The sequence below is a fragment of the Mesorhizobium sp. M0106 genome (assembly GCF_040322715.1).
Lineage (GTDB): Bacteria > Pseudomonadota > Alphaproteobacteria > Rhizobiales > Rhizobiaceae > Mesorhizobium.
In genome coordinates this window covers 1-114340 of sequence record NZ_JAMYUA010000014.1, presented here as the reverse complement: position 1 = coordinate 114340, position 114340 = coordinate 1, and the positions used below count along the sequence as shown (strand labels likewise).

The following is a 114340-nucleotide window of genomic DNA, read 5'->3' as shown; positions in this document are numbered from 1 at the left end:
CCGGCAGCAGCCTGCCGGATGCGCCGCGCGCCTGCGCGCCCAATCCGCGGAGCGCGGAAACGCCAGTTCGGTCGTCGTGTAGCGTGGAACCGGTCTGCATGTTTTTCATGTCCTTGTACCTGACACGAGATGGCCACAGCGAGCGCCAAGCCGCAGCGGTGTTGCCGGCGTCGCACCGAGCGCGTGCGCTGAGTGCAGCAATGCCGCGCCTCGCCGGCGCCGCTGCCTCGCCACACGGGGCATGCGATGCCAGCTCATGAGAAGCCTATGCGGATTGCCATGGACGGATGTGCGGTCGGGTAATACCGCCGGCCTTTTTCGACGCCGCTCAGCAACCGCGGCCGCACCCCGGCCTGGTGCATGGTCAGCGCCAAGGCGGTGCAGAACTGCACCATTTCCAGCCATACCAGGTGGTAGCCGATGCAGACGTGTGGGCCGGTACCGAACTGCAGCATGTCCACCGGCCGGATCGGCTCCGTGCGTTGCAGCCACCGCGCCAGGCGGAACTGATCAGGCGCCTCGTGCAGCAGCGCCGAGGTCGAGAAATGCAGCAGCGGGATGCACAGATGGGTGCCCGCGGGAATGCGCCGTTGGCCGAGTTGCAATTCCTGCAGGGCGCGACGCGGCAGGAGCGTGGTCGCCGGATGCAGGCGCAGCGTCTCGCGGAACAGCGCCTCGGCGACCGGACACTCCGCCAGATCCGCGTGCCGGGTCGGCACCGCGCCCACGCGTTGCGCCTCCTCGACCAGGGCGTCCCACAGCACAGGCTGCCGCGCCAGCTCGATCACCATCCAGGCCATCGTCGAGGCAGTGGTGTCGTGACCGGCAAGCAGCAGCAAGCGGATATTGGCGACCAGGACGTCATCGGAGAGCCCATCGTCGCTGCGGTCGAAGGCGCTCACCATGTCGTTGATCAACCCGGTGCGCGCGGCGTGCGCCCGCGCGTCGCGGACGAACTGGCGCAACTGCGCGTCGATCCAGTCGCGGGCGGCGCGGCCGCGCCGCAAGGGCAGTCCGGGGAGGTCGACCGGGGGCGCGACGATCAACTGCAGCAGTTGCCGGTACTTGCGATGCCATCCCGGCAGGTCCTGCGCGGGGATTCCCATGAGGCTGAAGATGAGCTTGAGCATCAGGTCACCGGTTTCGCGCAGGATGGTTGCCTCGCCGCGGTCGCGCCACGCCTGCACCCGCGCCCGGATGACGGGCGCGAACAGGTCGCCGATGCCGGCCTGGGTCAGCCCCTTGGGCAGGAACGCCGCCTTGATCGCATCACGCGCCTGCCGGTGCGCGCCGCCGTCCTGGGCAACCAACGTTCCGCCAAGCAATTCGGGCGCGATCTCTTCGATCAGCGCCGAAGACACGTCCTTGTGCCGGAGCAGTGCGAACGCATCCGGATCCACGCAGGTCATCAAGTGTCCAGCAGGGCCGAAATCCAGCCAGAAGTGGCTGCCCAGCGTCCGTTCTGCGCGCTGCAGCAGGCGCGGCAGGTCGCAGACAATGGCGGGAAGATGCCCGACCAGGGGGAAAGCGCCAGGCATGACCGGGATGTCGCATCGCAGCCGGTGCCGACGGTTGAGTGGGTTGAGCAGCATGTCCATCAGCAGCGCGCCGCCGCCGCCGATTCGGTGTCGCCGGCAGGGCGCGCGGCGCAGCTGTTGCCACCGTCGGCGTATGTCGGCACATGCGCCAGCATGCCGCCATCGATGCACACGACCTGGCCTGTGATAAACGCAGCATCGTCGGAGAGCAGGAACGCCACGAGCGCGGCCACGTCCTCGGGGCGGCCGACGCGCTGCAGGAGCTGGTGCCGGCGCAGATGCCGTTGCATGCACTCGTCCAGCTTGGCGAGGAGACGCTCGGTTATGACGAGACCCGGCGCAACGGCGTTGCAGCGGATCTGCGCATGACCGTATTGGGTGGCGAGCGAAGCCGAGAGCATGTTCATCGCCGCCTTCGACGCGGCGTAGGACGTCTGCGCCGTGTCACCGCTGAGCCCCTGGCACGACGACATGTTGACGATCGCGCCACCGCCGCGGGCGATCATCCGTGGGATGGCCTGCCGGCAGCAGAGCAGCGTGCCGCGCAGATTGGTCGCCATGGTCTGGTCCCAGACTGCCAGGTCCAGGTCGAGGATCGCGCGGTCGCGCGGGGTCAGATCCATGGCGCTCGCATTGTTCACCAGCAGGTCGACCCCCCCGAAGTGCCGCTCCGCCGTCTCGAACAGCGCTGCCACCGCCTGCTCATCGGCGATATCCATGGCTATGGGCAGCGCGTGGCCTGCTTCGGCCGCGATCTGCGCGGTGCAGGCGATGGCCGCCGAGCCATCAATGTCGGCCACCACCACTCTGCCGCCCCCGCGCGCGATGGCGAGAGCGCATGCCTTGCCGATGCCGGCGCCGGCGCCGGTCACCACGGCCACCTTGCCTTCAAACCGTCCCATCGTGTCTCCTGAATTGCATTGGTCTTTCGCAGCATGCCGCTCGGCCTCCGCCGGAGAAGGCGCAGGGTCGGCGCTGGCGCGCTCGTCATCGCCCGCGTCGCTTTCGATGACCCGAATGGCGGCGACCGGGCACTGGTTGGCCGCAAGCCGCACGGCGGCGTGCAGCGCCTGCGGGACCGTCGCCACGCACACTTCGGCCACGCCGTCCGGTTCGCGCTGGCGAAAGGTGCCCGGCAGCGTCAGCACGCACTGCCCGGTAGTTCCGCACAGATCCTGATCGACCAGGACGCGCATCTCAGCCCTCCTGCCCATGCAGCCGCACCGGCAGCGCGCGGAACGTCCTAAGGAACGCGGAAGGCTCCCGGGTCGGCTGCTCGGCCAATGCCAGCGTGGGGAAGCGTGCCTGGATCCGCGGCAGGCTTTCGGCCAACTGCACCCGGGCCAGTTGCGCACCAAGGCAGAAGTGGATGCCGTGGCCGAAGGTCAGCATGATCTTCCCGTCGATCGACATGCCAGGACTGGTGCCATAGAACCGCACGGGATCGAAGCGGTCGGGATCGGCGAAGGCGTCCGGGTCGCGATTGCCGGCCGCGATCAGCACGCGCACGTCCGCGTTCTTCGGGATCACCGCGCCGCCCAGTTCGATGTCGCGCTGGGCGATACGCGGAATGGAGCTGAACATGGCGGGCGCGTCGTAGCGCAGGGCTTCTTCGACGAATGCCTTCACCCCCACGGCATCTCCCTTCAGCCAGTGCCGCTGTTCGGGATACGCCAGCACCGCCAGGACCGCATGGCCGATGGCCGCGGCAGTGGTGGCGAAGCCGCCCAGCAGCATGCCCCAGAGCATGCTGATCAATTCCGCATCCGACAGCGTCTCGGCATCGTCGTCGCGTGCGCCGACCAGCATTGACACGATGTCGTGGCGGGAATCCGTGCGCTTGCGCTGTATGAGGTCGCCGAAGTAGGCCTGCACCCTGGCGCTGGCCGCGTCCGCCGCGGCGAGTTGGGGATCGCTGGCGTGCGGGCTCAGGCCTTCCAGAATGGCGCTGATGCCGGTGACGAGCCCGAGAATGTCGTCCGGGGGCATGCCGAACAGTTCGCCGAAAACCAGCATGGGCAAGGCCAGCGCGAATTCCCGATGCAGGTCCACTGCCTCCCCGCGCTCCAGTGCGGGCGCCATGCCGTCCAGGCGCGCTGCGACAATGCGAGCGATGGTCGGCCTCAGGTTGTCGATCTGGCCGATGGTGAAATCGCGCGAGATCAGCCGGCGCAGACGCGTATGCGTCGGAGGTTCCTTCATCGCTAAAGTGGACGCCAGCAAACTTAGCGACAGGCTGGTCGCCGCACGCGGGAAATAGCGCGCCAGTTCGCCTGGCGCCGGCCCCCGAAAAGCATCGCCCGTGGCCTTGAGCGCCCAGTAGATGTCGGCGTGGCGGCTCAACAGAAAGAGGCCCGACGCCGCGCGATGCACCGGATCGTGCTCGCGCAACCACCGCATGAACGGATACGGGTCGTGGATGCACGCTGGCGACGCCAGTTCGGCGAAGGCGTCCCGGCATGCTGCCGTGGTTTCTTGCAAGTCCATATTGGTTACCTGTTGGCTGGCTGATCTGACCGGCGCGCGCCAGGCGCGACGGCAAATTGCGGAGAAGATCGCGATTCCCGGCGGCGTCCGCCCATCACCAGAGCACCGGGAACTCCTCGAACCCGCCAGTGATGATCTCCTTGCGCAACTTCAGTTCTTCGGGCGCCACGGCCAGGCGCAGCGCGGGAAAGCGCTGGAAGATCGAACCGAACACCACCTTGAGTTCCAGCCTGGCCAGCGCCGCGCCGATGCAGTAGTGCGGCCCATGGGAGAACGCCAGGTGCGGGTTTTCGTCGCGTCCGATGTCGAAGTTTTCCGGGTCGTCGAAATGGCGCGCATCGAACGACGTCGCCGGCAGGCCGACAAGCACCTTGCTCTCCGCAGGAATTTCCACGCCCGCGATAGTCACGTCGGTACTCGGATAGCGCATGATGCCGTCCCAGCCCGCGCCCGGCGGGTACATGCGCAGGATTTCCTCCACCGCCTTGTCCACCAGGGATGGATCGCCGACCAGGCGTTCGCGCTGTTGCGGATGGCGGAACATGGCCAGCAGGCCGAATTCGATCTGCGCGACGGTGCTCTCGTGCCCCGCCACCAGCATGCCCGCCGCCAAGCCGATCGCCTCTTCCTCGGTCGCCTTGCCCTGGTCGACCGCCGCGAGCAGGTCCGTCAGCAGGTTGTCGCCAGGATCCTGGCGCTTGTCCCGCATCTTGCCGCGAATGTAGGCGCGCAGTTCTTCCCAGGCCAAGCGCGACGCGCTGCGCGGGCCGCTTTCATGCTGGTGCGTCATCACCTCGTCGGACAGCCCGGCGAAAAAGGCGTGATCCTCGTAGAGCACGCCCATCAGCGCGCTGATGACCATGGCCGGAAGTGGAAAGGAGAGGTGGCGCCGCAGGTCGGCGGGCTGGGGCTGGGCCGCCAGTGTCTCGAACAACTGCGCGGCGATCGCCTCGACCTGCTGCTCGAGCAGCTTCACCCTGCGGTTGCTGAAGGCCGGCGCCACGATCGTGCGTAACCGGGCATGCTCGCCCCCCTCGTGCGAGACCAACCACCCCGGTGATCCGAGAATCACCGAATCCGGGGTGAATGCCGCCGGCGGCATTCCCGAGGGCCGGAACGCCGCGTCGGACAGCACCGCCTTGGCTTCATCGTAGCCTGTCACCCACCAGCCTTCGTGCCCGGACGGGAAGCGCACGCGGTGGATCGGACCGTTGGCGCGTTGCGCCAACATCTCGGGCGAGGGCTCGATGTGATCGACGCGCCACATCGGCAGCGTCGGCAAGGGTTGTTCGGACATGGTGGCACTTGATCTCTAAGCGATGGAAGGGCGGAAGGTGACCGGCAGGCGCTGCGGGCAGCGAATGGCTTAGGAAGGCATGTAGACGACGTCCTCCGCAGCGTAGCCGATTCGATTATCAAGGTCGGCCAACGTGTAACTGCCTAGGCATACCGCGCGGCGAGATGCAGAACGTTATCCTGCGCCTTCGAGTTCAGGATAAGGCGAGTGTGGCGGGCCTTTGAGTCGCAGCCGGCCATCAAGATTTCCTGCGCAAGGGTCGACAAGGGCGGCGAGCCTGTTTGGTAGGGGGCGGTTTCGCCGAGGCCCCCTTCCCATAGAATGCTATCTGATGCGGATTTGACATTTTGCTTTTCTTTCTTCGTTCCATTCGTGTCATCCACGAAATGAAAGTCGGTCGGCGGCTCCCGGCCAGCAACGAAGGTGCTTCAAATCTCGTGCCAATTTGGCCGCAGCAGAAAAAAATTGTGGCAGCTTCTCAGCGGCCTAGCCTGAGGCCAGAGAAGAGCTAGGCGAAATAGGCCGGTGTCGCGGGCCAACAAAGGCGACGGAACAGTGTCGGACAGAACGCCTCGGGCGACCTTTAGGTCGGGCTTGCGACATTCTGGTCCAGTTTCGAACATAAGAGGGCGGCAAACAGACACGATTGGGAATTCGATCCTCACGGCGCCAGGGCGCTTGCCCAAGAGCGCGCGCTCATGTTGCTGCGACAGGCGCGTGTTCGCGATAGCCGGGCCTGCGCACCCATGAACGCTAGCGGCACACGCTACGCAATGACTGGAGTGCCCGCCAGCCTCAGGTAGTGCATCGGCTCCGCTTTCGGTTCTTCTTTGCCCAGCCGGGGCTGAAGCGCCGAATATCCGCACCCTACAGCATCGTTGTTGCCTGTGTGACGAGGCGGTATAGCGCGCGCCCGATCTTCTAAGACACGGCCTCCGAGAAGAAGGGGGCGGTCCAACAGCACCTCTATTTGAAATGGCACGCCGCTTGCTGCTCCTGGTTAGAGCACCATCAAATCACGATGAAAGCGACTTGCACCATGCCCGACGCGCGAAGCTCTAGACAGTGGCCTGAGGAGACGATGCCCGTTCCCGCTGAACATCGGGACACCGTCTCCTCCGGAAGGCCGTTCTCGGTGGCCGCTTTGCGCATGGCTGGTCCGATGCCGGCACGCCAACACGGGCCGCTCGCGCAAATGCCGTTTACCGGTTCTGTTCAGCATGTGAGTGCCCAAGAGCCCCGTCAAAGGGTCACCCAAGCCAAGGCCGGCGGGTCACTGCCACATATCGACAACACGCTGAACCAGTCCAGTGACCCGAGTCTGCGTGAAGTGACATTTCAGGCCCCCACATGCTTGCGATATTGGCTACTTCCGGCCGCTATCCCTTTTCCAAACGCACGATCGCGAGTGACCGATCCCGCTTCCGGCGCCATAGCCGGGGGAACCAAGCGGCTCGACGGTGTCCAGCTCGCTCAGATCGATTGCGTTCGGGTGGCCAAGACCAGCCGCCAAGACCTTCCTATACGTCGGGAGGGAAAAAGGAGGTTGCGAGCCGCGAGGTCCTCATTCCGTGCCGGGCATACGAGCCTTTGCTCGGTATTGCGCCAGCCTCTGCCAGAATTCAGCGCCAGTTTTCTTCTTTAGGAGCAAGTTGATGACAGTTCAAAAGAAAGTTCCCTTCGTCACCTTTCTCACGCGTGTTCACGATAAGTCAGTCCAGGGGACAAATCCATATCGCTGGCAAGAAAAGACATCTGACGACTACTTTGCCGGCAAGCGGGTCATCCTGTTCTCGCTGCCTGGCGCCTTCACGCCGACCTGCTCGACCTACCAATTGCCCCAGTTCGAAGAGCTCTATGATGAGTTTGAGAAGGAGGGAATTGACGCGATTTACTGCCTCTCAGTCAACGACGCCTTTGTCATGAATGCGTGGGGGAAGTCCTTGGGTCTGAAGCAGGTCGAGCTCATCCCCGATGGCTCAGGCGAGTTCACACGCAAAATGGGCATGCTGGTCGCCAAGGACAATCTCGGCTTCGGGATGCGCTCCTGGCGCTACGCCGCCCTGATCAACAATGGCGTGGTGGAGCATTGGTTCGAGGAGGAAGGTTTCTCCGACAACTGCGAGGCCGACCCCTATGGCGTCTCGTCCCCGCAAAACGTTCTCGAAACGCTGAAAGCCGCCGCATGACCTAGAATACGTCTCAGTGGTGCCATTGCCGGCCCCAAGAGGCTCCTCGACAGGATTTTCGCGCTCACCATGCAATCCTCAGCAAGCCTGCTTCAGCGCCAGAAGCAATCCATGGTCGCATCGCCTCAACTCATTGAGTCGATTCGCCTGCTGCAACTGGCGCATACTGAACTGCATCAGTTCGTGGAGCGGGAAATCGAGAAGAACCCGCTTTTGGAATCTGCATCAAGCGATGGCGGGCCTTTTGACGACGTCTCGATTTCGGGAGCGGATCAGCCTGTCGGCCCTGGCGCAAACGCCGTTGAAGGACCGACCGGGGCAGGGTCGGCTGAACGGCTCGGGCAATGGAAATCACTCGGCAACACGACCAACAACCCGCCGGGCAATGGCCCTTCCCTCGACGAGTTTGCCACCCTCGCCGAAACATTGCACGACCATGTCGCTCGTCAGATCGCCCTCACTGCGTTCACACCACAGGAGCGGCTGATCGCTGGCCAGCTTGCCGCCGATCTGGAAGACACTGGCTATCTTCGGGCAAACCTTTTGGAGCTGGCCGAGAGCCTGAATGTCCATGAGGCTGTTGTGGAACGGGTTCTCGGAACCTTGCAGCAATTTGATCCACCGGGAGTTTTTGCGCGAAGTCTCAGAGAATGCCTCGAGATTCAGTTGCGCCAGCGAAATCGGCTCGACCCGGCAATGGCAGCTTTGGTTGCCAATCTTGAAATGCTTGCGCGACGCGATTTTGAGGCACTGAAGCAGCATTGCGGCGTCGATGAAGAAGACCTTCTCGACATGATGCATGAGATTCGGGCGCTCGATCCCAAGCCTGGGAACCGATTCCAATCCGGTGCGTCTGAATCAATCATACCCGACGTCTGGGTCACGCCCTCGCCGCAAGGCGGGTGGCAGATCGAACTTGATCCCGCCACACTGCCAAAGCTGCTGATCAACCAAAGCTACTATGCCGAAGTGTCGCGTCAAACTCCCCAAAATTCGAAAGATAAAGCATTTCTCGACGAATGCTTGCAAAACGCGACCTGGCTGATCCGCAGCCTCGATCAGCGCGCCAAGACCATTGTTAAGGTTGCGGCTGAAATCGTGCGTCAGCAGGATGCCTTTTTGGAACATGGCGTCGCCCACCTGCGGCCTCTCAATCTCAGAACCGTCGCTGACGCGATCGGCGTGCACGAGTCGACGGTAAGCCGGGTGACCTCGAACAAGTACATGCTTACCCCGCGCGGAGTCTTTGAACTGAAGTATTTTTTCACCGTCGCGATCGCGTCCTGCCAAGGCGGCGATGCGCACTCCGCCGAAGCTGTCCGGCATCGGATCAAAGCGATCATTGCCGCAGAATCTCCCGGCGACGTGCTTTCCGATGAGGACATCGCTGTCCGGCTGAAGGAAACCGGCATCGATGTTGCGCGCCGCACCGTCACAAAATATCGCGAAGCAATGAACATCCCCTCCTCCGTGCAACGCCGCCGGGAAATGCGCTTGTGTTTTTAGATTTGGGTCAAGGCAGCCAACATCACGTTGCATTGCATCAAAGTGGAGACTTCGTTCATGACCCAATCCGCAGCAGGCGTCATGGACGCTGTTCTGCACGACCCAGAAAAGCCCGTCCCACCGTCTGGTCCCGCATGGGGTGCGGTCATTGCGCTTTCCTTGGGCACCTTCGGGCTGGTCACGGCAGAGTTTCTGCCTGTCAGCCTGCTCACGCCCCTCGCGCATGATCTCGGTATCAGCGAGGGAGCGGCTGGACAGGCGATGACGGCAACAGCTATCGTCGGGGCGATCTCGGCGCCGACGGTGGCCATCATCACAAAGCGCCTGGACCGCAGGACCGTCATGTGGACCATGACGCTGCTGCTGATCCTGTCGGACGTTCTGGCGGCCGGCGCGTGGTCGCTGGCGGCTCTCCTGACTGCACGCGTCGTGCTCGGCATAGCGCTCGGAGGCTTCTGGTCGATGTCGGCAGCACTGGCGATGCGGCTCGTTCCAAGCCACTTCCTGCCGCGCGCCATGTCGATCATCCTCACCGGCGTTTCCGTAGCTACCGTCTGCGCAGCTCCAATCGGCGCTTATGTCGGCGATATCTGGGGATGGCGAAGCGCCTTCGTGCTCGCCGCAGCCGGCGGCGCCGCTACACTGCTCGTGCAACTCATAACTATTCCGAGACTGCCTCCGATTGGAGTGGCTAGCTTCCGCAGCCTGCTGGATGTGGCCAAGATTCCGATGGTCAAAATTGCGCTTTTGGTCATCCTGCTGGTCGCTTCCGGCCACTTCGCCGGAATCACCTATATCCGCGCCTTCCTCGAGAAGATTCCCGCGCTGGATGTCGAAACGATCTCGCTTGTGTTGCTTGCTTTTGGCATCGGCGGATTCTTCGGCAATTTGGCCGGCGGGCTTCTGGCCGAGTTCAGTCTCAAGGCAGTCGCTGCCCTTGCACCGCTGCTCATAGCGATAGCCGCTGTTTCGCTGCTGACGGCGGGAGCATCGGCCTCGGCCTCGGCGATTGCGGTTGCCGCGTGGGGCTTTGCTTTCGGCGCGGTGCCGGTGGGATTGCAGACGTGGATGGTGCGGCGCGCCGCTCCCGAGCAGGCCGAAAGCGCCGGTGTGCTGATGGTCGTAGCGTTCCAAGTGGCAATCGCAGCCGGCGCGATTTTCGGCGGACTATTGGTGGACAATGCCGGGATTACCAGTGCCATTGCCTACAGTGCTGTTGCCACGTTCCTCGCCGCCCTGACAGTGTTCCTGCTCGGCCCGAAGCGGGAAACCTAGACCGCCTGACAGAAGAGGCCTCAGCAGCGCAGCGGGACGAGAGATGCAATCGCATGCACGGCGCGGCGCGATCCTCCGCATGATTACGCATGGACCAGCGCAAGCGCCTCGCCGGCTTCACCTCCGGGCCATGGCGACCTTCGCCGCCAGACACACGAATCTCGCTGGCACCGGTTCCACTTGGCGACGATGAGCGCTGCCAGCGCGTTGCTGGCGGTCATATCCTTGACGACAAGCCGGCATTCTGGGCGAGCGACAGCTACGCGCCGGCCATGCCCGTCAGAACGCCGGTGACTCGCCACCGGGCGGCTTGGCGACCAGCTTTGGCTCCATCGGCGGAATGAACTCGAGCCGGCGGGCGCCGGGCTGCAGCAACAAAAACGTCGATTTTTCATCGCGTACATACGGCCAGACAAAAAGCCCGGCGTGCTCCCTCCGCCATATCAATCGATTTTATCCGAGGTGTCACATCCGGGTAATCTAGCGGCTTCTAATGAAACCGGCTAAGGGGAGCGCGGATTTGGGGGAACTTTTCGTGAATAGCCAAAAAGATGCAGAGCGTATCCTTGCCGAAATGTCGATCGCACAGGCGATTTACGATGCCATTTGCGAGATGAACGGATCTTCGTACAGGCAAGACAAAGCACCTTTGCGGTGGGACACTTCGTCAGGCCAACCGTTGAGCCTAATGAGTATTGACGGCTTTTTCGAATTGCGGGAACTCGCTAGGCGCATAGCGTCGAAGATCGACACGCCTGCGCTCATCAGTCTCCAAAGACACACCTCGCAGTCATCAAAAAAGATTGACTTCCACTAGGTAGAAACTGCGCTCGCGCTGCGACGTGCCTCTGGTCTGAGCGCCGACAAAACCCGGCGATCGGGAACCGCCCGCCGCACCTTTCGGCACGGCGGGTGATCAGTCGTTCACCAGGCACGGGGGTGTGGGCGGGGTGGTGTGCCCGGTGCACGTGATCGTAGAACCTATGCTCATAGGCGGCTGCGTCTACCAACCGGCAGTTGGAATGTTTCGACAGCTTGCCTGGCACGACCGCGGCTCGATCAAAAACCATCAACGATCGGAGTAGCGTTCCTAGTTCATCGCCACGCAAAAACCCGCCGCAACTTGGATGCGGCGGGCTGGTCGATATCACGAACTCATTTCGTCTTTGGCAGCGCGCTGGATACAGAACGAATTACAAAAGGGCCGCGAAGCTCCTGCGGGCGGCTGCTCAGCGATTTTGCAACCAACCGAAGACTATTTTGGAGCTCACTCGAGTGCTGCTTCACTGTACCGTGTGCCACCGACGCTCCTTTAAAACTCTCAGCCATGATTGATTCCTCCGCGATTCCGATTAATGAATCCTTCCGGTCCTACGAACAAGCGATTTGTTGGGCTCGGGGGGGAAAAGTGATGATTGTATCCGGCGCGGAAGTCCGCGACTCCACCGACTGGCCAGAATTGGTCTTCGGGTTGGTGGGGCCTATTGGGGTCGACATGAACATCGTCACGCGCAAACTTGAAGAAGCGTTGGTTTCGGTAGGATATCGTCCGCAGGTCATAAGACTGACTGGTCTCATGAAGGATATAGCTGTGGACGGGGGTGAAGTCGCCGACGGCGGCGATCCAGTGAGCCACTATCAATCACGAATCCAATACGCAAATGCGGTGCGTTTAAAATGCGCCAACGATGCTGCTTTGGCCGCTCTTGCCATAAATGACATCCGACGGTTGCGTTCTGTCCACTGGGGACCCGATCACCCTTCTGCTCAACCTCAGCGACTACCTGTCGAAAAGAGCGCTTACATCCTGCGACAGTTGAAAAGAGCCGAGGAGATATTGCTGCTCCGGAAGGTTTACGGACGCAAGTTCATTCAGATTTCGGTGCACCTCAGTGAGAAGGAAAGGCGCAAGAATCTGGAGCGGACCATCGCGCTAAGCAATCCTAATCTGAGCCCAAGCAGTTGTGCTGAAGCGGCCGAAACTCTCGTTGAGACAGATATGTACGAGCGTTCCGACGTGCATGGGCAACGGATTGAAGAGGTGTTCCATATGGGAGATACTTTTATTCATGGGCGAAACGAAGAGAGTATCTCTCGAACCATCGACCGTTTTGTTCAGGCTTTTTTTGGAAAAAACTCGATCAGCCCAAACAAAGATGAGTATGGGGCATACATGGCTGCCTCCGCATCTCTTCGTTCGCTGGACCTTGCACGCCAGGTCGGGGCGGCAGTGTTTTCTTCCAAAGGGGAAATTATTGCGTTGGGCTGCAACGAGGTGCCGAAATTTGGTGGCGGCACCTATTGGACCGAAGACGATGATCCCCATAGGGACTATGATGATGGGGTCGACGTAAATCGAACCGAAAAGAACCGAATTATTTTCAACTTCCTTCGAACTTTGGAGGAGGCATCCGTTTTGAAGGATGGCGCAACAGCCGAAGCGCTTTATGCCGACTCGGCCGTCCGGAAGCGAATTAAGGCAGCCTCGATTTCCGATATCACGGAATTCGGGAGAATGACCCATGCCGAGATGACGGCACTCTGCGATGCGGCGCGCTTGGGTCGGCCAACAGGCGGCGCGACCATCTTTGTCACAACCTTTCCATGCCACAACTGCGCGAAGCACATAATTGCATCAGGTTTAAAGCGGGTTGTGTTCATCGAACCGTACCCAAAAAGTAAGGCCCTGGAGTTTCACGAGGACTCTGCTGTCCTTGATGAAAAGAATGAACGACGCGTTTTATTTGAGCATTTCGTGGGTATTTCGCCCCGCAGGTATCGAGACATATTTGAAAAAGGTTCGAGACGCTCTGCTGATGGGAAAGTTGCTGAATGGTACAAAGGAGAGCCTATGCCTTTGCTCGAAGATAAAGGCCCGTCGTACATTTACGATGAAGAGTCCGCTATATACTCCTCCCTAATAGCAGTGGCTGAGGAGCTAGGTATAGTGGTCAAATCAGAGCAGTCCGAGTCGGATGAAATCGACAAGACGACAGCAGACACAGAAAATATTGCGGCCCAGTGACCCAGCTGCCGATTCACTCCTCCGCCGCCGGTCTGAACTTCCGCACGATGAATTCGAACAGGATGTCCGAGATCCACATTGCCGACACCCCGATCAGGAACGCCGCGGCGAGCGTTGTTGTGTCGTCGTCGGTCGCCGGAATCGGCAACCCTGTGGCGCGGAAGTAATTCACTACCGGCAGCGTCAGATAGGGCAGCCGCCAGGGCGCCGCAGATCGGCGACCCCACCATGCGCGTATCTTGTAGCGGTGGCGCGACAGAGCGCGCAGGACGCCCCCAGCGAGGCCGGCAGCAACGACCGGGCCTCGGAACTCGGCAAAGGTCTCCGGCGGCACATCTTCAAATTCGTATCGTTTGCCGCTGGCGACGAACCACACCGAAAGGATTGTGCGATCCAGATCGTATTCCGTTTTGCGTATCGAGGTGGATGGCATGACGGCGGGATGCGCAAGGTCCAGGAGGTCCCAGGGACTACGAGGTCTATGGCTTCATGACCACCAAGCCGAACGCCCTTGTCACGCACCTGCCCGCGCAACCGTGAAGGCCACTGGACTCTCCGGAGCAAAGAACGCATTGTTCCCGAGGGGAGCGGGGACTTGGACAAATCTCGGTATGACAATCGGTCTGGCCAGTGGCGGAAGCGCCCTGGCGTAAGGCGGTATCGTGCCCGACCGCTCTCGGGCGTGCCGATGCGGCTGGTGTATGTTACCATCGCGGCAGTGGCCGCATTGGCGACACAGTACTTCCTGCAGCACACCGATCGTTTCCAAAAAGCCGTGTCGAAATGGATCGGCCCGGCTCCCGCTCCAATAGCGGGGATTGCTTCCGCTGCTCGACCGAAAAGATACCATCGGCATTACCGATGCTATGGTCGAACCAGCGCTCGGCCGACGTTATCGGCGGCGGTACGATCGAAATTCACGGCCAGCGTATCCGTTTCAGTGGAATCGACGCCCCGGAGGCCGCGCAACGGTGCGATGACGCCAAGGGCTTCCGCTACCAGTGCGGTGCGAAGTCCGCCGGCGCCCTTGACGCCTTCCTGGCAGCCCTCGAGGCCGCTCCGGTGCACTTTCGTCGCTTGGGACCGCTACGGCCGCTTTGTTGCCGACTGCTCGCGGGCCGACGGCAGAAGCGTTGCCTCGTGGCTGGTGGAGAACGGCCAGGCTCTTGATTGGCCTAGCTACAGCCAGGGCGCATATGCACCGCAGCAGGCGAGAGCGGAGGCGGCGAAAATCGGTCTTTGGGCTGGCGATTTCGAGGCGCCGTGGGTTTGGCGGGTAGAGCACGCAGAAAAGGCGCAGCCGGCGATCAGCCAGCCGCTCGGCATCGTCGGCGGCCGGCAAGTGGCGCAAAGCTACTCATGCCAGCCGCGGCGAACTTGCTCGAAAATCAGCCCGTGCGACGAGGCGCAATGGTATCTCGGCAATTGCCCGTGGGGCGGCAAGCTGGACCGCGATGGCGACGGAAGGGCGTGCGAGACGCTCTGTTAGGAACGACAATGGGCCGCGGCCCTCGGGGGGACGTATTAATGGACGAGAAATTCTACAATCGCGTTGGCGGCGACCGTATCTCGTCGCGTCAGGTCGACGAACTCATAGGGCTCGCCCGTGGCCTGGCCGCAGATGGAACCATCAACAAGGCCGAGGTCGAGTTCCTTCAAAAATGGTTGGCGGCGAATGTGGAGATCAGTAATCAACCAATCATCCGAACCTTGTACCGGCGCATCAATGATATCCTTCAAGACGGCGTGCTCGATTCCGATGAACACGCGCAACTTGTGGATACGCTAAACAGCTTCTCGAATCGTAATTTCGAACGCGGAGAAGTGCTAAAGCCGACGTCGCTGCCACTCTGCGATCCGGCCCCGACTTTGACTTTCGTCGGCCGGTTGTACTGCTTCACAGGCACATTCAATTTTGGCCAGCGGAAGCATTGCGAACAGGCCATCGCAGATCGCGGAGCCTTCGCGGGAGGTCTGAGCCAGAAAACAGAAGTTTTGGTTATAGGCGCCTATGCCACCGAATCGTGGAAGCATTCTTCATTTGGGGATAAAATCGTCAAGGCTACCGGCTGGCGCGACCAAGGATTGCCAATCTCGATCGTCGCCGAAAGTCACTGGGCCAGCTTTCTCTGAGGTGTCCTTTGCCAAACGATCGGGCCAAGTTTTCAGTGCGGCGCACCGCCCGCCAGCAGATATCGGTAGCCGTTCGTCGTCATCCACCGGGCGCGGGCGAGATGCGTCTCCCAAGCCCTGAATGCCCGCTCCGGTTCCTTCTCAGGATCGATATGCAGGACGATCCTGGCGACCTCTCGCCAGTCCGCCTCCTCGGCCGCGGCGTCGAGCAGGCGAATGTAGGTAAGCAGACGCTCTTCGTCGTATCCGGTCAGAACCGAAGAAGTGGGAGCCTCATCGGACGTCAGAGTCGAGCAGACATTTGCGCATCGACGCTTTTCTAACCCAGTTGATGCCAGCTGCAAAAAGCGACTCGCCGTTTAAGGTTACGGAACTTTAACGAAAGGAGAGCATTGACTAGAGGCCACTACCTATCATATTGATAGGCGCATGGCCGAGATTATACCGCTGACGCTTACGGTGCCGCTTGCGTTGAAGATGATTCGGCAGCTGGCGGCTGACACGAACAATATTGTGATCGTTGCACACGCCCGCAAGCGCGGACGACAGCGGAGCATTTCTCGGAGGCAGGTCGAACTCTGCGTGCAGCGGGGTACGATCTGCGAAGGTCCAGTGATGAATGCGAAGGGGCATTGGCAAGTCAATATGTACCGGCACGCTGCAGGAGAAGAAATGGAATGCGTCGTGGCAATTGATTGGGGAAAATCTCTGATCGTGATCACGGTGTTTTAGGAACGGGTGAAGAGATGGCTTACCACTATACCGAAAGCGGTCTCGACAATGTTTGGCTCGAGAACGGATACACAAGGCACGATACGGCTTACGGAGTCGGTGTTTCGATTCAAGATACCGAAGGCCTCCACAGGGCGATCGGTCAATGGGTCATATCGCTCCCCAAGCCTCTAAATGGCGCAGAGCTTCGTTTCCTGCGCCTAGAAATGGATACTACGCAAAAGAACCTCGCCGGGATCCTAGGGGCCGACGAGCAAGCTGTGCGGCGGTGGGAAAAGGCCCGGACGAAGCCGATGAATGGCTCCGCCGACTTGCTCCTGCGCGCCCTCTATTCCGAGTATACTAACAAGAGCAGCCGCATTCGTCGCATGATTGATCGGCTTGCAGAACTCGACCAGATCGAAGCACCGACAGGGCGCTTTTGTGAAACCGACCACGGATGGCAGCCGCAAGGCTGTGCCGCAGCGTAGTCTTTGCCCCGGCCTCTGCGCCGGGGTTTTTCTTATCGCGGAGAATTCGATGCCGAGGCCAGTTTTGCCGTTAGTCAGCACAATGCTTCTTCCGGCGGAGATTCCAGATGCCGGCGCCGCCCTAAAAAAGTTGGAGGAAAGGAGATGGCGAGAAGCCAATCCCGCAGTCTTCATGCACAAGCGAATTGCGGACATGATCGAGCAATTTGAGAAGAATTTGGGACTGGAAAGCGAACTCGGGTTGACCGTTGTTGGTGGCCAAGATAGCCCAATTCATCTCCGGTCATTTGCGTGCTCGCCGCCGGACATTTTAGAGTTCCATGGCGTCAACGAACGCGGTCAGTCTGTTACGCTCATCCAACACCATACGCAAACCAGCCTGCTTCTCACCGAATTGCCGAAGATCAAAGCTAAGGCATTTCGCATTGGCTTCGTGCCGGCAGGAGACGGTGGTGCCTAAAGCGCGTATTCGCCCGACGCGTTACTAGACTAGTCTCTCATGTTCCCTGTCAAGGTTGAAGGCAAGAAGGCTCGCCTGCTTGGCAGGTTTGCGAAGCAGTCGGACCGGCTGAAGCTGCACAGGGCTGGGGGTGGAGCTCAGAGACGACGGTTGATCAGACTCTCATCCGCGGGTTGGGTACCGGCCTTCCGTATCTTCGTCTCGGGGCTGTCCTCGGTCTAGAGGGCGGGCGTCGGGCGCATCGGCTTGGCCACATAACTAGCGACGGGAGTTCCCCACCGTGGCCCCACCCCCAACACTGTTCAGCGGGTTGGGTCGAGACCGGCTATGACGGCGCGACCTCCCGGCCGATGCCCCACAAGAAGGCGGCCATCTCGCGTGCGATCGCAGCCACGACCACCGGCGGCTTCTTGCCGGCGGCGCTGAGGCGACGATAGCGGGCGCAGAGCCGGAGCTGCCCCTTCCAGGCAATATCGCGGACGGCCTTGGGCAGCCCCTCGAGCCGCACCCTCAGGGTCTCACTGACCCTGGCAGGATAGCGGTAAGTCCATGCCGCTTCGACCAGGGCGCGGCGGGCGCGTCGATTGCCGGCGAGCGTAAGGCTCGACCGGCGAACCGTGTCACCGGTCGAGCGCTCCCCCGGGGCAAGGCCGAGAAAGGCCATCAGCTGCGGCGGCGTATCGAAGCGACGCACATCCCCAATCTCGGCCGCAAATATCACTGCGACCAGGAACGAGGCGCCGCGCATGGCCTGATAGGCCTCAACGACTCGCGCCATGGACCAAGTTGGCACGACGGCGCGCAACTGCTCATCCAGGCGGTGTAGTCGCTGAGCCTCCGACAGAACTTCGAGCATAGATCGGCTCGGCCCATCCGTAGCTCACTTTGAGGCTCTCTTTTTGCGGCAACGAGAAAGACGCTCGCAAGCAGGTCAAATCGCTTGCGCCTGCCGTAAGAGCTCCACCGGCGGCGCGCCATGACGACGGCCCGCCGAAGCGAGCACCGCGCATCGGGCAGCAGGCACAGCGTTCAATCCCCGAAGGCGTCAGTCGACATTCGACAAGAGACATATGGCGCGGCGCGAGCGCTGGGGCTTACGACTGACGGAAGCGGCTCTCAATCCGAGGCGATGCCGTTCTTTATCCGTGTGAGGTGGCTTTCGCCTTCCTCCGGGCCGAAGCAGCTTTCGAAATCATTGCATTCCCGGCAACTGGGCGCGCTGCACAGCGAAAAACCTTCGGCCTCGCAGAGCTTGCGGTAAAAGTATCTCTTCCATTTCATGTTTTGGGTGTTGCCGGCCGCCAGCGTCGGAAAATGCGAGGCGAGCAGGCAGCCGAGGTCGCTTCGATTAAAAAGGCCAAGGTCCTGCCAGAGATGGTCATTGCGCATGGCACGCCGGGCGATGATCTTGGCGAAGCGGGCGCTCGCCGGGTCTCCCGGCCGGGCATGCGCCAGCAGCAGTCCGCGCAGAAGTTCTTCCTCCAGGTCCGGCTCGGGCTCGCTCACCTCTTCCAAGGCAAACGCGGTGATAGGAATAGCAGGGAAACAGCGGGCCAGGACATCGCGCAGCTCGGCGCGCGAAAGGCCGGTTGCCTGCGTCGCCGTCGCCTCGCCGGCCTCGATCTCCTCGAGCGCACGTGAAAGCACACAGGCAAGCACATGCTGGTCGAACCTCCTCTCCAGCTCGATCTGCGGCCATCGGCCGGTGCTGAGCCGGGCATAGTGTTGGGCAAATATGGTGCCGTTCTCCTGGTTTGTCCTATCAAGTCATGCAGCGACCCGGCCGGCCGCAACATGGGTCGGGCAGTTCTTCGGGTAGAGGCAGTCGCGGATCGTCTCGCGGTCGAGTAGTGCGGTAATTTTCGTCTGGTCCATCGGCTCTGTCGCAAATTCTGTGATTGGAAGAGGTGTTTCGCGAATCCCCGCCCTGCCGTTTGCGCCTCATGGGGAACACCTCGGCGCCGGAAATGCCCCCGCGGAGTTGGACGTGGACCATGCGGGACAGAGGTCGCGTGCTGTCCTTTCCAGTGCGGCCACATGGTCGACCCCATTCAAGCCCGCCAGACCCACGGTTGAATGACGTCTGATTCAAAGCGTCAGGGGGTGAGTTCCAGCGCACGTTCAGGACAGCATCGCGCGCCTCGCGATGCCGGCAGCTCCTCCCCTTCCGCAACTTCAATGTCACCAGGCAGGATATAACCCTCGTCATCAAGCTTGAAGATGTCCGGCGCTTGCGCCGCGCATCGCGCGTGACCCTGGCATTTGGCATTTTGGACGATGATGCGCATGGCGGTGCCTCCATTGTCTGTGCCCCGGCTCGGGGCGGGCCTATGACCAGTCCAGGATCAAATTTTCGATCCCGAACACATGGCCGCCAGAGGTTATGGGTGCCGTACCCTGCTTGATCCTGAAAGCCGGGATGCGCGCCAGCCACTCCTCCAGGCCAATGACAATCTCCCGCCGGGCAAGGTGTGAGCCAAGGCAACGGTGGGGACCATAGCCAAAGGCGGCGTGGCGGTTGTCCTCCCGCTCCAAATCGATCGTGTTGGGGCATTCGAATTCCGCCGGGTCACGATTGGCAATCATCGTGGCGCAGGAAACATAGTCCCCCTTCCGGATCGGCGCGCCTTCGAAGTCGATATCTTTCGTAGCCACGCGGATCAACTGAATGGGCGGATAGGCCCGCAGCAATTCTTCGGTTGCGAGCGGGATGCGGTCCGGTTCGCTCCGCAGCAATTGCTGATCTTTGAGGTTGCGCGCGAGGTACGCCAAGTCAAAGCCTATAGCTGCTGCGACCGTGTCGAGCCCAGCGACGAAGACAAGCACGCCGATGCCGCGGACTTGGGTGTCCGTCAGCCGGCGGCCCTCGACCTGTGCCTGCACGATAAAGGTCATGAAATCGTCAACCGCCTCCTGGCGGCGCATGGCTGCAAGTTCGTCGATGAATGCCACGATCGTCCGGGCAGCCACAGGTCGTTCCTTATCGTCGCCGTGGAGCAGATCTTTCCCCCAGCCGACGAATGTATCGAGTCGGTCATCGGGCAACCCCAGAAAGCGAAGAAAGGTGCTCACCGCGAAAGGAAAGGCAAAATCCTTCATCACGTCGCAGCTTGTGCCCGACGCGGCGATCCTTTCGATCAGCTCGACCGCCCGTTCGCGGACAGCCGGTTCCAAAGCCAACACCCGCTTTGGCGAAAGCAGCGGATTGAGCAGTGAGCGAAAGACGCCATGGGCCGGTGGATCGAGCTCAAGCGGGATCGTCGGCCAGTTTTCACCCAGTATGGAGGAGAAGATGCTGCGATGGCTGGAAAAAGTCTCTGCGTCCTGCAGCACCTTCCGCTGGTCCGCGGCACGGGTGATGACCCAGGTACCCCGGCCATCTTGCGTGTTGTAGCGGGAGTAAAAGATCGGAGGCCCGTCATGTACGCAAGCGACAGCTGCGTGTGGATCCCCGTTGGGTGTTGGTGGCATCCCTGGCGATGTAAACAGGCTGAAGTCCCTCACCATTTCGGGCGGGACATGATCTGGAACGGGCTTGGTCGCCATTTTGCTTTCTCTACATTGACGTTCATGGCTCGATTGAGATTGCACCTCTGTTCATAAAGTCGATTTGCAGCATGGGTACGTCTCGGGTCGGGCGCCTTCTAGATTCTGTCGCCCGATACAGCCCACCTGCACCAGCGCGGATGAGATCGGTTGCGAAGTCAATCAGAAGGGCATCTCCGCTGCGCAGCGGTCATGAAGCAAAGCCGCCGCTTGTTCCCGTCAGGGTCGAGAGGCTGGTCAATCACCGCTGAGCTCCGTGACGCACTGCTGATGCCCTGCTGATCAAATAGTCGAAGCAAGTCGCGTGCCGGATAGGCGTACCCATGGCGCTGCAGCAAGCGATGCCAGCCTGCACTGGGCCCGTCGCCGCTAAGTTGATGATCACCTGTCCATCATTCTTAGGACAACGTCCGACAACCGACATCCACGGTCGGTTTTGTCGAGTCCGCGACATAGGGCAGTTCGGCCTGGCGGCTGCTGCACAGCCTTCCGGTCGACGAGCGAGGAGATCGCTCGCAGGGCCCGGATTGAGCAACGACGCGATCCACCGAAAGGATCGGATGTGGTCCGACAAGACCCGCGGCGCTTGCCCGCGATGATCGAAATTATCAACAAGGTCGAGCCGCGCTTCGGTTCGGCGCTGATGGCGTATGCGTTGTATCACTCGCAGCCGCTGCAAGGATTTCCGGTCAGACGAGCGATGCACTCGTGCGCAGCGATCCGGCCGGCGACGAGCCTGACTGTATCGATGCGGTCCAATTCCGGCGTGCACACCTGACCGTCCGTATGCGCTACGACGGCAAGCTCTATCGCACATGGACCTATATTTCCTCGCGAGCCGCTGTCGGAACGTGGTGCCGAGTCCTATGGCGGCCGGTTCATTCCGAGGGCCTGTCGGCTCTACACATCCCTGTCGGTCGGACCGGGAACGCGTGGCAGACTCTCGGCCAGAAACCGCCAGTCGCTGCGCTCGCGTTCGCCTTCCTTGCGCGCGCCGAAGAACTGGATGATCATCTTGCCGTCGGCGCCATAGGCTTCAACGGACGTGACGTGACCGTCCCTCGTCGGCTTGCGCACGGCCCAGACCTCGCGGATGTGATGAGTCCTAAGATGGAGATGGAAGTTCTCGTCGAGCACATTGATCCGCGGCCCGATCTGCTTGACCGACTTGATCGGGCCGGAATGGATCTGGATGCAACCACGATTGCCGACAAAGCACATGATCGGCATCTCGTCTTCGGCCGCCTGTTGGAACAGGGCGCCAACGGCGTCATTGTCGAGCAGCCAGGCGTAATCCTCGTCGGCCATACGTATCGCCTGGCAGCGGCTGAGCTTCAGTGTCTTCAACATATGGTAGAACTGATGCACGTCGCTCAGCCGGCTCCAGTGCTCGCGTAGGTCGTCGACCGTGGCGGCTTGGTCTTGACTCACTGCGTTATCGCGCGCCCCGCTCGCCTCGACCGATATGATCGGCTCCTGGTCGGAGGATACGAGCTCTGCCGCCAGATTCTGATAGGCGTGCAGGTTCGAGGCGGGCCTGAGATGTATTTTGTGCATCGCCTCGCCGGTGGCATCAAAGAATTGCAGGCTGCGGCGGATCTCGGCTTCCTCGCGCTTCTCGACGGCGAAGCCATACGCCCACGCTTTCGGGAAGATGCGCAGGTCGATCTCGTCGCCGAGCACCATGGCATGCGGGTTGCCGGTGACCACTTTGTCGTAAACGCCGATCTTTTGGTGCACGGCACTTTGGTTGCGGGTGACCGCCATCACCTCGCCGACCGCTTCGAGGCCGGTCAGCAGATCATCGACGCGCGGCTCGATGCGCACCGCGCCGTGACCACAATGCGCCGCGACCAATTCGGCTTCCGAAATGCCCAATCGAGCGGCGAGATCATGCTCCCGGATTTTCGGATTGTCTTCGCACGCCCGCCGGATTTCGTCCGGCGACGGTTTCTCGCGCTGGTCCATGTCTTACCCCTGCTTCCACCTACGTGTGAGGATCAGCTGCCCTGCCGGTGAATCTTCAGCCGATCGGGCGCGCCGTAATGCTCGACCCTGATCTGCTGCTGGCCCGTGAACAAAGTGTCGCTGGACAGCGTGCGCACGTCGTCGCACCCGCGCGAAAACCGGGGGTGCTATCGGAGCGGCGAGACCCGAGTGACACGAGCAGGCACATGCCGATGGAATCACATCGAGCCGGTCGGTGGCCACCGGGCGGTGGTGAGCGATTGTGGGTGTTGTCGCAATCGGCCAATCGGTCATTCGGATGCCACGGGCGGCGCTGCTTCGCCAAACAAAGCGTGTCTGACCCAGTCCTGACATGTTGCTCCCTTGCTTCGCCCCATCGATCGCGAGGGCACCCACGACACGATTGTGGATCGGCAGTCTCTTGCCGCCTCGCCAAGTGGAGCTTCAAAAACCGTGCCAATTGACCGAAGCAAGCTCAGAAGAAGTCTTCTGTAATGGTCATTGGTTTAATGTGAGTTCAGCCAACAACTCAGGCCCAACATCCCGCGTGGCGGACCCGACAAACCCGACAGTACGTGTCGGTTGGCCGACACCTTCGCAGCAATGGACTCACAAGAACCACCGCAGTGTCAGAGATGCCGCGCTGTGTTGAAACATTTTTTCGCTTTGGCACGGTGCATGCAACGTGATGCGCAAGCAGGTCCCGGACTGAGGAGAATGGAGCCATGATTACGCTCACCGACAACGCTGTTGCCGCCATCAAGACTGCTCTTTCCCGCGCCAGCGAGCCGGCGGAAGGCTTTCGCATCATGGTCCAGGCCGGCGGCTGCGCCGGCTTCAAATACTTAATGGGCCTGGAGAGCGTGTCGCGCGAGGGCGACGCGATCACCGAGACAGATGGGATTAAGCTGTTCGTGGACGCGGGCTCCCAACCGCATGTCGCCGGCATGACCGTCGACTTCCTCACCGGGCTGGAATCTTCCGGCTTTGTCTTCGATAACCCCAACGCGCGCGAGAAGTGCGGCTGCGGCAAGTCCTTCAGTTGATCGCCCGAAGCGCCTGTGCGGGTCCATGAAGCGATTGCCGTTGACGGACTCATTTGCGGCAGAGGAGGCTTATATGGCCGGCACAACAGATGTCCCTGTCCTCAAGAACAAGGCAAGGTCGAAGCCGATCTTGGGACCGGCAATCGCTTCAGGTAGGATGCAAAGAACGTCGCCTCCCGAAACAGTTCGGTTCCTGGTGGCACCCAAGCTGCTGGCGACCAAATCGCGCCGCTGCGCCAAATTCGGCTTATCGATAACGTTGTCGCGTTCGGGCGTCCTTACCTGCGGGCTGACGGCGGCGACTGCGGACTTGTCCGTGTCGACGCCGATCCGGTCTAAGTCAAACTCTCGGGCGTCTGCGCCGGCTGCCAGTTCGGGCCCATCATCATCAACGGCATGCGCCAGAGGCTCAATGAGGCGGTCGCACGCTCGCGTCATTCCGGTCAACTGAGGATCGCACATGAAACCTGTCTACCTCGACAACAACGCAACCACACGGGCCGATCCTGAGGTCGTGCAAGCGATGTTGCCGTTCTTTAGGGATCAATTCGGCAACCCTTCGTCGGCGCACGCTCTTGGCGCCTCAGTCAGTGCGGCGGTGAGAAAGGCGCGGAGGCAGTTGCAAGCTCTGATCGGCGCGGAGTTCGACGATGAGATCACCTTCACCTCGGGTGGGACAGAAAGCGACAATGCAGCGCTTCTTTCGGCGCTCGAGGCGACGCCCAACCGAACCGAGATCGTGACGTCCGCGGTCGAGCATCCCGCCGTGCTGACGCTCTGCGCGCATCTTGAGAAGACCCGCCGCGTCAAGGTGCACAGGATCCCGGTGGATTGCCGTGGCCGGCTCGACCTCGACGCCTATATGGCCGCCCTCACCCCACAGGTGGCAATCGTCTCGATAATGTGGGCGAACAATGAGACTGGTGTGATCTTCCCCGTGGCCAGGCTTGCCGAGTTGGCCAAGGAAGTGGGCGCCCTTTTCCATACCGATGCTGTGCAGGCGGTCGGCAAGCTTCCGATGGACCTGAAGTCGACCGCAATCGACATGCTGTCGCTCTCCGGCCACAAGCTGCATGGGCCGAAAGGGATCGGCGCGCTTTTCGTAAAACGTGGCGTCAATTTCCACTCGCTGATCAAGGGGGGCCACCAAGAACAAAACCGGCGTGCTGGCACCGAGAATACGCCCGGCATAGTCGGGCTCGGCATGGCGGCCGAACTCGCCTTGAAATTCATGGACGACGAGACCACACGGGTAAAGTCGCTCCGCGACCGTTTAGAGGACGGGATTCTCCAGCGCATCCCAAGCACCTGTGTCACTGGTGATCCCCTGGAACGGTTGCCCAACACCGCAAACATCTCCTTCGAACATGTCGAAAGTGATGGAATTCCACTTCTCCTCAGCCGCGTGGGCATCGCGTGTTCCTCCGGCTCCGCCTGCACCTCCGGCTCGCTGGAACCGAGCCATGTCCTGAGCGCGATGAAAACGCCACACGCGGCAGTCCGCTTCTCCTTGGCGCGGGACAACGGCGAAGCGGACGTCGACCGGGTGCTCGAGGTCATGCCGGCAATCGTGGAGAAGCTGCGTGGCTTTCCCAGTTCTGGGCCGGGTAAGCGAAGCTCCGAAGACGTTCAATCCGGTCTATGCCTGAGCGGCAGCAGAACAGGCTACCGTTCATGACCCGTCATGTCTTTCTCAACGATACGACCTTGCGCGATGGCGAGCAGGCGCCCGGCGTCGCCTTTACCACGACGGAAAAGCTGGAGATCGCCGAGTCTCTTGCGGCGGCCGGCGTCACAGAGATCGAGATCGGCACGCCGGTCATGGGCGCCGACGAGATCGAAACAATTCGCGCCGTGGTCGCGCGGCGTCTCCCGGTTCGGCTCATGGCCTGGTGCCGGATGACGTCGCTGGATCTCGATGCAGCGATCGAGAGCGGCGTCCACGCCGTCAATCTATCGCTGCCTGCGTCGGACATCCAACTTGCCGCCAAGCTCGGCCTCGATAAGGCGGGAGCGCTCCAGGTCATCGATCATATGGTCAGGCGCGCCGCCGCCGCCGGCTTCTTCGTCGCGGTGGGCTGCGAGGATGCCTCGCGGGCCAATCGGGATCATCTCGCCCGCGTCATCGAGACGGCTGCACGCGCCGGCGCAAGCCGCGTCAGGCTAGCCGACACAGTCGGCGTTCTCGACCCGTTTTCGACCTTCGAACTTGTCGCCCAGCTCGTTGCGCAGTCTCCAATTGACCTTGAATTTCATGCGCACAACGATCTCGGACTTGCTGCCGCCAACACGCTGGCCGCGATCCGCGCAGGCGCGCGCCATGCCTCCGTCACCGTCCTGGGGCTCGGCGAGCGTGCGGGCAATGCCGCGCTGGAAGAGGTGGCCGCCGCGATGGCGGTCCTCGACGGCGCGGATACCGGCATCGAGCTGACCGCATTGCCCGACCTCGCCGCCCAGGTGGCTTGGGCCGCCCGCCGGCAGACCGCGGCCATTAAACCGGTCGTCGGCGCCGATGTTTTCACCCACGAATCCGGCATTCACGTGGCAGGGCTGCTGAAGGACTCGCGTACTTATCAGGGGCTCGATCCGGCTCTCGTGGGCCGCTGCCGGCGTATCGTCATCGGCAAGCATTCCGGCGCCACTGCGATTGCCCATGTGCTGAGAGAAAGCGGCCGCGATCTCGACCCGGATTTGGCAGCCGCGATGGTGGCCCGCGTCCGGCGCGAGGCGGCCGAGACCAAATCGACCGTCACTGCAACTCAACTGGTCGAGCTCTACGATGGAATGTGCAGCGAGGCATCCCTCGCGGAGCTGTGCGGGTCCAGGTCAGCCCTGCGCGAGCGCACCGACACCACAGTTTTCCGACCAGGGAGAATGCAATGAATTGTTCCGCTGACAGACGCCCCATCGATATCACCGACATCCTCGCACGACTGAAGCGCCTGTCGGCTGCGGAGGAGTTCTTCGCAGTCCTTGGCGTCTCCTATGACCCGAAGGTGCTGAATGTCTCGCGGCTCCATATCATGAAGCGCGTGGGCCAATACCTTGCCGAAGAAGATTTCTCCGGTCTGCCCGACCAGGTGATTGCCGCGCGGGTGCGCGCGACGCTCGAACGCGCTTACGAGGATTTCGCGATTTCCTCGCCGCTCATGCATCGGGTCTTCAAGGTGCTCAAAGACCACGATCCGAACAAACCTGCCACGCCGGGCCGCACCTTTGTCCCGTTCGACTCCGTACTGAAGCGGTTCGGACAGGAATGACAGCGACACGAGTTGCGACGCGACAATGTCGAGAGGCCGACAAATCCGGTCATCACCACGGCGCCCTCAGAAGCAACCAACGAAGTTCTAGGAATAGGGGGCAGCGCAAAACAGTTGGCACGAATGATGCACACCAAGGAGATAACCGCCAAGCCCGCATCCGGACAGGAGCCTAGAGAAACCGCCAATGCACATCGTAATCTGTATCAAGCAGGTGCCGGACTCGGCACAGATACGGGTCCATCCGGTGACGAACACGATCATGCGCCAGGGTGTTCCGACCATCATCAACCCTTACGACCTGTTCGCCCTCGAAGAGGCCCTCAGACTGCGCGACGCCTATGGTGGCGAAGTTACCGTACTCACTATGGGTCCGCCCATGGCAGAGGACGCGTTGCGCAAGGCGCTCGGATACGGCGCCGACCGAGCGGTGCTCTTGACCGACCGCTATTTTGCCGGCTCCGACACGCTGGCGACCTCGTTCGCCCTTTCCCAGGCAATCGCGAAGGTTGGCGAGACGTTCGGCACGCCAGACCTCGTCTTCACCGGCAAGCAGACGATCGATGGCGACACCGCCCAAGTCGGGCCCGGCATCGCCAAGCGCCTCGAACTCCTGCAGCTTACCTATGTCGCGAAGATCGCCTCCATTGATATTGCTGCGCGCGAGATCAAGGTCGAGCGCCGCTCCGAAGGCGGCACACAGATGCTGAAGAGCAGTCTCCCTTGCCTGATCACCATGCTGGAAGGCACAAACGAGATCCGCCGGGGCTCGATCCAGGACGCCCTGTGCGCCGCGCGCAGCCAGGTCTTGAAATGGAGTGCGGCCGATGCCGGCATTGAGGATCTCACCAAATGCGGCCTGCGCGGTTCACCGACGGTCGTCAAGCGCGTTTTCGCGCCTCCTGCGCGGGCCGAAAAGGCGGCAAAAATCGACACCGCCGAGATGGCCTTGCGCGATGTCGCTGACGAACTCATCACGGCAATCTTCACCCGCCAGCCGGCATTGGAACATGAGCTCGCCTTCAACGGCGGCGCGTGAGAGGGCAAGGAGCAGACGATGTCGACCGCGAACCGAGAAACCCCTCGCCCTGCCGCCGGCCGTGCCGGCATAAAGAAGGAGCTGCCCGCGCATTTCAAGGACTACCGGCACGTTTGGGTTTTCATCGAGCTCGAACGCGGCCAGGTCCATCCCGTATCATTCGAACTGCTCGGCGAAGGCCGCAAGTTAGCAGACAAGCTTCAGGTCCAGCTTGCAGGCGTCGTGCTTGGACCGCCGGGAGAGGCCATCGGGAACGCCGTTGCCGAAGCGTTCGCTTATGGCGCCGACCTTGTCTACATCGTCGAGGCGCCGCTGCTCGCCGACTATCGGAACGAGCCATTCACCAAGGCGATGACGGATCTGGTCGATACCCACAAACCCGAGATCCTTCTTCTCGGTGCCACCACACTCGGCAGGGATCTTGCCGGCTCCGTGGCGACGACCTTGCAGACAGGGCTCACGGCCGACTGCACCGAACTTGATGTGGATACCGACGGTTCGCTCGCCGCCACCCGTCCGACTTTCGGCGGTTCCTTGCTGTGCACGATCTATACGCTCAATTTCCGCCCCCAGATGGCGACAGTGCGACCGAGGGTCATGCCCATGCCACCGCGGGCGGATAAACCGGTCGGGCGTGTCATCCGGCACAAGCTCTCGGTAGCCGAGGACGAGATCGTTACCAAAGTCCTGGGCTTCCTGCCGGATAGTCAGTCGGCAAAGGCAAATCTTGCCTATGCCGACGTCGTGGTTGCGGGAGGCCTCGGTCTAGGCGCGGCGGAGAACCTGCAGCTTGTGAAGAATCTCGCGCGGGCAATTGGTGCCGAGCATGGCTGTTCGCGCCCGTTGGTCCAGAAGAGCTGGATGCCGGCTGATCGGCAGATCGGCCAAACTGGCAAGACCATCCGGCCGAAGCTTTACATAGCGGCTGGGATTTCCGGCGCCATCCAGCACCGGGTTGGCGTCGAGGGGGCGGATCTCATCGTGGCCATCAACACCGACCCGAACGCGCCGATTTTCGATTTCGCTCACCTCGGGATCGTCACCGACGCGATCCGCTTCCTGCCCGCACTGACGGAAGCCTTCACCCGGCGGCTGTCGCCCCACAGTCGCGATAAGCTTGCGAGCTAAGGGATGGATATGATTGAGGAACAATTCGACGCCATTGTTATTGGGGCCGGCATGTCCGGAAACGCAGCTGCTTACACCATGGCCAGCCACGGCCTGAAGGTGCTGCAGTTGGAGCGGGGTGAATATCCGGGGTCCAAGAATGTCCAGGGTGCCATCATGTACGCGAACATGCTGGAGAAGATCATCCCGGATTTCCGGGACGATGCGCCTCTTGAGCGGCATTTGGTTGAACAGCGGCTTTGGGTGATGGACGACACGTCCCACACCGGGATTCACTATCGGTCGGACGACTTCAATGAGGCGAAGCCCAACCGCTACACGATCATCCGTGCCCAGTTCGATAAATGGTTTTCGCGTAAGGTGCGCGAGGCCGGCGCGACGGTTCTGTGCGAGACGACCGTGACGGAACTCATCCGTGACGCCAAGGACAGGGTGATCGGCGTCCGCACAGACCGGGCCGGCGGAGCCATCTACGCGGACGTGGTCGTCCTCGCAGAAGGTGTCTGCGGACTGCTTGGCACGCGGGCCGGCCTGCGCGAGATGCCGAAGCCGCAAACCGTGGCGCTCGCCGTCAAGGAAATGCATTTCCTGCCCGAAGAGGTCATTGAGCAGCGGTTCGGCCTCAAAGGCGATGAAGGCTGCGTGATCGAGGCGGTGGGCACGACCTCCCGCAGCATGGCCGGGCTCGGCTTCCTCTACACCAACAAGGAGTCGATCTCACTGGGCATTGGCTGCCTCGTCTCCGATTTCGCCGCGATGGTCGAGAGCCCTTACGTCCTCCTCGACGCCTTAAAAACCCATCCTTCGATCCGGCCGCTGATTGCCGGCTCGGAAGTGAAAGAATATTCCGCGCATCTCATTCCCGAAGGCGGCTACAAGGCTATTCCGCAGCTCTTTGGCGACGGTTGGGTCGTGGTCGGCGATGCCGCGCAACTGAACAACGCCATTCACCGCGAGGGTTCGAACCTCGCCATGACCTCCGGCCGCATCGCGGCTGAGGCAATCATCGAGGTCAAGAGCCGCAACGGTCCTATGACCAAACGGAATCTCGCCCTTTACAAAGCCATGCTGGACAAGTCCTTCGTGGTCAAGGACCTAAGGAAATACAAAGACATGCCGGCCTTGCTCCACACCAATTCCTGCAATTACTTCACGACCTATCCGCGGTTGATGTCGCAAGCCGCGCAGAACTTCATGCGTGTCGACGGCACGCCGAAGATCGAGAAGGAAAAGGCGACCACGGCGGCCTTCATCAAGGCGCGCTCGCGCTGGGGGCTGGTCAGCGACGCGGTCCGCCTTGCATTGGCGTGGCGCTGAGGGGAGACGAAATGACGATCGCAGTGACGAAGTCACGTGTCGAGGACAAGCTTTACCAGAACCGCTACTTGGTGGATTCCGGCCGTCCGCATATCAAAGTGCGACCGCACGAGAGGCCAAGCGCGAACTTGCTCGCGCTGACCCACGTCTGCCCGGCGAAATGTTATGAGTTGAACGACAAAGGTCAAGTGGAGATCACTGCCGACGGCTGCATGGAGTGCGGCACCTGCCGGATTTTGTGCGAGACCAGTGGCGAGATCGAGTGGAACTATCCACGCGGCGGCTTCGGAGTCCTCTTCAAATTCGGATGAGGACGCACGCACCGTATCAAGAGGGTCAATCTTGGTACACCTGAGGTCGCGACCAACGCCAAGTCTATCTTTGCTTGAATTGCCGCGCCACGAAGAGAAGCTCGTGAATACTGTGCTTTCACAATTCAGACTCAGACACAAAAGGAGGAGCACTCTGGACGACAACCGCTGAGGTGTTTCCATGGCTCACGTACCGCAAGATCGGGTCGACGAGGTAGCACCTCGGGATACCCGCCCTGAACCGCCCATCAAAAGCATGCCCCAAGCAGATATCGCGCTCAGGGGACTCTACGAGATATCGAAGGTGCTGACCGCCCCCAGCGAGCTGGAGATTACGCTCGCCAATGTCGTGAACATCCTGCCTTCGTTTCTGCAGATGCGTCACGGAGCAATCGTCGTCCTGGACGCTGAAGGAGAGCCGGAGATTGCCGCAACTGCCGGCAATACCCACGCACCTCAATCAGGCACTCGCCGCGTCATACCACAGGCCATAACAGATCAAATCGTCGCTACGGGGACGCCGCTCTTCATACCGGACGTCCGCAAGTCCCAACTATTTCAGGCTGACCTTCAAACATCTTCGAGCAGCGGCACCATCCCAATTGCCTTTATCGGTATCCCGCTAAAGGCTGATCATAAAATCCTTGGGACATTGTCGATCGACCGCGCCGGAGACGGCGCCACCGACTTTCGCGACGACGAGGACACATACTTCCTGACGATGGTCGCCAACCTTGTCGGCCGGACGATCCGTCTCCATCGCATCCTGAGTACAGATCGTCAGCGGTCTGTCCATGAGCAATGGAGACCGGAGAAATCGCCCAACGAGGGGAGGACCTACGACCCTGCCCGGCATGCGGATGTCAAAATCGACGGGATCATCGGGGAAAGCCCCGCACTCAAGCAGGTGCTCGAAACCGTCTCGGTCGTAGCAGGGACCAATTCCACCGTGCTACTGCGGGGTGAAAGCGGCACCGGCAAGGAATTCTTTGCGCAAGCCATCCATAAGCTCTCACGTCGGAGGAAGAAGTCTTTCGTCAAATTGAACTGCGCCGCACTGTCTGAAAGCGTTCTGGAGTCAGAACTGTTTGGGCATGAAAAGGGCGCTTTCACGGGTGCTATCTCCCAGCGCGCCGGTCGTTTTGAATTGGCAAATGAGGGAACGCTGCTACTTGATGAAATCGGCGAGATTTCGCCGGCCTTTCAAGCCAAACTGTTGCGTGTCTTGCAGGAAGGCGAGTTGGAGCGAGTCGGCGGCACCAAAACGCTACAGGTCGACGTGCGCCTCATATGCGCCACCAACAAGGACCTCGAGACGGCCGTCATAAAAGGGGAGTTCCGGGCCGACCTTTATTACCGCATCAATGTGGTGCCAATTATCCTGCCTCCGCTCAGAGAGCGACCCGGCGATATTCCACGCCTTGCGAACGCCTTCCTCAACCGATTCAACAAGGAGAACGATCGCGCACTCGCCTTCGCGCCGTCGGCGCTTGACCTGATCTCGCAATGCTACTTCCCTGGTAACGTCCGCGAGCTGGAGAACTGCGTCCAAAGGACGGCCACACTTGCGCGTTCAAGGACGATCACGCCATCCGATTTCGCCTGTAAGAAGAGCCAGTGCCTTTCCTGGCTCCTCTGGAAGCGAGCCGACCGCTCGAATGGCGGCAATACCATCGACGATCTCGCACGGGTCAACGCAGTGCCGGTCGGATTGCGGCTGCCGGCCAGTCGCATCGGTGCCTCCGCAGGCAACGTATCTCCCCTTGCGGCCGGCGATCCAAACGATCCCGCTTGTCCCCCGCGTCTGACGGAACGCGACCGGCTGATCGACGCGATGGACAAGGCCGGTTGGGTTCAGGCCAGGGCGGCTCGTATCCTCGGCCTCACGCCGCGGCAAATCGGCTACGCGCTGCGCCGATATGGCATCGAGGTGAAGAAATTCTAGACGTCGTGATGACGTCAAACGTAAGTCCGGAGTAGTCTCCCTCAGACCCTTCGCGCCCAAGGCTGGTAGCCTTCGCGACTCGATTTGCTTGTCCACTGTCGGAAGCCCGACAAAGATGTGTCGGAGCAATCCGATGGAATCCGACACGAAAGCCAATTCGTGAACCAAAACCGCTCTTTGAGCTGGCATAGCTCTTGCGGTTTGAACTGCGACATTCACCCAGCAACGGAGCCGTTCGATGTCCGCACCGGCAATTTCGCTTGAGAGCCTCAGCACGACATTCGGTGACCAGTTGCTTGCCACCGTGAAAGCCGGTGGCTGCGCGTCTTCGTCCTGCGGCTCGTCGATAAAGCCGGACGACACGGATCCGGCTATCTGGGAGAAGATCAAGGATCACCCCTGCTTTTCAGAAGAGGCGCATCACTATTTCGCGCGCATGCACGTCGCGGTCGCGCCCGGCTGCAATATCCAGTGCAACTACTGCAATCGCAAATATGACTGCGCCAACGAAAGCCGGCCTGGGGTGGTCTCCGAAAAGCTGACACCCGACCAGGCGCTACGCAAGGTGGTCGCGGTCGCCAACGAGGTGCCGCAACTCTCCGTGCTCGGCATCGCCGGACCGGGCGATGCCTGTTACGACTGGAAGAAGACGAAGGCAACGTTCGAACGAGTTGCCAGGGAAATCCCAGACATCAAGTTTTGCATCTCCACGAATGGGCTCGCGCTGCCGGACCATGTCGATGAGCTTGCCGACATGAATGTCGATCACGTGACGATCACCATCAACATGGTCGACCCTGAGGTCGGTGCAAAGATCTATCCTTGGATCTTTTACGACCATCGCCGCTACGTCGGCATCGAAGCCGCCCGGATCCTGCACGAGCGGCAGATGTTGGGTCTGGAGATGCTGACCGCGCGCGGCATCCTCACCAAAATCAATTCAGTGATGATCCCCGGCGTGAACGATGAGCATCTGATCAAGGTGAATAGATGGGTCAAGGAGCGAGGCGCGTTCCTGCACAACCTCATGCCGCTGATTTCGGACCCGGCGCACGGCACGCACTACGGACTGAGCGGGCAACGCGGCCCAAACGCAATGGAGCTGAAGGCTCTTCAGGATCGTGTCGAAGGCGGCGCCCAGTTGATGCGCCACTGCCGGCAGTGCCGGGCAGATGCCGTCGGCCTGCTCGGAGAGGATCGTGGCCAGGAATTCACAGTCGACCGGATTCCCGGCGAGGTCACCTACGATGCCAGCAATCACAAGGCCTATCGGGAGCTGGTCGCGGAGGAGCGCCGTGATCACGTGGCGGCTAGGAGAGAAGCGATCGGATTGGTCAAGGCAGCGAGCCCCGGCAAGTCCCTTCTCTTCGCGGTGGCGACCAAGGGCGGCGGCCGCGTCAATGAACATTTCGGCCATGCGAAGGAATTCCAGGTTTATCAAGTCTCGCCGAGAGGGATCAGTTTTGTCGGGCATCGGAAGGTGGAGCAGTATTGCCTCGGCGGCTGGGGCGGAGAAGCCGCCCTCGATGGCGTCATCGCAGCGCTTGAAGGCATAGATATCGTGCTGTGCGCCAAGATCGGAAACTGCCCGCAGGATCAGCTCGCCGACGCTGGAATCCAAGCCACCGACGCATATGCCCACGACTATATCGAGACCGCAATCAGCGCGATTTACGCGGCCGCGTCTGGGACCCCCGCACTCGCGGCGACGGCCTGAGCGCGTCTCATCCATTCGGACCAGGAGTTAAAATGGCTTTCAAGATCATCGCATCCCAATGCACCCAATGCGGCGCCTGCGAATTCGAGTGTCCCTCCGGCGCGATCAAGTTCAAAGGCGAGAGCTATGTGATCGAGCCGCAAAAGTGCACCGAATGCGAGGGGGTCTTCGATGCGCAGCAATGTGCCTCGGTATGCCCGGTGCCGAAGACCTGCGTTCCTGCGTGACGGACATTGGGCCGCCGACATGGTCGGGGATGCCTTCGCAGGACGCCTGGAACGCCTTTGTTCACACTGCAGCCTCAAGGGAAATCAGGGAACGGACATGTCGCTCGGACGCGAAGAGGAGGTCGAAATCCGCAGGCCTCCACGATTCATGCCGGGAGAGCGGGTACGTGCCACTCGCCACATAAAGAATGACGGCACCTATCCTGGCAGGGAGATCGGCGAAAATCTCGTGCGGAAGGGCGACGAGGGATATGTGCGCGACATTGGCACCTTTCTCCAGCAGTTCTTCATCTATGCGGTCGAATGGATCGACCGTGGCACAGTCGTCGGCATGCGAGCGCGTGAACTGATGAGCCTCGACAAAGCCGAGGTGCCCTGCAGTGCTGATAGCAATACCAATGAAGGGACGGCCAGATGAAAGTCATGATCCGCAGGACCGATGCTGGCTTGTCGGCGTATGTCCCGAAGAAGGACCTCGAAGAGCCGATCATCAAGCTCGAGAAGGAAGAGTTGTGGGGCGGAACTGTGACGCTCAGGAACGGGTGGCGGCTCCTCCTACCCGATCTCCCACGGGATACGCGTCTGCCGATCACCGTCGAGGCAAGGAAGGTTTCCGAAGAAGACTGATGCTCCCCCTTGATAAGGTGCGTCGCGAGGAAACGAGCATGAACACGATCCTGACATCGGGCCACCTCGTCATCGTGCGGGACAGTTTTGCCGAAAAGCTGCTTGACCTGGCGAAGAAAGCGCTCGCCGCCGATGAGGTGATCCCCTATCTCGGTCCGGGTCTTCTTGAATTCAACTGTGCGGAACCGCCTGTGCCGCATAGGCCGGAGGTCGTTGCCGCGGCACTCAATGCGCGGGCGCCAGCCCCTTCCAGGATCCGCACCAATATGTGGTCGGTTGCGCAGTTCATCGAACAGCGCCGGCATCGCCGGACGCTGCAAGCTTGGATGAGCGACATATTCGCAGCGCCGGTGGCGCCGACCCTCCTCCACGCCTGGCTCGCAAGGCTGCCGCTCTCCCTCATCATCGACAGCTGGTACGACGGCGCGATGCGCACGGCTCTCGTAGAGACTGGCCGAACGGACGTCGTCGAGATCCAGGGCGTAACGCGGGCGAACGAAATCCGGGACATTTGGACGAAAACCTACGATTTGTCCGGGAGGGAACTCGACCCCCGATCGGGGGCGAAGACGGTTCTCTATACACCTCACGGGAGTATTAGGCCGGCGCAAAACTTTCTCGTCGCAGATTCCGATTATGTCGAAGTCCTGACCGAAATCGATATCCAGACACCGATCCCAGACGTGGTGAAGGAACGGCGCATCACCCGTGGATTTTTCTTCGTTGGCTGCCGCTTCAACGATCAGATGCTGCGCACCTACGCCAGGCAGATCATGAAGCGCTCCCGAGGTCCACATTGCGCGGTAATGGACGCGGAAACGCTGACCAGAAACGAAGCGCGTTTCCTTGCGGCAAGCGGAATCACGGTGATCGACATGCCAGTAAGTGAAGCCGCGGCTCGGCTTATAGGAACGCGCCCTGCTGCAGGTGGTGGACAGGATTAACAATGGCGGGCCCCTTTGATGATTGGTCCTTCGGCTTGCCTCGAGGGCGCAAAATGCAGTCGGGAATACACCCGTGAGCAGTGATGCTATCGGCAGCGCAACGAACGCTCTGAATTCGTTGACCCATGTGGAAGCGGCGCGCTGGGGCCGGGATTTGAGTACGCTGTTGCGCATCACGCGTATGAATTTGCGGCACCCCTGGCAGGTCGCCTTCGCTATGGGCTCGACGGTCCTGGCGGCAATCCTCCAGTTGCTCATTCCCCAGCTTCTCGGCCGGGCCGTCGACCTGACCCAGACAGCCATCGGGGGCGGTGGCGCGGGGACTGCGGCAGGACAAGCGCTCTGGACCCCTGCTCTCCTGCTGCTCGCCGTCAGCGCGCTACGCGGCCTTTTCACGATGGCGCAGAACTATTTTGCCGAAGCCGTCGGGCATCATGTCGCGTACGAACTGCGGCTCGCCTACTACGACAAGATCCAGCGTCTCAGCTTTTCCTTTCACGACCGGGTCCATTCAGGCGATCTGATCACCATCGGAATGCTCGATCTCCAAGGCGTGCGGATGTATTTTTCCACCGCGCTCGTTCGCGTGGTCCTGCTCACCATGCTGATCGGGATCGGCGCCTACATGATGATCTCGACCGATCCCATGCTCGGCCTGGTCGCGCTGAGCTTCGTGCCTTTTGTCGCCTGGCGCTCATCGGCCACACAGCTTAGGCTGCGCGCCACCTGGCTCGACCTGCATGAGCGGCTTTCGGTACTAAGCCGCGTGATGGAGGAAAATCTCGCAGGCATCCGCGTGGTCCGCGCTTTTGCGGCTCAAGCCTATGAGATGCTGAAGTTCGACGGCGCTTCCAAGAACGCGCTCGACCTCGCCCACGACCGAGTTGACATCTACGTGCCCAGCACGTCGGCGATGACCTTGTCCTTCTTTTTCGCAATGGGATTGGTGCTCTGGATCGGTGGCAGCAAGCTCGTCGCTGGCGAGATCAGCGTCGGAACGGTGGCGACCTTCCTGACCTTCATGACAATCCTGCAAATGCCAGTCCGCCAGATCGGCCTCATGGTCAATGCCTTTGCCCGCGCTTCTAGCTGCGGTTCGCGGCTTTTCGGTCTCCTCGACCAGGAGATCACAATCAGGGATGCTCTCGAGGCCAGACCGCTCGAGATAAGCGACGGCACTCTGCGCTTCCACAATGTCTCGTTTGCTTACCCCAGCGCCGAAACCCGCGCCATTCTGAAGAACCTCAGCTTTGAGGCCCGTAGAGGCGAGACGATCGCGATCGTCGGTCCGCCGGGTTCGGGCAAATCGACGATGGCTCATCTGGTCCCCCGCTTTTACGACGTGACCGGTGGCGCCATCACGCTGGACGGCCAGGACATACGCAATGTCACCCTCGCGACGCTTCGCAAGGCGGTCGCCGTCGTACAGCAGGATGCATTCCTATTCACCACCACGATCGAGAACAACATCGCTTATGGCGATCCCTGGGCGAAGAGACAGCGAATAGAACGCGCTGGCGAATTCGCCCAGCTCCACAACTACATCCTCGGGCTCCCAGCAGGCTACGAGACGGTCGTGGGCGAACGCGGCGTCTCTCTCTCTGGCGGCCAGCGCCAGCGTCTCACGATTGCTCGCACCATGATGCTGCGCCCCTCCGTCGTCGTTTTCGACGACTCAACGGCCGCGATCGATGCCGGCACCGAGCAGCGCATCCGCGCGGCGATGCGGCGCTTCGCCAAGGATCGGGTGACGATCATCATCGCGCACCGGCTGAGTGCGCTTATGCATGCCGATCAGATCCTTTTTGTCGATAACGGCGAAATCGTAGAACGCGGCACGCATCAAGAGCTTTTGGAGAAGCGGGGACGCTACAGGGCCCTTTACGATCTCCAGACGCGCCCGGGTGATGACATTATGACCCAGTATGGGGGCGCCCGCTGATGGCGCAGGGCCGCGCCGGCGAACTCGAAGCCGAACGTGACGACGGCAGACGCCCTCCGCGCGCGGTTGTCGGCTCGCACCGCATCGAGGAGGAGATGTTCGGCCGGGCTTTCGACAAGAGCATCCTCCGGCGCATCTGGGCCTTCGTCCGTCCCTATCGGGCCAGGGTAGTCATCACGATTGCAGCAATGCTGATCTTCACCGGGACGCAGCTTCTCATCCCGTTGATCATCCGCTACGCGCTCGACCAGGGCATGAACCCGGCAAGGAGCGATCGCTCAGCCCAGCTTGCGGCCGTCGGCGCGTTCGTTTTGGCGATTTTGGTCAATTTCGCTGCCGGCTACATGCAGGAAACCGTGGTTGGGAAAGTGGCCGAAACTGTCCTGTTCGACATCCGCCGCGCCATGTTTGGCCATCTGCAGAAGGTTTCGCTCTCCTTCATGGACAAGACCGAGGTCGGACGCCTCATGTCGCGCCTGCAAGGCGACGTCAACTCCATACAGGAATTCCTCGAAACCTCGGTATATTCCGTAGGCGATGTTGCGCTTCTCTTCGGCATCGTTTTCGTAATGCTGTGGCTCGACTTCCGCCTCGGCCTCTTGACGCTCTCGGTTCTGCCGGTCCTGGTGATCGTCCGCATTGTCTGGCTGCCGCGTGCCCGCGACGCCTTCATGGCCGCACACGAGACTAATTCCGTCGTCAACGGCGCGCTGGCCGAAGCCATTCACGGCGTGCGCACCGTCCAGTCAATGGACCGCCAGCAGGTGAATTTCATCCTTTTTGACGACAAGGCCCATGCCAACCTCAGGACCCACCTGATCGCTGCCAAATATGCACTGGTCATGGTGCCTATCGTCGATGGCCTCACCGGCCTCGCCATGGCCGCCGTTATTGTGGTCGGCGGCTCGATGGTCATGAATGGCCGCATAGATGTGGGCGTATTGGTTGCCTACCTGTTTTACATCCAGCGCTTCTTTGACCCGATCCGCTCACTCACCCTGCAATATTCGGTCATGCAGCGCGCCATGGCCTCAGGCAAGCGCCTGACCGATGTGCTCGACGTCAAGATCGATGTTCAGGACAAACCCAATGCCGAGGTGCTTTCGCCCGAAATGGACGGCTCGGTCGAGTTCAGGGACGTCACCTTCGGCTACAATCCGAACCGTTCGGTGCTGAAAAATGTCTCCTTCCGGGTCAATCCCGGCGAGACGGTCGCACTGGTCGGGCCGAGCGGTTCTGGCAAATCGAGCGCGATGGCCCTGGTCCACCGCTTCTATGATGTTCAGCAGGGCCAAGTGCTGGTCGGCGGACATGATGTGCGCGATCTCACCCAGGAATCGCTCGGCCGCCAGGTCGCCATGGTGCTGCAGGAGCCGTTCCTGTTCACCGGGACGGTCTTCGAGAACATTCGATACCACAAGACGGAAGCCACGCGCGACAAGGTGATCGAGGCCGCCAAGGCGGTCGGCGCCCACGACTTCATAATGAGCCTCGCCGACGGGTATGAGACCCAACTTGGCGAACGCGGCGACAACTTATCTCTCGGCCAGCGCCAGCTTATCAGTTTCGCCCGCGCCCTCGTCGCCGACGCCAAGATCCTCGTGCTCGACGAAGCTACCGCCAACATCGACAGCTACACGGAAATGCAGATTCAGAAGGCTCTGATAAAGCTGCTTGAAGGGCGCACTGGCCTCGTCATCGCCCACCGTCTTGCCACGATCCGGGGTGCCGACCGCATCATCGTGCTTCAGAATGGCCAAGTTATTGCGACTGGCAACCACGATCAGCTAATAGCCACAGGGGGCCTCTATTCCAAACTCTACAATCTCAACTACGCCTCCTTCGACGACATTCCCGAATACGATACGACCGTACAAGCAGGCTCCCAGACCTGACGTCTTGCCGGCCTTGTGGTACTGGCATTGACTCGGGCGTGCCGGACACTCAGGCCGCCGCAGACGAGGAAGCAGGCAGCATTCATGAAAAGCACTCGCGCGGATCGTGAAGACCGGCTGCGAACGATTTCCTCCAGCATCGTTATCCGACCGCGGTGCACCCCGCGACATCGGGCGAACTCGCTCCAGGTGGTGTCGCTCGGCGTAGCAAAGCCGCTCGCGAGCGCGCCCTCAACAGCGCCGTAGCGAGTGACGGCTTTGCTACCGCCGAGCCGCTGATGAAGCTGGATCTGGGCGCCGCACCGGCGCCGCCCCGGGCGAGAAGAACCTCTGCGGCGGGCTATGTGCCAACGACTAGCGCGAGCGCGACGAGCAGACGCGTGCCGGCATCGTGACGCGCTCGGCCATCATCTCCTTAGGATCGTGCAGGTTCACACGATGGCCCAGACGCCAGCCAACGCACAAACCCCTGGTAATCTGTGCCGCCGGCTCGTCGTCAGTTTGGCCTCCCTCCCGATTGCCCGCCCCCACCACGTGCACGCTCGAGCACGTGGATTTGAGGGAGCGCTTACTACGATTTAACCTTCAGATCAGACCGCGAATTTCATGGTCAGCCAAGTCGAGCCATGATTTCGGATTGAATGGTCGTCGCGGTGTATAGGGAAGCATCTAGCGGCAGATTCCCAAATGCCAGTTGACAAAGAAGGTAGTTAGCACCTGCCTCTTCCAACTGACTGAGCAGAGCTTCTCGCACAGACGCTGCTGATCCTACCACGCACAATTCACTCTCGACTGCCGCATCGAAGGTCAGCGGCAGGTTGGGTGGAGTGGGGATAGCGTTAAGCTCGTAAAGGAATTGGAAGCTCTTGAGCCATCGTTCGTAAGCAGGTGCCGCGAGCGAATAGGCATGTGTGTCACAACGCCCAACCACGACCATGCGGAGCAATCCAATAAATGGCGCTCGATCGCCCGCGCCAGCGTTGTCCTCTTGATAGGCGCGGAACGCATCAGTAGTTTTGCGAACAGAAGAGGAAGGTCCTACACACGCGATATTTGCTCCATTCGCAGCGGCCCAGGCTGCGGACTCGGGTCGATTGGCGGCGACCCATGTCGGCGGATGTGGACGCTGATGAGGTCTTAGCGTCAAAGGAACGTCATTGAGCTCAAAATGGCGGCCTTGATAGCACAGCGTGCCAACCTTCATGGCATTAACAAGTATTTCAACAAGAATTTCGCTGGCTTCCGCATAGCGGCCCGGCACCGCGTCCGCACCAATCCCGAAGTAACCCAATTCGATCGGGAGAGCACCGCGCCCTATGCCCAGTTCGAGCCTGCCACCGCTCAACTGGTCCAGCATACAGATCTCTTCGAACGCACGCAGCGGATGATAAAGCGCAAGCAGCATCACCAAGGGTCCGAGACGCAGGCGCCGGGTGCGCTGGGCGACGCTCGATAAGAACAGATTCGGCGATGGACCTCTCCCATGGGGGGTACAGTGGTGCTCTGCGAGATGATAGGCATAGAACCCTAGCTGATCGCACGCCTCTGCTAATATCAGGCGATCTTCGTACTGCCGGGCGATATCGAGGCCGTCCTCGTCCAGATGATCGAAGATGCCGAAGGCTAGGTTTGAAGGAAAGACGTTTGTCACTCGATATTGTCCCCGATTTTAAAGAAAAATGTTGTCGTGCTTGGGTGACCAAGCAAGCCTAAAGATAGCAATGTGTGATATCGGATTAGCGTCAGCGTACCGAACGAGCAGAGCCTGACGCTCCCCTGCCCGTGGTGCTTGGTATGTTTAAGCTTCCAACTATATCGCGAGCGGCAGCAAGAAATGCATCCAATTGCTCTTTTGTGCCGATGCTGACGCGGATGCAATGTTCCAAACCATTGTCCGGAAAGTAGGCAACGAGTATCTTTTGCCTTTCCAAGGCTGCTTGCCACCATGAGCCGTCCTGTCCCGCTGGCACACGGGCTAGCAAGAAATTTGCGTGGGAGGGCGTTACGGAAAATCCAAGTTGCGACAGTGCGGCTGTCACTCGCTGTCGTTCATGTCTGATGTGCTTGTGGTTCTCTGCGTAGGCGCCGCGATGCGCAAGCACGCTGATACCAACCGCATGCCCGATCACGTTCATGTTGAAGACGTTCTGGATGTTGCGCAGCCTGCCAATAATCTCAGGGTGACCGAAACCGAAACCGACGCGAATGCCGGCGGCGGCATAGCTCTTCGAAAATGTTCTCAAGATCAGAAGGTTCGAATAACGGTTGATGAGGCGCAGCCCGTGATCGGGTGCAAAGTCGACATAGGCCTCATCAAGGACGACCAGGCGATCCGATTGTGCCACGAGGCGTTCGATATTGCTTATCGAGAGGAATGTTCCGGTCGGATTGTTTGGATTGGCCACCAGAATGAACTTGGCGTCTTTTGCCGGACCGGAAAGCAATTGCTCCATTGGCAGCGAATGAGTTTGACATCCGATCTCGAGAAACTCAGCACCATGCAACATGGCAAGTTTGCGGTTGAACGAAAACCCTGGCGATATCATCGCCACCTTGTCGCCAGGGGCGAGGAAAGCTCTGTAGATGAGTCCGAGCAGTTCAGACGACCCGTTGCCTGCGATGACCTGATCCGTGGATACCCCATAGGTATTGGACGCTGCTTCCCTCAAGCTGATGTTATCGTCGTCCGGATACAGATACTGGCGATTGAGGGCCGCCACTGCACTTTGCATTATGATTGGCGGCAACGGAAACGGGTTCTCATTCGTATTCAGCTTGACAAAACTTTTGTCCGGCGCTGGTCCGTTGGACGGCAGAGCATCTAACTGTCGCGTCCCTTGCGGAAGAGACGAAAGCACAGCTTGCAGTTTTGCATCGGACATATTTTATCTCCGTTTCAGTCGCACAGGGGCATCCGTATGAGCTCGCAACGAGAGCAACATGGCGGACGGATTGACGATGGCAGCGTCGCCTTTCACAAGATGGTCGCAACGCCGGCTGCCACGGGAATTCGGCCAGGCTGTCCTCGGTCGGATCGACTTGACGCGGACGCGGATCTGCATCCCTGCGCAGGCCAAGCCGCTAAGCGGTCTCAGCTAATCCGCCTGAGTCAAGCTTTCACAGACGCTTGACCTCGATGCCGTATTTCCTCAGCACGTAGCCAATCTGGCGCGGGGTCAGTCCAAGCAGGCGCGCCGCCTTTGCCTGCACCCAGCCACATCTTTCCATGGCAGCAATGACGCGCTCGGCGTCGGTGGTCCTCGCGCCCAATGAGTGGGTTGCTCCGGCAGGCGGGACTGTGGTGGCGGCCGAACGAGCGGCCGCATCCGGCGGCGTGGCCGGATTCACTGCCTCTGGGAGGATTGGCGCTGGTTGCAGCGCGGCCTTGCCCGATCTGCTCTTCCGCAGCGCCTCGGCAAAGCATTGGTCGTGGGAGCACGCAAAGTCGTTTCTCCCGATTGATCGTCCCTCCGCCAGGATCGCTGTCCGGTGCACGCAATTTTCAAGCTCGCGAATGTTGCCGGGAAATTCACATTTCATCAGTACTTCAATCGCACGCGCATCGAAGGTCAGCGTACGGCCGTTCTCATCGTTGAAATTCTTGAGAAACTCAGCTGCGAGGAGCGGAATATCGCTGCGCCTTTGGCGTAACGCCGGCACCAGCAAGGGAACCACGTTGATGCGATAATATAGGTCGGCGCGGAACTCATTCCTTGCAACCGCCTCTTCAAGGTTCCTGTTCGTGGCGGCAATCACGCGAACGTCGACCTTGATGGTCTGGTTGCTGCCGACGCGCTCAAACTCCTGCTCCTGCAGCACGCGCAGTAGCTTTGCCTGGAAGGAGGCCGAGATCTCGCCGATCTCATCCAGAAACAACGTCCCCTTGTCGGCGAGCTCAAAGCGACCCTTGCGGGAATTGAACGCGCTTGTGAAGGCACCCTTCTCATGACCGAACAATTCGGATTCCAGGACTGTCTCTGGCAGCGCTGCACAATTGAGTTTGATGAAGGGCCGCTTGGCGCGCGGCGACAACTCGTGAATTGCCTTGGCGACCAGCTCCTTCCCGGTACCGGATTCGCCTCGCAACAGAACCGTGGTCTTTGCCTTAGCTACAACTGCGATCTTCTCGAGCAGCGCGCTTAGCGCCGGACTGTCGCCAATCATTCCCTTGACGTGAACCTTCTTGCGCTGCGGTGCAGGGTGCTTGACATCAGAGAATTGCGTTTGCAGCCCATCTTCCACCTCCGTCGGTCGTTCGCGGTCGCCCGCGGAGAAGCGGTGCAACTTGACTGTCTGTCCCACCATGTTGGCTATCATGGTGAGCAGCCGGACATCATAATCGAGCCGATACGTTGACCTGCTGTCCAAGGCGCGGTCGATAGTCAGCGTGCCTACGGCGTTCCCATCAACACGAATGGGAACGCCGATGAAGGACACGGTGTCGGAGGCTCCAAGCACCTCTATGTCAGCGGCAGTGAAGGCCGAATGCACCGCTATGTTCTCGGCGACGAGCGGCGTGTCCGTCGTCACAATCAGATCGATTGCCTTGCGCGGCAGGCGCATCCGGGAGCGCTCATCGCTGTTCTCGTCGCAGCCGGTGACTACGGTGATGTCCAGTACGCCCTCAGCGTCGAAGAGAGCGATGATGCCGTGCCGCATCTGCACAAACGAGGGCAGGAGATCGACGACCTTGGCCAACGTGACTTCGAGCCGGGCGGGGTCGGTGAGTACTTTCGATATTTCGAAGATGCCGGTAAGCGCGTGCTCGTGCGATGGCACAAAAGGGACCGCGGTGTTCATCTCGGACTTTGGGTAAGCCCTTTTCGCATCCGGAAGCGAAATGTGGCACTCGCTGGCATTTTGTTCTGATTTGGGAATGTTGTGGTGCATATGATCCTCGATCTCGCGCCATGAAATGCATGCCGGCGGCATGTGCGCCCGCGACGTCGCGGGCAAGCGCGAAAATGCTCTGACGTGAACTCGTGCCACCGCCGTGTGGTCGAGTGCAAAGCGGGTCGACCCCTGACGCATCGCTTGGCTCTCCCTCCACGAAGCTTGGCCACGTTCTCGGCTTGCACGGGGGCAACCACACGTTGATTTTCAAAAGACTGGAGTGAGGCCGGATAGTCAATCGAGCTTTCTTTCATTCGTGAAAGGAAACCTCGCGGCCTATGATAGACTTCATCAGTTCTAATTTTTGTCGGCGATGTTGAACGACAGAAATACGGCGCCGGCGATGCGGTGCCCGAGCGGCTGACCGCGCCGAGTATAAATTGCCGGGCCGTGGCATTCACCAGCGCCTGCGAACCAGGGGCGGGAGCGATAATCACTGCCGACGACACTGGTCGGTCGCGGCAACCGCCATTTCCTCGATATTGATGACGCAGATAAGGCGGCGGCGTCGCGTGTGAAGGCGCGAAGCTGGCGGTCGAGCGCGCCTTTCTCGGCGGTGCTCGGAACTTCTGAACCGCATCGTCGCGGTCAGCACCAGCGGCGTCAATCCCTACGTCTCGACGTCGCTTTCAAGCTGTCGCTGCAGCGGCAGCGCGGCAAAGAACGCGGCAATTCTCCGCTCTGGTGCCAGCGATGCGGCCCTTCCCAAAGTCGGCAAACCGAGGAGCCCACGACGATGTGCAGCAAAAACCGCAAGCCAGAGAGATCGACCGGCAATCTGCCGGAGAACATCAAGCGCGTGCTGGACGGGGGCCTTGTCATTCCCGTCTTGTGCCACCGCATTCATCCCATCATTGGCGAGCCCAACGTCAGTTGAGGTCATGCGGATCCATTTGGCATGGGTATTGCGGCGGCGTTGGTGCAGCGTTCGACCGGAGCGCCGCGATAGGGAGAAGCCCGGGAGAAGTCACGCCACCTCGATCCGGTCAGGGAGAGAGAAACAGTGTCAGCTGCACAAGTCCGCGGCGCGAGTCCCGCGCCCCGCAAACCCTTCTATGCCAAGCTTTACGCGCAGGTGCTTGCCGCCATCGCCCTCGGCGTCGCAATTGGCTATTTCTATCCGGGGGCCGGCGAGAGCCTGAAGCCGCTGGGTGATGCCTTCATCAAGCTGGTCAAGATGATCATCGCGCCTGTCATCTTCCTGACAATTGCGACCGGCATTGCCGGCATGAACGATCTTCACAAGGTCGGCCGGGTCGCCGGCAAGGCAATGGTCTATTTCCTCACCTTCTCGACGCTCGCGCTGATCGTCGGCCTGATCGTCGCCAATGTCGTCCAGCCTGGCGCCGGCCTCAACATCGATCCGGCCTCGCTCGATGTCCAGGCCGTGAATACCTATGCCGCAAAGGCCCACGAGCAGTCGGTCACCGGCTTCCTGATGAACATCATCCCGCCAACGATAGTCGGCGCCTTCGCGGAAGGCGACATCCTGCAGGTGCTGTTCTTCTCGGTTCTGTTCGGCATGGCGCTCGCGATGGCCGGAGAGACGGGCAAGCCTGTCGTTTCCTTCCTTCAGGCGCTCATCGCGCCTGTCTTCAAGCTCGTCGGCATTCTGATGAAAGCCGCGCCGATCGGCGCTTTCGGCGCAATGGCCTTCACCATCGGCAGATATGGCATCGGTTCGGTCGTCAACCTCGCGATGCTGGTCGCGACGTTCTATTTCACCGCCTTCCTCTTCGTGTTCGGGGTTCTCGGCGCGGTCTGCCGCTACAACGGCTTTTCGATCTGTTCTCTCATTCGCTACATCAAGGAAGAGCTGCTGCTTGTCCTCGCAACGTCCTCCTCGGAGGCCGCGCTCCCCTCGCTCATGCAGAAGATGGAGAAGGCGGGCGCCAGGCGTTCGGTTGTGGGTCTCGTCATCCCGGCCGGATATTCGTTCAATCTGGACGGCACGAATATCTACATGACCCTGGCGGCCCTCTTCATCGCGCAGGCGACGAACACGGATCTGTCAATCGGCGATCAGGTGCTGCTGCTGCTCGTTGCGATGCTTTCCTCCAAGGGCGCTGCAGGTGTAACAGGTGCGGGCTTCATCACCCTGGCTGCTACGCTCGCCGTAGTTCCGAGTGTTCCCGTTGCTGGGATGGCACTGATACTCGGCATCGACCGCTTCATGTCCGAATGCCGGGCGCTGACGAATTGCGTCGGCAACGCAGTGGCATCCCTCGTCGTTGCCCGTTGGGAAGGAGAATTGGACCGAGCGCAGATGAAAGCCGCCTTCTGCGGTCATCAGCTTGCCGAGGCATCAAACCGGCTATCCTCCGCCGAGTAAGGGCGACGCACCGCGACCGGTTTCGCCAAGCTGGTCACATGACCTGAACGATCGACTCGCAGGCTCTAAACGGCGCCTCACGGACCATGTATCAGAAGCGCTAAATGTGTGAGTGCAAATCGTCGCCGCCCTAAGCGAATGAACCTTCCGTTATACCCGGCCGGTCTACGTCTGGAGTAGTCCAATACGCTGTCGATCATTCAGTATGCGGGCGTCTTCACTTTGCCCACCCGAAACCATTGTCGAATCGCGCTAGGTGACAGAGAGCCAGCCTGCGTCAAAAACCAATCAGAATAGGACCCATGACCAAGCGCCCCACAATTGCCGATCTCGCCCGCGAAGCCCGAGTCAGCGTAGCAACGGTCGATCGGGTTCTGAACGCCCGCCATCCGGTGCGCGAGGAGACCGCGCGGCGGGTCCACGACGCCGCCCACGCGATCGGCTATCATGCTGCCGGGCTCATCAAGCAGCGCTTGCGGCGAGACCTACCGTGCTACCGTCTGGGCTTCATCTTGAGAAAACCGGCCCAGCATTTTTACCAAGACTTTGCGCGCGAGGTCGAAGCGTCGGTCAATTTGGCCCAGTCCTTCCACGGCATTCCGCTCATCCAATTCGCCCCGTCACATATGCCGAGCGACCTAATCGCACCGCTCAAGGATTTGGGCGCACGCTGCCATGCGATCGCGATGGTGGCACCGGACCACCCAAAAATTACAGCAGCGGTTGAGGACCTCAAGGCCAAAGGCATTCCGGTTTTCTCGCTGCTTTCCGACTTCGCCGCCGGCGTGCGACAGGGCTATATCGGCCTCAACAACCGCAAGGTGGGGCGCACGGCCGCTTGGATGGTGTCCAAGGTCGCAAAACGGCCCGGCAAGGTGGCGGTGTTTGTCGGTAGCCATCGTTTCCAGGGGCACGAGCTCCGTGACGTCGGCTTTCGCTCCTATTGCCGTGAGAACGCGCCGACGTTCGAGGTGCTCGATCCGCTTGTGAACCTGGAGAAACGGCAGGTCACCTACGAGGCAACGCTTGATCTCATGCAGCGGGAACCCGAGCTCGTCGGCTTCTATGTCGCCGGGGGCGGCATGGAGGGCGCCATCTCCGCGGTCCGGGAAGAGGGTAAAAGTCGCGATCTCGTCGCGATCGTGAATGAAATCACGCCGGAATCTCGGGCGGCACTCGCTGATAACATCATCACGATGGCGGTCGCCACGCCAATGCGCCGGCTTTCCCAGGAGCTGATAACGCTGATGACGCGGGCTATCGAGACCGGCACTGCTGAAACACCAGGACAGACATTTCTGCCGTTCGACATTCATCTGCCGGAAAATATATGAAACTGATGGCTTCTATCGTAAGCGGGGAAGTTTCCTTTCATAAATGAGAGAAAGTTGATTGATGATCCCATCCACGCGGGGTAGCCGCACCCCACAGGCCTCAGCCGCGGCCCAGGATGAAGCGCCAATTGGTGAACGGATCGGCCACGCGTTCAGGCGGAAGCGCGAGGTAAATTGCCTACATCCGCAGCGTCAATCGCGACCGGCTTCATTGCCAACATCTCGACGTTGTCGGTGCAGGGCGGTGTCGTCAAGGATGCCTCACGCCAGTAGCCGAGCGAGGCCGGCACAGTCCATTGCGATTGACCTCGTCGACCGGCATCTCCTCGCCTGGCCGCGCGTGAAAAGCCGCGGCAAGGCCGGCAAAGTTGGCATTTGAGTGGGGCTAGACATCTTCTGGGACTTCGCACGCGAAATCGGAGGCGGCAGTCAACTCAGCACCAACCCGGGCATGTGTTCTGCTCGTTCCTGGCCCTCGTACTCAGCAAGGAACTGCGCCGCTCTGCCGAGCCAAAGGCCTGACGCCCGAATGGCAACCGCTCCTACGCGATCGCGACCGCCTCCAGGAAGCCCGAGACGCTCAATAGCTTTCAAGCAAAGGCGCCAGGCGAGATGCCTCCTGCAACATCATTTCCCGCATCCACAGGCTTGCCGGATCAGTATTGTGAAGCGCGGGCCATTGGACGGCCTCCGTGAATGCGGGATGAGGAAGTGGCGGCGGAAGTCCGACAATCCGCAGGGGTGTTGTTGTTGCGAAATGCTGCGCCAGCCGTAAGGGCATGGTCCCGATGCGGTTGGTGCCTGATAGGACGGGCGCGATCAGGCTAAAGCCCTGTACGACGACCTCGATGCGTCTCTCGAAACCGTGCTCGAGCAAATACCACTCCTCCATGGTGGGCTGCCGGGTGTGCCTGAATTTGAGCACGACATGCCCCATCGACAAGTATCGCTCGAATGTAAGTGGCTCTGACAGCTGCTTGTTCGTGCCGCAGCCTACGCATACGAGCATATCTTCGAACAGGGCTGCGCGAGGATGTTTCGACATGAACACTTCCGGCATAATCAGAAAATCAACGTCGCCGCGCCGGAGAAGCTCCTCGGGGTCGTCGCAAATAGGCAGACATTCGAAGCGGACGGCGGGAGCTTCCCGCGCAGTACGCTCTACGATCCTCTTAAAAAGCACGAGCGTGAGGTAATCGGAAAGCATGATTCGGAAGAGACGATCCGATTGGGCTGGGTTAAAGGCGTCGGAGGAAATAATCGATAGCTGGATGTGCAGCAATGCGTCCCGGACTGCTGGGGCAAGCCCCTCCGCGCGCGGTGTCAAAATGAGCTCGCGGCCGTTCATCGTAAATAGCTCATTGCTGAAGTAGGCGCGTAACCGAGCGACGGCGGCGCTCATGGCCGGCTGGCTCAGGTTAATACTGTTGGCCGCGGCAGTGACTTTACGCTCCCTGATCAGAGCGTCCAGCACGACGAGGAGATTCAGATCCAGCCCCTTAAACCGCATATCCTGATCTATCCAGCGTGTGGATGGGCATCATCTAAACAATCAATTTTACGAATTTACGAACCATGCATTAGAGGAACGTAAATGACCGACGTCAAGCTCAAATCGACGGCGCCGCGACGGGCGGGAACATCGAGAGAGCTCATTGGCGAGCCCCACCGGCTGGCTCACCTTCGCTAACGACAACGGTTGAGTGCAGCCAACAACGCCGCCGCTTTGGCCGGGTAATGCGGCCCGCAAGAAACTATTTTGAAGAGAGGTCCTGAATGCGCCCTCAGGTGCAGTGGAAATTGTGCTGGGAAAACGAGTTGCAGCTCTCGGACCACGTCGAGCTCGCCCAGTTCTTTCGTAATACCTACGGGCCGACTGGGGCGTCCAACGCAGAACCGTTCGAAGGTAGTCGAAGCTGGGCCGGAGCCAGGCCTGAACTCCGCGCAATCGCCTATGATTCGAACGGTGTAGCGGCTCACATGGGCATACTGCGCCGTTTCATCAAGGTTGACGCGGTCGATCTGTTGGTGGCTGAGCTGGGCCTGTACGGGGTACGTCCGGATCTTGAGGGTCTCGGAATCGCCCATTCAATCCATGTCGTGCTTCCAATACTGCAGGAGCTTGGCGTTCCATTCGCTTTCGGAACCGTCCGGGACGCGCTGCGGAATCATGTTGAGAGGTTCGGGCGGCGATACAGCCCTTTGGCCGTCTTGTCGGGAATTCGCGTGCGCTCCACCCGACCAGAGGCGCGCCTCGACCTGCCGCCCACACGCATTGATGACGCACTCACCATTGTTCTGCCAGTTGGACGGCCGATCAGCGAATGGCCCACGGGCACGATGATCGATCGGAACGGACCAGAGCTATGAGCCGTCCCGATTGCTTGTACGAAGTGCGCCGTGAGTGCTCTGACGGCACCGGCCGTCGCAGCGTTTATCTGACGTTTGACGACGGTCCCAATCCACTTTTCACACCGGAGATTCTGGATGTGTTGGCAGAGCAGCGGGTGCCGGCGACTTTCTTCGTCATCGGCGCCTACGCCTTAGAGCACCCGGATCTAATCCAACGAATGTTTGCAGAAGGGCACGAGCTAGGCAACCACACGATGACTCATCCGGATCTGTACAAATGCGGCTTCGGCGAAGTGCAACGTGAGATCTTTGAAGGGAACGGCGCCATCATGAGGGCGTGCCCTCAGGCCTCGGTGCGCTATATTCGCGCGCCCTACGGGGCCTGGAGCGAAGAAGTCTTCACAGCGTCACAGATCGCCGGGCTGACGGCCCTCCATTGGTCCGTCGACCCTCGAGATTGGTCTCGCCCTGGGGCCGACGCGATTATCGATACCGTGCTCGCCTCTGTCCGGCCGGGCGCAATCGTACTCTTGCACGACGGATGCCCTCCCGGCGAGTTGAGCCAGGGCGCTCACGCCGGTCTGCGCGACCAGACGGTCACGGCGCTGTCCCGGCTGATTCCAGCACTTCATGAGCGCGGATTTGTAATCCGCTCACTTCCTCAACATCACTGAACAAACGAGATCCCATGACTCTTCTTGGTACAACCAGCACTGTGGCCATTTCGCTTTATGCACTGCTCTCGACTGCTTATAAGAGCATGCAGGGGATTTATGCTCTGCCGACAAACGACTCATCGGCGTTGGAGGATCTCGTCGGCTCCGATCAACTGCCCAGCGTGGATGTCATCGTCCCCTGCTTCAACGAGGATCCGCGCACGCTTTCAGAGTGCCTGGCGTCCATTGCAGACCAAGAATACGCCGGAAGACTTCGGGTCTATGTGGTTGATGACGGTTCTGGAAATCGCGAAGCCGTAGGAACTGTCCACGAAACCTACGCGCGCGACCCTAGGTTCGACATCATTTTGCTTCCTGAGAATGTTGGAAAGCGCAAGGCGCAGATCGCCGCGATACGCCGCTCATCCGGGGATTTGGTGCTTAACGTTGATTCAGACACGATACTCGCGCCCGACGTCATCACCAAGCTTGTACCGAAGATGCGAGATCCAGCGGTCGGCGCAGTCATGGGTCAGTTGATTGCCAGTAACCGGAGCGAGAGCTGGCTGACAAGGCTGATAGACATGGAGTACTGGCTGGCTTGCAACGAGGAGCGCGCGGCACAGGCTCGCTTCGGTGCCGTTATGTGCTGTTGCGGCCCATGTGCCATGTACCGCCGGTCTGCGCTCCTTTTGTTACTGGACCAGTACGAGTCGCAATTTTTTCGGGGCAAGCCAAGCGACTTCGGGGAGGATCGCCATCTCACTATCCTCATGCTGAAAGCAGGCTTTCGAACCGAGTACGTTCCGGGCGCCATCGCGGCCACAGTCGTTCCGAACAGACTCGGACCGTATTTGCGCCAACAACTCCGTTGGGCACGAAGCACATTCCGGGACACGCTGCTTGGGCTGCGCTTGCTGCCCGGCCTCAATAGCTATCTGACGTTGGACGTGGTCGGACAGAATCTCGGGCCGCTACTCCTCGCCCTATCGGTACTAACGGGCCTCGCACATTTCGCACTGACAGGCACTGTGCCTTGGTGGACAGGACTGATGATTGTGTCCATGACCATGGTCCGATGCAGCGTGGTAGCATTTCGTGCTCGACAGTTTCGATTTCTGGGCTTTTCCCTGCACACGTTCATCAACATCTTTCTCTTACTTCCCTTGAAGGCCTACGCGCTGTGTACATTGAGCAATAGCGATTGGCTGTCGCGAAGCTCTGCTGTCGCTACATCGAACACTGGGGGAAAACAGGCCCCCACCCAAACTCCGATCACTGGATCAAGCAGGGCAGAATTCTCACCGCATGCGGCTCCGCTTCGCAGGCTCAATCTTGCGCGGATTCTTCGGGATTAGCGCTGTCGAGCAACATCCGCGGCGACGAGTGATCGCTAATTACCTAGGTGGACGAGAGGTGGACGAGTTTGACCCAGAACATGAATCATCAGTTGCTCGATCGGGAATTGGCCGCAGACGATCCGTGGCGCCTCGACGGCAATCCGTTCGAGCGGGAGCGCCACACGCAAATGCTCCAGCTGGCGCTTGCCCAAGGCTCCATTACAAATGCCCTCGAAGTCGGGTGCGCTGCCGGCGCATTCACGGAAAAACTAGCTCCCTACTGCCAAGGGCTCACCGTCATCGATGTCGTGGCGCAAGCGATTGCTCGAGCACGTCAACGGATAAAGGAGCCGTCGCGCATCAACTGGATAGTCTCCGATGTTCAACAGTTTTCGACCGACGAGTTGTTTGACCTGATCGTTGTGGCGGAGGTCCTATACTACCTCGAAGACATAGCCGAGATGCGCGCGGCCGTCAAAAACCTGGTGCGGGTGCTTGCGCCAGGCGGGCATCTGATCTTCGGATCGGCAAGGGATGCTAATTGCCGTCGCTGGGGTCACGCCGCTGGTGCTGAGCCGGTCATCGCCATGCTGAACGAAACGTTGATCGAGGTAGAGCGTCTTGAGTGTCGGGGCGAGTCGGTCAACGAAGACTGCTTGCTCGTCCGTTTCCGGAACCCGCTTTCCGCTTCCTGATCAATCGAATCTATCGCCGTTAACGTGGAGACACTATGCGCATCTGTGGTACCAAGCTGACCCATGATGGGGCGATCGCCCTTGTCGAGGATGGACGGCTCGTCTTCTGCGTTGAGCAGGAAAAGCGGCACAACAATCCGCGTTATCAAACCATCGATAATCTCGACGCAATTGTCGCCGCTTTGGCGGAACAGGGGCTAAATCCTTGTGATGTCGATCAGTTCGTTATCGACGGCTGGGATGGCGAAGACGAGTCACAGTTTCAGGTCCGGCAGGCAACCAAGCAACCGCCAGTCTTGGCGTCCCTCTCGGTAAAATGAACCCATGTCCATGGTAGCGATCGATCTTACTGACGTAAGCAAAACTTATGACAAGCTCGTTGTCGACAGACTGTCGTTCCGCGTTGCGGCGGGGGAATGCTTCGGGCTCTTGGGACCGAACGGTGCGGGCAAAAGCACGATTGCGCGTATGGTCCTCGGCATGACATCGCCTGATGCGGGGAAGATTACTGTGCTCGGCGCTCCAGTGCCGGCGCGCGCGCGTTTGGCACGTATGCGCATCGGCGTGGTCCCGCAGTTCGACAATCTTGATACCGCGTTCACTGTACGCGAGAACCTGTTGGTGTTCGGGCGCTACTTCCGGATGAGCAGACGCCAGATCGAAGCGGTCATACCATCGCTGCTTGAGTTCGCCCGCCTCGAGAACAAAGCGGATGCGCGCGTCGCCGAACTGTCCGGCGGCATGAAGCGGCGCCTGACGCTCGCGCGTGCGCTGGTCAATGACCCGCACTTGCTGGTGATGGACGAGCCGACCACCGGCCTCGATCCGCAGGCCCGCCACCTGATCTGGGAACGGCTGCGATCGCTGCTGGCGCGGGGCAAGACTATTCTTTTGACTACCCATTTCATGGAAGAGGCCGAGCGGCTGTGCGATCGGCTGTGCGTTATGGAGGAGGGGCGCAAGATCGCCGAAGGCCGCCCGTCCGCACTCATTGACGAGCAGATCGGCTGTGACGTGGTCGAGGTCTACGGCGGCAATCCGCATGAACTGGGTGCGCTGATCCGGCCGTACGCACAGCGCATCGAGGTGAGCGGTGAGACGCTTTTTTGCTATGCACCCGATCCGGAGCAGGTGCTGGTGCAGCTACGCGGGCGCGCGGGTCTGCGCCTTCTGCAGCGTCCCCCCAATCTCGAGGATGTGTTCTTGCGGCTAACCGGGCGCGAGATGGAGGACTGAACAATGGGCGAACGTTATGCGGCGGCCATGCCCGCCAATGCGTGGAATTGGGTCGCGGTTTGGCGCCGCAACTATCTTGGATGGAAGAAAATCGGGCTTGCATCGGTTCTCGGCAACCTCGCCGATCCGATGATCTATCTGTTCGGTCTCGGCTTTGGCATCGGAACAATGATAGGTCCTGTTGAGGGCACTTCGTACATTGCGTTTCTCGCGGCTGGCATGGTTGCCACAAGCGCGATGGCATCGGCGACTGCTGAAACGGTTTACGGGAGTTTCGGCCGCATGGACAACCAGCGCACCTGGGAAGGAATGCTATGCACTCAGCTGACGCTCGGCGATATCTTACTCGGCGAATTGGCGTGGGCAGCCACCAAGGCCCTGATGGCGGGCACAGCAATCACTATTGTTGCCACCACGCTCGGCTACACATCGTGGCCATCCATCCTCTGCTTGCTGCCAGTCATCGCTCTCAGTGGCCTCGCCTTCGCGAGTCTAGCGATGGTCGTCACGGCGCTTGCGCCCAGTTATGAATATTTCATATTTTATAATACGCTTGTTATAACACCCATGCTGTTCCTTTGCGGCGCGATGTTTCCGGTCAACCAATTGCCCGGCGCTTTTCAGGACGTCGCCTCCTTGTTGCCGCTCGCACATGCAATTGACCTCATTCGTCCGGCGATGCTTGGCCGTCCGGCCGGCAGCATGGGCCTGCATATCGGCGCGCTTTGCATATACACGGTTTTGCCGTTCTTCCTATCGGTTGCTCTATTTCGTCGTCGGCTGATGCGTTGACGCTACTCACCATTCGTAAAATTGTTTCTTTGGGCGATACCCATCCACGCGTCGGATAGGTCAATACATGCGTTTTAAGGGACTCGATCTAAATCTCCTCGTTGTGCTGGACGCTTTGATCAGGGAGCGTAAAGTCACCGCCGCGGCCCGCAGTATTAACCTGAGTCAGCCGGCCATGAGCGCCGCCGTCGGTCGGTTACGCGCCTATTTCAGCGATGAGCTATTTACGATGAACGGCCGCGAACTCATTTTGACACCGCGCGCGGAGGGGCTCGCCACAGCAGTCCGGGAGGCATTGCTGCACATCCAGCTGTCGATTATTTCCTGGGACGCCTTTAACCCGGCCCGATCGGATCGTCGCTTCCGCATCATCCTTTCCGATTACCTCACGCTCGTATTTTTTAAGAAGATCGTAAAGCGTGCTGCGCGGGAAGCTCCCGCCGTCCGCTTCGAATGTCTGCTTATTTCCGACGACCCCGAGGAGCTTCTCCGGCGCGGCGACGTTGATTTTCTGATTATGCCGGAAGTGTTCATGTCGAAACATCCTCGCGCAGCCCTGTTCGAAGATATGCTCGTATGCGTAGGCTGCGGCACGAACAAGCAGCTGTCAGAGCCACTTACATTCGACCGATACTTGTCGATGGGGCAGGTTGTGCTTAAATTCGGGGACACCCGGCAGCCCTCCATCGAGGAATGGTATTTGCTCGAGAACGGTTTCGAGAGACGTATCGAGGTCGTCGTACAGGGCTTTAGCATGATCCCGCCCCTTCTATCAGGCACCAACCGCATTGGGACAATGCCCTTACGGCTGGCGCAGCATTTCGCAAAATTAACACCCCTGCGGATTGTCGAACTTCCGCCGCCACTTCCTGCCGCATTCACGGAGGCCGTCCAATGGCCTGCGCTTCACAATAATGATCCGGCAAGCCTATGGATGCGGGAAATGATGTTGCAGGAGGCATCTCGTATGATTACCCCGCCTAAGAGCACCGGACGTCTCAGTTGTCGGCCGACGACCCCTCCGTTATGAGAGGAGGCATGGATGGCGATTGGGATTGGGCGATTCCTGCATTGTCGAGAACGATGCAGGGAGAGCAGATCCTTCAGCCTGAAGAGGTGGCAGCGATGCTGCCGCTGCATGAGCTTGGCTGGGGAACCGACGGGCGAATGAATTCGGGTGCGCTCGCAACACGGTGCCTCGGTATCTAAGCGAGGGCGGGACTGTTCCGTTTCGCAAGCCTGTGCGGCCGACCGCGTTTGACGGACTGGACGATTGGCTGCGGGAGCGCTTCTTCCCCCATGGCTCGGGCTGGATGACGATCTCGACCCGCTCCAGATGCGCCGGGAACGCCTTGTGCGGTCGCGCAGCACGTCGCGGCTCGCCTGTCGGTCTTGCGGCCTCGAGCTCGGACTCAATCGCGCCGAGCCCGGTCTGGATTTCGTCGAAGGCGAAGGCCTGCTGGTCACGTTCGAGCTTCTCGGAGCTGCGACCGAAGCGGCGCGCTCCAGCTGCTTGACGATCCCATGAAGGTCGGCGATCCGCTCCTGGGCAGGCTCGTTGAGTGTCGCCATCCGGACGATCTCGGCCTTGAGTGTTTCGCTCCGGAGTTGTTGCAGTTCGGCCTTCTCCGCCGCCATGGCGACGAACATCGCCTTGAGCGTATCGATTTCGTGGGGACGGGCCGAAGCGCTTCTCGTCATGACGCCGACAGAAGCTTATTGTGCACGGCCTGAAGCCCGCCTTTTGCGCCTGAGTCACTTCGCCACCGCCTTCCGGCCGGACGCCGTCGCCGTTCGGCTCGAACGCGTGTCCAGTCCATGCCTTCGACGAGCGCCATCAGTTTCGGCGCGGCAAGCCGATCACGCCGTTCTCCGCCAGCGGAACTTGTCCTCGTCCAGCGCTCACGGTGCGGGTATGCCGGCGTCGAGCAAACAGAGAGAAGTTTGGGGCCCAACCAGGACGGCCCCGTTACGAAGTTCGTCCTGGTCCCGGTTTGAGTGTCGAATCTTCATCGATTGCTTGGGCGACCAGCGTCCCCGCCGCCAGCGAGCCCGCAACTGCTCAGCAGAAGGGCGAAGTGAACGTGAATGCATCCATTTCGTAAATGTGTGTCTATCCAAGCAATCGATTTCTCTAATTATCCGATGAGCAATATGAACGCGTCAGGCAGGGTGCATCATTAGGAGTATTTTCGATGGCAAAGATTATCGAGGGTGGCCCGGGTGCCGAAACACTCATCGGCACCGAGCTTGACGATTGGATGGAGGGTTTCCAGGGCGGTGACTGGATTGACGGTCGTGGCGGCAACGACGAGATCTCGGGTGGCCCGGACAGTGACCGACTCATCGGCGGCAAGGGTAACGACCGCATCTTCGGCGGAGATGGCTGGGACGATCTCTCCGGCGACAACGGCCGCTTCAACCCGCGCGTCTCCGGTGAGGACAATGACAGGCTCAGCGGCGGTCCCGGCCAGGATGTCCTCTACGTGGGTGACGGCCAGGACACGTTGACCGGGGGCACCGACAGTGACACGTTCGTGTTCCAGTTCCACAATCCGGTGCCTGGGGTTGTCGGGTCGAAGTCGGACATTACCACTATCACCGATTTCAACCCGGCGGAGGACAAGTTCGCCTTCGATGCGGTGGGCCTCTACAATGACGGTTTTGGCGCGAACTTCGTCAACAACGCCAGCATACAGTCCGGCTACCCGGTGAGCAGCTTCTACAGTGGTGCGGCCTCGGGTGCGAACGGCGAACACGTCGTGGTAATCACTGGCGAATCTTTCAACTCTGCTTCTGAGGCCGCGAGTGCGATCTCCGGCGAGCACGCCGGCGACATCATTGTCTACCAAAGCAGCTACACCGACAGAGTCGCAACTCTGGCCTATGTCACCGCCGACAACAGCGCGCATGAATTCGTCCACCTGGGCGGTGTGGTCACCGTGGCCGACCTAGGCCTGACCGCGTCGGACTTCACCTTCGTTTGATCCAGAAAACCCATACGGAACAGCGCCCCGCCCCCCGGGGGCGGGCGCTTTCCGTTTCCGCTACTTGCGATGGGCCGGGGCGCCCGGGAGCAGTCGCAGCGTGTACAGCTTGACGAAGCCCTGCACGTCGCGCTGGTCGTACACCGAAATCTCCCTGAAGGCGTGGAGGCGGAAGCCTGTTCGGGCCCTTGCGGCCGGCCACGATGACGTTGCCCTTCCAAACCTTCAGCCGGACGGTGTTGTTGTTGACCCGCTCCATTAGATGCCAAACCAAACATATTCGGCGGGAGCACTGATCCTGAATCAGCGAGCGGATGCAGTCGGTCGCCGCTCGGGGAGCAATATGGGGAGCTGGGTCGCCAGATCCTCACGGAGACCTACGTGAGTAACCATTCCTTGAAGGATTCAGCTTTGAGACCTTTCCCTCTGACTTCCGCTATTTGGGGAATTCTGTTGATCAGCGGCGTGGTCAACGTGCTTGCGCTGATCTCGCCGCTGTTCATGCTTCAGGTCTACGACCGCGTTCTGGCAAGTGGCAGCGTATCGACGCTAGTGGGGCTCGTCGTGCTTGCTGCAGGGCTTTATGCGTTCCAATGCCTGCTCGATGTTTTGCGCGCCCGCGTGCTGCTGCGGATTGGCGAGCGTTTCGATGAACAGTTTTCCGGACGCGTTCACGATGCGATCGTTCGCCTTCCGCTTTTAACGCGCATGCCGGGCGACGGCTTGCAGCCGCTACGCGATCTCGACAATGTTCGCGGATTCTTAGGTGGAAACGGCCCGACAGCGTTCTTCGATCTGCCATGGATGCTGCTTTATCTTGGCATTTGCTTCCTCTTTCATTTCTGGATCGGCATGACGGCACTTATCGGGGCGATCGGTCTCACATCTCTGACACTCCTTACCAACACTCTCTCGCAAGGGCCGATACGCGATACCATTGACCACAACATGGTACGCAATGGTCTACTGGAAGCAGCGCGCCGCAATGCCGAGGTCGTGCAAGCTCTCGGTCTCGCAAAGCGGATCGCTGCCCGATGGCACAAGGCCAATGCCAAGTATCTGGCCGCCAACCGGAAAGTCGGGGACGTGGCAGGTGGGCTGGGTGGCATTTCAAAGTCGCTGCGCGTGCTGCTGCAATCGGCCATTCTTGCCGTCGGCGCGTACCTTGTCATCAGGCAGGAGACTACGGCCGGGGTCATGATTGCCAGTTCGATCACGATGGGGCGTGCGCTGGCTCCGGTCGATCTGGCCATTTCAAGCTGGAAACCCTTCCTCATGGCGCGCCAGGGTTGGGCGCGGCTGGAGGACCTCTTGGGAAAGGTTCCTGAAACCGCTCCTGTTATGCCAATGCCTGCACCTGAACGCGAACTCCGCCTCGAAGGCGTGACAATCGTTCCGCCCGGCGAAAGGAAGCCGACCGTGACCGGCCTTGCGTTTGCCGTTCAGGCGGGAAGCGCACTCGGGATCATCGGTGCATCGGGTTCGGGCAAGTCGACACTCTCGCGCGCCATCGTCGGCGCATGGGCGCCGGTCGCCGGAAAGGTTCGCATCGACAGCGCAAGCCTCGATCAATGGGACCGGGAAGCGCTAGGCCGTCATATCGGCTATTTGCCGCAAGGTGTTGAACTATTCGACGGCACCATTGCCGAAAACATCGCTCGTTTTGAAGATAATCCTGACCCTGAGGCTATTGTCACCGCGGCGAAAGCAGCGGGCACGCACGAACTGATCCTCCGATTTGAGCACGGCTACGAAACTCCGATTGGTGAGGCCGGATCGGCACTTTCCGCCGGGCAGCGCCAGCGTATCGGTCTTGCCCGTGCTCTTTATCGAGACCCTTTCCTTGTTGTGCTGGATGAACCCAATGCCAATCTCGATGCGGAAGGCGAGGCTGCGGTTGTCAAGGCGATCGCCTCCGTGCGCGAGCGCAAGGGCATTGCGGTTGTCGTTGCCCATCGGCCGAGCGCCATCCGCGCCGTGGATTTGGTGTTGGTGATGGAAGGTGGACGGCAGCGAGCATTCGGTGCGCGTGATGAGGCGCTTTCCAAAGTCCTTAAGGGGGCAGCGATGGCATCAGGCGCTGGGGTCAAGGCCATCGAGTCTACACAGGATAACGAGCGCGCTGACATGGAGGATCCCGGTGTCCGGCATTCATCAGAACAATGACGTTTCCAGGTCCATTCGCCGGCACCTGGTGGCGGGCCTGCTGGCGAGCGTGATCTTTGTGGGAGGAGCCGGAGCCTGGGCGGCCTTCACGAATCTCTCCGGCGCGGTTGTCGCGTCCGGACACTTTGTCGTCGATTCCTATGTGAAGAAGGTGCAGCACCCGACCGGCGGGGTGGTGGGAGAAATCCTGGTGAGCGAAGGTGATAAAGTAAAAGCCGGCGACATCCTCATGCGGCTCGACGCCACCCAGACGCGCGCCACTCTCGCTGTAGTCACCAAGCGGCTCGATGAGCTGGCCGCCAACCTGGCACGACTCGAAGCTGAGCGTGACGATCTGGCGGAGATCGCCTTCCCGGACTGGCTGCTCGCCCGCAGAGATGTTCCGGACGTAGCTTCGGCAGTACATGGCGAGACGCGGCTGTTCGAATTCCGCAGACAATCCCGCGACGGAAGGCAGGCGCAGCTAGCGGAACGCATCACTCAATATGAGCACGAGATCGAGGGGCTCAAGGCGCAGGCAATCGCTTCTGAGAAAAGCACCGAGATCCTCCAAAAGGAAATTGCTGCCCTGAGTGGGCTGCGCGACCAAGGCATTGTCTCGGACCAACGCTTGAACAGTCTGAAGACGCAGGTTGCCACTTTCGGCGGCGAACGCGGTGAGAAGATTGCACATCAGGCACAGACGGCAGCCCGCATAGCCGAAACGCGCCTGCAGATCCTGCAGATCGATCCGGATTTCAAGACGGAAGTCGGCCAGGAGCTCAGAGAGGTTCAGGCGCAGGTTGGGGAGTATGTTGAGCGCAAGGTGGCGGCTGAACAGGAACTGCGACGGATCGATATTGTCGCGCCGCAGTCAGGCGCCATTCAACAACTCGCAGTTCATACGGTCGGAGGAGTGATCACGCCCGCCGATCCGATTATGCTAATCGTGCCGGAAGGCGACGATCTTGCGCTTGAAGCACGAATCACCCCGAAGGACATCGACCAAATCCAGCTTGGTCACAAGGCCGTGCTGCGGATGTCAGCCTTCAATCTGAGGACCACGCCGGTATTGAACGGATATGTCAGCCGGATCGCAGCCGATCTGGCGACGGACGAAAAAAACGGCGTTTCGTATTACCTGGTGCGTCTGTCGGTTCCGCATGCGGAACTGACGAAGCTCAAGGACCTGACGCTCGTGCCCGGCATGCCGGCCGAAGCGATGATCCAGACGGGCGAGCGTACGGCGCTTTCTTATTTTGTGAAGCCGCTGTCGGACCAAATCAGTCGCGCATTCCATGAGGAATGAAAGTAACCACAGAAACATTTTGTTGGTATTCTTGTTGGTTGTTACGCATGCATGAGAGTCATAACCGTCTGAAAACACAGCCATACTTTCCTCAGTTGGATTCCGCCTCTGACTCAGATTCGTGGTTCCACGGTCATTTTGCCCTTCCAAGTCGCCGACCATTCAGTTCTTGGCCTCGAGCGCATTAAGATACCCATCATCGTACACAAAGGCTGGAAAAGAGTCCGGTGTCTTGAGCGATCCTGAGGTCTGGAGACCTAGGGTGAGCCTGCAAGCACAGGGCTAGGACATGATTGAGCGTCTGCAATATTCGGACGGGTACATAGGAAGACAGGCAGGCGTCAAAAACGCGCTTTCAACGCGCTAAACCGATGCTACGCACCCCGAGCGTCTTGCCGCCCTCGCTCCCGCCGGTAGGAATCAATCGCGAGCAGGCTGCGACGTTCATCGGCGTAAGCTCAACGACCTTTGATGAAATGGTCCAGGACGGCCGGATGCCCCAGCCACGAATGCCGAGCAAGGGGCGCATTGTTTGGGACGTCGAGGAACTTGTATTGGCCTTTCGAAAGCTCCCTCACCGCCAAATCGGAGGAGCACCAAAGCTTGACGAAGATTCGCCGCCACTAGACAATCCTTGGGATCGAAAACCACGAACATGACGGATGAGCCCGTGAAAATCGATCTTAAGGGCGTAGTGAAGGACACTGATCGCCACGGCAATGATCGGTACTATTTTCGCGCACCGGGTCGGAAGAAGGTCCGGCTCCGTGAACCGACCGGCAGCGACGAGTTCCTCGAGGAACTGCGGTGCGCGCGCGCCGAGGTCACTTATGTTCGGCCCGGCACTCTTCCCGAGATTTGCCGGCGCCTCCCCAAGCCTTCCGAGCCAGCGAAGAAAGGCACGTTGCTGTGGCTTTGCCAGGAGTATTACCGTCGGGGCGGCACGGAAATCACCCAAGACACTATGGCGCGCCGACGAGCAATTCTGGAGCGCGTATGCGAATTACCTCATCCCCTCGAAGGTGACCCGGATCCTCAGTATCCCACCAAGGGATCTCTGCCATTCGCCGGTATGAAACGGTCTCATGTTAAGGAGATCAGGGACACCAGGCTCGACGCCCTTGGCGCGGCAAACAATATCGTAAAAGCCATCAGCGCGATGTTTGAGTGGGCAAAGGACACAGAGATTCCGGGCGTCGACTCCAATCCCGCCCGCGGCATCAGACGGCTAAAGAGCGGCGACGGCTGGCACGCATGGGACGTGTCGGAGATCGTTCAATATGAGAAGCGGCATCCGCTGGGTACCGCAGCCAGACGTGCGCTCTCGATCTTCATGTTTACTGGCCTGCGGTTGTCCGACGTCGCGATCTTCGGTCGACAGCACATCACGCTCGTCTACAACGAGGAGACCGAGCAGTGGGAGAAGTGGATCAGAATTAAGCCTGGGAAGACCAGTCGTAACAAGGATGCGGTGTTGGTGGAGCTCCCGCTTCTGCCCGAACTAGAGGCGGAACTTGAGCACACGCCCTCCGACCAGATGACCTTCCTGGTCAATGAGTATGGTCGCCCGTTCTCGGAGAACGGTCTGGGCAACAAGATGCGCCAGTGGTGTGATCAAGCTGAGCTGCCGCACTGCAGTGCTCATGGAATTCGCAAGGCCGGCGCGACGATCGCCGCTGAGAACGGCGCGACGCACGAGCAGCTGAAGGCGATATATGGGTGGACTACGTACCAGCAGCCCGACCACTACATCAAGAAAGCGCGTCGCCGGAAGGTAGCGAGAGCGGCGAAATACCTGCTGGTTATCGATCGAAAAGAGAACAAAATTGTCCCACTTTCTGAGGGGGTTGAAAGAGGTGGGACAAAAATGGCCAAAAAATCCAATTAAATCAACGGCCACAAAAGCCAATGGTGGGCCCGGAGGGACTCGAACCCCCAACCAAGCGGTTATGAGCCGCCGGCTCTAACCATTGAGCTACAGGCCCCACGGCGCTGGATTAGTGATTTTCCCTGAACCGCACAAGGCTTTCCGAGGGCTTTCCGAGCAGGCGTTCCAAGGGGGCTGGCAGAGATCGCCCAAATCAGCCCATATTGATAACCTATTGCACGTCGCCCATTGGACGCCGGCCAACACTCGGCTGTCTTGGGATCCCAGATCGAGGAGATTTCATGACCAGACGTATTTTGCCCCTGGCGATTGCCGCCGCAATCGCATTTCCGGCGATCGCGGCCGCCGCCGATTCGCCACCGCCGCCGCGTATCGTTGTCACCGGTGAAGGCGAGGCGGCGATAGCACCCGATCTGGCTCTGCTGACGCTCAGCGTCATGCGCGAAGCCAAGACGGCACGTGCAGCGCTCGATGCCAATAACGACGCCATGGCCGCAGTGATCGCTGCCATGAAATCGTCCGGCATCAAGGAGCGCGACCTGCAGACCGCGGGCATCCAGATCAATCCGCGCTATAACTACGCCAACAAGCCCGACGGCAGCCAGGAGGCCGAGCTTGTCGCCTACCAGGTGACCAACACGCTTTCGGTGCGCATCCGCGACATCGACAAGACCGGCGACATTCTCGATAAGGCGGTGTCGCTCGGCGTCAACCAGGGCGGCGGCATCTCCTTCTCCAACGACGATCCGGCGGCAGCCGTCACCGAGGCGCGCAAGAAGGCCGTCGCCAATGCCATGGCCAAGGCCAAGACGCTGGCCGAAGCGGCCGGCGTCGGCATCGGCCGGGTCTTGGAAATCACCGACCAGAATTTCGCACCACCGCCGCTGCCGATCAACGCCAAGGCATTCGATGCCGCCGGTGCGTCGGTCCCGGTGCAAGCCGGCGAAAATTCCTATACCGCACAGGTGACGGTGACTTTCGAATTGAAATGATCATCGCTTGCAGCATGAAAAACCCAGGAGGATCGATCCTCCGGGGTTTTTTGAGCCGCGCTTTCCGTCCTGGCGGAAAGGGCTCCGCTACTCTACCGGCTGCAAGTCAGCCGGCCGCAGGCCCGAAGACCTTAGCGATAGATGATCGGACAGCCGCGCTCGTTGGCGAATACGATCACGACGCGGTCGCCATACTGGCGGCCGGCGACCTTGACCGTGCGGCGGTTGATGTCGATGATGCGGGCGCGGTGCAGGCCCATGCGTTCGGCCTTGTCGATGGCACGCTCCGGCGAACAGGACCGGCGCCAGCCGCCATGACGACGGTGTTCGCGATAGTAACCATCATCTTCGTCGCCGGTATAGACGCCGACGCGCGGATCTTGGTTGTTGCCGAAGCCGAGATAGATGCTGTCAGCATGAGCGGGGATGGCAGCAAGCGTGCCAAGGCCGACAAGAGCCGAAAGAGCCGCCGTCTTGATGGTGTTGAACATTGTCTTCTCTCCTTGTTGAGGGTTTCCACACGTTTTCGTCGAACCGATGGGAGGAGAATGCACCTGTCTGTCTGAATTTTTTGCGAACCGGCCGTTCATCTCCAGTTCATAAGGCAGAACCGGAATAGTCTCTCGCTTCTGGAACCGGTGTTATGGACGGCGGTGCTGCATAGGGTGGGCATGGTGGATGGACAACGTCCGTTTTGCCGTCGTTCCGGATTCTCGATTTCGCGGTAAAATCCTAAGGCTCGTCCGCGAGCATATGGTCGAAATAGTCGTCCGGCTCGGCAAGGTCGGTCTCGCTGGCGCTGACCCGGCCGCGCATCGAGATGCCGGCCTCGTGCACGGTCTCGTCGCTTCCAGACACCAGCCTGTGCCACCAATAGAGGTCGCGGCCCTCGGCGACCAGCCGGTAAGCGCAGGTCTTGGGCAGCCAGCTGATGGTGCGCACATTCTGCGGCGTCAGCCCGACGCAATCCGGAACACGCGCCAGCCGGTTGGCATAGTCGGAGCAGCGGCAGCTTCCAGCGTCGAACAGCCGGCAGCCGACGCTGGTCCAGTAGATCTCGCCGGTGTCCTCGTCTTCGAGTTTGGACAGGCAGCATTTGCCGCAGCCGTCGCAGAGTGATTCCCACTCGGCCGGGGTCATCGCCTCGAGCGTCTTGGTCTTCCAGAACGGCTTTTCCATCGTCGGCATGTGGCCCTCGGACGCTTCAAGGTCAAGCACGGCAACCGTGCACCCTCGTCCGAACGATACGCCGGGACCATACGCCGGAACATACGCCAGGACCATACGAATGACATGAAGTCGCCTTCAAAACGCCGGTCAATCGCCCTGTGCCACAGCTAGAACCTACAAACAGGAACCAAACATGGTTGCTGAAAGTTTGGGCAGGGATGGGACGCCACAAGGAGTGTTTATGATGAAACGCCAACCACGGATTCTGGCAGGCACGGCGCTTGGCCTGTTGATGGCGTCCGCGCCGCTAGGCGCGTTCCCGCTGCAAGGCAATGCCGCATTCAGCCCCGTGCAACGCACCGCAGCGCCGTTCATCCCAGTGCAATCGAGTTGCGCCGAGGGCGAGTCGGCGGAGGCCTGCGCGCAAAGCCAGCAGGCAGAGCAGCCCAGAAAGAAGAAGCGCGACCAGCAGCAGCAAACGGAATCCGCTCCGGCCGAGCAGGCGGCTCCAGCCGAGTCCGAGCAACCCCGCAAGAAGCGGCGCAATCAGCAGCAGCAAACAGAATCCGCTCCGGCCGAGCAGATCGCTCCAGCCGAGTCCGAGCAACCCCGCAAGAAGCGGCGCAATCAGCAGCAGCAAACAGAATCTGCTCCGGCCGAGCAGATCGCTCCGGCCGAGACCGAGCAACCCCGCAAGAAGCGGCGCAATCGGCAGCAGATCGAAGCGGCCCCATCGGAACAACCGGCCGAGCAGGCAGCGCCGGCAAACGACAACCAGCCCAACATCAATCCGCGCAAGAAGAAGCAAAAACAGAACCAGCAGATCGAGGCTGCCCCGGCAGAACAGGCTCCGACTGTCGAGCCCGGACAAAAGCCGGGCAAGCGCAAGAAGCCTGCTGAATTGACCGGACCCGCCACGGAGCCGGAAGGCCAGCCGGCGCCGACCAATAAGGAAGCGACCCCACAGGCCCAACCGGCTCCGACCGAGCAGCAGGCCGCTCCCGTCCAGGGCGAACAGCCCCAGGACAAGATCAAGAAACGTGGCAAGAGGCCTGTCGGCGAACAGCCGGTGACAGGAGAGCAACAGCCCTCGACCGGCGAACAGCCTTCGACTGGCCAGGCCGCGCCTGTCCAGGGTGAAAATCCGGTCCAGGGTGAAGCCCAGGCCAATCCGAACGAGGCACCTGTTCTGGACAGCCAGAAGGATGTCTTGCGCAAGCGCAAGGGTGGCAAGGAGCGCGGCCAAAATGCCGGTAAGCAGCAGGGCAACCAGCCCGCCCAGCAGGGCGAGAACCAGGTGGAAGCCCCGAAGCCGGCTCCGGTCGAGGAGGGACCGCCACCTACCGACGACAAGGCGGCCCAGCAGGCGATCAAGCCTGAAAAGATCGTTCCGGTGACGGAGGAAAAGGGCAAGCGTGTCGAGCGTGCGCCGGACATCGAGGATGTTCGCCGCCGTCCGCGCCCCCAGGGCACCAACGTCGTCAGGGAATTCGGCGACCGCGTCATCCTACAGTTCAACAACCAGACGTTCGTCGAAAGCAGCGATGCCCCGCGCATGCATCGTGGCGCCAGGAATGTCTATTATGAGGACCTGTCGGGCGATCGCACCCGGGAAATCGTCGAGCGCGACAATGGTGTCCGGATCGTCACCATCCGCAACCGCTACGGCGACGTCATCCAGCGCTCACGCATCGCGCCCGACGGCCGTGAATATGTGCTGAGCTATGTCGACGAGCGGAACTATGATGATGATGCAGACTGGCGCGACCCGGGCGACGACCTGCCGCCGATGCGCCTTACCATCCCGCAAGAGGAATACATTCTGGATTCCGAAGAGGTCGAGGATCCGGACGACTACTACACCTTCCTCGAACGGCCGCCGGTCGAGAGGGTCCAGCGCCTCTATTCGATCGACGAGGTCAAGCGCTCGGCCCGCGTGCGCGACATCGCCCGCCGCATCGACCTCGACACGCTCAACTTCGAATTCGGTTCGGCCTCGATTTCCGACACCGAGGTCCAGAAGCTGGAGGGTGTTGCCAGCGCCATGGACAAGCTGCTGAAGAAAAACCCGGCCGAGAGCTTCCTGATCGAGGGCCATACCGACGCTGTCGGCACACCGGAAGCGAACCTTGCTCTGTCCGACCGCCGCGCCGAGGCGGTCGCCGAAGCCTTGACCAACGCCTTTGGCATCCCGCCGGAGAACCTGACGACGCAGGGCTATGGCGAGGAGTATCTCAAGGTCAACACGTCGGGACCCAACCGCGAGAACCGCCGCGTCGCCATCCGCCGGATTACCCCCCTGGTAGCGCCGGTGGCCAGCGCCCAATAAACCGCAATGTGAACCGCGCGATTTGATCAACAATTGAATCGCGCGGTCATCAATCTTGAAACGCGCGGTTACCCATCCCAGATTCTGGAAAGGGCGTTCCCTGCCCTGTCCCGACTCCAGCGGGACACACGAGCCCCGCCGGTTCCCCTCCCCGGCGGGGTTTCGTTTTTTTGAAACCTTGCAAACCGCCGCAGCCTGCCCGAAATACGGCGCTCCGACAACGGAGCCCGAATCGCCGCATGAAGCGCCTCGAACTCGCCATCGAATCGATCATTCTCGCCTCGCGCTGGCTGCTGGTCGCCTTCTATCTCGGACTGGGTGCGGCACTTGCCATCTATGCCGTGTCCTTCGGCAACAAGCTGTTCGAGTTCGTCTCCGTCGCCTTCACGCTCGATGACACCGACACCATCCTGAAAATACTCGGCCTCATCGATGCCGCGCTGGTCGCCTCACTGGTGGTGATGGTGATCATCTCGGGTTACGAAAACTTCGTCAGCCGCTTCGATGAAAATGATGGCAAGGTGCATTGGCTGGGCACGATCGATGTCGGCTCGCTGAAGGTCAAGGTCGCCTCGACAATCGTAGCGATCTCCTCGATCCACCTCTTGCAGGTGTTCCTGAACTCGGTCTCCTACACGACTGACCAGCTGATGTGGCTGACCATTATTCATCTGGCCTTCGTTCTGTCGGCACTGATGCTTGCCTATATCGACCGGCTGATGGGTCTTGGCAAAGCCAAGAAAGCCGAAGACTGAGCACGCGTCTGTGCCGGTCTTTTGAGAGATACTTCTGTAGCGAGATACTTTCCGTCAGTAGATACCTTTGATTTTGGTATCCGACCGGCCGAACACCTCGTCCGGCACAAAAAAGTCGCCGGCGAGCGGGCCTGTCGCACCCGGCGCATAGGCCGAGAAATCGCTGACGCCCTCAGCGCGCAGCACTTCTTCGTCAATGTAGAAATTGCCGGTCGCCTCACGCGACGGCCTGACCAGGATGGCGTATGCCGCATCGGCCATGATGTCGGGCGAACGGCTCATCGCCGCCACCGTCGCCCCGCCCAGGAGGTTACGCACCGCCGCCGTGTCGATGGTCGAGATCGGCCATAGCGAATTGACCGCAATGCCGTCCCTGGCGAACTCGGCGCTCATGCCCAGCGTGCACATCGACATGCCGAACTTTGCCATCGTGTAGGCGACATGGTTCTTGAACCACTTGGCCTTCATGTCGAGCGGCGGCGCCAGATTCAAGATGTGAGGATTTTCCGCCAACCTCAAGTGCGGAATGCACATTTTGGAGACGAGAAAAGTGCCGCGCGTGTTGATCTGGTGCATCAGATCGTAGCGCTTCATATCAGTCTCCAGCGTGCCGGTGAGTTGGATGGCACTGGCGTTGTTGACGCAGATATCGATGCCGCCGAACCTCTCCACGGTCTTGGCGACCGCTTCGGCGACCTGTTCTTCATCCCGAATGTCGCACAGCACCGGCAGCGCCTTGCCGCCGGCCTGCTCGATCTCGTGCGCCGCTGTGTAGATCGTCCCGGGCAGCTTCGGATGCGGCTCGGCGGTCTTGGCCGCGATCGTCACATTGGCGCCATCGCGCGCGGCGCGCAGCGCAATCGCCAGCCCGATGCCGCGCGACCCGCCGGAGATGAAAAGCGTCTTTCCCTTGAGCGACATCCTTGCGCCTTCCTTCAACATGAAAGACACGATCCTTGCGCGGCTGAGAACCGCCGCGCAAGGCCCAACACACCGGATGCGGGTTACGCTGCGTCGGCCTTGAGACGAGCTAGACCAGCACCAGGCCCTGCCGCATGGCGATGGCAATCGCATCGGTGCGGTTGGCGGCACCGAGCTTCGTCAGGATCGCTGCGACATGGAACTTCGCCGTATGCACGGAGATGTTCAGCCGCCGCGCGATGACCTTGTTGGGGGCGCCCTCGGCCAGCAGCGCCAGCACCTCGCTTTCCCGCGGCGAAAGCGTCGGCCGGACGATATGCTCGTCAGTCGGTTCCTCTTCGAACCGGTCGCTGTCATGGAAGGTCAAATCGTGATGCCGATCGGATAGAGCATGGCTGTCGCGCGAAATCCGGTAGCCCGCAGCCGCGAGCCGCGCGGCGGCGGCGATCAGCAACTCGTCCGCTTGCACGGGCAGCACGGCAAACACTGTATCGGCCGGCCGTTCGCGGGCCGCTCGCGACGATAGCAGCACGCGAGGCATAGCCGCGTCGACGAGCCCGCCTTGTAGCCCATGATCATCGACGATGGCGACATCCGCCGCCTCACGCCCGTCGACTTCGCCGGCCAGAACCGGCCGCAGATCATCGGTCGCGGCGAGAACGGCGGACAGACTTCGCGCGCGCTCGACGTCACCGAGCGCGATCAGCACCGTCAGCCGTCTGCCAGCGACCTCGCCGCTTACCATCTATCCCTCAGCTCAGTGGCTTTTCACCGATGGTCAGGGAAACCTCACGGTTCTCGCCGCCGCGCACCACGCCGAGTGTGACCAAGGCACCGGCGCTGTCCGGCCCGAGCTTGCGGATCAGCTCGCGCGGGCCATGCACCGTCTCCGCGTTCCACGACACGATGATGTCGCCGAGACTGAGACCGGCTGATTTCGCCGGCCCGTTATCGTCGAGGCTCATCACCATGGCGCCCTGTGTATCACCATTGCGGACCGGATGCAGGCCGGCGCCAAGATAGCCGCGCGCCACATGGCCCTTCTCGCGCAGCGTCGTGACTGCCCGCTCGATCGTTTCGTAAGGCATGACCAGCGCCCGCCGGCGTGGCCCGAACAGCAGCATGCCGATCAGTCCACCCTTGGCGTCGAGCACAGGGCCACCCTCGAAACGGCCGCCGGCATTGACGGCAAGGTTGATGCGCCGGTCGATCGTGCCGCCGCGCATTGAACGCCAGGCCGGGCCGACCTCGCCGACCGTGCCGAAGGTAGCGAGCGAGGTGCCGTCGCTATTGCCCGCCACGACCGCCAGATTGCCCGGCCGCACCGCATCCGCCTTTACCAGTGACGGGGCGCCCGGCGCGCCGGCCGGTTTCAAAACGGCCGTGCCGGTGGACGGGTCGCGGCCGACCAGTTCCGCCTTGACGGCTTCGCCCGAAGAAAACGTCAGCTCGATCTCCTCGCCGGCCTCGACCGCCTCCTCGGCAGTGACGAAATAGCCGTCCCGCCAGTGGAAAGCAGTTGACGTCCGGTGGTGCGTCGCGAAGCTGGCCGTCGCTGGTGCCGCGGCTGCCGCGATGTCGGCAATGGCGTCGGAAAACGTGCTCAGATTGAAATCGCTCATGATTTATCTCCTGGGTTCTTCGTGACCCAGATATCGCCCGGCAGGACGTTGGCGGATACTCGCCTGACGGCTAGTTTGGGCATGTGACTGGCCATCTGGTCAGGTCGCGGCCGGTCCGGCCGCTCCGCACATATAGGCATTGTTCATCTTGTTCCAAACGGAGCCCTCGGATGGCCCTGCCCGCCCAGCAATTGCAATATGACGATGCCCTTCTCGATGCCTATTCGGCGACGGTCGCCGATGCCGTCGACCGCATCGGGCCCGCCGTCTGCCGCATCGAGCGCATCGGTGGCCCGGGCGGCCATGGCTCCGGCTTCGTCATCGCGCAGGACGGGCTGGTCGTCACCAACTTCCACGTCGTCGGCGATGCGCGCAGCGTGCGCGTGTCAATGCCGGACGGCGCCTCCAGGGAAGGCCGCGTGCTCGGCCGCGATCCCGACACCGACATTGCGCTGGTGCGCGCCGACGGCAACTTTGCCGATGTTGCGCCGCTTGGCGATTCCAAGCGTTTGAGGCGCGGCCAGATTGCAATTGCCATCGGCAATCCGCTCGGCTTCGAATGGACCGTCACCACTGGCGTCGTCTCGGCACTCGGCCGCTCGATGCGCGCCTCCACCGGCCGGCTGATCGACGACGTCATCCAGACCGACGCCGCGCTCAACCCCGGCAATTCCGGCGGCCCGCTGGTGTCCTCGGCCGGCGAGGTGATCGGCGTTAACACCGCGATGATCCACGGTGCGCAAGGCATCGCCTTCGCGGTTGCCTCCAACACCGCCAATTTCGTCATCTCGGAAATCATCCGCTTCGGCCGTGTGCGCCGTGCCTTCATCGGCGTTTCCGCCGACACCACCAACCTGCCGCGCCGCGCAGCTCTTTTGTCGCAAGTATCGAGCAGCACGGCGGTGCGCCTGCGCACCGTCGAAAAGAACAGCCCGGCGGCCAAAGCCGGCCTCAGGGAAGGCGACATTATTGCCGCCATCGACGGCCGCCCGGTCACCGGCGTCGACGATCTGGTGCGCATGCTCGACGCCGAGCGAATCGGCCGCGAGACACTGTGCACGGTGGTGCGCCGCTCCGGCATTACTCAGGTCACCGTGATGCCGTTGGCGCGGGCGAGTTAGCGCGCCGCAGCACCCTGCGCATATTGCGCCATAAATTCTGGGCTCGGCGGGATCGGCCTGATCACGTCGATCAGCACGCCGTTGGGATCCCTGGTGATGAAATGGCGCTGGCCGAAGGGTTCGTCGCGTAGCGTTCGCAGGATCGGCAGGCCAACGGCGGTGATCCGCTCATAGATGACATCCGGATCCCTGACCTCGAAATTGATCAGCAGGCCAGATGTGCGGCCCCGCCCTTCCTCCGGGATCGTCTCATGATCGCCCTGGACGATGCCGAGGTTGACGCGACGGTCTTCGGCCGAGCGCAGATGCACGTACCAGTCGGCCTCAAACAGCGGCTTGAAGCCGAAATGCGCAACATAAAAGGCTGCCGTGCCGGCAACGTCGCTCGTCATCAGCACCGGATAATAGCTCGTCGTCCTCATCTTTCCTTCTCCCGGCAAATAACATACAGTCTGCAGGTAAATGGAATTAACATACAGGCTGCATGTATGCAACAAGGATCCGCTCGTCGCTCCAACCGTGATCGCACCGCCGCGACACGCGCCGAGCTCATCGCCGCGGCTCGCAAACTGTTCACCGAAAAGTCCTATGCCGAGACCGGCACACCCGAGATCGCCGCCGCTGCCGGCGTCACGCGCGGCGCGCTCTATCATCACTTTGCCGACAAGCAGGCGTTGTTTGCCGCTGTGGTCGAACAGGAGGCGCAAGCCGTCTCGGAAGAGATCGAACGCGCGTCGCCGCCTTCGCTATTTGCCCGCGATGCGCTGATTGCCGGCTCGGATGCCTATCTGGCTGCCATGCGTGCGCCCGGCCGTACGCGGCTCTTGCTGCTTGACGGCCCGGCCGTGCTCGGCCGCGCCGCCATGGATGCGATCGACAATCGCCATGGCAACCGTTCGCTGCGCGAAGGCCTTGTTACCGCGATGCGCTCGCACTCCATGACGAGACTGCCTGTGGAAGCACTGACCGCGGTGCTCGCAGCCGCCTTCGACCGCGCAGCGCTCGCCATCGAAACTGGAGCATCGATCGAGGACTATCGCGCCGTTCTCATGGCGCTGATCGACGGCCTGTCTCCGGCTCCTCCTCAGGTATCTCACCCGGTTCGAACTCGTTGAAACAGCCTAGCTGGCGCTTGAACTGGTCGATCAGCCAGGCGGCCGCCGGTTTCGGGCTGCGATCGGCGCGGTGCATGGCATAGAGCGGCGAGCGGACTTCGCTGTAAGGCTCGAGATCGAGTTCGACGAGCCGGCCGGTCGCCAGATCATCGGCAATCAGCCATCGCGGCAGCCCGCCCCAGCCCAGCCCCTCGCGCATCAGCACGTGCTTGGTGCGCACATCCGTCAGCCGCCAGGTGCGGTAGGCGAAGACGCCATAGTCACGCCCGCGCGTACGCTCGGACTGGTCCGAGACGACCAGTTGGATGTGTTCGCGGACATCCTCTAGCGCCACTGGTCTAGGCAGCAGCGCCAGGGGGTGATCAGGCGCTGCGGCTGGCACCAGGGAGAAGAAGCCGATGCGAAGCAGATTCACGTCCGTCTCACCCAGAAGCCCCCCGATGCCGAGATCGGCCTGTCCGCCGACAACATGATCGAGGATAAGGCCAAGCGAGCCGATATGCAGACGCAGCGTCACGGCCGGGAACTGCGCCTCGAATGCCTTTAGCACCCGAACCAGCACCGGCGACGGTAGCGTCACGTCGACCGACAGCGTAACTTCCGCCTCCAATCCCTGCCGGTATCCGTCGACACGCGAGCGGATGCGTTGCAGCACGCCGACCATGCGCCGCGCATCTTCCAGCGTCGCCTTGCCGACATCGGTCAGTTGCGGTTCACGCGTGCCCTCGCGCTCGAACAGCTTCAGCCCGAGCTGCGCTTCGAGGTTGGCGATGGCGTAGCTGATCACCGATTGCGCGCGATTCAATTTGCGCCCGGCGGCCGAGAAGCTGCCGGTCTCGGCCACCGCAACCAGGATCTGCAGTTGGTCAAGCGTCGGGTTCGGTTGCATCGTTCAATCCACATTTTAGATGGATAATATACAAAATATACCAGTTTTTCAAATGGGTCTGCGCACACATATCTGCCGGGAGATTTTGATCCAACCCTGGAGACCCCATTATGTCCATCCTTCTTGTCACATCGAGCCCGCGCGGCGCTGCCTCACACTCGACCCGTATTGCTACTGAATTCGCCGAAAAGCTTGTTGCCGCCGATCCGTCGAACACGCTTGTCGTGCGCGACCTCGTCGCCAATCCGTTGCCGCACATCGATGCCGATTATGCGACCGGCATCTACACGCCGGCCGAAGCGCGCACCTCACGCCAGGCTGAAGTCGTTGGCGTTTCCGATGTCGTTCTGGATGAACTGTTCGCGGCCGATACGGTGATTCTCGCCACCGGCTTCATCAACTTCAACATCTCCTCGACGCTGAAGTCCTGGGTCGATCACATTGCCCGTTCCGGCAAGAGCTTTGCCTATGGCGAGAACGGCCCCAAGGGCCTCGTCACCGGCAAGAAGGTCTATATCGTGCTGGCTTCGGGCGGCATCTATTCCGAAGGTGCGGCCGTGCAGTTCGATCACGCCATTCCCTACCTGCGCAGCGTGCTTGGCTTCCTCGGCATGACCGATGTCGAGGTCATCCGCATCGAAGGAGTCGGCATGGGCGCCGATGCGGTGGCAGCAGCGCTGGCCAAGGCCTCGACCAAGGTCGACGCCATTGTGGCCGCGACCGGTAATGCCGAGCGCGTCGCCACCGCGGCGTAAAGCGTCAGGATCGTCTGAATTGTACAAGGGCAGGCGCCCGGCGCCTGCCCTTGTTGTCGTTGGCACAACCTATTGTGGTGGGCCACACAACCGCCATTGGTTATTCCGCTTGTCTGCGCTATCGGTCGCGGATGTTCCTTTCCGTTGCCACAACGCACCGTCCGGCCACCGATCTCGGCTTCTTGCTGCACAAGCATCCGGATCGCCTGCACGAGACCGACCTGTCTTTCGGCAAGGCGTGGCTGTTCTATCCCGAGGCAACCGAAGACCGTTGCGAGGCTGCACTCCTGCTCGATGTCGATCCTGTGGGACTGGTGCGGGGCAAGGGCCAGGCAGAAGGCCTGCTTGACCAATATGTGAACGACCGGCCTTACGCAGCATCATCCTTCCTGTCGGTGGCGCTGAATAAAATGCTGCGGACGGCGATGACCGGTATATCGAAGGAGCGCCAGGAACTGGCCGACAGCGAACTGCCGCTGGAAGCCGTGGTTACGCCACTGCCAATGCGCGGCGGTGAGGTTCTGGTTCGAAGTTTGTTCGAACCCTTGGGCTGGACAGTCGATCTGACGCCAATCGAAGGAATCGGGGGTGTTGCAGGCGAGCCCCGATACGGCCATCTGAAGCTGACCGGCACGGGCCGGCTCAGCGCCTTGTTGAACTACCTCTACGTGCTGATCCCGGTGATGGACGATGCCAAGCATTATTGGGTCGGCGAAGCAGAGATCGACAAGCTGCTGTCCAAAGGCGAAGGCTGGCTGGAAAATCATCCGGCCAAAGACCTGATCGTGCGCCGCTATCTGGGCAATCGCAGGGCCTTGACCCGCATCGCCCTGGAGCGGCTGGCTCCCGAGACGTCTGGCGAGGCACGACCTGCCGAGTTGCGCGCCACGCCCGAGGAAGCGCTTGAGACGCCTATCCGGCTCAACGATCTGCGCATGGACGCAGTTGTCCACGCCATTCGGGCGACGGGAGGAACCACGGTTGCGGATCTGGGATGCGGTGAAGGTAAGCTGCTCGACAGGCTGGTGCGCGAGCGATGGATCCACAAGCTGTTCGGTCTGGATCCGGCGGCGCGCGAACTGGAATGGGCCGCAAAGCGTCTCAAGCTGAACGAATTAGGCGGGCCGCCCGAGGCCCGGGTCACGCTGCTGCATGGATCGCTGACCTACCGGGACAGCCGTTGGGCCGCAGCCGACGTCGCCGTTCTGGTCGAGGTCATCGAGCATCTCGACGAGGACAGGCTGCCCCTGGTCGAACGCATCGTTTTCGGTGAGACGGCGCCCAAATCCGTCATCGTGACCACTCCGAATGCGGACTACAACGCTCTGTTTCCAAGACTGGTCCCTGGCGCATTTCGCCATCCCGATCACCGTTTCGAATGGAGCCGGGCTCAGTTCCAAGCCTGGGCGGCCAAAATCACCGAGATCTATGGCTATGCAGCCACCTTCAGCGGTATCGGAGCCGAGGACCCGACCCTCGGCGCCCCCACACAGATGGCGGTGTTCACCCGATGAGAGAACCCGATAAGACCAACCTCACCATTCCTGACTTCGCCCTCGTCGTGCTGATCGGCTCGACCGGATCGGGCAAGTCGACTTTCGCCGCCAAGCATTTCCTGACGACCGAGATTATCTCCTCGGACCAGTGCCGGGCGCTGATCTCCGACGACGAAACCGACCAGGACGTCTCTGCGGATGCCTTCGACCTGGTTCGCGAAATAGCCGGCAAGCGGCTCAAACACCGCAGGCTGGCCGTCATCGACGCCACCAATGTGCGAGCCGCCGACCGCAAGGCCTGGATTGAGCTGGCGCGCAAGTGGCACGCTTTGCCGGTCGCCGTGGTCCTCGATCCAGGCGTCGAGGTGTGCGTCGCACGCAATGCGGTGCGAGCCGACCGGCCGTTCGGCGCCGGGGTCGCCCAGCGCATGACAACCGAGATCCGCAAGGGTCTTGGCGGCCTCCAACGCGAGGGCTTCCGCCAAGTCTGGAAGCTTACCAGCGAGGCCAGCATCGACGCGGCCGAGGTGTCGCGACAGCCGCTGTGGACCGATAAGCGCGACGACCATGGCCCGTTCGATATCATTGGCGACATCCACGGCTGTTCGGATGAGCTTCATATCCTGCTCGCTCGATTGGGCTACAGCATCGTCTGGTCTGAGCATCAGGGCGACCGAACGGTCACCGTGGTTCCACCAGAGGGCCGCAAGATCGTCTTTGTCGGCGACCTCGTCGATCGCGGCCCCAACTCGCCCAACGTACTCCGCATTGCCATGAGCATGGTCGCGGCTGGAACGGCTTACTGTGTCCAGGGCAACCATGAACGCAAACTCAGCCGCTGGCTAGAAGGCCGCAAGGTCACGGTCGCTCACGGCCTCCAGCAGACTGTCGATCAGCTAAATGCACAGGACCGAGGCCTGCGCGAGGCGCTGCCGGCCTTTCTCGACGGCCTGCGCAGCCATGTCTGGCTCGATGGCGGAGGCCTCGCCGTCGCCCATGCCGGCCTCAAGGAAGAGATGATCGGACGCGGTTCCGGCGCTGTGCGCGAGTTCGCTCTGTACGGCGAGACCACAGGCGAGACCGACGAGTTCGGGCTGCCCGTCCGTGCCGACTGGGCTGCGGCCTATCGTGGCAAGACGGCCATTATCTATGGACATACGCCCACGCTATCGGCCGAATGGGTCAACAACACCCTGTGCATCGACACCGGATGCGTATTTGGCGGCAAGCTGACGGCCTTGCGCTGGCCGGAACGCGAACTGGTCGAGGTGTCGGCAATCGAGACCTGGTCGGAGCCGATACGTCCGCTGGGCGGGTCCGGTCCCGGTAAATCGGCACAGGCCGACGCCGACGGCGTGCTCGATTATCAGGATGTCTCCGGTCGCCGTTGGATCGAGACCGGACTGAGGGGCCGGATTGTCGTGGCCGAGGAGAACGCGTCGGCAGCACTGGAGGTGATGAGCCGCTTCGCGCTCTCGCCGCAATGGCTGATCTATCTGCCGCCGACCATGTCGCCGTCCGAGACCAGCAGCCAGGACGGCTGGCTGGAACGTCCGGAGGATGCCTTCGCTTACTTCCGCGAGCGCGGCGTTGCGCAGATCGTGTGCGAGGAGAAGCACATGGGTTCGCGGGCAGTGATCGCGCTCTGCCGGAACGCGCAGGCGGCACGCAGCCGCTTCGGGGTCCCTGGCGACGAAACCGGCGCAATCTGGACCCGCACCGGACGCTCCTTTTTCAATGACACTGCCATGACGGAGGACCTGCTCGCCCGTCTTCGCACCGAGGTCGACGCGGCGGATCTGTGGAAGGAATTGAACAGCGACTGGCTGCTGCTGGACGCCGAGATAATGCCTTGGTCGGCCAAGGCCGGCAGTCTGATCGAAAGCCAGTATGCGCCTGTGGCCACATCCTCTGCCGCCGGTCTCAAGGCCAGCAGCGAGGCGCTGGCCCGTGCGATGGCGCGCGGCGTCGATGCAGCCGGCCTGAACGCACGCCTTGAAGACCGGGCCGTCCGCGCAGCCAAATACGCCACCGCCTGGGCACCCTACGTATGGCCAGTTTCGGGCGTCGAGGACCTTAAGGCCGCGCCTTTCCACCTGCTGGCCAGCGAGGGACGTGTTTGGTTTGACCAGGACCATGTCTGGCACATGTCGCTCGCGGACCGTCTGGCTGCCCGTGGCGGCGTGGTCACGCCGACTCGATGGCGTATGGTTGATCTGGCCGACGGCAGCGCGTGTGCCGAGGCCGTCGCCTGGTGGGAAGCGCTGACTGGCTCAGGCGGCGAAGGCATGGTGGTCAAACCATGCGACTTCGTCAGCCGTGGCAAGAAGGGGCTCATCCAGCCGGCGCTGAAGGTCCGCGGCCCGGAATATTTGCGCATCATCTATGGTCCCGAATATGACGCGCCCGACAATCTCGTCCGCCTCCGAGAACGCGGCCTGGCCGGCAAGCGCAGCCTGGCGCTCAGAGAGTTCGCGCTTGGCCACGAAGCGCTAACGCGATTTGTCGCCAAGCAGCCGCTACGCCGGGTTCACGAGTGTGTCTTCGCCGTGCTGGCGTTGGAAAGCGAGCCAATCGACCCAAGGCTGTAGTAGCCGATCTATCCGAAGATCTTCTCGCCTTGCTCGTCGACCAGCTGGATGCCCTTTTTGATCGAGATGTCGACAGCGTCATCAAGCCCGGCAAAGCGGTCGGCGCGGATGAATTTGTGCTCCTTCATCACGCCGTCGATCTCCTTCGAAACCACGCCGCAGGTCTGGTACTGGCCCTCCGCCTTGTAGGGCGTGGCGCTGATCAAAAATCCCTTGTGCTCGATCTGCTTTGCCGGCGCCGCTGTCTTTGGCTCGGCGGCTTCGTTGCCTCCGCCGAAAAGACGCTTCAGAAAAGACATGGGGTATCCTCCAACGGCAATCATCCTGCACCACATAGCGCGGTGCAGGATGATTTTCAGTACCGGTCCTTGGCCGAGCGGGCAAGGGCCGCAGCTGGCTTGGCACTCAGAGGTCAGTCGCGCGACAACGCTTCCAACGCCTCTGCGGCAGCTTCCAATATGCTGATTGCCTCGGCCTGCTTTGCTTCAGGCGCATCGACGATTTCGCCGAGCGCGGCGCGCAGCCGGTGGCGCACGGCGCGAAACTCGTCGCGCTTTTCCGAGCGGCCGCGGCCGCGCCGGCCACCGTCGCCGTCATCGTTCCAGCCGAACCAGTCGCGCGCCTTCGCCATCTTGCGGCCGAAGCGCTCGAGATGTTCGAGCACGTGGTCGATCATCTCGCGATTTTCGTTGAGGTGCGCCTGCCCAGTCTCGGTGATTGAAAACACCTTCTTGTTGCCTTCCGCCGTAGAAACGGCGTAGCCGGCCTCTTCCAGGAAGGTCAGCGTCGGGTAGACCACGCCGGGGCTCGGGCTGTAGAAGCCGCTGGTGCGCTCCTCCAGCGCCTTGATGATGTCATAGCCGTGCCGCGGCGCCTCGGCCAGCAGCGACAGCGTGATCAGCTTGAGATCGCCGTCGGCCAGCATGCGCCCGGCGCGGAACATGTCGCCCGGCCCGCCGCGTCCGCCGCCTCTCATGCCATGCCCGAACGGACCAAAGCCGCCGCGCCCACCGAACTTGCCGGCCATATGCATGAAAACGCGCTCGGCGTGTTCGCCAAAACGATGATGCCCGAAATGATTGTCTTTGTGCATTGTCTGCTCCTTGAGTTATGTCTTACGATATATCTCAACTAAGTGCCCGCCACGGTCGAGTCAAGATATATCTTACTTACGATGTATCTGAAAATGGCACCAGCAGGATTGATTTCGCCAGCGAGGGCAGCTAGAGGGTGCATGAGGGCCGAAGGCCGCTCCGTAAGCGTCTGTGAAGCAACGCATCCACCCCGGTCGTTCCGGGCAGTTACGTCGACAATACCGGCGAATGGATGCAAGGCGACGAACCGGATGCTTCAGGGAAATCCAAATGACCATGAACCCCCCCCGCAGCAAGCTGCCTGCGCGCTATGCCGCCGTGCTCGGCCCGCTGGTGCTGTCGTTGCTGATGACGTTCATCGTGTCGTTCATCTCGACACTGAAAAGCCTTGGCTTCCAGCCCGACATGCTGGCCACTTGGCTGACGGCTTGGGGCCTGTCCTGGCTGGTGGCCTTTCCGACGCTGCTGCTGGTGCTGCCGGCGGTGCGCCGTATCGTTGGCTGGCTTTGCGAGCCCGTGGCTCGATAGCAGGGCACGCGAAAGGCCTGGAAACAATCTCCGGACCTTTCGGTGCGGAGCGAATAATACCCGTTACCAGCGGCCTTTGCGCCGGTTCCAGGCATAGAGCAGATCGGCAAAGCGATCATAGCCATAGCGCGTCAACGGCAGTGCGCCGGGATTGCCGAACAGCGTTGCGAGCCAGCCTTCGCCGGGCGTCGTCCGCCATACAGCAATGGCAACATCGGCGCCGGCCAGCAATTTGCCGTCGGCGTCGATCGCATGCAGCCGGCGCCGGATGTCCTCCAGCCCGATGCCGTATCCGGCCAGCGCCGCCGGTTCGGCATTGATGTCGCGAAATTCGATCCGCCCGGCCTTGACCGCCTCGATCAGCCGCCGCTTCTGCCGGCTGATACCGGCATCACAGACCGGACAGCGCGTATTATACCAGACGGTCAGCAGAGGCTTGCTCATCTTTCGAAACGGCACCAGAGGACACGCACGGATTATCCGAGAAATGCCGTTGCGCCGCAACGTGACACGATACCGGCGGAATGGCCGGTTTCGCTGATCCAGGTCGCCCAAAGGGTACGCAGCGGTTTTACGATAACGACATGCATAAAAAGAAGAGCTTAAGCGCGTCGCAAAGGCCGTTCAGCGCGACGCGCTTCAGGCGCCGCGGCTCAGCCGAGCGAGGTGATGATCTCGCGATAGGCATCCTCCGGGAAAGCCTTGAGCGTCCGAGTCCTGACGTTGCCAGCCGTCGCCAGCATTAACGAGAAACGAGCCAGGACGGCATCGTCGGGCGCTTCGAGCACGGCCACCATGTCGCAATCCCCCATGGTGAGATAAAATGCCTTGAAGGACCCGCCCATGTCTCCCAGCAGCTTCTTGGCGGCATCGAGCCGCTTCGGCGATTCGCGCACGTTTTTGGCGCCTTGCTCCGTCCAGTTGATCAGCACGATGTAAGTTGTCATGCCACACCTCCCTCCGGTGCCACGGAGCACGGCGTCCAACTGCCGGGGCGGGCATCCGGGTTTGTCGCCCAGAGAATGCGTCCGTCGCGGAATTATCCTCTCGTAGGGCACGACACGCAAGAGCGGCGCGTTCAATCGTGATCGCCTGTGCCCAAACGGAAAAGGGCGCCACCGGCGCCCTTGAAACTGCTTATCCGTCACCCGGCCTCAGCTGTCGAGGAAGCTTCTGAGCTTGCGCGACCGGCTCGGGTGCTTGAGCTTGCGCAGCGCCTTGGCTTCGATCTGGCGGATGCGCTCGCGGGTGACCGAGAACTGCTGGCCGACCTCTTCAAGCGTGTGGTCGGTGTTCATGCCGATGCCGAAGCGCATTCTGAGCACGCGCTCTTCGCGCGGCGTCAGCGAGGCCAATACGCGCGTCGTCGTCTCGCGCAAATTGGCCTGGATCGCCGCGTCGATCGGCAGGATCGCCATCTTGTCCTCGATGAAGTCGCCAAGATGCGAATCCTCCTCGTCGCCGACCGGCGTTTCGAGCGAGATCGGCTCCTTGGCGATCTTCAGCACCTTGCGCACTTTTTCCAGCGGCATGGCGAGCTTTTCCGCCAGTTCTTCCGGCGTCGGCTCACGGCCGATCTCATGCAGCATCTGGCGCGAGGTGCGCACGATCTTGTTGATCGTTTCGATCATGTGCACCGGAATGCGGATGGTGCGCGCCTGGTCGGCGATCGAACGGGTGATCGCCTGCCGGATCCACCATGTCGCGTAGGTCGAGAACTTGTAGCCGCGGCGGTATTCGAATTTGTCGACCGCCTTCATCAGGCCGATATTGCCTTCCTGGATCAGGTCGAGGAACTGCAGGCCGCGATTGGTGTATTTCTTGGCGATGGAGATGACGAGGCGCAGATTGGCCTCGACCATTTCCTTCTTGGCGATCGCGGCTTCGCGCTCGCCCTTCTGCACCTGGTTGACGATCTTGCGGAATTCCTGGATCGAAATCGCCGTCTCGGTGGCGAGGTTCTGGATCTCGGCGCGCAGGTCGCGGATGGCGTCCTTCTCGTTCTTGGTGAATTCCTTCCAGCCGCGCGAAGTCAAATTGCCGATCGAGCGCGTCCAGTTCGGATCGAGCTCCGAGCCCTGATATTCCTTGAGGAATTCCTCGCGGCGCACGCCATAGCTTTCGGCCAGCCTGAGCAGCTTGCCTTCGTTCTGCACCAGGCGCTTGTTGATGTCGTAGAGCTGCTCGACCAGCGCCTCGATGCGCGCCGTGTTCAAGGACAGCGACTTCACCGCCTTGATCAGCTGGTCCTTCAATTCCTTCAGCCGGCGGTCCTGGCTGGGCGACAGCGTGCCCGCGGCAGCCAGCCGGTTCTCGACCTGCTGGTCCTGCAGCTTGCGCAGTTTCTTGTAGGTGTCGGCAATGACGTCGAGCGTCTCCATCACCTGCGGGCGCAGTTCCGCTTCCATGGCCGCCAGCGACAGGCTCGCCTCGTCATCGTCTTCCTCGTCGTCGTCCACCAGGCCACGGGTGTCGCCGCCGACATTGGTGATGTCGTCCTCGTCCTCGCGCGAACGGCGCGACTTTTCCTCGGTCTTGGCTTCCTCGATACGCTCGACAACCGGCGCCTGCTTGGCCTCCGGCCCGGCATAGGTCGCCTCGAGGTCGATGATCTCGCGCAGCAGGATCTTCGATTCGTTGAGCTCGTCACGCCAGATGATGATGGCCTGGAAAGTCAGCGGGCTTTCGCAAAGGCCCGCGATCATCGTCTCGCGGCCGGCCTCGATGCGCTTGGCGATCGCGATTTCGCCCTCGCGCGACAGAAGCTCGACTGAGCCCATCTCGCGCAGATACATGCGGACCGGATCGTCGGTTCGGTCGGTCGGCTCTTTCTTGGTCGTGGTGGCGGCGACGGCAGTGCCGGTCTGCTCGGCCAGCTCGTTGGCGTCTTCCTCGGCGTCAGCGGCGGTATCGGCGGCTTCGGGCTCCTCGCCCTGCTCGTCGTCCTCGACCACGTTGATGCCCATGTCGGAAAGCATGGCCATCGTGTCCTCGATCTGCTCGGAGGTCACTTCCTCCGAGGGCAGCACCGAATTCAGCTCGTCCATGGTGACATAACCGCGCTTCTTGGCGGCCTTGATCATCTTCTTGACAGCATCGTCGGAAAGGTCGAGCAGAGGGCCATCGGTCGCGGCCTCGCGTTCGGTCTCGACTTCTTCCTTTTCTTTTGTCGCCATAGTCTTTATTTTCTCCAAGCGGCTGAGTATCAAAGCCGCGTAAGCTGCCGGTCCGGTCAAATTGGATGCGCTCCTTCCAGAACGCGCTTTACCGGGCCAGTAACTGCATCTCTCGTTAAGTCCAGATTAACCCTGATATCTGTGGCAAGCTGACTGCCTGTCCAGTGATCAGTACCTTACATCGCTGCATTCCCGTCGATGCCGGGGCGGGTTAACGTTTCGAATCGACCTGATTCCGCCATTCTGCCGGAAGGTCAAGCGCCTCTCGCATGATTCGCATGAAAAAAGCGAATCAATTACCCGACTTAGAGCACCGCACGCTTGATTCAACGCGCAAGCACGTCCTTACATTTCAGTCTTCTGGAGGCTTCGATCTAAACGCGCCCAGCTCTGCCCGACGATACGCCAAACCCTTCGATCAGCGCTTCCGTTGCCTGCACATCGCGAAATTGCGCCTGGATTTCGACCAGGTGCCGGTAATTTTCGTCCGTGGGATCGCTGGCGAGCGCTGCTTCCGCCTGCTTCAGCTCCTTATGTAAGGTGCGCGCGCTGCGCTGCAAGTGGAGAGCTTGGCTGAACGCATCGCGAGCATCGTCGAGTGCTGCCGTTTCCAGCGCCGGCCATTGCCGCGCACGTTTGATCAGCGCCACCGCGCGCTGCCAGATCTCACCGCAGCCGGCCCGCTCGATCGTCGCGATTACAGCCTCGCGGTTGTTGGCCATATCGTGCGCCATGGCGTCGAGGATGGCCGCATGCAGCCGCTTCAGATCGGAATTGGCGAGATCGAGGAACTCGACATGGGCGAAATTCTCGTCGATCAGCACGGGATGGTTGACGAGGGCCGCAATGATCGTCGCCTCGCGCACCGACATGCCCTCGCCGCCGCGTTTGACCAGCGCCGAGCGGCCGAGGCTTTCGGTGATCGCGGTGCGCCCACCGGCATTGCCGCCACGTGCAAACTGTCCGCCGGGTGCTGAGACCCTGCCCGGGAAGCGCTCACCTGGCCGTCCGTCCTGACGTCCCTGGCGTCCGCGCTGGGCACCGAAGAAGCTCTGCACGCGCTCGCGCATTTCCTGTTGGTAGTGATAGCGAAGGCTCTCGTCGCGGATGCGGCTGGTCAGTTCGCGTAGCGTCTTTTCGAGCTCCGCCCGCCGTTCCGGCGTGTCGAAGATGCCGCCGGCGGTCTCGCGCATCCACAAGAGGTCGGCCAGCGGCCGTGCCTCGGAAAGCACGGCGCGGAACGCATCCGGCCCGTCACCCTTGACCAGATCGTCGGGATCCTTGCCCTCCGGCAGCAGGGCGAAGCGCACGGAGCGGCCTGCCTGGACCGCCGGCAGCGCCATGTCGGCGGCGCGCCACGCTGCCTTCAACCCGGCCTGGTCGCCGTCGAAGCACAGCACCGGCTCGCCAGCCATGCGCCATAGAAGTTCGAGCTGGTTTTCAGTCAACGCGGTGCCGAGCGGCGCCACCACGTTTTCGAAGCCGGCCTGCGCCAGCGCGATCACATCCATGTAGCCTTCGACGGCAATGACGGTGCCGGCCTTGGCCAGCGTCCCCTTTCCCAGTGCTTGCCGCGCACGGGCGAAATTGTAGAGCACGTTGCCCTTGTGGAAGAGCTCCGTATCGGGCGAGTTCATATATTTGGCCAGCGCATCCGGCGCCAGTGCCCGCCCTCCGAAGGCGATGATCTTGCCCCTGGAATCCGGGATCGGGAACATGACGCGGTCGCGGAACCAATCGTAGGAAACCGGGACGTCGTCGCCATGGCGCACCAGCCCGCACGCCTCGATGTCGGCCTTGGGGACACCCCTGGCGGCAAGATGCTCCTTCAGCGCATTGCGGCTGTCGGGGGCATAGCCGAGGCGGAAAGACTGCTGCGTCGCCGGTGTCAGCCCTCGGTCGCGCAGATAGGCGCGGGCCTTTGCCCCTTCCGGTCCCTGCAGCCGTTCCTGGAAGAACGCCGTCGCCATCTCCATGACGTCAGTCAGGCTGGCGCGTTCCTTTTCGCGCCGCTCCTCCTGGGCATCGCGAACCGGCATCGGCACGCCGGCCATGTCGGCGATCTTCTCGACCGCTTCAGGAAAGCTCATCCCGTCAAGTTCGGTCAGGAACTTGAAATGGTCGCCCGAAACCGAGCAGCCGAAGCAATGGTAGCGGCCCTTCTTGTCCTCGCAGTGGAAGGACGGGCTCTTCTCGCCATGGAAGGGACAGCACGCCCAATAGTCGCCGCGCGGCGCGTTAGTCTTCTTCCTGTCCCACGCGACGCGCTGGCCGATCACCGAAGAAATCGGCACGCGGTCGCGGATCTCGTCGAGGAAAGCAGGCGGAAAGCGCATGGGGGACAGCTCGTTTAGCCTCCATATAATCACACGGTCGAAGCCCGACGACTCCTAATGGCGATCATACCCGGTTTTCACAGGCCAAAAAGAGAAGGCGGCCCGCGGGCCGCCTTCTCGATCTAAACCGACGCAGCGCGGTCAGCCGTTCCGGGCTCACTGCGCGGCGATGGCGCCGAAGATCAGGCCGGAGAGAACGCTGACCAGCAGATAGTCGTTGCCGACCCGGATCCATTCCTGCCCGGGACCCGGACGGCGCAGGCCATAGTGGCGATAGTCGCGGATCGGCTGGTGACGCTTCCAGCTGGAATATCTCTGGCCGTTGCGCCAATGGCTGCGCTTCACGACGATCTTTTTCTTCACTACGACGCGCTTGTTCACGTCGACATGCCTGCCGGGCCTTTGCCAGTCGACCTGGCTGTAGTTCGACTGCGACGCGTTTGGTGTGTTCAGAGGTGCAGTCTGGCCCTGCCAGGTGGTTGCAGCCAGCATCGAGAAGGCAATGGCGGAAAGAACGATACGTTTCATGGCGGGTACTCCTTGGTTGTCGATGCCTACGGAATAGAGCCGGGAGGATGAACCGAAACTGAACACCGAGATTACGTTTTCGTAATGATTTCCTACGTTTAGAACGACTAATTCAGCGTTACCTTTAAAGCGGGCGTCCGGGAATGGACGCATGACCCGCCGCAACTCCGCAGTCTATGCAACCATTTTGTCAGCCATCCATTTCCGACACGCTCCGTCGCGTGCCAACAGGCGTCGGAACCGGGCAAAATTTATTATTCGGCTAAAATAAATCGGAGTAATATCAACGTCTGCAATGTCCACGATTCGCGCCCACTTTTGCACCCTTGACGTCACGGCGCCCGCGTCGCTGGCATCTGTTGGGTTGCGGGGTCGGGCATGAGTGGCTCTGTCGTTTTGCTGCACCTTGCCGGTGCGGTCGCATTGATGCTGTTTGCCACCCGTTTGGTGAAGACCGGCGTCGAGCGCGCCTATGGCGATGTGCTGCGCCACAAACTGCGCGCCACAATGCGCAATCCGTTCATGGCGGTTCTGGCCGGCTGCGGCCTGGCTGTCGCGCTGCAAAGCTCGACCGCCGTCACCTTGCTGGTCGGCTCATTCGCCGGCTCCGGTATTGTCAGCGGCATGTCGGGCCAGCTTGCGGTGCGCGGCGCCGAGATCGGCTCGGCACTGGTGGTCAAGCTGCTCACCTTCGATCTGTCGCTGCTGGTGCCGATCTGCTTGGTCGCCGGCACCGTCATGTTCATGGCCACCGAGCGGCGCGACTGGCGCCAGTTCGGCCGCATCCTGGTCGGCATCGGCCTGCTGCTTCTGTCGCTGGAGATGATCGGCCAGGCGTCGGAGCCACTGCGCCAGAGCACGCTGATGCCGCTCATCGTCGATTACTTCTCCGGCGATCCGGTCACCGCCTATCTTCTGGCGGCGTTGGTCACCTGGCTGTTCCATTCCTCGATCGCCGCGGTGCTGCTGATGGTGACGCTGGCCGGCCGCGGCTTCATCCCGCCCGAACTCGGCATCGTGCTGGTGCTCGGTGTCAATCTCGGCTCTTCGATCATCGCGCCGCTTCTAACCCGCAACGCAGAGCCCGGCGTTCGTATCGTGCCGATCGGCAATCTCCTGATGCGCGGCATGGGTTCGCTGATCATGCTGATCCTGTTCCTGACGTTCAAACCGCCGGTCGCCTTCTTGGGCAGCACGGTGCCCGAGCAGATCGTCAATGCCCACATTGTCTTCAACATCCTGATCCTGATCGCCGGCCTACCGCTGGCGAGCCTGGTCTATCGCGCCTCGGAAAGGATCGTGGCGTTGGGCACCAAGCCCCAGGCCGCCAACGCGCTCGACGTCGTCGAGCTTTCGGCGCTCAACGAAAGTGCGCTTGATGTGCCGAGCCAGGCAATGGCCAACGCCACCCGCGAGGTGGTGCGGGTCTGCGAAACGGTCGAGATCATGCTGAAACGGATCATCGAGCTCTATGAGAGCGCCGATGACGACAAGATCGGCGCGCTGGCCGCACTCGACGACCGTGTCGACAGGAAGCACGCTGCGATCAAGCTCTATCTGGCCAGGGTCACCAAGAACCCGTTGAGCGAGGACGAGGCGCTGCGTTGCCAGGAGCTGATCGGCGCCTGCGTCAAGCTGGAGCAGGTCGGCGACATCATCGTGCGCAATATGCTGGTCCACGTGAAGAAGAAATTCGAGCGTGGGCTGGAGTTCACGCCGGAAGGCTGGCGCGAGCTTTGCGCCTTCCATGCCTTGGTGCTTGCCAATGCCAGGCTTGCCTTCAACGTGCTGGTGTCCCGCGATCCGGAGACCGCTCGCCAGTTGGTGCTGGAAAAGGACCGGCTGCGCGACCGCGAGAAGGAAACCAGCCAGAGCCATTTCGTGCGGCTGCGCGACGGCACCCCCAAGAGCGTCGAGACCAGTTCGATCCATCTCGACACCATTCGCGACCTCAAGCAGATCAACTCGCTGCTCGCCTCGATGGCCTATCCCGTACTTGAAGAGCGCGGCCTGCTCACCGGTTCGCGGCTGAAGGCCGGATAGATTGCAACCACAGGCCGGGTAGCTTCAGAACATCGCCTAGAAAATTGCTGTTGGCCAATGCGCAAAAAATTATCTTTGCGCCACCTCCTGTCTGTCGGCTAAAGATCGCCGCATCTACCGGAAGGAAAGTCGATGGACACCCATTCCCGCAGCTTCGCCAAAGCGCTTTCCTGGCGCGTCACCGGCACCATCGACACGATGATCATTTCGCTCGTCGTGACCGGAAGCATCAAGCTCGCCGCGGCCATCGGCCTGACCGAGGTCGTCACCAAGTCGCTGCTCTACTATCTTCACGAGCGAGCGTGGCTGAAAATTCCTTATGGAAGGAAGGCAGCCGCCTAGCTCTTGCCTCCGCGGCGGGCGCCTGACCGGCGATCAAGAAAAGCTAAAGCGGCGTCGACAATTTCTGGATTGCCCACTGCCCTCATCCGTGGTTTGAGGCGACCTTATCCGAGGATCGCCTTTCCGCCATGCTCCCCCTCATTGCCCTGTTCATTGCCGCCTTTGCCTTCGGCACCACCGAATTCGTCATCGCCGGCGTGCTGCCGCAGGTGGCGGAGGGCCTTGGCGTCGCGATCCCGACCGCCGGCTATCTCGTTTCCGGCTATGCCGGCGGCATTGCAGTCGGCGGCCCGCTGCTGGCGCTCGCCACCAAAAGGTTCTCCCGCAAGGCCCTGCTGCTTGGACTGACTGCAGCCTTCACCATCGGCCAGGCCGCCTGCGCGCTGGCGCCCGACTTCGCTTCGATGCTGCTGTTGCGGATAGCGGTGGCCGTGGCGCATGGCGCCTATTTCGGCGTTGCCATGGTGGTGGCCGTCGGCCTCGTGCGCGAAGACCAGCGCGGCATGGCGGTGGCGCTGATCCTGTCCGGCCTCACCGTATCGAACGTAATCGGCGTTCCGGCCGGCACGGCAATCGGCAACATCTGGGGATGGCGTGCGACATTCTGGGTGATGTGCGCGCTCGGTGTGGTGGCCTTCACGGCAATCGGCGCCCTGCTGCCGCGCAAGACGGGATCGTCGAGCCCGTCGGCGAGCCTTGGAAGCGAGGTCCGCGTGCTCGCACGCCAGCAGGTCTGGACCTCGCTCATTATTATGCTGATGCTGATGATCGGCCAGTTCGGCCTGTTCACCTACATCACGCCGACGCTGCTTGAGGTCACAGGCCTCGACGAGAAATGGATACCTTGGGTGCTCCTGCTCAATGGGGTCGGCGCAACGATCGGCGTCTTCGTCGGCGGGCGGCTCGCCGACTGGAAGCTGATGCCGTCGCTCATCGCCATGCTTTTCCTGCAGGCGGCAATGCTCGCCTTGATCTACGCTGTCAGCCCTTACCCGCTGCCGATGGTGATAGCGATCTTCGTCTGGGGCGGCCTCAACTTTGCCATCGGCACGCCGATCCAGACCCGCATCCTGACCTGGACCGCGGACGCCTCCAACCTTGCCTCGTCGCTCATCCCGTCGGGCTTCAATGTCGGCATCGCGCTCGCCGCATCGCTCGGCGCGGCGATGCTCAATGCCGGCTATGGCTATCGCAGCCTGCCGGTGGTTGGCGCGATCGCCATGCTGGTCGCGGTCGCGGTTGCGCTTGCCTCGCATGTCTGGGAATGGCGAAGCCGGGCTGCGCCGCCGCTGCCGGCTGCCGCCGAATAGGGCTACAGATCGATCCGGTAGCGCAGGCTTTCCGCGCCGCCATAGGCGGCGTCCTCGAAGAAACGCCCGACGAGCCGGCCGCCATTGGCCAGAACGACCATCTGCGAGGGCACATTGTGAGGCTTGCAGGTGATTTCGACGAAGGGCAGGCCAACCGCCCTCGCCTCCACCAGCATCAGCCGCAGCGCCTCGGTCGCATAGCCGCGTCCCCGTTTCCACGGCACCACCGCATAGCCGATGTGGCCGAGCACATGCGACGGCAGCGCCGCGGTGCCGTGCTGCCAGCGCAGGCCGATTGAGCCTGCGACTTCCCCGTCCCAGATCCAGCGCCGGAATCCGGGCAGCCGCGGCACCGTCGAACCGTCGGGCAATGTGATCGGCGGTCCCTTGCCATCGGAATCGTCGAGATCACCAAGGAAAGTCGCTGGATCCTTTTCGATAGCCGCAAGCTGCTCGCGCGTCGCGTCGAGCAGCCGCACATTGTCCGGCGACCAGCCGCGCTCGAGGGCCGCCTTGTAGGACGGCAGGTGTTCAAGCGCCGGTTTGACGAGTTCGATCACGGGCGCGAGCTTTTGGCTGCCGGATTGCGGGCGCGACGGCAAGGGCCTTCGGCAGCTTACTGAAGCAGGCTCTTGACGATGCCGCTCGCCTTGGAAAAATCCATCTGACCGGCGTATTTCTCCTTGAGCGCCGCCATCACCTTGCCCATATCCTTGACGCCGCTAGCGCCGGTCTCGGCGATGGCGGAACGGACGGCGCTTTCCGTCTCGGCCTGACCCAGTTGCGTCGGCAGGAAGTCGCGGATGATGGCCATCTCGTCGCGCTCCTGCGCTGCAAGCTCCGGCCGCTTGCCGTCATCGAACGCCTTGGCCGATTCTTCGCGCTGCTTCACCATCTTGGCCAGGATCTGCAGGATTTCGTCGTCGCTGGCCGGCTCCTTGCCGGCGCCGCGATTGGCGATGTCGCGATCATGAATGGCCGCCTGGATCAGCCGCAATGTCGGCAGCCGGCGCTTGTCCTGCGCCTTCATCGCACTCTTCAGGGATTCGGCGATTTTGCCTCGCATAGTGCTTTCTCCTTCGAATGCCGCGGACAATAGTCGTGCCGATAGCTCAAGGCAAACTCGATAGCGTCCGGCAAACCGCTGATATTATTCGACGAAATAAATCTAGGCTCGCACGGCGCGGCATCATTGACCGCCTTGGCGCCTTCCCCTATGTACTGGGCCTTGCATGAATTGAATTCTAGTGCACGTCGCCCAAAAATGCGTAGCGGTTTTGGGCAACGACAGGCACAAGTGAAAACTTAGCGCGCCGAGGCTGTGAGATCGCCGCTTCGCGCCTTTTGCTGCGCCGACTGAGGGCGCAACCTTTAGGAGTGCCGCCATGGCAACGATGACAGCCGCGTCGACCCCCCCTTGGGCCAGCGAGAGGCCGACAGCCCTGCTGGTGCTGGCCGACGGCACTGTCATAGAGGGCCGCGGTCTGGGCGCCACCGGCTCCGCCGTCGCCGAGGTCTGCTTCAACACCGCGCTGACCGGCTACCAGGAGATACTCACCGACCCATCCTATGCCGGCCAGATCGTCACTTTCACCTTTCCGCATATCGGCAATATCGGCACCAATGACGAAGACATCGAGGACCTCAACCCGCTGGCCCGCGCCGGCGCCGTCGGCGCCGTGTTCAAGGCCGATGTCACCAACCCGTCGAATTACCGCGCCGGAACCGGTCTCGACCAGTGGCTGAAGAAGCGCGGCATCGTCGCACTTTCAGGCATCGACACGCGGGCACTGACCGCGCTGATCCGCGAAAAGGGCATGCCCAATGCCGTCATCGCGCACGCGCCCGACGGTATCTTCGACGTCGATGACCTCAAGCGCCGCGCCGCCGCATGGTCAGGGCTTATCGGGCTTGATCTCGCCAAGGAGGTGACCTCCGGCCAGTCCTCGGTCTGGCGCGAGACGCCCTGGGTCTGGAACGAGGGCTTTGGCGAACAGGCTGATCCGTCGATGCACGTCGTTGCCGTCGACTACGGCGTCAAGCGCAACATATTGCGCCTGCTGGCCGGCCTCGGCGCCAAGGTCACTGTGGTGCCGGCAAAAACCGGCGCCGAGGAGATCCTGGCGATGCGGCCCGACGGCATTTTTCTATCCAACGGCCCTGGCGATCCGGAAGCCACCGGCGACTACGCCGTTCCGGTCATCCAGGATCTGTTGAAGACCGAAATCCCGCTTTTCGGCATCTGCCTCGGCCACCAGATGCTGGCGCTGGCGCTGGGCGGCAAGACCGCAAAAATGCATCAGGGCCACCACGGCGCCAATCATCCCGTCAAGGACCACACCACCGGCAAGGTCGAGATCGTCTCGATGAACCATGGCTTTGCCGTCGACGCCGACTCATTGCCGAGCGGCGTCGAGGAAACGCATGTCTCGCTGTTCGACGGTTCGAATTGCGGCCTTGCGCTCACCGGCAGGCCGGTCTTCTCGGTCCAGCATCATCCCGAAGCCTCGCCCGGCCCGCAGGATTCGCACTATCTGTTTCGCCGCTTCGTCAATCTCATCCGCGAAAAGCGCGGCGAGCCGGCACTGGCCGAGCGTGTTTAGCGCATTGCGTAAAAACGGATTTGATTGACGGCGCCGGCCGGGCTCCCGGCGCCGATCAAGCCCCGTCCGTCACCGCTTCCTGCGCGTGCATGCGTTTGACTTCCTTCGGCGTCGGCTTGGCCACCCTGGTGACGAACACGACGAGCGCCAGCGTGAGGAAAATCGCGCCGAGCAGATACGGTGCACCGCCGAAAACCACGGGCGCGGTCGGGCCCGTGAACCAGGAAAAGATCGCCGTATAAAGCAGCGGTGTGATGATCGAGGTGATCGAGAAGATCGAGGTCATCGCGCCCTGGAGTTCACCCTGGGCGGAAGGTGGCATCTTGGCGGCCGCCAGGCTTCTGAGCGGCGGGTCGGCCAACGCCTCGAGACATCCAACGACGATCACTGCATAGATCATCCAGCCTTGTGACGCGAAGGCGTAGCCGAAGGCGCTGAGTGCGGTAAATGCCAGACCGATTACCGCCGTCTTCCACTCGCCAAGCTTAGGGATCACGCGCGGCAGGACTGTCGCCATGACGATCGCCCCGCACAGGCCGAAAGCGCCGAGCGAGAAGCCGATCTGTTGTTCGCTCCAGCCATAGCGATAACTGGAGACGAACGACCAGACCGCAGGATACATCATGTGCCCCAGCGTCATCAGAAAGAAGACAAGTCCGATCCAGCCGATACCTTCGTAGTTGCGCATCTGGACGAGCGTGCCGACCGGGTTCGCGCGTTTCCACTCGAAGCGGCGACGGTGCTTGTTATCAAGTGTTTCCGGCAACAGAAACAGCGCGATCAGAAAGTTTGCGAAAGCAAGCCCGGCAGCGAAATAGAACGGCACACGCGGCCCGAACGTGCCGAGCAACCCGCCCAGAACCGGCCCTATGACGAAGCCGACGCCGAAAGCAATGCCGAGCAGCCCGAAATTCTTCGCACGATTTTCGTCGGTCGAGATATCGGCAATGAACGCCGATGTCGTGGAATAACTGGCGCCGGAAATGCCGGCCAGCACGCGGCCGATGAACAGCATCGGATAGGACCAGGCGATAGCGCAGATCAGATTGTCGATAGCGAACGTCAGCACCGAGGCGAGCAGAATTGGCCGCCGCCCGAACCGGTCGCTCAACCCGCCCATCACTGGTGCGAAAACGAACTGCATCGCCGCATAGACGAAGAACAGCCAGCCGCCCTCGATAGCCGCCTCGCTGATGCCGACGCCGGTCAATTCCCTGAGATAGGCCGGCAGCACCGGCATAATGATGCCGAAGCCGATGATGTCGAGCAGCAGGGTGGTGAAAACAAGCGCAAGGCCCCGCCTGGCGGTTTTGGGGTCTATCATGATGGTATCTCCTCGGGCCGCCCGAGCGAACGGGAACACACCTTATAGGCGAGCACATCGCTGGGAACAATGAGGGAACGGCCCGAGTGCTTTCATCCTGACATCCCCTGACTGCGATCCAGTCTCTCGGATTACGAGAAAACCGTCGGCTCAGATCGGGTTGTTGAACGTGTCGCAGTCCGAAAGCTTGCCGTTCTGGAAGCCGCGCGCCAGCCAGGTCTGCCGCTGCTGCGACGTGCCGTGGTTGAAGCTTTCCGGCACGACGTAGCCCTGCATCTTCTTCTGCAGCGTGTCGTCGCCGATCTGCTTGGCGGCGTTCAGTGCCTCCGCCATGTCGCCCTGTTCCAAGATGCCCTTCTGGCCGGTGAAATGTGCCCAAATGCCGGCAAAGCAGTCGGCCTGCAGCTCGACCTGCACCGACATGTGGTTGGCGTCCGCTTCGCCCATGCTCTGCCGCATCTGGTTGAATTTGGGCAGGATGCCGACCAGGTTCTGCACGTGATGGCCGACCTCATGCGCGATCACATAGGCCTGTGCGAAATCGCCCGAGGCACCGAACTGCTGATCGAGCTGCTGGAAGAAGGTGGTGTCGAGATAGACCTTGCGATCGTTGGGACAGTAGAATGGTCCGGCCGCTGACGAGGCAGAACCGCAGGCGGAGCGAATCTGGCCGCTGAACAGGACCAGTTTTGGATCTTGATAGGTCAGGCCCTCGGACTGGAAAATACCAGTCCAGGTATCCTCGGTCTCGGCCAGCACGGTCGACACGAACTGCTTCATCTCGTCGGATGCCGGCGCACCGGTGCCGCCGCCTTGCTCGCCGCTATTGTCGGTGATCTGGCCGCCGCCGGGCTGCAAGCCGCTGTTATCGAGGATCTGACTCGGGTCGAAGCCGAAATACCACCCTGCCAGGAAAATCAACCCTACGATGATAATGCCCGACATGCCGCCGCCGCCGGCGCGACCGCCGATCGGGATGCGAAACTGCCCCGGCCCGCCGCCAAGCCCGCCGCTCTGGCCGCGCTCGTCCTCGACATTGTCACTCTGACGACGGCCCTTCCAGAGCATGGCAACCCCGTGATGCAATTTTCCGGCCGATCGGGCCGTGTCCCGGTTCGATCGGACACGACAACAATTATCTCAACGGTTACGCCAAGTCACAGTATTTTTCGTGCGAAGAAGCAATGCTTGCTGACGCTTGCCTGCTCTGGCCGAGACATCGCAAGGTCTGTGCCGTTCACCCTGCTCGTGGGAAGCGAGTCGCGCGAAGAGATACGCTGGCCGTGCTTTTCAGCGGGCGGCGATTATTGCCTTGCGAAAGGCTTCGAGCGTCTCGGCGCTGACATGATGCTCGATGCCCTCGGCGTCGATGCGCGCCGTCTCGGCGCTGACCCCGAGCGAGCGCAGGAAGGCCTCGACCGTCTGGTGGCGAATGCGGCTCTCTTCCGCAACCTTGCGGCCGGCATCGGTCAGGAACACGCCGCGATAAGGCTTCCGGGAGACCAGCCCGTCGGCGCACAGCCGCGTCAGCATTTTCGCCACCGTCGGCTGAGCGACGCCGAGCCGTGCCGCGATATCGACCTGGCGCGCCTCGTTGCCATCCTCGATCAGGTCGGCGATGAGCTCGACATAATCCTCGACCAGCGCGCTGCGGCGCGCTTCACGCGTCTGCCTGAAGCCTTCCGAGTGGATTTCTGCGTCAGGCAGCGGCTTTTCGCGAGGAACCGGTCTTTTCTTCAGCGCCAATACGCGCTCCTCCCGGCAGTTTGAATCGACATTGCGTGTCATAACACGGAACCCTATTGGTTCTGGCCGTTTATTTCCATTCGGTGGCCGGCGCAACCGGCGTTCACTGCCGTTCCGGCCGCATGGCCAAGCGGCCACAAGAAAAAGCTCAGACAATGAAATATAGCATATTGCATAATGTTCAGCCGTGGCATAGATAAGGAGACAACATCGATCGTTCCAGTGGAAAGCCATTCATGTCGGAAGCCGAAGCCACCTCAGCCCCCCGGTCCATGTGGCGATTTGCCCGCCCGGAGGACGACGAGCAGCCCAGCCTTCGCGAAGTCAACGCAACGATCGCGGTGCCGCACTCGGGGATCTGGCTTCGCCGGCTGTTCGCCTTCATGGGGCCGGGCTACATGGTTTCGGTCGGCTATATGGATCCGGGCAATTGGGCGACCGACCTCGCCGGCGGGGCCCAATTCGGCTACACGCTGCTTTTCATCATCATGTTGTCGAACCTGATGGCGATCCTGCTGCAGGCACTCGCCGCCCGGCTCGGCATCGCCACCGGCCGCGACCTTGCGCAGGCGTGCCGCGCCTATTATCCGCGACCGGTCAATTTCATGCTTTGGGTCGCTTGCGAATTGGCCATCATCGCCTGCGACCTGGCCGAGGTCATTGGCACGGCGATCGCCTTGCAACTGCTGTTCGGGATTCCGCTGATCGGCGGCGCCATTATCACCGCGCTCGATGCCTTCCTGCTGCTGCTGCTGATGAACAAGGGCTTCCGTTTCCTCGAGGCCTTCATCATAGCGCTTTTGATTATCATCTTCGGCTGCTTCGCCATTCAGATCTTTGCCGCCGCCCCGCCGGTCGGCTCCATCCTGCACGCGATGTTCGTGCCGTCGTCCGAGATCGTCACCAATCCGGCCATGCTCTACATCGCCATCGGCATCATCGGCGCCACGGTGATGCCGCACAATCTCTATCTGCATTCCTCGATCGTGCAGACCCGCGCCTATGAGCGCACCGATCGCGGTAAGCGCGATGCCATCAAATGGGCGACGACCGACTCGACCATCGCGCTGATACTGGCGTTGTTCGTCAATGCTTCCATCCTGATCGTGTCGGCGGTGGCGTTCCACGGCACCGGTCATCATGACGTCGCCGAGATCGGCCAGGCCTTCGAGCTTCTGTCGCCGCTGCTTGGCCTCGGCATCGCTTCCATCCTGTTTGCCGTAGCGCTGCTCGCCTCCGGCCTGAACTCGACGGTGACGGCGACGCTCGCCGGCCAGATCGTGATGGAAGGGTTCTTGCGGCTGCGCATCCCGCAATGGGCGCGCCGCCTGCTGACGCGCGGCATCGCCATCATCCCGGTGGTGGTGGTCACCGCGCTCTATGGCGAGAAGGGAACCGGCCAGTTGCTGGTCTTCAGCCAGGTAATCCTGTCGATGCAGCTCCCCTTCGCTGTCGTACCGCTGGTGCAGTTCGTCTCGGACAAGCGCAAGATGGGCAATTTCGCCATTTCCCGCGCTGTTGCCGTGCTGGCCTGGGTGGTCGCCGGGCTCATCCTGGTGCTCAACTTCAAGCTGCTCTACGATACGGTCGTCGGTCTGGGCTGAGCGTTTCTCTTCTCCAAGCCGACGCAACAAGGTCGGCAGTCATCCGCCCTTCCAACCCTGGAAATTTGCCGGCCGCTGTCGGATAAATGTCCGTTCGCCCGTCCTTGGCTCGAACTCCGGCCATGACGGCACGGATCAGGGAAAGGGAGCTCCAATGAGGAAGATCATCGCCGCAACATTCGTCAGCCTCGACGGCGTCATGCAAGCGCCCGGCGGCCCGCAAGAGGACCCTGTCGGCGGCTTCAAATTCGGCGGCTGGACGTTTCACTACTGGGACGATGTGATGGGCGCCGAGATGGGCGAGACGTTTTCAAAACCGTTCGCGCTGCTTCTCGGCCGCAGGACTTACGACATCTTCGCCGCCCACTGGCCTTATCAGAAGAATGATCCGATCGCCGACAGCTTCAACGCCGTCACCAAATATGTGGCGACGCACAGGCCGGATTCGCTGTCCTGGCAAAACAGCCAGCCGCTCGGCAGCGATGTCGTGGCGACGTTGCGCCGGATGAAGCAGGAGGACGGCCCGGACCTGCTCATTCAGGGATCGAGCGAGCTGATCCAGACCTTGCTCGCCAATGACCTGATCGACGAGATCAGCCTGCTGATCTTCCCGCTGGTGCTGGGCAAGGGCAAAAAACTGTTCGGCAGCGGCACGATACCTGCCGCCTTCAAGCTGACCCGTTCGCAGGCATCGACCACCGGCGTCCTCATGGCGAGCTATGAACGCTCCGGCGAGATCAAGACCGGGTCATTTGCCACGGAGCAGCCGTCCGAAGCCGAGATCGAGCGGCGCAAGAACTGGAAGTAGATGCCGCGGGGCGATCAAGGACGGCTGAACACTGGCCATCCTTTTTGCTGTTTTTAAGCCGCCTCTCGTCGCCGTGCCAACCCATCGCGGAGGTGGCCCGCGAATGCCAGTGCAGCCGGCGCGACGTCGTGCTTCGGCAAATGCAGATTGATCGAAAAATTCGGCAATGACGGCAGCTCCGGATCGTTGGCCAAAATGTCGAGGTCGACAGGCACGGTCGACGCCAACCAGGTGGTGACGGCCAAGTCCGAACGCACCGTCGCCGTCGTCGCGTCGATGCTGCCGTTTTCGAATACGGTGCGCCATTCCAGCCCATGCTCGTTAAGCGCCTCCAGCACCACCGGGCGGAACGCACAGGTCTCGGCGACCATCGAAACCGGCAAGGGCCGCTTGCCGCGGGCGGCGCCGCCTTTGGCGCCGACCCAGACCAGCCGATCAACAACAAGGCATTCACCGGCCGACCGACCGATCGGCTCCTCGATCACCGCGAGCTCTATCGTGCCGGTCGCCAAGGCTGCGGCCAACTCTGGCGACGAAGCACAGACAAGCGAGATCTCGACCTGCGGATAGGCCTCGGCATAGGCCTTCAGCACCGGCGCAAGCAAGGTGCCGACAAGGTCGTACGGCACCCCGAGCCGCACCTGACCGGCAACCGCATCGCCCGCCATCTCCGCCAAGATCTCGTCATTGAGGGAAAGCAGGCGCTTGCCCTTGCCGAACAATCGCTCGCCGGAGCGGGTCAATCGCAATCCGCGCCGATCGCGATCGAACAGGCTGCAGCCGAGAACCTCTTCCAAACGCTTGATCTGCTGGCTGACGGCACCCTGCGTCAAATGCAGCGCGTTGGCCGCCGCCGTCATGCTGGCCTTGTCGGCAACGGTGACGAAGGTTCGAACCAGGGCAGTATCGAGGTTGCGGAGCATCCAGCTATTATATTTGCTAATGCGTGTCATAGCAAACATTGCATTTACTGATGAGCCGAACAGCCTACCGTGCGGGCTTCAAAGGAAGCAGCATGTTTGAAACCGTCCTTCCCCTCGTCCTGTTCGCGCTGGTCTCAACCTCAACGCCCGGCATGGCGACGACCTTATCGACGGCGTCCGGCGCGCAGTTCGGCTTTCGCCGCTCTATCCCGCTGATGGCCGGGAGTGCGGCCGGCCTGGCCACGGTGGCTGCGGCAGGTGCTGCCGGGCTCGCCGGTCTGCTGGCCGCCGCTCCTTCGCTGCAACTGGCAATGAAAATGGCCGGTACCCTCTATCTGACGTGGCTTGCCCTCAAGATCGGCCGCAGCGGTCCGCCCAATCTGGACGTGGCCATGGCAAAGCCGAACAGCTTTTTGGGCGGCGCCGGCCTGCAATGGATGAACCCAAAGGGCTGGGCCATGGGGCTGGGAGCGGCGGCATCCTTTGCCGCGCTCGCCAACGGGCCGCTGCAGCTCGCCGTGCTGCTCGGCACGGTCTTCGGTCTTGCAGCGGCCCTATCGCTGGCGGCGTGGTGCGTGGCGGGCACGCTGCTCGCCCGGTTGCTGCGAACCGAGCGGCAGTGGCGCATGCTCAACATCATGCTTGGCCTGCTGCTGGCCGCCTCGATCATCCCGATGTGGCGGACAGCGTAAGATCAGTCTTTAGCCATGTCAGGCAGCGTAACGCGCCGCCGGCTTGCCCGCCAGAAGACTGCCGAAGAAGCCTTGCCGGACGCCAAGAAAGGCATCCACCCCGGCAATATCGGCAAGACCCGGTGCCGTGAATGCTTCACCCTTTGCCAGGCCAACCAGCGCTGCATCGACCAGATCGTCGGCGGTCACGACGATTTCTTGCGGAACGTCGGCGAGGTCGCTTCCGGCAACTTCCCAGAATTCGGCGCTGGACGAAATCGCCGCGCTGGATTTTGACGCACCGCCCGCCGCGACTTGAATTATCGGCGGCGGGCAGCCAAGCTCCGCTAACAAGCCTTATTCGGCCGGCATCGCCACCGGACGCGCCGCCAGATGGCCCGCCAGCACCACGCCCAGACCAATGATCGGGAATGCCGCCGCGACCACACCGAGGTCGGCCGGTGCGCCATAGCGCAGCACCGCGGCGCCGACCACGGCACCCAGTGCCACGCCGAGATAGAGCGCCGAAGCGTTCAGCGATAGCACGATGGGCGCGGCATCGGGCGCCAGCTTGATGATACGGCTAGCCTGCGCCGGCGGGAACGCCCAGCCGACGATGCCCCACGGCACCATCATGGCCATGAGCGCCGGCCCGGCGATCCCGCGCGGCAGGAACATCGGGATCAGCGAAAACGTGACCAGCATGGCAGCACTCAGCGCCAGCGACCAGCAGACGGTGCGCGTCGCGCCGAAACGGTCGGCGGCCTGACCGCCGCCGATATTGCCGATGACCGCGCCAACGCCAAAGGCGAGCAGCATTCCGGGCAACGCGATCGGGCTCAGTCCGCCGCCTTCGATGGCGAGCGGCGCGACAAAGGCAAAGACGGTGAAGGCGCCGATCAGCGCCAGGATCGTCGTCACCAGGATAGGCATGACGCCGGGGCGAAGTGCCGCTGCCAGCCGCATCCGGAGCGGCAGCCTGGTGCCGACGATGCCGCGCGGCAGCCGGTACCACAGGATCGCGCCGGCGAGCGCACCAAGGCCGGCGATGGCAAAGAAGGTGCCGCGCCAGCCGGCAACCGTCGCAACGAGCGCGCCGAGCGGCGCGCCGACCGCGACCGCCACGGTGGTGCCGCCGACGACCACGGCAATGGCGCGGGCGCGATGATGGTCGTCGACAAGCGCAACGGCCGTTCCCTGTGCGGTCGCCGCGAACAAGCCTGACGACAGCGCCATGACGATGCGCGCGATCAACAGCAATTCGAAGGAGGAGCTTAGCGCCGCGGCGACGTTGCCCAACACGAAGAACACCAGCGTCCACAGGATGACGCGGCGCCGGTCCCATTCGCCGGTCAGCGTTGCCAGGATCGGCGTGCCGATCGCATAGGCGAGCGCAAACGCGGTGATCAGCGTGCCGGCGAGCGGAACGGAGATGGCGGCATCCTTTGCAATGTCGGGCAAAAGGCTGGAGATGACGAAACCTTCGGTCGAAATCGTGAACGATCCGAGCGCAAGCCAGATGAGGCGCTTATCCATGGCAATTTCCTTAGTTCAAAGGTTATTGAACAATTGGACATAACAGGGCATGATGTCAATAAAGCCGCTGCAAAATAGCCGAACCATCCTGACAGCCCGGTGTCAGGACGGGGCGACGGAACGAAACTATGTGTCCATTAGCCACGAGAGGAGATGCGTTGAAATCGGCTCCGAATGTGCTTAATTCCTGGGCATGACCTTGCCCCATCCCACCGCCGACCAGATCAGCCTGCCGAACGTGCTTGCCGTGCTCGGCGACCCGACGCGACTGGCCATCGTGCGCTATCTCGCCAGCAAAGAGGGCGTTCCGCTGAATTGCAGCCGGTTCCTCGATCTCTGCTCGAAGACCAATCTGAGCTACCATTTGGCCAAGCTGCGTGAGGCCGGCGTCACCCGCACCGAGGCGGTTGGAACCAGCCGGCTGATCACGCTGCGCCGTGACGATCTCGACCGCCGCTTCCCGGGCCTGCTCGACAGCGTGATTGCCGCGGCCGGCGACGACGCATCGTTGCCGGCGGTTGGCGGCCACGAGATCGAAGTCCGCGCCTGAACGGCCCGAAGCTGGGTTCCGCTCTCGCCCGCTTCGCGAGACGAGCAAAATAGCTTCACCTGCCCTCCAGCCATTCCAATTAACGGAGCCTGCCATGCGCATTGCCGTCCTCGCCGACATCCACGGCAATGTCCTGGCGCTCGACGCCGTGCTCGATGATCTGCGGCAGCGCGGCGGCGCCAACCTCATCGTCAATCTCGGCGATTGCGTTTCCGGCCCGCTCTGGCCGCGCGAGACCATGGAGAGGCTCGAGACGCTCGACCTGCCGACGGTGCGCGGCAACCACGACCGCCGCGTTGCCCGCGACACCGCCGACGAGACCATATGGCCGTCCGACCGCTACGCGCAGGAACGGCTGACCGCAGGCCAACGCGAGGCGCTATTTGCGCTGCCCCTCACGCTGAAGGTGGCGCCCGGCATACTCGCCTTCCACGCCCGGCCCGACCACGACGAAAAATACCTGACTGACGCGATCCTCGACGGCCGGCTGGTGCGCGCGCCGCTGGCCGCCATCGAACGGCGGCTCGGCGCGATCGATGCCACCTGCCGTATCATGCTTTGTGGACACAGCCACCGCAGCGAGCTGGTCCGCATTCCCGGCGGTCCGGTCATCTTCAACCCGGGCAGCATCGGCTGCCCGGCCTATCACGATGATACGCCGCCGGCGCATGTCTCCGAGCAGGGCTCGCCGCACGCCCGCTACGGCATCGTCGACTTGCATCCTAATCGTTTCGAATCCATCGCCGTCGACTATGACCATGAGGCGGCTGCGTATCAGGCCGAGCAGGCGGGACGGCCCGAATGGGCCCACGCGCTGCGTACCGGCTTCATGCCGGGCTGAGCTTGCTCATCCCGGGCTGAGCTTGCTCATCCCAGGCTGAGCTTGCTCATGCCTAGCTGAACGGATGACCGCCTTCGAGCGGCAGAAGTCGCGACCGGTCCAATCTTCAGTCGTCAGACGCCGATCGCTTCGATCGCTTGGCAGGATGTCGGGCGCTGGCCGCCGAAGTCTTGGACGCCAAAGTCTTGGACGTCGAAGTCTTGGTCGCCGAAGCCTTTGGCCGTGACGTCTTGGGCGCTAGTTGCGTTGGGTTGAAACTCTGTGCTGGGGCGGATTCGGAACCGGCCCGAATGTCGGCGTCGCGCACCTGCTGGCCAAAGTTCAGGCCGGTCAGCTCTTCAATCTCGGCCACCGTCGAAAGGAACTCCGATACCCTGGCAATTTCAAGCGGGTCATCGAATGCCTCGGCACGCTCGCCGAACGCTTCGGGCATCACTTCCAAAACCGGCTTCTGGTCCGCCAGCAGCGCGATGGCGCGCAGGCCAGCTTGATCGGACCACAGCGCGATCTTCCAGAACTTCAGCGGAACATGGCTTTCGAAGCGGTAAGGAGGATCGTCCTCGCCGAACACTGGCCCGGCAAACACCGTGACACGGCCTCGCATCGTATAGGCGTTGCGCAGCACATAGGTTTCTACCGCGCGCCATCTCAACTTCCCTTTGGAGCCGGGATGGTTAAGCGAGCTTCCTTGATTGAAGAAGCCGACTTGCGGCGCAGCATTGGTATAAAAGAACGTGTCGCGTTCTGCCGCGACCGCCTCCTGATCGACGCCCCATGCGGGGTCGCCGCGAAGTGTAATATGGCCCTTCTGGAACATTCGAGCGATTCGTTCCTTGGATTTTGCGACGGGAAATCCAGGCACATTCTGGCTCGAATAGAATTCCTGGGTCATCTGCTCGCCAAGGTCGATGCGCCGATCCGGCCGGAAAGCATCGCTGGCTTCCGAACCGGAAATCGACTCCACCCCCAATTCGATAAGCGACGGGTCGTCGATGACCGTCTTGTCCTCACGATTGACCGCCTTGGTGCGGGATCCATCGATATTGCAGGCGGTGACGAAGGCAAGCCTGCGATCGGCGTTCATCAAGATCGAAAAATGATGGTAGCGCAATTCGTGTGGGTCCTCTCCCGGTTTGGCAAGAAGGTTTTTGGCCAACCGGTAGGGTGAATTGGCAACCGTCGGCATTGCCAGGACAAAGCCCGGTATGAAGCCGGGCTCATACCCTCCACGATCGTCGAAATCCTCTGTTTTCCAACCCGCGGCCTCGGCGATGGCCACCTTCCCGGGTTCGCTTGCCGGGCCTTTGCCGTCGTTTCGTCTCGCATCGCCTCCGTCGCGGTCGATCAGCGGCGCCCGGACATTTATCTCGATGGGAAAAGTCCAGGTGACCGAGCCATCGGCATTGTGTCTCGTCGCCGGCGGATTGCGATCCGGTTCCGGCCGCTGCACCGGCTTGTCCGGCACATCTTCGCGAATATCGGCGTTCAGCCGAACTGTCTCGTCCATCATGCGCGGCATGCCGGCCCAAATCGCCAGAGCTTGCGAAACCGCCGATGCCGAGGAGCCCGGCAGCTTGGACTTTCTAGCACCCAGATCGTCAACGATGGCGCTGATCCGTATGCCTTCGTTGATCTCGCGCGCAAGCGCATAGCCACCTATGCCCGTCACCTCGTGGAACGGGCCGGCCCAATGGTGCAGGGCGATAGGTTCCCATTCATTGTTGAAGACCGGGGAGCCGGACGAACCCTGTTCGGTGTCGGCGACATAGTGCAGCACTTGCACCGTTTCGTCGCGGGCCACCAACCGGTTTTCACGCAGCACCAGTTCCTTGAAGCGGCCATCGGGATGCTGGACGATGTTGGCGATTTCGCCGAGCATATGCTTGTCGCGCGCATCCGACAGCGAGATAAAACCGAACTCCCCCAGTTCCTTTGGACCGGAACGCCGCTCGCCAACTCCGATCAGCGTATAGTCCAGACCCTCTATGCTATCGGTCACGAAACAGGATTCAGGATCGAACAGGAACGTCGTCGGCGTACGCACGGCATTCGCACCGTCCTGCTCATAATCGAACTGGACCTGGAAGCGCCGGGAATCCGCCGGCGACGAAATCACATGGTTGTTTGTGAGGAACAGCCTTGGCCCGACCAGAAAACCCGATCCTTGTGGATTGCCGTTGAGAAAGGCAACGCGGCCAACCGCATCGGCAGCACGGCGCCCACGCTCGAGGAATGCGATCCCGATGAAATCGAGCGTTGGGCCGAGAATTGCCTCCGGCCCTGGCTGCTTGGCGGCGGCCTTTCTTTCCCCGGCAGACCTCATGTCGATCGCTGCCGATATCATCTCCGCTTCGGTGCGGCTGAGCGACGCCTTTACCTGCAACCTGTCGAGGCGCCTGGAGAGGGTCTGTTCGGCGGCCAGCGGATTGCCGTTGGCGATGTGACCAAGTGAAGCCTCAATCTCGGCGCGCGTTTTCTTGATACGCTGGCGAACTATGTTTTCCACCTGCGCAAATATTTCAAGGTCGACCATATTGCCCTCCTCAACCTTACTTGAGAGAGTGCATATTTACATGAAATGTGCAATATTTTGCCGGCTGTTAGTTCACGGAAGTGGCCTGGTCGCGATTCAACACGCGGCACCTTTTCGGGCTTACACAGCGCCGTCTCGTCGCCTATAAAAACCGGCTGGCGTGCGATGGCGTTTTCGTGCCTGGCCGCGCCTTCGGCAATTGAACCTACCGCCCATGGCAGATGATTAGGCGCACAGTAACACTCCCGACGACGCTGCTTGCGATGGTTGCCGCTCCGCTGATGCTGGCGGAGTTGCCGGCCAACGGCCAGGAGCCGGAGCCCATTATCTCGATTGTGACGGGTCTTGCTCCGGATGATCTCCTGAACGTGCGCGCCACGGCGTCGGCCATGGGCAAGATCGAGGCGCGGCTGCCGAGCGGTTCGAGCGTGAAAAATCTCGGCTGCGGCGACGTCAGCGGTTACAAATGGTGCAAGGTTGAAGACATTGACGACCCCAAACTGAGCGGATGGGCGCCGGCGCGCTACCTCGATCCTATCAATCCCCAGCAAGTGACACCCCAGGCGGCGGCCAATACGGAGAGCCCTGCCTCTCAACCACTGCCCGATCTGACAACGCGCCTCGGCGCGACCGCTCCCGAAACGGTGCTGAACTCCGCTGACGCAATCGGCAAGGTGGCGATCGAGGACGCTTACCGCTTGGCCCTGGCCGCTGGAAACCCCTCGACTGGACAGGTTGATGGATCGCCGCCCGTGGCTGCGGACCCCGTCCGGAATTTCGGCGCGGCCAACGCGGCGCCTCCGGCCGACGCACAGACCGTTGCGCGGCTTCAGCCGCCGGGGACACCGGTACCCGGTGCCGGCAACGCCATCCCCTGCGCGCGCTATCTCGGCCAGCCGATGACGAGCTGCAAGGCACACGTCGTGCACACCGGCGACAAGATCGACGTGACCGTGACATGGCCCGATGGCGGCACGCGCATCATCAGCTTCCAGGCCGGCAAGCCGGCCGGTGCGGACGCGCCCGGCGAATTCCGCTTCACCCGCGAGGGCAGCCTGAACATGATCCGCGTCGGTGCTTCCGAACGCTTCGAGATCACGGACCAGTTGGCGCTGGGGGATAGTGATAAGGGGAATAAGGCAGTAGGGCAGTAGGGCAATATGTTTAAAGGGCGCTCGAACTCTCCCCTACTCCCCTACTCCCCTACTCCCCTACTCCCCTACTCCCCTACCCGCATTTTAGGGGGTTACATCCGGCAAAACTCTTCCCTATAAGGCCCTCCTAGCCTGATACCAGAATCGCGAGCACAACCGGCCGGGTCTTCCCGTCCGGTTTTTCGTGCAAGCCGCCTGCCGAACGGACCCTCGATATGCCAAGACGCACCGACATCAAGTCGATCCTGATCATCGGGGCCGGCCCCATCGTCATCGGCCAGGCCTGCGAATTCGACTATTCCGGCACCCAGGCCTGCAAGGCGCTGAAGGAAGAGGGTTTTCGCGTTATCCTGGTCAATTCCAATCCGGCCACCATCATGACCGATCCGGAACTGGCCGACGCCACGTACATCGAGCCGATCACGCCCGAAGTGGTGGCCAAGATCATCGCCAAGGAGCGGCCGGACGCGCTGCTGCCGACCATGGGCGGCCAGACCGCGCTCAACACCGCTTTGTCGCTGCGCCGCATGGGCGTGCTCGACCGCTATCAGGTCGAGATGATCGGCGCCGACGCCACCGCAATCGACAAGGCCGAGGACCGCGCTTTGTTTCGCGAGGCGATGAACAAGATCGGCCTGGAAACGCCGAAGTCGATGCTGGCCAACGCCACCGACGTCAAGAATGCCGACCGCAAGACGCACGAGGCCGAACGCGCCGAGTTGAAGGCGGAAAAGCCCGAAAATCTCGACGCCGCGCTCGACGCTCTGGAAACGCGCTGGAACCTCGGCGAAGGCGACCGCAAGCAGCGCTATATCAGCCATGCCATGGCGATTGCAGCACAAGCGCTCGACCATGTCGGCCTGCCCGCAATTATCCGCCCCTCCTTCACCATGGGCGGCACCGGCGGCGGCATCGCCTACAACCGCGCCGAATTCTTCGAGATCGTCCAGTCCGGCCTCGACGCCTCGCCGACCACCGAAGTGCTGATCGAGGAGAGCGTACTCGGCTGGAAGGAGTATGAGATGGAGGTTGTCCGCGACAAAGCCGACAACTGCATCATCGTCTGCTCGATCGAGAACATCGACCCGATGGGCGTGCATACGGGCGACTCGATCACCGTCGCCCCAGCGCTCACGCTGACCGACAAGGAATACCAGATGATGCGCAACGCCTCGATCGCGGTGCTGCGCGAGATCGGCGTCGAGACCGGCGGCTCCAACGTCCAGTTCGCCGTCAACCCGGCCGACGGCCGCCTGGTGGTGATCGAGATGAACCCGCGCGTCTCGCGCTCGTCGGCGCTGGCCTCCAAGGCGACCGGTTTTCCGATCGCCAAGATCGCCGCCAAGCTCGCCGTCGGCTACACGCTGGACGAGCTCGAGAACGACATCACCGGCGGAGCAACGCCGGCCTCGTTCGAGCCGAGCATCGACTATGTCGTGACAAAAATCCCGCGCTTTGCCTTCGAGAAGTTTCCCGGCGCCGAGCCAGTGCTGACCACCTCGATGAAATCGGTCGGCGAGGTCATGGCCATCGGCCGCACCTTCCAGGAATCGCTGCAGAAGGCGCTGCGCGGGCTGGAGACCGGCCTGACCGGTCTGGACGAAATCGAGATCCCCGGCATCGGCCATGGGACGACAGCTGCCAGCCACGTCGACGACCGCAACGCCATCCGCGCCGCCTTGGGCACGCCGACGCCGGACCGGCTGCGCATGGTGGCGCAAGCGATCCGCATGGGCACCTCTCTGGAAGACGTGCACGCGATGTGCAAGATCGACCCGTGGTTCCTCGAACAGATCGCCGGCATTCTCGACATGGAGGCGCGCATCCGCGAGCACGGCATCCCCGAGGACGCCGCCAATCTGCGCATGCTGAAGGCGATGGGTTTCTCCGATGCCCGCCTAGCATCCCTGGTCAGGAAGGACGTCGAAGAGGTCCAGAAGATACGCGACAAGCTCGACGTTCATCCGGTTTACAAGCGCATCGACACCTGCGCCGCCGAGTTTGCTTCGCCCACCGCCTACATGTATTCGACCTATGAGGTCCCGTTCGCTGGCGCGCTGGCCAACGAGGCGCAGGTCTCATCCCGGAAAAAGGTCGTCATCCTCGGCGGCGGCCCCAACCGCATCGGTCAGGGCATCGAGTTCGACTATTGCTGCTGCCATGCCGCCTTTGCGCTGCGCGACGCCGGCTTCGAGGCGATCATGATCAACTGCAATCCCGAAACCGTCTCGACCGACTACGACACCTCCGACCGGCTCTATTTCGAGCCGCTGACGCCGGAGGACGTGCTGGAGATCCTGCGCGCCGAGCAGGCGTCGGGCGAGCTGGTCGGCGTCATCGTCCAGTTCGGCGGCCAGACGCCGCTGAAGCTGGCGGATGCGCTGGAGAAGGCCGGCATCCCGATCCTCGGCACCTCGCCCGACATGATCGATCTGGCCGAGGACCGCGACCGCTTCCAGAAGCTGCTGCACAAGCTCGGCCTCAGCCAGCCGAAGAACGGCATTGCCTATTCGGTCGAGCAGGCCCGCCTCGTCGCCGGCGAGCTCGGCTTCCCGCTGGTGGTGCGCCCGTCGTACGTGCTCGGCGGCCGCGCCATGCAGATCATCCACGACGAGAGCATGCTGCAATCCTATCTGCTCGACACCGTGCCCGGCCTGGTACCGGAGGACATCAAGCAGAAATACCCCAACGACAAGACCGGCCAGATCAACACGCTGCTCGGCAAGAACCCGCTTTTGTTCGACACCTATCTGTCGGGCGCCATCGAGGTCGACGTCGATTGCCTTTGCGACGGCAAGTCGACCTACGTCTCCGGCATATTGGAGCATATCGAGGAGGCCGGCATCCATTCCGGTGACAGCGCCTGCTCGCTGCCGGTGCATTCGCTGCCTTCCGAGCTGGTCGACGAGCTGGAGCGCCAGACGGCAGCGCTTGCCCGCGCGCTCAATGTCGGCGGCCTCATGAACGTGCAATATGCGATCAAGGACGGCACGGTCTATGTGCTGGAGGTCAACCCGCGCGCGTCGCGTACCGTGCCTTTCGTCGCCAAGACCATCGGCCGGCCGATCGCGAAAATCGCCGCCCGCATCATGGCCGGCGAGAGCCTGGAAGACGCCTTCGCCCATTACGGCGCCATGCCCGACCCGCGCAATCCCGGCCACATCGCGGTCAAGGAAGCGGTATTCCCCTTCGCCCGCTTCCCCGGCGTCGACATCCTGCTCGGCCCGGAAATGCGCTCGACCGGCGAGGTCATGGGCCTCGACCGCGACTTCGCGCTCGCCTTCGCCAAGAGCCAGCTCGGGGCGGGTGTCGATCTCCCCCGCGCGGGCACGCTGTTCGTCTCGGTGCGCGACGAGGACAAGAAAGGCATATTGCCGGCGGTCAAGCGCCTCGCCGGCCAAGGCTTCAAGGTTCTGGCAACCTCAGGCACGCAGCGCTTCCTCGCCGAAAACGGCGTCGTCGCCGAGAAGATAAACAAGGTGCTGGAAGGCCGCCCGCACATCGAGGACGCCATCCGCAACCGCCAGGTGCAGATCGTCTTCAACACCACGGACGGCCAGAAGGCGGTGTCGGACTCGAAGTCGCTGCGCAGAGCGACGCTGATGCAGAAAGTGCCGTATTACACGACGCTATCGGGGGCGGCTGCGGTGGCCGAGGCGATTGCTGCGTTGAAGGCGGGGAGTTTGGAAGTACGGCCGCTGCAGGAGTATTTTGCCTAGGCGATTAGATCTCTTCTCCCCGTGCAACGGGAAGGTGCCGGCAAGCGGATGAGGGGCAGTTCCACCCATCTTCTGGAGAAAGTCACATAACTGACGGTACCTTCTAACGTGGTACTTTTAATATCCCTTGCTTCCACAGGACTCGAAGCCGGTTTCTAACATTCATTGCAATCTGCCCAGCATTCAATTGGTCGTATTTGGAACCTGTATCCATCAGTCCATTGAGCCGCGCAATCTCATGAAGCGCCTCGAGGTTCACAAAGCCATTAGGTGCCTTGTACTGAGGAGCAATAATTGCTTCCCATTCACGATTTTCAGCCCGCCTCGACCATGCATCGCGTTGATCTCTCGTTATGTCCATCGCTGCCTCATCCATCAGTTGTGATTTGGCCTTACCGAAAAGCGAACCAATGGCAGCGACCGATAACTCTCGTAGAGAGGCGTCTAGCCGAGAGAACTGACGTTGGCAGCTGATCAACTACATCAATTTTTCATAGCTGTATTACAGTAAGGATGGGTTATCTGACCATTTAGATCACCCCCCTTGCCACCATCTTGCACTCGTACCACGTGATCATACGAACTTGATTTCGCTGGATCTAGATAGCCATGGCAAATTGGGCACTTCATGGCGTTTTTCAGGGCTTGCCGAATGAATATTGCGCTCTTTGCATCATCGGAAAATCGCTCTCCATCGGCTCCTTGGGTTATGGACAAAATCTTCGAAACTGAATTTGGCGCGATGACAGCAATAATTTCATTGTCTGTCGGATTTTTCCCTTCGTCGTAGGATTGTATGAGGTAATTGAATAGATCAGATACTTTCTCAACGCGATTTTTACTTCTCACTATCTGCAACGCTTGCGTAATTCTCGCTTTATTTTCAATTAGAAAATCTTCAATCTTCTTGCGATTCTCGGTAAATTTCCGAAAGAACGTGGGATCATTACTCTGGAGCTTGTTCCTGCACAAAAGCAGAAAACCAAGGAGCAGGTCCGGAAGATGTCGCCCGCGCTCCGTATAAAAATACACAGCGGGATGAAGTCCTAGGCTGCTAGGCCCGGTACCCGTTAATCTCGCAGCTATCCTGCTGCATGTCTCCAAAACCTTGACGGTCTCACTTCCATCTGGGTCTTCAGGAAATTCACCAAGCGGTCGCCGAATTGTGCCCTGATCTGCGTTCGTTAGCGAAATCAGATTCATAAGCATGTCTAAAGATTGTATCGGCGATCTTGTGCCGCCAAGAGGTAAATCTAAGGTCTTTATAGGCTGATTTACTTCTGGATTGAAGAACAGAGAGTGCAATTTCTTAGCCGACGTTTCGATCTTAGCTCGATTATCGTCTAAGAATTTTGACCAGTATTTATGACCAGTGGCCGCTCGAATAATTGAGCGAGCGGCGATTGCGATCGAACGATTGCGATTTCGGAGTAGCGTTTCCTCCGCATCGTCCAAGGGAGTTCCTTGCGTATTTATTTTGAAAAATGAAGTTTCAGCCTTGTCTGCATCACCCTCTACCCATTGCAGAGAGAGTGATCTGGTCGCCATATTCCTCGCACGAACAACGCGCTGCTCGGGATGATTTTCAGGTTTGATCAAAGCGTCTCGTAGTAATGAATATTTACCGATCTTCAACTCCACCATATCCCTTGCTTTTTTCGCAATTCTGCGTTGCGCACTGTTAATTTCATTCGAATAATACCCAATAGAATTTGGTCCATCGCCGTAATCATCGTCGATCCACGCTCTAAGGGCACTTAGTCGATGCCCGCCATCAATAACAAAAACGAACTGGGTAGATCTCCACAATATTATTGAGGGTATGAGCTCGTTGTCCAAAAAAACTTTCTAGAAATGATACAACTTGAATCGGCGACCAATGATTGGTCTCACGTTGAAAATCTGGCTTCCTAAGCAGCGGAACCAGCATCCCACTAGAACTCAGTGTTTCAATTGAGAGAGTCTTTATCGGCTCTCCCGAGGACGGCGCCGTGTTTGTGATAGCGAAATCATCTCGCTTGATCATAGCATCAAGTACTACCGACTCAGCCATTTTCCCCCCTCAGATTTGTCGACTGGAATAGCCCGCAGAAATCAAACTAGCAGCGTGCAGAAGAGATTAGCAAGGTCAATGCTACACGAATGCTCGCGTTGGCCCAGCAACTGCTGCTCAACAGGAAATCCGAGGTCAACGTGCCGACTCAAAGAAAACCAATAAACCGCCCCGCAAACAACACGGACGTCCACAGCACCAGCGAAAGCACAGCCAGGATCGTGACGGCCCCGCCGGCCGGTTCCTGACCGCCTTTTGCGCGGCGCACGAAGACAAGGAAGTTGGCGCCGGCAAGCAGGATGAGCGTCATCTTGGCGAGGAAGATCGGCATCGCCGCATACGCGCTCGCCCTGACTGAAAACAGCAGCGAGCCCGTGACCAGCGCACCGCCGAACGCGGCAAATGCGGTACGGCGCAGCAGCGCCACGAACGCCGCCTGCGGCAGCGAGCGGAAGGCGCCCAGGATCCTGAGGTCCATGAGCCAGACGCTGGTCAGCAGCACGCCGATCGCCATGATGTGGAGCGCGTTGACGATTGGGTAGGCGACGAAGGAAGCCTTCAGTCCCCGCACCAAAGCGAGTTGCTCGATGCCGGCGAAAAACCCGTCCATTCAGGCCGGCGGCACGCGGTCGGGATAGACGTCATAGGTCTTGCCGCCGACGATGATGCGGACTGCCTTCATGCGCTTTTCGCTCTCATCGCGCGAGCGATGACCGATCGCGGTCACCTCGTCGCCAACCTTGGCAACCTCCTCGGTGAAGCCGGCGGCGATCGTGCGGGACGGCGTCGCCATCTCCACCCGCCAGGCCTCTCCCTTCGCGTCGACATCCAGCGTGGCGTGCGGGTTGCCGATATAGATGGCCGTGATCTTGCCCTTGAGTTCGAAAAATCCGTCCTGCGTCCACGACCAGCCGTGATGGGCATAGGCTGCGGTGGCGGCGGCAAGCATCACCGCCGCTGCCAGCATGACGCTCCGGTTGAAAGGTGACTGCATCGCTCGTCTCCCCGGTTCCGGCATTAGAGGGTAGGTCAGCGCGCGGCAGCGTCAAATCACATGAGGGCCTTTTGGTTCGCTGCGCTCCACAGCCATGGCAACGGCATGATGGGGTGGACGGCGCCCGACGGCATCGGATGTGCCAGAATGAGTTCGTTGAGATCTCAAACAAGGGAGCCGTCCGT

Annotated in this window: 102 protein-coding genes, 1 tRNA gene and 9 pseudogenes (1 of these 112 cut by a window edge); 61 read left to right on the top strand and 51 right to left on the bottom strand. The window is 61.1% G+C overall.

Annotation, left to right across the window (positions count from 1 at the left end; all coding sequences use genetic code 11):
- The 7 genes and pseudogenes from NKJ55_RS16215 to nifH form a co-directional block, all read right to left on the bottom strand.
- Nucleotides 1–100, bottom strand: the 5' end (the start) of a protein-coding gene (locus NKJ55_RS16215; protein WP_352450806.1) for a polyprenyl synthetase family protein. 893 nt of this gene lie to the left of the window's left edge; only the first 100 of its 993 coding nucleotides appear in the window; it begins with the start codon at nt 98–100; its stop codon lies beyond the left edge, outside the window.
- Nucleotides 101–254: 154 nt separating this feature from the next.
- Nucleotides 255–1598, bottom strand: a complete 1344-nt coding sequence (locus NKJ55_RS16210) for a cytochrome P450 (protein ID WP_352450774.1) — start codon at nt 1596–1598, stop codon at nt 255–257.
- Nucleotides 1598–2440 carry an SDR family oxidoreductase gene (locus NKJ55_RS16205; protein ID WP_352450805.1) on the bottom strand — a complete coding sequence of 281 codons (843 nt, stop codon included), beginning with the start codon at nt 2438–2440 and terminating at the stop codon, nt 1598–1600. Before NKJ55_RS16205 ends, NKJ55_RS16210 begins: the two co-directional genes overlap by 1 nt.
- 168 nt (nt 2441–2608) lie before the next feature.
- Nucleotides 2609–2734: pseudogene (locus NKJ55_RS16200) on the bottom strand (ferredoxin); the annotation flags it as partial.
- Between the two features lies 1 nt (nt 2735).
- Nucleotides 2736–4025 carry a cytochrome P450 gene (locus NKJ55_RS16195; protein WP_352450773.1) on the bottom strand — a complete coding sequence of 430 codons (1290 nt, stop codon included), beginning with the start codon at nt 4023–4025 and terminating at the stop codon, nt 2736–2738.
- Nucleotides 4026–4119: 94 nt separating this feature from the next.
- A complete protein-coding gene (locus NKJ55_RS16190; protein ID WP_352450772.1) occupies nt 4120–5322 on the bottom strand; it encodes a cytochrome P450 in 1203 nt (400 codons plus the stop codon).
- Between the two features lie 152 nt (nt 5323–5474).
- Nucleotides 5475–5668 (bottom strand): annotated as a pseudogene (nifH, locus tag NKJ55_RS16185) (nitrogenase reductase); the annotation flags it as partial.
- A 1309-nt stretch (nt 5669–6977) separates the two neighbouring features.
- Between nifH and NKJ55_RS16180 the strand changes: the two are divergent.
- The 4 genes from NKJ55_RS16180 to NKJ55_RS16165 all read left to right on the top strand — a co-directional run bounded on the left by NKJ55_RS16180 (nt 6978) and on the right by NKJ55_RS16165 (nt 13317).
- Entirely contained in the window at nt 6978–7511 is a 534-nt protein-coding gene (locus tag NKJ55_RS16180) for a peroxiredoxin (RefSeq protein ID WP_352450770.1), read from the top strand.
- A gap of 69 nt (nt 7512–7580) precedes the next feature.
- On the top strand, nt 7581–9017 hold the full coding sequence (rpoN, locus tag NKJ55_RS16175) for an RNA polymerase factor sigma-54 (protein ID WP_352450769.1): 1437 nt from the start codon (nt 7581–7583) through the stop codon (nt 9015–9017).
- A 57-nt stretch (nt 9018–9074) separates the two neighbouring features.
- Nucleotides 9075–10292: an MFS transporter gene (locus tag NKJ55_RS16170; protein ID WP_352450768.1), complete on the top strand. Its 1218-nt coding sequence runs from the start codon at nt 9075–9077 to the stop codon at nt 10290–10292.
- Nucleotides 10293–11619: 1327 nt separating this feature from the next.
- Complete coding sequence (locus NKJ55_RS16165; protein WP_352450767.1) at nt 11620–13317, top strand: anti-phage dCTP deaminase; 1698 nt, start codon at nt 11620–11622, stop codon at nt 13315–13317.
- Nucleotides 13318–13330: 13 nt separating this feature from the next.
- Here NKJ55_RS16165 and NKJ55_RS16160 read toward each other — a convergent pair.
- The 3 genes and pseudogenes from NKJ55_RS16160 to NKJ55_RS16150 form a co-directional block, all read right to left on the bottom strand.
- Nucleotides 13331–13651 (bottom strand): annotated as a pseudogene (locus tag NKJ55_RS16160) (hypothetical protein).
- A pseudogene (locus tag NKJ55_RS16155) lies at nt 13634–13750 on the bottom strand (KTSC domain-containing protein); the annotation flags it as partial. The pseudogenes NKJ55_RS16160 and NKJ55_RS16155, both read right to left, overlap by 18 nt.
- A 431-nt stretch (nt 13751–14181) precedes the next feature.
- Nucleotides 14182–14385 (bottom strand): hypothetical protein, encoded by a 204-nt coding sequence (locus tag NKJ55_RS16150; RefSeq protein WP_352450809.1) that lies wholly within the window; start codon nt 14383–14385, stop codon nt 14182–14184.
- Between NKJ55_RS16150 and NKJ55_RS16145 the strand changes: the two genes are divergently transcribed.
- Together NKJ55_RS16145 and NKJ55_RS16140 are read left to right on the top strand one after the other, a co-directional pair.
- On the top strand, nt 14294–14806 hold the full coding sequence (locus tag NKJ55_RS16145) for an excalibur calcium-binding domain-containing protein (protein WP_352450766.1): 513 nt from the start codon (nt 14294–14296) through the stop codon (nt 14804–14806). The two genes, NKJ55_RS16150 and NKJ55_RS16145, sit on opposite strands and share 92 nt — an antisense overlap.
- Before the next feature lie 38 nt (nt 14807–14844).
- Nucleotides 14845–15450, top strand: a complete 606-nt coding sequence (locus tag NKJ55_RS16140) for a BRCT domain-containing protein (protein WP_352450765.1) — start codon at nt 14845–14847, stop codon at nt 15448–15450.
- A 32-nt stretch (nt 15451–15482) separates the two neighbouring features.
- Here the strand turns inward: NKJ55_RS16140 and NKJ55_RS16135 are convergent, their stop codons facing one another.
- A complete protein-coding gene (locus NKJ55_RS16135; RefSeq protein ID WP_502904485.1) occupies nt 15483–15794 on the bottom strand; it encodes a DNA -binding domain-containing protein in 312 nt (103 codons plus the stop codon).
- A gap of 85 nt (nt 15795–15879) precedes the next feature.
- Between NKJ55_RS16135 and NKJ55_RS16130 the strand changes: the two genes are divergently transcribed.
- Genes NKJ55_RS16130 through NKJ55_RS16120 form a run of 3 tightly spaced genes read left to right on the top strand, consistent with a single transcriptional unit; the run spans nt 15880 to nt 17112 of the window.
- Nucleotides 15880–16182 carry a DUF4258 domain-containing protein gene (locus NKJ55_RS16130; protein WP_352450764.1) on the top strand — a complete coding sequence of 101 codons (303 nt, stop codon included), beginning with the start codon at nt 15880–15882 and terminating at the stop codon, nt 16180–16182.
- A gap of 14 nt (nt 16183–16196) precedes the next feature.
- Nucleotides 16197–16652 (top strand): helix-turn-helix domain-containing protein, encoded by a 456-nt coding sequence (locus NKJ55_RS16125; protein WP_023678227.1) that lies wholly within the window; start codon nt 16197–16199, stop codon nt 16650–16652.
- The gene (locus NKJ55_RS16120) at nt 16606–17112 is read left to right on the top strand and encodes a hypothetical protein (RefSeq protein ID WP_352450763.1); all 507 of its coding nucleotides are present in this window, start codon (nt 16606–16608) and stop codon (nt 17110–17112) included. Before NKJ55_RS16125 ends, NKJ55_RS16120 begins: the two co-directional genes overlap by 47 nt.
- A 325-nt stretch (nt 17113–17437) precedes the next feature.
- Here NKJ55_RS16120 and NKJ55_RS16115 read toward each other — a convergent pair.
- The 4 genes and pseudogenes from NKJ55_RS16115 to NKJ55_RS16100 all read right to left on the bottom strand — a co-directional run.
- Nucleotides 17438–17947 (bottom strand): annotated as a pseudogene (locus NKJ55_RS16115) (transposase); the annotation flags it as partial.
- A gap of 281 nt (nt 17948–18228) precedes the next feature.
- On the bottom strand, nt 18229–18849 hold the full coding sequence (locus NKJ55_RS16110; protein ID WP_352450802.1) for a nitrogen fixation protein NifQ: 621 nt from the start codon (nt 18847–18849) through the stop codon (nt 18229–18231).
- Between the two features lie 359 nt (nt 18850–19208).
- The gene (locus NKJ55_RS16105) at nt 19209–19400 is read right to left on the bottom strand and encodes a ferredoxin (protein ID WP_352450761.1); all 192 of its coding nucleotides are present in this window, start codon (nt 19398–19400) and stop codon (nt 19209–19211) included.
- 40 nt (nt 19401–19440) lie between these two features.
- Nucleotides 19441–20658, bottom strand: coding sequence for a cytochrome P450 (locus NKJ55_RS16100; RefSeq protein ID WP_352450760.1), 1218 nt, complete (start codon nt 20656–20658; stop codon nt 19441–19443).
- Between the two features lie 436 nt (nt 20659–21094).
- Between NKJ55_RS16100 and NKJ55_RS16095 the strand changes: the two are divergent.
- A pseudogene (locus tag NKJ55_RS16095) lies at nt 21095–21436 on the top strand (hypothetical protein).
- 122 nt (nt 21437–21558) lie between these two features.
- On the opposite strand, the gene NKJ55_RS16090 reads toward NKJ55_RS16095, so the two are convergent.
- Nucleotides 21559–22626, bottom strand: a complete 1068-nt coding sequence (locus NKJ55_RS16090) for a hemin-degrading factor (RefSeq protein WP_352450759.1) — start codon at nt 22624–22626, stop codon at nt 21559–21561.
- A 725-nt stretch (nt 22627–23351) separates the two neighbouring features.
- Between NKJ55_RS16090 and NKJ55_RS16085 the strand changes: the two genes are divergently transcribed.
- Nucleotides 23352–23672, top strand: a complete 321-nt coding sequence (locus NKJ55_RS16085) for a HesB/IscA family protein (protein ID WP_023678237.1) — start codon at nt 23352–23354, stop codon at nt 23670–23672.
- A 69-nt stretch (nt 23673–23741) separates the two neighbouring features.
- Here NKJ55_RS16085 and NKJ55_RS16080 read toward each other — a convergent pair whose 3' ends face one another.
- On the bottom strand, nt 23742–24134 hold the full coding sequence (locus NKJ55_RS16080) for a hypothetical protein (RefSeq protein ID WP_352450758.1): 393 nt from the start codon (nt 24132–24134) through the stop codon (nt 23742–23744).
- Here NKJ55_RS16080 and nifS point away from each other — a divergent pair.
- From nifS to NKJ55_RS16005, 15 genes are all read left to right on the top strand, one after another.
- Complete coding sequence (gene nifS / locus NKJ55_RS16075) at nt 24133–25350, top strand: cysteine desulfurase NifS (RefSeq protein ID WP_352450757.1); 1218 nt, start codon at nt 24133–24135, stop codon at nt 25348–25350. The genes NKJ55_RS16080 and nifS overlap by 2 nt on opposite strands.
- Nucleotides 25347–26555 carry a homocitrate synthase gene (gene nifV / locus NKJ55_RS16070; protein WP_352450756.1) on the top strand — a complete coding sequence of 403 codons (1209 nt, stop codon included), beginning with the start codon at nt 25347–25349 and terminating at the stop codon, nt 26553–26555. Before nifS ends, nifV begins: the two co-directional genes overlap by 4 nt.
- Nucleotides 26552–26932, top strand: a complete 381-nt coding sequence (gene nifW / locus NKJ55_RS16065) for a nitrogenase stabilizing/protective protein NifW (protein WP_352450755.1) — start codon at nt 26552–26554, stop codon at nt 26930–26932. Before nifV ends, nifW begins: the two co-directional genes overlap by 4 nt.
- Nucleotides 26933–27119: 187 nt before the next feature.
- Nucleotides 27120–27971, top strand: coding sequence for an electron transfer flavoprotein subunit beta/FixA family protein (locus NKJ55_RS16060; RefSeq protein ID WP_352450754.1), 852 nt, complete (start codon nt 27120–27122; stop codon nt 27969–27971).
- An 18-nt stretch (nt 27972–27989) separates the two neighbouring features.
- Nucleotides 27990–29099 (top strand): electron transfer flavoprotein subunit alpha/FixB family protein, encoded by a 1110-nt coding sequence (locus tag NKJ55_RS16055; RefSeq protein ID WP_352450753.1) that lies wholly within the window; start codon nt 27990–27992, stop codon nt 29097–29099.
- Between the two features lie 9 nt (nt 29100–29108).
- Nucleotides 29109–30416: an FAD-binding protein gene (locus NKJ55_RS16050; protein ID WP_352450801.1), complete on the top strand. Its 1308-nt coding sequence runs from the start codon at nt 29109–29111 to the stop codon at nt 30414–30416.
- 11 nt (nt 30417–30427) lie between these two features.
- A complete protein-coding gene (locus tag NKJ55_RS16045; RefSeq protein ID WP_023678245.1) occupies nt 30428–30727 on the top strand; it encodes a ferredoxin family protein in 300 nt (99 codons plus the stop codon).
- Nucleotides 30728–30908: 181 nt separating this feature from the next.
- Nucleotides 30909–32672 carry a nif-specific transcriptional activator NifA gene (gene nifA, locus NKJ55_RS16040; protein ID WP_036238852.1) on the top strand — a complete coding sequence of 588 codons (1764 nt, stop codon included), beginning with the start codon at nt 30909–30911 and terminating at the stop codon, nt 32670–32672.
- 238 nt (nt 32673–32910) lie between these two features.
- Entirely contained in the window at nt 32911–34389 is a 1479-nt protein-coding gene (gene nifB / locus NKJ55_RS16035) for a nitrogenase cofactor biosynthesis protein NifB (protein ID WP_352450752.1), read from the top strand.
- A 32-nt stretch (nt 34390–34421) separates the two neighbouring features.
- The gene (locus NKJ55_RS35645; protein ID WP_023678248.1) at nt 34422–34616 is read left to right on the top strand and encodes a 4Fe-4S dicluster domain-containing protein; all 195 of its coding nucleotides are present in this window, start codon (nt 34422–34424) and stop codon (nt 34614–34616) included.
- 97 nt (nt 34617–34713) lie between these two features.
- Nucleotides 34714–35034: a nitrogen fixation protein NifZ gene (locus tag NKJ55_RS16025; RefSeq protein WP_352450751.1), complete on the top strand. Its 321-nt coding sequence runs from the start codon at nt 34714–34716 to the stop codon at nt 35032–35034.
- Nucleotides 35031–35243, top strand: a complete 213-nt coding sequence (gene nifT, locus NKJ55_RS16020; RefSeq protein ID WP_023678250.1) for a putative nitrogen fixation protein NifT — start codon at nt 35031–35033, stop codon at nt 35241–35243. The genes NKJ55_RS16025 and nifT overlap by 4 nt, the downstream gene beginning before the upstream one ends.
- Before the next feature lie 38 nt (nt 35244–35281).
- Nucleotides 35282–36187, top strand: coding sequence for an SIR2 family NAD-dependent protein deacylase (locus tag NKJ55_RS16015; RefSeq protein ID WP_352450750.1), 906 nt, complete (start codon nt 35282–35284; stop codon nt 36185–36187).
- A 73-nt stretch (nt 36188–36260) separates the two neighbouring features.
- Nucleotides 36261–38129 (top strand): ABC transporter ATP-binding protein, encoded by a 1869-nt coding sequence (locus NKJ55_RS16010; protein WP_352450749.1) that lies wholly within the window; start codon nt 36261–36263, stop codon nt 38127–38129.
- On the top strand, nt 38129–40024 hold the full coding sequence (locus tag NKJ55_RS16005; RefSeq protein ID WP_352450748.1) for an ABC transporter ATP-binding protein: 1896 nt from the start codon (nt 38129–38131) through the stop codon (nt 40022–40024). The genes NKJ55_RS16010 and NKJ55_RS16005 overlap by 1 nt, the downstream gene beginning before the upstream one ends.
- Before the next feature lie 610 nt (nt 40025–40634).
- Here NKJ55_RS16005 and NKJ55_RS16000 read toward each other — a convergent pair.
- The 4 genes from NKJ55_RS16000 to NKJ55_RS15985 form a co-directional block, all read right to left on the bottom strand.
- Nucleotides 40635–41675 (bottom strand): LLM class flavin-dependent oxidoreductase, encoded by a 1041-nt coding sequence (locus tag NKJ55_RS16000; RefSeq protein ID WP_352450747.1) that lies wholly within the window; start codon nt 41673–41675, stop codon nt 40635–40637.
- Nucleotides 41676–41766: 91 nt separating this feature from the next.
- Nucleotides 41767–42906 carry a histidinol-phosphate transaminase gene (hisC, locus tag NKJ55_RS15995; protein ID WP_023678255.1) on the bottom strand — a complete coding sequence of 380 codons (1140 nt, stop codon included), beginning with the start codon at nt 42904–42906 and terminating at the stop codon, nt 41767–41769.
- 235 nt (nt 42907–43141) lie between these two features.
- A complete protein-coding gene (gene nifA, locus NKJ55_RS15990) occupies nt 43142–44914 on the bottom strand; it encodes a nif-specific transcriptional activator NifA (protein ID WP_352450746.1) in 1773 nt (590 codons plus the stop codon).
- Nucleotides 44915–45527: 613 nt separating this feature from the next.
- Nucleotides 45528–45800: a hypothetical protein gene (locus NKJ55_RS15985; RefSeq protein WP_352450745.1), complete on the bottom strand. Its 273-nt coding sequence runs from the start codon at nt 45798–45800 to the stop codon at nt 45528–45530.
- Between the two features lie 120 nt (nt 45801–45920).
- Between NKJ55_RS15985 and NKJ55_RS15980 the strand changes: the two genes are divergently transcribed.
- Together NKJ55_RS15980 and NKJ55_RS15975 are read left to right on the top strand one after the other, a co-directional pair.
- Nucleotides 45921–47249, top strand: a complete 1329-nt coding sequence (locus NKJ55_RS15980) for a dicarboxylate/amino acid:cation symporter (protein WP_352450744.1) — start codon at nt 45921–45923, stop codon at nt 47247–47249.
- A 302-nt stretch (nt 47250–47551) separates the two neighbouring features.
- Nucleotides 47552–48583 (top strand): LacI family DNA-binding transcriptional regulator, encoded by a 1032-nt coding sequence (locus NKJ55_RS15975; RefSeq protein ID WP_023678260.1) that lies wholly within the window; start codon nt 47552–47554, stop codon nt 48581–48583.
- A 580-nt stretch (nt 48584–49163) separates the two neighbouring features.
- Here the strand turns inward: NKJ55_RS15975 and NKJ55_RS15970 are convergent.
- Nucleotides 49164–50093, bottom strand: a complete 930-nt coding sequence (locus tag NKJ55_RS15970; protein ID WP_352450743.1) for a LysR family transcriptional regulator — start codon at nt 50091–50093, stop codon at nt 49164–49166.
- Between the two features lie 266 nt (nt 50094–50359).
- Here NKJ55_RS15970 and NKJ55_RS15965 point away from each other — a divergent pair, with 266 nt between their 5' ends.
- The 9 genes and pseudogenes from NKJ55_RS15965 to NKJ55_RS15925 form a co-directional block, all read left to right on the top strand.
- The gene (locus NKJ55_RS15965) at nt 50360–50953 is read left to right on the top strand and encodes a NodA family N-acyltransferase (protein WP_352450742.1); all 594 of its coding nucleotides are present in this window, start codon (nt 50360–50362) and stop codon (nt 50951–50953) included.
- Nucleotides 50950–51609 (top strand): chitooligosaccharide deacetylase NodB, encoded by a 660-nt coding sequence (gene nodB, locus NKJ55_RS15960; RefSeq protein WP_352450741.1) that lies wholly within the window; start codon nt 50950–50952, stop codon nt 51607–51609. The genes NKJ55_RS15965 and nodB overlap by 4 nt, the downstream gene beginning before the upstream one ends.
- Before the next feature lie 14 nt (nt 51610–51623).
- A complete protein-coding gene (nodC, locus tag NKJ55_RS15955; protein ID WP_352450740.1) occupies nt 51624–52949 on the top strand; it encodes a chitooligosaccharide synthase NodC in 1326 nt (441 codons plus the stop codon).
- An 80-nt stretch (nt 52950–53029) separates the two neighbouring features.
- Nucleotides 53030–53626, top strand: a complete 597-nt coding sequence (gene nodS, locus NKJ55_RS15950) for a nodulation methyltransferase NodS (protein ID WP_352450799.1) — start codon at nt 53030–53032, stop codon at nt 53624–53626.
- Between the two features lie 35 nt (nt 53627–53661).
- Nucleotides 53662–53907 (top strand): annotated as a pseudogene (locus NKJ55_RS15945) (carbamoyltransferase N-terminal domain-containing protein); the annotation flags it as partial.
- A 43-nt stretch (nt 53908–53950) separates the two neighbouring features.
- Complete coding sequence (gene nodI, locus NKJ55_RS15940; protein ID WP_352450739.1) at nt 53951–54862, top strand: nodulation factor ABC transporter ATP-binding protein NodI; 912 nt, start codon at nt 53951–53953, stop codon at nt 54860–54862.
- A gap of 3 nt (nt 54863–54865) precedes the next feature.
- On the top strand, nt 54866–55654 hold the full coding sequence (locus NKJ55_RS15935; protein WP_352450738.1) for an ABC transporter permease: 789 nt from the start codon (nt 54866–54868) through the stop codon (nt 55652–55654).
- A gap of 67 nt (nt 55655–55721) precedes the next feature.
- Nucleotides 55722–56684, top strand: coding sequence for a LysR family transcriptional regulator (locus NKJ55_RS15930; protein WP_352450737.1), 963 nt, complete (start codon nt 55722–55724; stop codon nt 56682–56684).
- 8 nt (nt 56685–56692) lie between these two features.
- Nucleotides 56693–56955, top strand: a pseudogene (locus tag NKJ55_RS15925) (hypothetical protein); the annotation flags it as partial.
- A gap of 77 nt (nt 56956–57032) precedes the next feature.
- Here NKJ55_RS15925 and NKJ55_RS15920 read toward each other — a convergent pair.
- A pseudogene (locus NKJ55_RS15920) lies at nt 57033–57413 on the bottom strand (transposase domain-containing protein); the annotation flags it as partial.
- 436 nt (nt 57414–57849) lie between these two features.
- On the opposite strand from NKJ55_RS15920, the gene NKJ55_RS15915 reads away from it, so the two are divergent.
- From NKJ55_RS15915 to NKJ55_RS15900, 4 genes are all read left to right on the top strand, one after another.
- Nucleotides 57850–58641: a calcium-binding protein gene (locus tag NKJ55_RS15915; protein ID WP_352450736.1), complete on the top strand. Its 792-nt coding sequence runs from the start codon at nt 57850–57852 to the stop codon at nt 58639–58641.
- Nucleotides 58642–59037: 396 nt separating this feature from the next.
- Entirely contained in the window at nt 59038–60807 is a 1770-nt protein-coding gene (locus tag NKJ55_RS15910; RefSeq protein ID WP_352450798.1) for a type I secretion system permease/ATPase, read from the top strand.
- Complete coding sequence (locus NKJ55_RS15905) at nt 60782–62095, top strand: HlyD family type I secretion periplasmic adaptor subunit (RefSeq protein ID WP_352450735.1); 1314 nt, start codon at nt 60782–60784, stop codon at nt 62093–62095. The genes NKJ55_RS15910 and NKJ55_RS15905 overlap by 26 nt, the downstream gene beginning before the upstream one ends.
- Before the next feature lie 670 nt (nt 62096–62765).
- A complete protein-coding gene (locus tag NKJ55_RS15900; protein ID WP_352450734.1) occupies nt 62766–63983 on the top strand; it encodes a tyrosine-type recombinase/integrase in 1218 nt (405 codons plus the stop codon).
- A gap of 21 nt (nt 63984–64004) precedes the next feature.
- On the opposite strand, the gene NKJ55_RS15895 is transcribed toward NKJ55_RS15900, so the two are convergent.
- A tRNA-Ile gene (locus NKJ55_RS15895) sits at nt 64005–64080 on the bottom strand.
- Between the two features lie 184 nt (nt 64081–64264).
- On the opposite strand from NKJ55_RS15895, the gene NKJ55_RS15890 reads away from it, so the two are divergent.
- The gene (locus NKJ55_RS15890) at nt 64265–64975 is read left to right on the top strand and encodes an SIMPL domain-containing protein (RefSeq protein WP_352450732.1); all 711 of its coding nucleotides are present in this window, start codon (nt 64265–64267) and stop codon (nt 64973–64975) included.
- 131 nt (nt 64976–65106) lie between these two features.
- Here NKJ55_RS15890 and NKJ55_RS15885 read toward each other — a convergent pair whose 3' ends face one another.
- Together NKJ55_RS15885 and NKJ55_RS15880 are read right to left on the bottom strand one after the other, a co-directional pair.
- On the bottom strand, nt 65107–65466 hold the full coding sequence (locus NKJ55_RS15885; protein ID WP_023678277.1) for a hypothetical protein: 360 nt from the start codon (nt 65464–65466) through the stop codon (nt 65107–65109).
- A 241-nt stretch (nt 65467–65707) separates the two neighbouring features.
- Nucleotides 65708–66154, bottom strand: a complete 447-nt coding sequence (locus tag NKJ55_RS15880; protein ID WP_023678278.1) for a YcgN family cysteine cluster protein — start codon at nt 66152–66154, stop codon at nt 65708–65710.
- A gap of 235 nt (nt 66155–66389) precedes the next feature.
- Between NKJ55_RS15880 and NKJ55_RS15875 the strand changes: the two genes are divergently transcribed.
- Together NKJ55_RS15875 and NKJ55_RS15870 are read left to right on the top strand one after the other, a co-directional pair.
- Nucleotides 66390–68474: an OmpA family protein gene (locus NKJ55_RS15875; protein ID WP_352450731.1), complete on the top strand. Its 2085-nt coding sequence runs from the start codon at nt 66390–66392 to the stop codon at nt 68472–68474.
- A gap of 239 nt (nt 68475–68713) precedes the next feature.
- The gene (locus NKJ55_RS15870) at nt 68714–69229 is read left to right on the top strand and encodes a TIGR00645 family protein (RefSeq protein WP_352450730.1); all 516 of its coding nucleotides are present in this window, start codon (nt 68714–68716) and stop codon (nt 69227–69229) included.
- A gap of 54 nt (nt 69230–69283) precedes the next feature.
- On the opposite strand, the gene NKJ55_RS15865 is transcribed toward NKJ55_RS15870, so the two are convergent.
- From NKJ55_RS15865 to NKJ55_RS15855, 3 genes are all read right to left on the bottom strand, one after another.
- Nucleotides 69284–70150, bottom strand: a complete 867-nt coding sequence (locus NKJ55_RS15865; RefSeq protein ID WP_352450797.1) for an SDR family oxidoreductase — start codon at nt 70148–70150, stop codon at nt 69284–69286.
- Between the two features lie 109 nt (nt 70151–70259).
- Nucleotides 70260–70895 carry a helix-turn-helix transcriptional regulator gene (locus NKJ55_RS15860; protein WP_352450729.1) on the bottom strand — a complete coding sequence of 212 codons (636 nt, stop codon included), beginning with the start codon at nt 70893–70895 and terminating at the stop codon, nt 70260–70262.
- A gap of 7 nt (nt 70896–70902) precedes the next feature.
- Nucleotides 70903–71772: a S1C family serine protease gene (locus NKJ55_RS15855; protein WP_023678283.1), complete on the bottom strand. Its 870-nt coding sequence runs from the start codon at nt 71770–71772 to the stop codon at nt 70903–70905.
- 170 nt (nt 71773–71942) lie between these two features.
- Here NKJ55_RS15855 and NKJ55_RS15850 point away from each other — a divergent pair, with 170 nt between their 5' ends.
- Nucleotides 71943–72893 (top strand): S1C family serine protease, encoded by a 951-nt coding sequence (locus tag NKJ55_RS15850; RefSeq protein ID WP_023678284.1) that lies wholly within the window; start codon nt 71943–71945, stop codon nt 72891–72893.
- On the opposite strand, the gene NKJ55_RS15845 is transcribed toward NKJ55_RS15850, so the two are convergent.
- A complete protein-coding gene (locus tag NKJ55_RS15845) occupies nt 72890–73315 on the bottom strand; it encodes a VOC family protein (protein WP_352450728.1) in 426 nt (141 codons plus the stop codon). The genes NKJ55_RS15850 and NKJ55_RS15845 overlap by 4 nt on opposite strands.
- 66 nt (nt 73316–73381) lie before the next feature.
- On the opposite strand from NKJ55_RS15845, the gene NKJ55_RS15840 reads away from it, so the two are divergent.
- Nucleotides 73382–74008 (top strand): TetR/AcrR family transcriptional regulator, encoded by a 627-nt coding sequence (locus NKJ55_RS15840; protein WP_352450727.1) that lies wholly within the window; start codon nt 73382–73384, stop codon nt 74006–74008.
- Here NKJ55_RS15840 and NKJ55_RS15835 read toward each other — a convergent pair.
- On the bottom strand, nt 73941–74897 hold the full coding sequence (locus NKJ55_RS15835; protein ID WP_352450726.1) for a LysR family transcriptional regulator: 957 nt from the start codon (nt 74895–74897) through the stop codon (nt 73941–73943). The two genes, NKJ55_RS15840 and NKJ55_RS15835, sit on opposite strands and share 68 nt — an antisense overlap.
- A 110-nt stretch (nt 74898–75007) precedes the next feature.
- Here NKJ55_RS15835 and NKJ55_RS15830 point away from each other — a divergent pair, with 110 nt between their 5' ends.
- The 3 genes from NKJ55_RS15830 to NKJ55_RS15820 all read left to right on the top strand — a co-directional run bounded on the left by NKJ55_RS15830 (nt 75008) and on the right by NKJ55_RS15820 (nt 79739).
- Entirely contained in the window at nt 75008–75652 is a 645-nt protein-coding gene (locus NKJ55_RS15830) for an FMN-dependent NADH-azoreductase (RefSeq protein WP_023678288.1), read from the top strand.
- Nucleotides 75653–75783: 131 nt separating this feature from the next.
- On the top strand, nt 75784–77166 hold the full coding sequence (locus NKJ55_RS15825) for a 3' terminal RNA ribose 2'-O-methyltransferase Hen1 (RefSeq protein WP_352450725.1): 1383 nt from the start codon (nt 75784–75786) through the stop codon (nt 77164–77166).
- The gene (locus NKJ55_RS15820; protein WP_352450724.1) at nt 77163–79739 is read left to right on the top strand and encodes a polynucleotide kinase-phosphatase; all 2577 of its coding nucleotides are present in this window, start codon (nt 77163–77165) and stop codon (nt 79737–79739) included. Before NKJ55_RS15825 ends, NKJ55_RS15820 begins: the two co-directional genes overlap by 4 nt.
- Before the next feature lie 8 nt (nt 79740–79747).
- On the opposite strand, the gene NKJ55_RS15815 is transcribed toward NKJ55_RS15820, so the two are convergent.
- Nucleotides 79748–80038 (bottom strand): HlyU family transcriptional regulator, encoded by a 291-nt coding sequence (locus tag NKJ55_RS15815; protein WP_023678291.1) that lies wholly within the window; start codon nt 80036–80038, stop codon nt 79748–79750.
- A gap of 113 nt (nt 80039–80151) precedes the next feature.
- Nucleotides 80152–80832: a PadR family transcriptional regulator gene (locus NKJ55_RS15810; RefSeq protein ID WP_352450723.1), complete on the bottom strand. Its 681-nt coding sequence runs from the start codon at nt 80830–80832 to the stop codon at nt 80152–80154.
- A gap of 271 nt (nt 80833–81103) precedes the next feature.
- On the opposite strand from NKJ55_RS15810, the gene NKJ55_RS15805 reads away from it, so the two are divergent.
- A complete protein-coding gene (locus NKJ55_RS15805) occupies nt 81104–81361 on the top strand; it encodes a DUF2798 domain-containing protein (protein WP_352450722.1) in 258 nt (85 codons plus the stop codon).
- Nucleotides 81362–81424: 63 nt separating this feature from the next.
- Here the strand turns inward: NKJ55_RS15805 and NKJ55_RS15800 are convergent, their stop codons facing one another.
- The 5 genes from NKJ55_RS15800 to NKJ55_RS15780 all read right to left on the bottom strand — a co-directional run bounded on the left by NKJ55_RS15800 (nt 81425) and on the right by NKJ55_RS15780 (nt 87401).
- On the bottom strand, nt 81425–81805 hold the full coding sequence (locus tag NKJ55_RS15800; protein WP_352450721.1) for a thiol-disulfide oxidoreductase DCC family protein: 381 nt from the start codon (nt 81803–81805) through the stop codon (nt 81425–81427).
- 209 nt (nt 81806–82014) lie between these two features.
- The gene (locus tag NKJ55_RS15795) at nt 82015–82308 is read right to left on the bottom strand and encodes a GYD domain-containing protein (protein WP_352450720.1); all 294 of its coding nucleotides are present in this window, start codon (nt 82306–82308) and stop codon (nt 82015–82017) included.
- A 207-nt stretch (nt 82309–82515) separates the two neighbouring features.
- Nucleotides 82516–84537: an RNA polymerase sigma factor RpoD gene (gene rpoD / locus NKJ55_RS15790; RefSeq protein WP_023678297.1), complete on the bottom strand. Its 2022-nt coding sequence runs from the start codon at nt 84535–84537 to the stop codon at nt 82516–82518.
- A gap of 374 nt (nt 84538–84911) precedes the next feature.
- A complete protein-coding gene (gene dnaG, locus NKJ55_RS15785; RefSeq protein ID WP_352450719.1) occupies nt 84912–86873 on the bottom strand; it encodes a DNA primase in 1962 nt (653 codons plus the stop codon).
- 156 nt (nt 86874–87029) lie between these two features.
- Nucleotides 87030–87401 (bottom strand): RcnB family protein, encoded by a 372-nt coding sequence (locus NKJ55_RS15780; RefSeq protein ID WP_352450718.1) that lies wholly within the window; start codon nt 87399–87401, stop codon nt 87030–87032.
- Nucleotides 87402–87779: 378 nt separating this feature from the next.
- Here NKJ55_RS15780 and NKJ55_RS15775 point away from each other — a divergent pair, with 378 nt between their 5' ends.
- The 3 genes from NKJ55_RS15775 (at nt 87780) to NKJ55_RS15765 (ending at nt 91096) form a co-directional block, all read left to right on the top strand.
- Nucleotides 87780–89444, top strand: coding sequence for a Na/Pi cotransporter family protein (locus NKJ55_RS15775; protein ID WP_352450717.1), 1665 nt, complete (start codon nt 87780–87782; stop codon nt 89442–89444).
- Between the two features lie 132 nt (nt 89445–89576).
- Complete coding sequence (locus tag NKJ55_RS15770; RefSeq protein WP_023678301.1) at nt 89577–89786, top strand: DUF2061 domain-containing protein; 210 nt, start codon at nt 89577–89579, stop codon at nt 89784–89786.
- A 128-nt stretch (nt 89787–89914) separates the two neighbouring features.
- Entirely contained in the window at nt 89915–91096 is a 1182-nt protein-coding gene (locus NKJ55_RS15765) for an MFS transporter (RefSeq protein WP_352450716.1), read from the top strand.
- A 2-nt stretch (nt 91097–91098) separates the two neighbouring features.
- Here NKJ55_RS15765 and NKJ55_RS15760 read toward each other — a convergent pair whose 3' ends face one another.
- Both NKJ55_RS15760 and NKJ55_RS15755 read right to left on the bottom strand, forming a co-directional pair.
- Nucleotides 91099–91656, bottom strand: coding sequence for a GNAT family N-acetyltransferase (locus tag NKJ55_RS15760; RefSeq protein ID WP_352450715.1), 558 nt, complete (start codon nt 91654–91656; stop codon nt 91099–91101).
- A 56-nt stretch (nt 91657–91712) separates the two neighbouring features.
- Nucleotides 91713–92162: a GatB/YqeY domain-containing protein gene (locus tag NKJ55_RS15755; protein ID WP_023678304.1), complete on the bottom strand. Its 450-nt coding sequence runs from the start codon at nt 92160–92162 to the stop codon at nt 91713–91715.
- A gap of 319 nt (nt 92163–92481) precedes the next feature.
- Here NKJ55_RS15755 and carA point away from each other — a divergent pair, with 319 nt between their 5' ends.
- Nucleotides 92482–93699, top strand: a complete 1218-nt coding sequence (gene carA / locus NKJ55_RS15750) for a glutamine-hydrolyzing carbamoyl-phosphate synthase small subunit (RefSeq protein WP_352450714.1) — start codon at nt 92482–92484, stop codon at nt 93697–93699.
- 55 nt (nt 93700–93754) lie between these two features.
- Here the strand turns inward: carA and NKJ55_RS15745 are convergent, their stop codons facing one another.
- The 3 genes from NKJ55_RS15745 to mntR form a co-directional block, all read right to left on the bottom strand.
- Nucleotides 93755–95023, bottom strand: a complete 1269-nt coding sequence (locus tag NKJ55_RS15745; RefSeq protein ID WP_352450713.1) for a TCR/Tet family MFS transporter — start codon at nt 95021–95023, stop codon at nt 93755–93757.
- A 150-nt stretch (nt 95024–95173) separates the two neighbouring features.
- Nucleotides 95174–96091 carry a KPN_02809 family neutral zinc metallopeptidase gene (ypfJ, locus tag NKJ55_RS15740; protein WP_352450712.1) on the bottom strand — a complete coding sequence of 306 codons (918 nt, stop codon included), beginning with the start codon at nt 96089–96091 and terminating at the stop codon, nt 95174–95176.
- Nucleotides 96092–96313: 222 nt separating this feature from the next.
- Nucleotides 96314–96769 carry a manganese-binding transcriptional regulator MntR gene (mntR, locus tag NKJ55_RS15735; protein ID WP_023678308.1) on the bottom strand — a complete coding sequence of 152 codons (456 nt, stop codon included), beginning with the start codon at nt 96767–96769 and terminating at the stop codon, nt 96314–96316.
- A gap of 236 nt (nt 96770–97005) precedes the next feature.
- Between mntR and NKJ55_RS15730 the strand changes: the two genes are divergently transcribed.
- A complete protein-coding gene (locus NKJ55_RS15730) occupies nt 97006–98373 on the top strand; it encodes an Nramp family divalent metal transporter (RefSeq protein ID WP_352450711.1) in 1368 nt (455 codons plus the stop codon).
- Nucleotides 98374–98527: 154 nt separating this feature from the next.
- Nucleotides 98528–99181 (top strand): dihydrofolate reductase family protein, encoded by a 654-nt coding sequence (locus NKJ55_RS15725; protein ID WP_352450710.1) that lies wholly within the window; start codon nt 98528–98530, stop codon nt 99179–99181.
- 53 nt (nt 99182–99234) lie between these two features.
- Here the strand turns inward: NKJ55_RS15725 and NKJ55_RS15720 are convergent, their stop codons facing one another.
- On the bottom strand, nt 99235–100143 hold the full coding sequence (locus NKJ55_RS15720) for a LysR family transcriptional regulator (protein ID WP_352450709.1): 909 nt from the start codon (nt 100141–100143) through the stop codon (nt 99235–99237).
- A 53-nt stretch (nt 100144–100196) separates the two neighbouring features.
- On the opposite strand from NKJ55_RS15720, the gene NKJ55_RS15715 reads away from it, so the two are divergent.
- Nucleotides 100197–100796, top strand: a complete 600-nt coding sequence (locus NKJ55_RS15715; RefSeq protein WP_352450708.1) for a LysE family translocator — start codon at nt 100197–100199, stop codon at nt 100794–100796.
- Nucleotides 100797–100814: 18 nt separating this feature from the next.
- Here NKJ55_RS15715 and NKJ55_RS15710 read toward each other — a convergent pair whose 3' ends face one another.
- Together NKJ55_RS15710 and NKJ55_RS15705 are read right to left on the bottom strand one after the other, a co-directional pair.
- Nucleotides 100815–101129, bottom strand: coding sequence for a hypothetical protein (locus tag NKJ55_RS15710; protein WP_352450707.1), 315 nt, complete (start codon nt 101127–101129; stop codon nt 100815–100817).
- Between the two features lie 3 nt (nt 101130–101132).
- Nucleotides 101133–102311 carry an MFS transporter gene (locus tag NKJ55_RS15705; RefSeq protein WP_352450706.1) on the bottom strand — a complete coding sequence of 393 codons (1179 nt, stop codon included), beginning with the start codon at nt 102309–102311 and terminating at the stop codon, nt 101133–101135.
- Nucleotides 102312–102504: 193 nt separating this feature from the next.
- Here NKJ55_RS15705 and NKJ55_RS15700 point away from each other — a divergent pair, with 193 nt between their 5' ends.
- Together NKJ55_RS15700 and NKJ55_RS15695 are read left to right on the top strand one after the other, a co-directional pair.
- The gene (locus tag NKJ55_RS15700; protein WP_023719360.1) at nt 102505–102861 is read left to right on the top strand and encodes an ArsR/SmtB family transcription factor; all 357 of its coding nucleotides are present in this window, start codon (nt 102505–102507) and stop codon (nt 102859–102861) included.
- A gap of 94 nt (nt 102862–102955) precedes the next feature.
- Nucleotides 102956–103702, top strand: a complete 747-nt coding sequence (locus tag NKJ55_RS15695; protein WP_352450705.1) for a metallophosphoesterase family protein — start codon at nt 102956–102958, stop codon at nt 103700–103702.
- 106 nt (nt 103703–103808) lie between these two features.
- Here the strand turns inward: NKJ55_RS15695 and NKJ55_RS15690 are convergent, their stop codons facing one another.
- Complete coding sequence (locus tag NKJ55_RS15690) at nt 103809–106235, bottom strand: DNA/RNA non-specific endonuclease (protein ID WP_352450704.1); 2427 nt, start codon at nt 106233–106235, stop codon at nt 103809–103811.
- 263 nt (nt 106236–106498) lie between these two features.
- Between NKJ55_RS15690 and NKJ55_RS15685 the strand changes: the two genes are divergently transcribed.
- Together NKJ55_RS15685 and carB are read left to right on the top strand one after the other, a co-directional pair.
- Nucleotides 106499–107389, top strand: coding sequence for an SH3 domain-containing protein (locus NKJ55_RS15685; protein WP_352450703.1), 891 nt, complete (start codon nt 106499–106501; stop codon nt 107387–107389).
- A 215-nt stretch (nt 107390–107604) separates the two neighbouring features.
- On the top strand, nt 107605–111108 hold the full coding sequence (gene carB, locus NKJ55_RS15680) for a carbamoyl-phosphate synthase large subunit (protein WP_352450702.1): 3504 nt from the start codon (nt 107605–107607) through the stop codon (nt 111106–111108).
- Between the two features lie 103 nt (nt 111109–111211).
- On the opposite strand, the gene NKJ55_RS15675 is transcribed toward carB, so the two are convergent.
- From NKJ55_RS15675 to NKJ55_RS15660, 4 genes are all read right to left on the bottom strand, one after another.
- Nucleotides 111212–111484: a hypothetical protein gene (locus NKJ55_RS15675; RefSeq protein WP_352450701.1), complete on the bottom strand. Its 273-nt coding sequence runs from the start codon at nt 111482–111484 to the stop codon at nt 111212–111214.
- A gap of 107 nt (nt 111485–111591) precedes the next feature.
- A complete protein-coding gene (locus NKJ55_RS15670) occupies nt 111592–112947 on the bottom strand; it encodes a hypothetical protein (protein WP_352450700.1) in 1356 nt (451 codons plus the stop codon).
- A 362-nt stretch (nt 112948–113309) separates the two neighbouring features.
- Nucleotides 113310–113771: a DUF6644 family protein gene (locus tag NKJ55_RS15665; RefSeq protein ID WP_352450699.1), complete on the bottom strand. Its 462-nt coding sequence runs from the start codon at nt 113769–113771 to the stop codon at nt 113310–113312.
- Entirely contained in the window at nt 113772–114155 is a 384-nt protein-coding gene (locus tag NKJ55_RS15660; RefSeq protein WP_352450698.1) for a DUF6152 family protein, read from the bottom strand.
- Nucleotides 114156–114340: the final 185 nt, after the last annotated feature.

Excerpts from the sequence above, each read along its gene's own strand:
- NKJ55_RS16210 (WP_352450774.1), bottom strand. The coding sequence starts at position 1,598 with ATGGACATGCTGCTCAACCCACTCAACCGTCGGCACCGGCTGCGATGC.
- NKJ55_RS16205 (WP_352450805.1), bottom strand. The coding sequence starts at position 2,440 with ATGGGACGGTTTGAAGGCAAGGTGGCCGTGGTGACCGGCGCCGGCGCC.
- NKJ55_RS16195 (WP_352450773.1), bottom strand. The coding sequence starts at position 4,025 with ATGGACTTGCAAGAAACCACGGCAGCATGCCGGGACGCCTTCGCCGAA.
- NKJ55_RS16190 (WP_352450772.1), bottom strand. The coding sequence starts at position 5,322 with ATGTCCGAACAACCCTTGCCGACGCTGCCGATGTGGCGCGTCGATCAC.
- NKJ55_RS16180 (WP_352450770.1), top strand. The coding sequence starts at position 6,978 with ATGACAGTTCAAAAGAAAGTTCCCTTCGTCACCTTTCTCACGCGTGTT.
- rpoN (WP_352450769.1), top strand. The coding sequence starts at position 7,581 with ATGCAATCCTCAGCAAGCCTGCTTCAGCGCCAGAAGCAATCCATGGTC.
- NKJ55_RS16170 (WP_352450768.1), top strand. The coding sequence starts at position 9,075 with ATGACCCAATCCGCAGCAGGCGTCATGGACGCTGTTCTGCACGACCCA.
- NKJ55_RS16165 (WP_352450767.1), top strand. The coding sequence starts at position 11,620 with ATGATTGATTCCTCCGCGATTCCGATTAATGAATCCTTCCGGTCCTAC.
- NKJ55_RS16145 (WP_352450766.1), top strand. The coding sequence starts at position 14,294 with ATGACGCCAAGGGCTTCCGCTACCAGTGCGGTGCGAAGTCCGCCGGCG.
- NKJ55_RS16140 (WP_352450765.1), top strand. The coding sequence starts at position 14,845 with ATGGACGAGAAATTCTACAATCGCGTTGGCGGCGACCGTATCTCGTCG.
- NKJ55_RS16130 (WP_352450764.1), top strand. The coding sequence starts at position 15,880 with ATGGCCGAGATTATACCGCTGACGCTTACGGTGCCGCTTGCGTTGAAG.
- NKJ55_RS16125 (WP_023678227.1), top strand. The coding sequence starts at position 16,197 with ATGGCTTACCACTATACCGAAAGCGGTCTCGACAATGTTTGGCTCGAG.
- NKJ55_RS16105 (WP_352450761.1), bottom strand. The coding sequence starts at position 19,400 with ATGCGCATCATCGTCCAAAATGCCAAATGCCAGGGTCACGCGCGATGC.
- NKJ55_RS16100 (WP_352450760.1), bottom strand. The coding sequence starts at position 20,658 with ATGGCGACCAAGCCCGTTCCAGATCATGTCCCGCCCGAAATGGTGAGG.
- NKJ55_RS16090 (WP_352450759.1), bottom strand. The coding sequence starts at position 22,626 with ATGGACCAGCGCGAGAAACCGTCGCCGGACGAAATCCGGCGGGCGTGC.
- NKJ55_RS16085 (WP_023678237.1), top strand. The coding sequence starts at position 23,352 with ATGATTACGCTCACCGACAACGCTGTTGCCGCCATCAAGACTGCTCTT.
- nifS (WP_352450757.1), top strand. The coding sequence starts at position 24,133 with ATGAAACCTGTCTACCTCGACAACAACGCAACCACACGGGCCGATCCT.
- NKJ55_RS16080 (WP_352450758.1), bottom strand. The coding sequence starts at position 24,134 with ATGTGCGATCCTCAGTTGACCGGAATGACGCGAGCGTGCGACCGCCTC.
- nifV (WP_352450756.1), top strand. The coding sequence starts at position 25,347 with ATGACCCGTCATGTCTTTCTCAACGATACGACCTTGCGCGATGGCGAG.
- nifW (WP_352450755.1), top strand. The coding sequence starts at position 26,552 with ATGAATTGTTCCGCTGACAGACGCCCCATCGATATCACCGACATCCTC.
- NKJ55_RS16060 (WP_352450754.1), top strand. The coding sequence starts at position 27,120 with ATGCACATCGTAATCTGTATCAAGCAGGTGCCGGACTCGGCACAGATA.
- NKJ55_RS16055 (WP_352450753.1), top strand. The coding sequence starts at position 27,990 with ATGTCGACCGCGAACCGAGAAACCCCTCGCCCTGCCGCCGGCCGTGCC.
- NKJ55_RS16050 (WP_352450801.1), top strand. The coding sequence starts at position 29,109 with ATGATTGAGGAACAATTCGACGCCATTGTTATTGGGGCCGGCATGTCC.
- NKJ55_RS16045 (WP_023678245.1), top strand. The coding sequence starts at position 30,428 with ATGACGATCGCAGTGACGAAGTCACGTGTCGAGGACAAGCTTTACCAG.
- nifA (WP_036238852.1), top strand. The coding sequence starts at position 30,909 with ATGGCTCACGTACCGCAAGATCGGGTCGACGAGGTAGCACCTCGGGAT.
- nifB (WP_352450752.1), top strand. The coding sequence starts at position 32,911 with ATGTCCGCACCGGCAATTTCGCTTGAGAGCCTCAGCACGACATTCGGT.
- NKJ55_RS35645 (WP_023678248.1), top strand. The coding sequence starts at position 34,422 with ATGGCTTTCAAGATCATCGCATCCCAATGCACCCAATGCGGCGCCTGC.
- NKJ55_RS16025 (WP_352450751.1), top strand. The coding sequence starts at position 34,714 with ATGTCGCTCGGACGCGAAGAGGAGGTCGAAATCCGCAGGCCTCCACGA.
- nifT (WP_023678250.1), top strand. The coding sequence starts at position 35,031 with ATGAAAGTCATGATCCGCAGGACCGATGCTGGCTTGTCGGCGTATGTC.
- NKJ55_RS16015 (WP_352450750.1), top strand. The coding sequence starts at position 35,282 with ATGAACACGATCCTGACATCGGGCCACCTCGTCATCGTGCGGGACAGT.
- NKJ55_RS16005 (WP_352450748.1), top strand. The coding sequence starts at position 38,129 with ATGGCGCAGGGCCGCGCCGGCGAACTCGAAGCCGAACGTGACGACGGC.
- hisC (WP_023678255.1), bottom strand. The coding sequence starts at position 42,906 with ATGTCCGATGCAAAACTGCAAGCTGTGCTTTCGTCTCTTCCGCAAGGG.
- nifA (WP_352450746.1), bottom strand. The coding sequence starts at position 44,914 with ATGCACCACAACATTCCCAAATCAGAACAAAATGCCAGCGAGTGCCAC.
- NKJ55_RS15985 (WP_352450745.1), bottom strand. The coding sequence starts at position 45,800 with ATGACCTCAACTGACGTTGGGCTCGCCAATGATGGGATGAATGCGGTG.
- NKJ55_RS15975 (WP_023678260.1), top strand. The coding sequence starts at position 47,552 with ATGACCAAGCGCCCCACAATTGCCGATCTCGCCCGCGAAGCCCGAGTC.
- NKJ55_RS15970 (WP_352450743.1), bottom strand. The coding sequence starts at position 50,093 with ATGCGGTTTAAGGGGCTGGATCTGAATCTCCTCGTCGTGCTGGACGCT.
- NKJ55_RS15965 (WP_352450742.1), top strand. The coding sequence starts at position 50,360 with ATGCGCCCTCAGGTGCAGTGGAAATTGTGCTGGGAAAACGAGTTGCAG.
- nodB (WP_352450741.1), top strand. The coding sequence starts at position 50,950 with ATGAGCCGTCCCGATTGCTTGTACGAAGTGCGCCGTGAGTGCTCTGAC.
- nodC (WP_352450740.1), top strand. The coding sequence starts at position 51,624 with ATGACTCTTCTTGGTACAACCAGCACTGTGGCCATTTCGCTTTATGCA.
- nodS (WP_352450799.1), top strand. The coding sequence starts at position 53,030 with ATGAATCATCAGTTGCTCGATCGGGAATTGGCCGCAGACGATCCGTGG.
- nodI (WP_352450739.1), top strand. The coding sequence starts at position 53,951 with ATGTCCATGGTAGCGATCGATCTTACTGACGTAAGCAAAACTTATGAC.
- NKJ55_RS15935 (WP_352450738.1), top strand. The coding sequence starts at position 54,866 with ATGGGCGAACGTTATGCGGCGGCCATGCCCGCCAATGCGTGGAATTGG.
- NKJ55_RS15930 (WP_352450737.1), top strand. The coding sequence starts at position 55,722 with ATGCGTTTTAAGGGACTCGATCTAAATCTCCTCGTTGTGCTGGACGCT.
- NKJ55_RS15915 (WP_352450736.1), top strand. The coding sequence starts at position 57,850 with ATGGCAAAGATTATCGAGGGTGGCCCGGGTGCCGAAACACTCATCGGC.
- NKJ55_RS15890 (WP_352450732.1), top strand. The coding sequence starts at position 64,265 with ATGACCAGACGTATTTTGCCCCTGGCGATTGCCGCCGCAATCGCATTT.
- NKJ55_RS15885 (WP_023678277.1), bottom strand. The coding sequence starts at position 65,466 with ATGTTCAACACCATCAAGACGGCGGCTCTTTCGGCTCTTGTCGGCCTT.
- NKJ55_RS15880 (WP_023678278.1), bottom strand. The coding sequence starts at position 66,154 with ATGGAAAAGCCGTTCTGGAAGACCAAGACGCTCGAGGCGATGACCCCG.
- NKJ55_RS15875 (WP_352450731.1), top strand. The coding sequence starts at position 66,390 with ATGAAACGCCAACCACGGATTCTGGCAGGCACGGCGCTTGGCCTGTTG.
- NKJ55_RS15870 (WP_352450730.1), top strand. The coding sequence starts at position 68,714 with ATGAAGCGCCTCGAACTCGCCATCGAATCGATCATTCTCGCCTCGCGC.
- NKJ55_RS15865 (WP_352450797.1), bottom strand. The coding sequence starts at position 70,150 with ATGTCGCTCAAGGGAAAGACGCTTTTCATCTCCGGCGGGTCGCGCGGC.
- NKJ55_RS15860 (WP_352450729.1), bottom strand. The coding sequence starts at position 70,895 with ATGGTAAGCGGCGAGGTCGCTGGCAGACGGCTGACGGTGCTGATCGCG.
- NKJ55_RS15855 (WP_023678283.1), bottom strand. The coding sequence starts at position 71,772 with ATGAGCGATTTCAATCTGAGCACGTTTTCCGACGCCATTGCCGACATC.
- NKJ55_RS15850 (WP_023678284.1), top strand. The coding sequence starts at position 71,943 with ATGGCCCTGCCCGCCCAGCAATTGCAATATGACGATGCCCTTCTCGAT.
- NKJ55_RS15845 (WP_352450728.1), bottom strand. The coding sequence starts at position 73,315 with ATGAGGACGACGAGCTATTATCCGGTGCTGATGACGAGCGACGTTGCC.
- NKJ55_RS15840 (WP_352450727.1), top strand. The coding sequence starts at position 73,382 with ATGCAACAAGGATCCGCTCGTCGCTCCAACCGTGATCGCACCGCCGCG.
- NKJ55_RS15835 (WP_352450726.1), bottom strand. The coding sequence starts at position 74,897 with ATGCAACCGAACCCGACGCTTGACCAACTGCAGATCCTGGTTGCGGTG.
- NKJ55_RS15830 (WP_023678288.1), top strand. The coding sequence starts at position 75,008 with ATGTCCATCCTTCTTGTCACATCGAGCCCGCGCGGCGCTGCCTCACAC.
- NKJ55_RS15825 (WP_352450725.1), top strand. The coding sequence starts at position 75,784 with ATGTTCCTTTCCGTTGCCACAACGCACCGTCCGGCCACCGATCTCGGC.
- NKJ55_RS15820 (WP_352450724.1), top strand. The coding sequence starts at position 77,163 with ATGAGAGAACCCGATAAGACCAACCTCACCATTCCTGACTTCGCCCTC.
- NKJ55_RS15815 (WP_023678291.1), bottom strand. The coding sequence starts at position 80,038 with ATGTCTTTTCTGAAGCGTCTTTTCGGCGGAGGCAACGAAGCCGCCGAG.
- NKJ55_RS15810 (WP_352450723.1), bottom strand. The coding sequence starts at position 80,832 with ATGCACAAAGACAATCATTTCGGGCATCATCGTTTTGGCGAACACGCC.
- NKJ55_RS15805 (WP_352450722.1), top strand. The coding sequence starts at position 81,104 with ATGACCATGAACCCCCCCCGCAGCAAGCTGCCTGCGCGCTATGCCGCC.
- NKJ55_RS15800 (WP_352450721.1), bottom strand. The coding sequence starts at position 81,805 with ATGAGCAAGCCTCTGCTGACCGTCTGGTATAATACGCGCTGTCCGGTC.
- NKJ55_RS15795 (WP_352450720.1), bottom strand. The coding sequence starts at position 82,308 with ATGACAACTTACATCGTGCTGATCAACTGGACGGAGCAAGGCGCCAAA.
- rpoD (WP_023678297.1), bottom strand. The coding sequence starts at position 84,537 with ATGGCGACAAAAGAAAAGGAAGAAGTCGAGACCGAACGCGAGGCCGCG.
- dnaG (WP_352450719.1), bottom strand. The coding sequence starts at position 86,873 with ATGCGCTTTCCGCCTGCTTTCCTCGACGAGATCCGCGACCGCGTGCCG.
- NKJ55_RS15780 (WP_352450718.1), bottom strand. The coding sequence starts at position 87,401 with ATGAAACGTATCGTTCTTTCCGCCATTGCCTTCTCGATGCTGGCTGCA.
- NKJ55_RS15775 (WP_352450717.1), top strand. The coding sequence starts at position 87,780 with ATGAGTGGCTCTGTCGTTTTGCTGCACCTTGCCGGTGCGGTCGCATTG.
- NKJ55_RS15770 (WP_023678301.1), top strand. The coding sequence starts at position 89,577 with ATGGACACCCATTCCCGCAGCTTCGCCAAAGCGCTTTCCTGGCGCGTC.
- NKJ55_RS15765 (WP_352450716.1), top strand. The coding sequence starts at position 89,915 with ATGCTCCCCCTCATTGCCCTGTTCATTGCCGCCTTTGCCTTCGGCACC.
- NKJ55_RS15755 (WP_023678304.1), bottom strand. The coding sequence starts at position 92,162 with ATGCGAGGCAAAATCGCCGAATCCCTGAAGAGTGCGATGAAGGCGCAG.
- carA (WP_352450714.1), top strand. The coding sequence starts at position 92,482 with ATGGCAACGATGACAGCCGCGTCGACCCCCCCTTGGGCCAGCGAGAGG.
- NKJ55_RS15745 (WP_352450713.1), bottom strand. The coding sequence starts at position 95,023 with ATGATAGACCCCAAAACCGCCAGGCGGGGCCTTGCGCTTGTTTTCACC.
- ypfJ (WP_352450712.1), bottom strand. The coding sequence starts at position 96,091 with ATGCTCTGGAAGGGCCGTCGTCAGAGTGACAATGTCGAGGACGAGCGC.
- NKJ55_RS15730 (WP_352450711.1), top strand. The coding sequence starts at position 97,006 with ATGTCGGAAGCCGAAGCCACCTCAGCCCCCCGGTCCATGTGGCGATTT.
- NKJ55_RS15725 (WP_352450710.1), top strand. The coding sequence starts at position 98,528 with ATGAGGAAGATCATCGCCGCAACATTCGTCAGCCTCGACGGCGTCATG.
- NKJ55_RS15720 (WP_352450709.1), bottom strand. The coding sequence starts at position 100,143 with ATGTTTGCTATGACACGCATTAGCAAATATAATAGCTGGATGCTCCGC.
- NKJ55_RS15715 (WP_352450708.1), top strand. The coding sequence starts at position 100,197 with ATGTTTGAAACCGTCCTTCCCCTCGTCCTGTTCGCGCTGGTCTCAACC.
- NKJ55_RS15705 (WP_352450706.1), bottom strand. The coding sequence starts at position 102,311 with ATGGATAAGCGCCTCATCTGGCTTGCGCTCGGATCGTTCACGATTTCG.
- NKJ55_RS15700 (WP_023719360.1), top strand. The coding sequence starts at position 102,505 with ATGACCTTGCCCCATCCCACCGCCGACCAGATCAGCCTGCCGAACGTG.
- NKJ55_RS15695 (WP_352450705.1), top strand. The coding sequence starts at position 102,956 with ATGCGCATTGCCGTCCTCGCCGACATCCACGGCAATGTCCTGGCGCTC.
- NKJ55_RS15690 (WP_352450704.1), bottom strand. The coding sequence starts at position 106,235 with ATGGTCGACCTTGAAATATTTGCGCAGGTGGAAAACATAGTTCGCCAG.
- NKJ55_RS15685 (WP_352450703.1), top strand. The coding sequence starts at position 106,499 with ATGGTTGCCGCTCCGCTGATGCTGGCGGAGTTGCCGGCCAACGGCCAG.
- carB (WP_352450702.1), top strand. The coding sequence starts at position 107,605 with ATGCCAAGACGCACCGACATCAAGTCGATCCTGATCATCGGGGCCGGC.
- NKJ55_RS15675 (WP_352450701.1), bottom strand. The coding sequence starts at position 111,484 with ATGGATGAGGCAGCGATGGACATAACGAGAGATCAACGCGATGCATGG.
- NKJ55_RS15665 (WP_352450699.1), bottom strand. The coding sequence starts at position 113,771 with ATGGACGGGTTTTTCGCCGGCATCGAGCAACTCGCTTTGGTGCGGGGA.
- NKJ55_RS15660 (WP_352450698.1), bottom strand. The coding sequence starts at position 114,155 with ATGCAGTCACCTTTCAACCGGAGCGTCATGCTGGCAGCGGCGGTGATG.